We start from the raw sequence: 115,343 nt of genomic DNA, 5'->3' as shown, positions 1-115,343 counted from the left end.
TTATAGTAATCCAAAAACAAAAGCTCGTTTCTATTCGCAAGAAGACATCAAAGAAATTATAGCCTATGCGAAGGATCGATTTATACAGGTTATTCCGGAAATAGATATGCCTGGGCACGCTTCAGCGGCTAATCGATCTTATCCAGAATTTAACGGTGGTGGCAATGAAAAGCACCCCGATTTTACTTTTAACCCAGGAAAAGAGGAAACCTATCAATATTTAACAAACATATTAAGGGAAGTTGCTCTATTATTTCCTTCACCATACATCCATATTGGTGGTGATGAAGTTCATTTTGGAAATGATAAATGGGCAGTAGATTCGAGTGTTAAGGCATTAATGAAACGCGAAAACCTACAAGATATCAAGGCTGTTGAACATTATTTTTTGAATAGGATGCATGACTCTATTTTATCTTTAAATAAAACAATGATTGGCTGGGATGAAATTACCGCAGCTAATTTACCACAAAGTAAAACCACAGTGATGTGGTGGCGTCATGATAAACCTAAGCTCTTACAGCAAAGTTTAGCTGATGGTTATAAAACGATAATGTGCCCGCGTTTGCCGTTATACTTTGATTTTGTTCAACACGACTCACATAAGGATGGCAGGCGCTGGAATGGGTTTTGTTCATTAGATCAAGTTTATAATTTCCCAAATAAAACCTCTATTGGAGGCCCGTTTTTTGAAAATGATTTGGTTTTGGGTATCCAAGCTAATGTGTGGACGGAAAGAATTCACACAACAGAACGGCTTCAGTTTATGATATTCCCCAGGCTTTCTGCACTCGCTGAAGCCGCATGGACTCTTGACCAAAACAAAAATTATAAAAATTTTCAGAATCGTTTAAAAGGAATGTTCTCGATATATCGCAATCGTAATATGACATATTTTGACGTTTTTAATCCAGAGAAACAAGAAGAAATATTAGGTCCAAATAACTAAAAGTAATGAATTTGATAAGCATTATTAGATGTTGCTTGTTGCTTTAAAAACGTTGTTTACTAAATTTTATTTGTTATCAATCGAAAACAAAGGGGTAGAGTCATTCTATACATATTATTAGTATTATCTTGTATTCGTTAAAATTTAATAATGATTTATGCAAAAGCTTAGTGTTTTCCTACTTGTTCTATTATTGTTATCTGTTTCAGGTTGTAAAAAACAGGATTTTTTTAAAACACCTAATATTGTTATTATTTATGCAGACGATATGGGCTATGGCGATTTAAATATTCAAAATCTAAATTCTAAAATTCCGACGCCAAACCTGGATCAATTAGCAAGAGAAGGTATGCGTTTTACTGATGCGCACAGCTCATCAGGAATATGCTCTCCAAGTAGATATGCTTTACTAACCGGCACTTATCATTGGCGCAGACAACATGGTATTGTTGGTTCTTTCGGTAAACCTTTTTTTAATAATTCCGACATTACCTTGCCGCAAGTGCTAAGAAATTCAGGATACACAACCGCATGTATTGGAAAATGGCATTTAGGCTGGAATTGGGAAATAAAAGACAGTATTACCGGAAAACCAAAAGATTGGAATCAATACAGGAATTTTCCACGTCCCACAGAAATTGATTGGTCAAAACCCATATCAGGAGGCCCTTTAGATAGAGGTTTTGATTATTACTTTGGAGATGGCACTATTAATTTTCCGCCTTATGCATGGGTTGAAAATGATAAAATATTAGTTCCACCTACAGAAATTATGAATCCAAAACAAATTGGATACGAGGTTAAAAAAGGTCATTGGGAATTTCGTCCAGGTCCAAAAGTAAAAGACTGGAACCCATACGAGGTTTTACCCACCTTAACTCAAAAAGTAAAACAATGGATACAGGTTCAAGACAGTAATAAACCATTTTTTTTATACTTTGCATTACCTTCTCCGCATGCGCCAATTATTCCAAATGATGAATTCGATGGCAAATCACAGGCAGGTCCCTATGGCGATTACGCGGTACAAACGGACTATGTGGTTGGAGAAGTTTTAAAAACATTGAAAGAACAAGGTTTAGAAGAAAACACAATTATTATTTTTAGTTCGGATAACGGCCCTGAACATTACGCCTGGGATCGCGCTTTAAATTACAATCATTTTAGTATGGGTGACTATAGAGGACTTAAACGCGATGTTTGGGAAGGCGGGCACCATGTGCCATTTATCATGAAATGGCCAAATAAGATTAAAGCAGGCTCGGTTTCTAACGAACTTGTTTCGCAAATCGACCTCATGGCTACATTAGCTAATATTACCGGAGCGACGTTACCAGCAAATGCAGCTCCCGATAGTTACGATTTATCTAAACTGTTAAAAGGCGATTCCTATGATTCACCCTTAAGAGAAGGTTTAGTCCATAATACATATGCTTCTATTTGGGGTATAAGAAAAGGGGAGTGGTTATTTATAAACGATTCCACTGGCGGGCATCGCAAAATGCCTGAATCATTTATGAAAATAAAAGGCTATCAGTTGTTTAACACAGAAGGATTGTTATTTAACATGAAAAACGACCCGGAACAACGTAATAACTTGTATAATTCTTATCCTGAAAAAATTAAAGAATTACAAAGTCTACTTAAAACATATCAGGATCAAGGGTATTCTGTGAGTAGAAAAAACAAATCGACATCTAAATTAAATTAATAAAGAAATAGGTAAAGTATGAGAATTGTATTATTGAAACTTTTTTTAGTATTGCTGTTTGTTGGTTGTGCTAAACATCAAGATAAACGATTAAAGGTAACCGCTCTTCCTGTAGACGGTAAGGTTGATGGACACATAATTACAGGATCATCGGTTTTAAACGACCCTAAAAGATTTGTTTGGGGAGGAAGTGTTGTAAAAGGTAATGATAACAAATATCACATGTTGTATTCGACCTGGGAGTGTGGCGATTCGGTACCTGCCTTTACAAATTCCTGGGTATTACATTCAAAAATAGCCTATGCCGTTTCCGATTATCCCGACAGAGATTTTAAATTTCAAAAAATTGTATTACAGGGAAGAGCACTAGAGGGTGATTCTACAGCCTGGGATGCGCAAATGGTACATAACCCGCATTTAAAAAAGTTTAATGATAAATATTACCTGTACTATGGTGGAGGCAAAGACCCTGGTATTCAACCTGCAGGAAGTAAGGGAGAGCAAGTTAATAAACGTAACAGGGTGCAACAAAGTCAGTGTATTGGGGTTATTGAATTCAATAGTTTTGAAGATTTAATGAACGGTAATTTCAAACGATTTGACGCCCCATTATTAAAACCAAGAACAAGAGTAAAACCAGATCATATAGTAAATCCCTCTCCTGAGGGTACTGAGCCTAAACCTGATAATATTATTGTTGTAAATCCTTCGGTAGTACAACGCCCGTCAGATGGAAAATATCTACTTTATTTTAAAGGAAATTTTTATAATCCAGGATGGAGAGGTGTTCACGGTGTGGCTATTAGTGATTCTCCAACGGGCCCTTTCGAAACAACGGATAATTTTGTTTTCGACGTTAGAAATGACGACGGAACTATAGCTAGTGGCGAAGATCCTTATGTTTGGTATCATAATACAAATAAGAAATTTTACTGCGTGCTTAAAGATTTTACAGGAAAAATAACAACAGGAAAACCTGGATTAGCGATAGTTGAATCGATTGATGGTATTACCTGGACGAAACCTGAACAGTCGTTTTTTATGAAAAAAGAAGTAGTCCTTAAATCGGGAGACACCCTTCATGTAAATCGATTAGAGCGTCCGCAACTACTTATTGATGACGCCGGAAACCCAGAGGTACTATATGCAGCTTGTGCTTTAATAAATATTGGACAAAATAAAAAAGGGGAGTCGTTCAATGTTCAAATTCCGTTGAAGACTCATTAATACAGATTTCATATTAAAAAAAATAAAAGCTATCAATATTATAATTGATAGCTTTTATAACCTAACAAACCAATTAAACTACAAACAAATTATTCTATAGGGAGTATAACCGTATCGATTACATGAATAATTCCATTAGAAGCAGAAACATCAGCCGTTACAATATTGGCCATGTTTCCAATTGCCATAATGCTTAAATCATTATAAACATTAAAAGTGGCATCCATTAATAAGGTTTCAATAGTACGCATACCGTTTTTAGGCACAACACTATTAGACGCTCTTCGTCCTGTGGTAACATGATATTTAAGAACATCTAAAACCAATTGCGCTGGTAGCTCATCAATGCCTTCAACTTCCAAAGCACCATATAAGGTGTTGAAAGCCTCGTCTGTTGGCGCAAATACAGTAAACTGATCAGAGCCATTTAAAAATAGATTAACTAAACCAGCATCCAGTTCCTTATCGACATACATTAAAGCTTTAACTAATTCAGTAAATTCGCCTTCAATGTCAATAGCTGTCTGCGCAATTGACTTATCTCCTTTTTTAGGTGCAGCTTTGGCTGCGGGAGAGAAGCTGGAATTGGCTTCAATAATATCATATAAAGAATACGATACTACATCATCCATTGGCTCAACAGACTCGGAACTACAGGAACATAAAAATAAACATAAGGTTAAGGTGAAAGCGATTTGGGGAAAGATATTAATTAATCGTTTCATCACTTATAATATTTTAGTTTCTTCAAATATATAAAAAAATATTTATTTTGTTTAACTTTTTATAAAAATATTTAAACAAAAATTAAATAATTAATGGGAACATCAGATTTATGTGGTGTTTCATTGATAGGTTTAATAAATAAAAACATTATAATTTTAATTGATTAATGATTATATACAAGTACGACGTTTGCTTTAGATGTAGAATCATGTTAAATGACATATAAATCTAATCTTCTAGAATCACTTAAATTTTTTTTGACGTACATTTTATCAAATACGCGAATTTTAAAACATTGCATGGCATTAGAAAGCTATGGATAATTATTCGCAAGATTTATATTTTAATTAAGGAGCTCATGAATGCTTCGCATTTGTGTATAAAATAAACTGCCAGAACAATTTGATTTTATAAAACAATCAACGTTGGCAGTGGATATTTTACATAACGGCTAAATAGATACAAATTTGTAAACGCGAAGTTTCTTGAGAATCGCGAATTTAAAAAATGTTGAATGATTGTACAGAATATTAAAATTATACGATTTGTAGACACACGAATATTGAATGACCCAAGTACTAAAGTATATTTTGAGTACAAAATCCTCTGGGATATTTTACATAGTATAGAATTATAGCTTACGAATATAAAAAGGAAATTCAGGTCGTAAAATTGCTGTAACATAATTGTTGACGATATAAAACACTAGCGTGTTAGTTATATCTGTTTTTATTTAAAATAGAATAGAAAAAGTTCTATTCGCCATTTAACTTATATATTATTATTGTTCTATAATTTATATTATGTAAAATAGAAAATTTTAAATACCACTATTTCAGAAGTTTATACATTTATTAAAAAAATATTTATCCATTCAACGTCTATAACTCACATCTCATCGTAATTATAAGCAAAACAACAAACTTTAATTATGAGAAAAATATCGTTAGTCGTATTATCGGCAATTTTATTATCGTCTTGTGTTTCTAAAAAGAAATATGTAGCCTTAGAAACTGAGAATGGTCAACTAAAAAGTGAATTGACAAAAACAAAAGTTGAAAACGAAGAACTTGAAGCTAAATTCGCGAGAATTCAACAACGTGTTGATGAATACAACAACAAAATTAATTCATTAACTGAAGAAAGCAACTCTAAAATGGTAAGTGTTGATGGTGTTGTAATGAGTGAAGATGCCAAAGCACAAATGCGTGAAACGCTTAAAAACGTACCATCTGAATATTTAACAGGGGCCACTACGCTTAAAGATTCTATGAATGCTGCTATTTCCTATAATATTAAAAATTCGGCAAACGACATTGACGAATCCGATGATATCGCTATCAATGTTGAAGAAACTGTAGTAATGATTTCTATTTCAGATAAAATGTTATTTAAATCTGGAAGCTACCGGGTAACCGACAAAGCTGATGCGATACTTCAAAAAATTGCTGATGTAATTAATTCTGAGGAAAGCTTAGACGTTATGGTTGAAGGTCATACTGATGACAAAAAGATGATTGAATCTGCTGCTGTGAAAGACAACTGGGATTTAAGTGTATTACGAGCTACATCGGTAGTTAAGCGTTTACAAAACAACTTTAGCGTAGCTCCTGAAAAATTAATCGCTGCGGGAAGAAGTTTCTATCAGCCTTTAGTTGACAATGATACTGAGGAAAACAGAGCAAAAAATAGAAGAACAAGAATTGTTATTTTACCAAACATAGATAAATTCTTCGCTTTAATGGCTGCTGATCAATAATTTTATTGCTTTTAAAGCCTTTTATAAAATAACTCTCAATTAATCCATTGCAAAACTGTCTTCTCTCTCTCGAAGGCAGTTTTTTTTATTTCATAATTTGATTTTAAAAAATCTTAAATCTTTATTAAAAATCGAATATCAAAAGGGCTTTAGCCTTAATTTCTGTTATCTTTGTTAGTCTTAAAAATTGCTAACTATGAAATCCAAACCCAAGTCTAAATCTGAGAAATCCAGATTAAAACTGCTACACCAATATTACTGTTATACGGGGTTTTATGGCTTTGTTTGGACCGCCGTAAAAAAGGCTTTACCTTATATTGCTTTGGCCATTTTGGGTATTTATACGATTAATCATTTTGTGAATATTAATCAACTATTAATTGATTTAACAAAAACCTTACCCGTTTACGGTGTTTTAATTTTCTTTTTTTTATCAGAAACATTACTTGGTTTAGTTCCCCCCGAAATATTTATTGCCTGGGCAGGAAAAATGCACGCGCCCTGGATGTATTTATTTTTATTAGCAATTTTGTCGTACAGTGGCGGTCTAATTTCCTATTATTTAGGTAGACTCATTACGAAAATCCCGAGTATTCACAACTACCTGGAGGTTAAGATGAAAACGCAACTTAAAAACTCGAAAAAATGGGGTGGTTTTTTAATTGTAGTGGGCGCCTTATTACCTCTACCCTTTTCTATTTCCTGCTTAGCTGCTGGAATCATAGCGTTTCCTTTTAGAAATGTAATGTTATTTGGTTCGTTACGTTTAATTCGTTTTTTCATTTACGGATTAGTTATTTTCCACGTTTTTTAAAAAACTCTTAAACTCAGCTAAATATTAATCCTTAGTGCATTATTTTTGCAATCAAATTATAATTTTATGTTTTCATTTTTAAATATATTTAGAGTTGTAGCCTTTTTGGAAGGGGCATCTTATATTTTATTGTTGTTTATTGCAACACCAATTAAATACCTATTAAATGATCCACAATATGTGAAATTACTGGGTATGCCACATGGCATGCTTTTTATTGGTTATATCATTTTAGCATTTATGTTAAAACCAGATTTTAACTGGAATAAAAAGCAGTTTGCCTCTATTCTGTTAGCTGCAATTATTCCCGTTGGAACATTCTATATCGATAGAAAATATTTAAAACAAACCAGTTAATATGTTTCAAAATCAAGATACTGAAAACAAAACATCAGAAATTGCATTAGAGACTTCAATGGAACTAGTTGAAACCAGTACATTTGAGTTTAAACATTGGTTTTACGATCATTTTATGTCTTTGGGGCTAAGTGATACTACGGCTAAGTATTTAAACATGCTTATTTTGTTTATTGCTTTGCTGCTTATTGTTTTTGCTGTAGATTTTGTAATTAGAAAATTTCTAAGAAGTGTATTTACCCGTTTTGCTACTCAATCGAAAACAAACTTCGATGATTTATTAATAGCGAACAAAGTACCCAGAAATGTGGCTCATATAATTCCGTTACTTATTACTTTGGAATTTATCCCTTTAGTATTTTTTGATTTTCAGGATTTTGAAAATTTTGTAGAAACAGCATTAAAAGTTTTTGCAATTATATTAACCTTATGGGTTGTTCGTAGCCTGCTTAATACGTTAAAGGATTACTTTAAAACACTTCCAAACTTTAAAGACAAACCTATTGCCAGTTATATACAGGTTTTCATGATTTTTGCCTGGGTAATTGGGATATTTTCCGCATTTGCAGTAATAACTGGTATCGAATTTTTTAAATTTATAACGGCATTAGGAGCAGGTTCTGCTGTTGCGCTACTTGTTTTTAAAGATACCATTTTAGGCTTTGTAGCTAGTATTCAGGTATCTATTAATGATATGGTTCGTATCGGCGATTGGATTACTTTCGAAAAATATGGCGCCGATGGAGATGTTGTTGAAATTAGCCTGGCTACGGTAAAAGTTCAGAATTTTGATAAAACTATCACAACCATTCCTACCTACGCTTTAATTTCGGATTCATTTAAGAACTGGCGTGGTATGACAAGTTCTGAAGGTAGACGTATAAAACGTGCTTTATATATAAAACAAAGTGGTGTAAAATATCTAGATGATGCAACAGTTGAAATGTTTAAAAACATTCAACTTATTAGTTCTTATTTAGAAACCAGACAAGACGACATTAATTCCTTCAATACTTCTAATAATATCGATAAATCACTTTTGTTGAACGGAAGAAATTTAACTAATCTGGGGGTGTTTAGAAAATATATAGACACCTACCTTAAGCAGCATTCTGCCGTAAACAAAGATATGATGATTATGGCTCGACAATTAGCGCCAACAACACAAGGTATTCCATTAGAAATTTACGCTTTTAGCAGCGATAAACGCTGGGAAAATTACGAATATATTATGTCTGATATTTTCGATCATTTAATAGCAGCACTTCCCTATTTTGAATTAGAAATATTCGAATTACCAAGTGACTCAATATTTAATAAAAAATAGAAAAAGCTGAATTTCATTATTCAGCTTTTTCAAAGTAGTTGTCATTGGAATTTTAAGATTTACAAGTACTTATTTAAAGTAGAAATCTCAAAAACAATTCAAAGGAAACTTAATCGTTAAGCTTTTGTATCTCATAATTATACTAATTATGTAGTTTCCTTAGGCTGTCGCTTTACTCACAATACCATAAAGTACGCGAATTGTTAGCGCAGCATATACTTTATTAATATCTATTTTTAAAGGCTTCCCCTTTTACTGTTTCACTTTAACGTAATGAATCTTTACATTCTTTAAACTTATTTTTAATATGATTCTTGCTACACGAATTTGTTAATGACCTTTTATTATTACAGCAATAAACATCGTTTAAAGAATCTATTTCTCTATCAGGTCTATCTTTTAGTTTATAAAAAGATCGTTTAGCAATTACTCCTTCCTTTTCTGTTCTGTTTTCAAAACAATTAAATAGCAAGTTCATTACAGGAATTACAAACAATACTCTGACAAGAAATGATGTTTTCATATCTTTTTTTTTTTGATAAATTTACTGTTATTGAAAGAAAAAACCTAAAAAAATAAAGAGTATTGCAGTTTTTTACTACATTTTCATTTGTGCACGAAAACACATTGTTAAATAGACAAATATTACTCAAAATCATTTATCTAATTATAACAAAAAGAGGATACTATAAAAAAATACCCGATAGATTATAGTTTTCTATCGGGTATTTTTTATTTTAAAATTATTGTTTTATACTAGATATTCTTAGCTAACCAGTCACCAACTTCTTTAGTTCCGTAGGCTTTACCTCCTTCGGCTAAATCTTCCGTAACAATTCCTTCCGCCAAGGCTTTATTAACGGCCTCTCTAATCACTTTTCCTTCTTCTAAAAGACCAAAATTTTCGAACATCATAGCTGCCGATAACACTGTTGCCATCGGGTTGGCTATATTTTTTCCAGCTGCTTGTGGATACGACCCGTGAATAGGCTCAAACAAAGAAATACTAGTTCCTAATGATGCAGAAGGCATTAATCCCATTGAGCCTGAAATTACCGAAGCTTCATCAGTTAAAACATCTCCAAATAAATTTTCAGTAATTAAAACATCATAATCTTTTGGCCATTGCACTAATCGCATCGCTACGGCATCTACAAATTCGTAAGACACTTCAACTTCTGGATATTCTTTTTCCATACCCTGAACCGTTTCGCGCCATAAACGCGAAGTTTCCATAACGTTAGCTTTATCTACACAACATAATTTTTTAGAACGCTGCATTGCTGCTTCAAATCCTTTACGTGCTAAACGTGTAATTTCTTCTTTGGTATACATATTAGTGTCATAAGCTGTGTTGCCATCATCTTTACGACCTTTTTCACCAAAGTAAACACCTGAAGTTAACTCACGGAAAAACACTAAATCGGTTCCTTCAATACGCTCTTTTTTCAATGGTGATTTATCTAAAAGCGAAGGAAAAACGAACGTTGGGCGTACATTGGCAAATAATCCTAGTTTTTTACGCATTTTTAATAAGCCTTGTTCAGGTCTTACTGGAGCTGTAGGATCATTGTCAAATTTTGGATGACCAATAGCACCAAATAAAACGGCATCTGAAGATGCGCAAATTTCGTGAGTTTCGTCCGGGTATGGTTCTCCAACAGCATCAATTGCTGCCGCTCCAGTTAAAGCTGGTTTCCAGGTTATTTCGTGTCCAAATTTTTCAGCTACAGCATCACTTACTTTTACTGCTTGCTCTATCACTTCAGGTCCAATTCCATCACCTGCTAAAAGTGCTATATTAAATTTCATTCTTTATTTATTTTAATCTTTTTATTTATCTATTTTATCCAACCACTTAACTCGTGATAATGTTCAACATTTTTTCAGTGGCCTTTATAGCCGAAACCGTTTGGTCGGAATCTAAACCTCGTGTTTTAAATTCATTTTTACCATTTTTCCAGGTAATTATGGTTTCACACAAAGCATCCGAATGACTTCCTGGAGGAATACGAACGGCATAATCAATTAAATCTGGTAGACTTTTTGCTCGTTTATTATATATTTTATGCAGTGCTTTCATAAAGGCATCAAACTGACCATCACCTGAAGCTCCTTCTTCGTAAGTTTCTCCATCAATTGTTATAGACACTGTTGTTGAAGGTTTCAACCCTTTTGCGTGCGTTAAAACATACGAGTTCACCTTAGTGTGTTCTTCATAAGAATAACTGTCGAGTACATCCGAAATGATGTAAGGCAGGTCTTCCTTAGTAACAACTTCTTTTTTATCTCCCAATTCAATGATACGTTGGGTAACCTTTTTTAAGTCGTCGTCGTTAAGTTGAAGGCCTAGTTCTTGTAAATTCTTTTGAATATTTGCTTTACCAGAAGCTTTACCAAGTGCATATTTACGGGTTCTACCAAAACGCTCTGGCATTAAATCGCTGAAATACAAATTCTTTTTGTTATCACCATCGGCATGAATTCCTGCTGTTTGGGTAAACACATTTGCACCTATAACTGGTTTGTTAGCCGGAATCATAATACCTGAAAAGTTTTCTACCAGTTTACTTACAGTAAACAATACCTTTTCATTAACCCCAATTTCAATATCTGGCATAAAATCATTAATCACAGCAATTGTACTGGCCATAGGTGCATTTCCAGCACGTTCACCCATGCCATTAACTGTTAAATGCAACCCATCGGCACCAGCCGTTAAAGCGGACATAACATTAGAAACACTCAAATCATAATCGTTGTGCGCATGAAAATCGAAATGTAAATCGGGATATGTGTTTTTAATTTCTTTAATGAATTCGTAAGACTCTGAAGGTGTTAATATACCCAAAGTATCCGGTAGCATAATACGTTCTACATTCTGGGTTTTTAAAAACTCCAAAAACTCAAAAACATAGTCCTTGGAGTTACGCATACCATTACTCCAATCCTCAAGATACACGTTTGTTTTAATACCTTTAGAATAGGCTAAGGCAATAGCTTCTGAAATTTCCTTAAAATGCTGGTCTGCAGTTTTTTTAAGCTGATAAGTTAAATGGTTTAATGAACCCTTCGTAAGCAGGTTTTGAACTGTTGCCCCTGCCTCAATCATCCAGTTAATAGACACGCCTTTATCGACAAAGGTCAACACTTCCACACGATCTAAATACTGGTTTTCTTTAGCCCACTTAGTGATGTTTTTCACCGCCTGAAATTCCCCTTCCGATACTCTTGCCGAAGCAATTTCTATACGGTCTACTTTTAACTCTTCTAAAAGAAGTTTCGCTATGGTGAGTTTTTCTGAAGCAGAAAACGACACTCCTGAGGTCTGCTCACCATCACGGAGTGTCGTGTCCATTATTTCAATTCTTTTAGATGCCATGTATTACAGTGGTAAACTTTCTGCAAAGGTTTCAATTTCACCTTTCATGTTTTGTAAATAATCGATGTCGTCAAAGCCATTAAGCATATTGCCTTTTTTGTAGCTATTGATCTCAAAAGATTCTTGTGCACCTGTAGACTTAATTGTAATCGTTTGTTCAGGTAGATTAACTTCAATTTCTGTTTTAGGGTCATCATAAACCGCTGTAAAGATCTGCTCCAAAAATTCTGGGCTCACCTGTACTGGTAATACGCCAATATTTAAACAGTTGTTTTTAAAGATATCAGCAAAAAAGCTTGATACCACACAACGGAATCCATAATCGTAAACTGCCCAGGCAGCATGTTCTCTAGAAGAACCAGAACCAAAGTTCTTTCCTCCCACTAAAATTTTACCTGAATATATAGGATTGTTTAAAACAAAATCCTCTTTTGGTGTATCATCATTATTATATCTCCAGTCGCGAAATAAGTTGTCACCAAACCCTTCACGCTTAGTTGCTTTTAAGAAACGTGCAGGAATAATTTGATCGGTATCTACATTTTCTAACGGTAAAGGAACCGCAGTTGTTGTTAATATATTGAATTTATCGTAAGCCATTTTAATTTCTGTTTTTTTATGTTTAATTATTGATATAAAATCTATAATTATAATAATTCTCTAGGGTCGGTTACTACACCAGTCACTGCCGCTGCTGCCGCTACTAACGGACTAGCAAGTAAGGTTCTTGACCCTGGCCCTTGACGTCCTTCAAAATTTCTGTTTGAGGTACTTACTGCGTATTTACCTGCAGGAATTTTATCGTCATTCATTGCTAAACATGCCGAACATCCTGGTTGTCTTAAGGTAAATCCAGCTTCAGTAATGATATCTAAAATACCTTCCTCTTTAATTTTATCTTCAACTTCATGTGACCCTGGTACTAACCAAGCTGTTACGTGTTCGGCTTTTTTACGCCCTTTTACAATAGAAGCAAAAGCACGGAAATCCTCAATACGACCATTAGTACAACTACCTAAAAACACATAGTCGATTTTCTTGCCAACCATAGCGTCATCTTCCTGATACCCCATATAGTCCAAAGACTTTTTGAAAGTCGCTACACCACCTTCTACAGATTCTGCAGTTGGAATGTGCTTAGAAATACCAATACCCATACCTGGATTGGTTCCATAGGTAATCATTGGCTCGATATCGGCGGCATCTATATTAATTTCTTTATCAAACGTGGCGTCTGATTCCGTTTTTAAGGTTTTCCAGTGTGCTACAGCTTTATCCCAGTCTTCTCCTTTTGGAGAAAGTGGCTTGTCTTTTAAATAATTAAAAGTAGTTTCATCTGGAGCAATCATACCACCGCGGGCCCCCATCTCAATCGATAAGTTACAAACAGTCATACGTCCTTCCATGGTCATATTTTCGAAAACATCACCTGCATACTCAACAAAATAACCAGTAGCTCCTGATGTTGTCAATTGAGAAATAATGTATAATGCCACATCTTTAGGAGTTACCCCTTTGCTTAGTTCGCCATTTACGTTAATACGCATTTTCTTTGGTTTAGGCTGCATGATACACTGCGTAGATAAAACCATCTCAACTTCCGACGTACCTATACCAAAAGCAATAGCGCCGAAAGCACCATGTGTAGAGGTGTGCGAATCTCCACAAACAATTGTAGCTCCTGGAAAAGTAATACCATTTTCAGGACCAACAACGTGAACAATACCATTCTTTTTGTGTCCTAAACCCCAGTGGCTAATACCATATTCGTTAGAGTTTTCTTCTAAAGCTTTTAATTGGTTAGCAGATAACGGATCTTCAACCGGTAAATGCTGGTTAATAGTTGGTGTGTTATGGTCTGCTGTAGCAAAAGTACGCTCTGGGTATAATACTTTTAATCCTCTGTTTTTTAACCCAAGAAATGCCACAGGACTTGTAACTTCATGAATAAAATGACGATCGATAAAAAACACATCTGGTCCACCTTCAATTTTCCTTACAACATGTGAATCCCATACTTTGTCAAACAATGTCTTGCTCATAATTATATATCTCTAAATTTTAGTTTTAAATCCTAGCGAATCGCTATAGTATATGGTTTTTTAACCAAGGCAGACAAAGTTAACAAATACTCTAATTTTTTTAGCATTTACTAAAACATAAGGTGCATCGCTAAGATATTTTTATAGGATTATTAAAGAAGATGATATAAATCGACGATTTTTTAATAGAATCGCAAAATTGCTTTGGAAATTTTAATAGCTATTTTAACCAATAATAGGGATTTATATAGCTATAAGCTAACGACTAAATTAAAAACCACTTTTTAAGGCCGTTTTGACCTTTCTTTATTCCGGCATATAACCGTATTACTTTAGTCGATCTGCTACATATTCAACTTCAGTTTTACCGTGTGGTTTAGCTTTTCCGTCTTCTCCTAAATTCACCATTACAATATTAGAAATCGTAATAATCGTTTCATGAGTCATTTTGTTTCTTACTTCACAACTTAATACTAGTGATGCTCTTCCAAAATTAACTACTTCAATACCGATTTCAACAATATCGCCTTGCTTTGCAGAAGCTTTAAAATCTATTTCACTCATGTATTTGGTAACCACTTTTTGGTTTTCAAGTTGAATAATGGTATACAAAGCAGCCTCTTCGTCAATCCATTCTAAAAGTCGCCCTCCAAATAAGGTGGCATTTGCGTTTAAATCTTCTGGTTTTACCCATTTCCTGGTGTGAAATTTCATGTATGCTTTTTTTTTAAGTGAGATTAGTTTTTACTTTGAATTTACCCTATGAAATTAAAATAAAAATATGAGTTGTTAATAAACTCGTTAACAATTAATAGTATTCTCAATAAATCGAGCATTTATATTCAATACATTTAATAAAACCTTTACAATTATGGATTCTAGACAACTTAATTTAACGAAAATTCGACCTGAATTTAAAACCACTACCATAAATGATCATATGAGTAGTGACGAACGTTTTCAGAATTTAGTATTGCGACCTCTCGTAAAATTTCAGAGCAATTTATTGAATGAAGTTTTTATTAACTACGTAACAAAACACAAAAATGTATTTTACAGTTTAACTTTAGAAAAACGTATTGATTACATTGAAAATGCCATTATTAAGGATATGAAATTTAGAAATTCCTTAAAAGGTATGATTATCGGATTATTTACTGTGGAAGAATATTTAATTTATATTCAAAATTCATCAGCCTTAAACAAACGGATGATGAACTTAGTAAAACAACGATTAATTGACAATATTCAGGTTTTTGAAAAACCTGAAATCTTAAAAGCTATTTAAATTAAAGATTCACCATTTAAATCGGTGGTAAGCACATCGCTCATATAATCAAAATATGGGCGAATTGCTTTAAACGACATATTAATGTCTTCAATAAAATTAGAAGATAAAACCTGTTCATCTGTATATTTTTTAATAAAAATATGCTGCTTTTTCTTTATTAAATCAATGTTTTCATGCGTTTTACTAAATCCTTTTGGCGCTGTTTTTACCTCTTCGCCTTGTAGTTCTCCCCAGATTTCAGTAAACTGCTTATCCTGTAAAATATCTCTCATTTCCGAAGCATCCATTTCAAATTCTTTACGAATTCGAAGTAAATCTGCTGGTTCTGGTTGCCAAAACCCGGTAGCGATAAAACTTTCGTTGTTTGGTTGAATATGCACATAATAACCACCACGCAATTGGGGTTTTACACGATGAAATGAACCTCCGAAATGGGTTTTATATGGTAGTTTGTTTTTTGAAAAGCGAACGTCACGATAAATTCTGAATATTTTTAATTTATCGATATCATCATGTGTTTTTAAATGCTCTAAAACCTCGTTATAAAAGCTTTTAATATCTTTTTCAATGGATTTGAATTCCTTTTTATGTTCATTAAACCAGTCACGATTATTATTTTTTTCTAATTTTTTAAAAAATTCAAAAACATTTTTGGATACTAGCCTCATAACAGTTTCTATTTAATGAAATAATTATTCAAGTTCTAAAATTACTAAAGCATATCTGTTATTCAAATTCTATTTTATTAAGAATTAAACCAGAAGCAGGAGCAATATATTCCATTTTTACGAAAACATCTTGCTGAAGACTATACTTAATATCCTCTAGGGTCAATTTATTTTTACCTAAATCGATTAAAGTTCCCATCATCAATCTAATTTGATTTCTCATGAAACCTTTTCCTTTGACTCTAAGAACATAGGATTTCTCTGGAAAGTAATTTGCTGTATACATATTATTTTCAACGATTTCGCAAGTCAAAATTTCCCTGTTATAGATCCCATTATCCGTAGGCTTAAAACAATACGATTTAAAATAATGTTCACCTTGAAACAGTTTGGCTCCTTCTTTCATTAATTCAATATCTAAATCGTCAAGTATGGTAGTCATAATAGGGGCACAAAACGGATGACATTTTTCACCAAATGTAAATAAATATAAGTATTCCTTTATTTTAGAATGATTGATAATATTGAATTTAGCATCAACCTCTCTTATATTTAAGGCACGAATATCTTGCGGCAGGTTGTAATTAAATAACTCTAAAAAGACATGCATATCCTCTAGAGGCTCCGATAAAAATAATTCAAACGCAGCACACTCTGCAGACACCATGGCATCCGTACGGCCTGAGCTCAAGCTTTTAAATGGCTTTCCTTGTAATACAAAATTTAAGGTGCGATCAACCATAAGGTGTAAGGTTTTTACATCCGGTTGCTTTTGCCAACCATGAAATCGATACCCTAAATATTGAATATTTATAACGTAAAAATACTTTTTCATCACTTTATGTAATAGGCGGGCAAAGTAAACTTATTTTATTAGTTATGACAAAATTTTTATAAATTGTGTAGTACAAATTGAAACCAACAAACTGTAATTATGAAAAATACTAAACAAAAGCCTCCTTTTTGGTTTTGGGTTGTGTGCGCCATTGCCTTATTATGGAATTTTATGGGGGTTGATCAATATTTAGGTCAAGCTTTTAAAACGGATCGCTGGAAGGCGTCTATGACGACCGAGCAAATAGAATTGGCCGCTACACTTCCACCCTGGCTAACCGCAGCTTTTGCTATAGCAGTGTTTACAGCCACTATTGGCTCAATGGGTTTGTTTCTTAGAAAAAAATGGTCGTATGGTTTATTGGTTATTTCTTTAGTAGCAGTTGTTATTCAAATGGGTTATTTTTTAATACAAGGACACACTGATAATTTAGGAATGACATTAAGTATCATTGGATTTGCAGCTTTTTTAGTATGGTTTTCCAAAAAAGCCATAGCAAAACGATGGATCGTTTAGACATAAAAGATTATATCAAACCATGAATAAAAAGGTATTAGAAAACTCTAATACCTTTTTATTTATTTATTTATTTATGCCTTCCTTTAAGTTCCTTTTCAATATCCTTTAAGGTGAAACCCTTAGCCTGAAGCAACATGAGGTAGTGAAACAATAAATCGGCAGATTCATAAAGAAACAGCTCGTCATTGTTATCCATCGCCTCTATAACCGTTTCAACAGCTTCCTCTCCCACTTTTTGAGCCACTTTGTTAATACCTTTTTCAAATAAACTCGCAACATAAGATGTATTCGTATCTTTGTTCTCAACGCGCTCTTTTATAACATTTTCTAAAGTTGAAAAGAAACCGTAAGTTGATATGTTTTTTTCGCCCCAACAATTGTCTGTGCCTTTATGACAAGTAGGTCCTTGAGGGTTTACTTGAATCAACAGCGTATCGTTATCACAATCATTTTTGATTGAAACCAGATTTAAAAAATTTCCACTTTCTTCACCCTTAGTCCACAAACGCTTTTTACTTCTACTATAAAAAGTGACTTTTTGAGTTTCTAAAGTCTTTTCATAAGCTTCAGCATTCATATACCCCAACATTAAAACTGTTTTCGATATAGCGTCTTGGATTATAGCTGGAACAAGTCCGTCATTATCATATTTTATAGTCATGATTTTTAAATTTATAAGTACTGAAGCAGGTTCAGTATAGCGGCTAAAGCCGTACTTCTATATTATGTTCTTTTAATTCTTTCTTCAATTTAGGAATAGGTATTTCTCCAAAGTGAAAAACACTGGCAGCTAAAGCTGCATCAGCTTTTCCTTCTTTAAAAGTATCTACAAAATGCTGCACATTACCAGCTCCACCAGAAGCTATTATTGGAATATTTAATTCTTCGGAAAGTTTTGCTAAAGCTTCATTTGCAAATCCGTTTTTTGTGCCATCGTGATCCATAGAAGTAAATAAAATTTCACCTGCACCACGTTCTTCTACCTCTTTAGCCCATTCAAATAAATCTATATCAGTCGGAATACTTCCTCCAGCTAAATGCACTTTCCATTTTCCATCAATTTGTTTGGCATCAATGGCAACAACGACACACTGACTTCCAAATTTATCAGCCAATTCGTTCACCAAATCCGGGCGCTTTACAGCCGATGAATTAATAGATACTTTATCGGCACCTGATTGTAGCAAGGCATCAACGTGTTCAACCGAAGAAATCCCTCCACCAACAGTAAACGGAATATTAACCTGTTCCGCCACGCGTAAAACCATATCTAGAGTAGTCCCACGCCCTTCTAAGGTGGCCGATATATCTAAAAAAACTAATTCATCGGCACCAACTTCTGCATATTGCTTAGCTAATTCCACTGGATCTCCTGCATCACGTAAATCCACAAAATTAACACCCTTCACGGTACGACCATTTTTAATATCAAGACAGGGAACAATTCGTTTTGTTAGCATATTATACAAATTTTTCAAGTTGTTTTAAGGTAATTCTATTTTCATAAATAGCTTTTCCTATAATAACCCCTTCACAACCAATTTCTTTTAACACAGGTAATTCTTCGATAGTTGAAATACCTCCTGAGGCAATTAGTTTAATAGATTGTCCATTGCTTGCATTGGAGCATTTTTCAATAATTTGTTTATAGAGTTCAACTGAAGGGCCTTGTAACATGCCGTCCTTTGAAATATCGGTACAAATTACATACTGAATGCTCTTTTTCTGATATCCTTGAATAAACGGAATTAATTCTTCATTACTATCTTCCTGCCACCCACTTATTGCAATTTTACCATTATTACTATCGGCACCTAAAATGATTTTTTCAGACCCGTATTTAGAAATCCAACCCTCGAAGGTTTTGGCGTCTTTTACTGCGATACTTCCGCCCGTAATTTGTCTAGCTCCCGAATTGAATGCGATGTGTAAATCTTCATTGGTTTTTAATCCGCCACCAAAATCTATCTTTAAATTTGTTTTCGATGTGATTTGCTCAAGCACCTTGTAATTAACAATATGCTGGGCTTTTGCACCATCTAAATCTACTAAATGTAAGTATTGAATTCCTGCATCTTCAAACATTTTAGCGACTTCTAATGGATTCTCGTTATATATTTTCTTTGTGTCATAATCACCTTTTGTTAGTCGGACACATTTTCCATCTATAATATCTATGGCTGGTATAATTCTCATATTAAAGTTCTAAAAAGTTTTTTAAAAGTTGTTCTCCTGCTAAGCTACTCTTTTCCGGATGAAACTGCACACCATAAAAGTTTTTATGTTGTAATGCCGAAGCATAGTTTATACCATAATCGGTTGTTGATATGGTTTCTGGGCAGTGTTCAGCGTAATAACTGTGGACGAGGTACATGTATTCTTTTTCTTTAATACCTTTAAAAAGATTAGATTTTAAATCTTTAATAACATTCCAACCCATTTGAGGTACTTTAACGGAATCTTCAAAGCGTTTTACAACCGTTTTAAAAACGCCTAATCCTTTAGTATTCCCTTCTTCAGTAAATTCACAAAGCAACTGCATCCCCAAGCAAATTCCTAAGACAGGCTGTTTTAATTTAGGGATAAGTTTATCAAGACCAGCTTCTTGCAGCATAGCCATAGCGCTACTTGCTTCACCTACACCAGGAAATATAATTTTATCGGCAGCCAGGATTTCCTCTGGGTTATCAGATAATATAGCATCTACTCTCAGTCTCTTAAAAGCAAATTGTATGCTTTTAATATTTCCGGCTCCATAATTTATAATAACTAATTTCATTTACAACATACCTTTTGTTGATGGTAAAAACATTTTATTCGCATCACGTTTTACCGCCATTTTCATGGCTTTTGCAAAAGCTTTAAAAATACCTTCAATTTTATGATGTTCGTTTACACCTTCTGCTTTTATATTTAAATTACATTTTGCGCCATCGGTAAAGGATTTAAACAAATGAAAAAACATTTCGGTTGGCATATCTCCTATTTTTTCACGTTTAAATTCGGCATCCCATTCCAGCCAGTTTCTTCCACCAAAATCAACAGCGACCTGAGCTAAACAGTCGTCCATTGGCAAACAGAAACCATAACGTTCAATACCCAGTTTATTTCCTAATGCTTTATTAAATACTTCGCCTAAAGCAATCATTGTGTCTTCGATAGTATGATGCTCGTCAACCTCCAGATCGCCATCTACTTTTATGGTTAAATCCATAGCACCGTGACGACCAATCTGGTCTAACATGTGATCGAAAAAGGATAAGCCTGTTTCAATCTCGTTTTTACCAGATCCATCTAAATTTAATTTAATATAAATTTTAGTTTCGTTGGTGTTTCTGGTAATTTCAGCAACACGATCTTTCAGTTTTAAAAACTCGTAGATTTCTTTCCAATCGGTTGATGTTAATGCAATAGCATCGTAAATATCCTGTTTAGAGGTTTCGATTTCATCAGCGCCCAAATTAGGATCCTCAGATAAATAAATACCTTTTGCGCCCAAATTTTTGGCCAACTCCATGTCGGTAATGCGATCACCTAAAACAAATGAGTTTTCTAAATCGTAATCTTCAGAAAAATATTTTGTCAAAAGCCCTGTTCTTGGCTTGCGAGTTGGAGCATTTTCGTGGGGGAACGTTTTGTCAATGTGTATATCTGAAAATTCAACACCTTCTTTAGCAAAGGCATTAATAATTTTGTTTTGTGCCGGCCAGAAGGTATCCTCAGGAAAGGAATCGGTTCCTAAACCATCCTGATTGGTTACCATGACTAATTCGTAATCTAATTCGTTGGCAATTTTTGCCATATATTGAAATACTTTAGGGTAGAATTCCAGTTTTTCTAAGCTGTCTAGCTGATAATCTACTGGTGGTTCTAAAACCAAAGTACCGTCGCGGTCTATAAATAATACTTTTTTCATGATTAACTTGTTAATCAAACCTGAATTTATTTCAGGTTCTTTTTAATTTAAATCTAAGGTTTTTAAAGAAGGATTAAATTCTTTTACGAGATTCAATTTCCACTCTTTTTTCCAGTTTTTTAATTGTTTTTCTCTTTGTTTTGCTTTACTTTTTTTTCCGAAAATTCTTCAAAATAAACTAATCCAGTAACGTTATATTTTTTTTTAAAAAGTGCTCCATTACCATTTAGATGTTGATTTATTCTATTCTTTAAATTCTCAGTATAACCAATGTACAACACAGTTCTGTTCTTGTTGCTTAATATGTAACAGTAATATTTAAAATTACCTTTGTTCATTCATTCTATGGGTTCCTGAAACAAGTTCAGGATTTCGATATTAGTAAAAATGCTTTTACCAATATCTCATTCTCATCAGCCGTACCAACTGTTAAACGCAAGGTGTTTTCACAGCCGGGCTGCGTTGTTCTGTTTCTAATAACAATACCTTTTTCGATTAATTGATTGTAACGTTTGTTGGCATCGTCTACCTTTACCAAGACAAAATTGGCATCGGTTGGGTATATTTTTGAAATAAAATCTATAGATTTTAAAGCATCAATTAATTTCTCACGTTCTAACAGAATGTCTGTAATTTGTTTTTCAGCTAAACCTTTAACATTTAATAATTCCAGAGCTTTTTTTTGTGTTAGCTCGTTAATATTATAAGGCGGTTTTATAGCGTTTAAAACTGAAATAATTTCTGCTGAGGCATAACAAATACCTAAACGAATACCCGCCATGGCATAAGCTTTTGAAACGGTTTGCGTTACGATTAAATTTGGAAAATTGTTTAATCTTGACACCCAACTTTCTTCTTTTGAAAAATCGATATAAGCTTCATCAATGACCACAATTCCTTTAAATTCGGAAACTAATCTTGTAATAGCTTCAGAATAAAAACTATTTCCCGAAGGATTGTTTGGCGAACAGATAAAAAGAAGTTTACTGTTTTTATCAACAGTACTTAAAATCTCATCTACTTTAGGCTGAAAATTGTTATCTAAGTTCACTTTTTTAATGACTATGGCGTTTAAATTGGCCAATACTTCGTACATGCCGTAGGTTGGCGGCAAGGTAATTACATTGTCCTGATTTGGCTCGCAAAAAGCGCGGTATATTAAATCGAGTACTTCATCACTCCCATTTCCAAACATAATATTTTCAACAGATACTCCTTTTAATTCCGACCACAGCGATTTTAACTCACGTTGTAATGGATCTGGATAACGATTCACACCATTTTCAAAGGGATTTTCATTTGCATCTAAAAACACCATGTTATCTGTTGCTCCTTGAAATTCATCACGAGCAGAACTGTATGGTTTTAAAGCCTTAATAGTAGGTCTTAATAAATCTTTTATATCCATTATTCAATATCTTTTAATCGAATTGAAACGGCATTTTTATGCGCTTGTAATCCTTCTGCTTCTGCCATTTGCTCTATAGTATTTCCTATATTTAACAAACCTTCTTTTGATATTTTTTGAAAGGTCATACTCTTTTGAAAACTATCTAAATTAACACCCGAATACGCTTTAGAGAAACCATTAGTTGGCAAGGTATGATTCGTGCCTGATGCATAATCGCCAGCACTTTCTGGCGTGTAATCTCCTACAAAAACCGAACCCGCATTGGCTATACCGTTAATGTAAAATTCTTCATTTTTCGTGCAAATGATAAAATGTTCGGGACCGTATTCGTTTATTAACTCTAAAGCTAAATCATCATTTTCAACAAAAATAAGTTTAGAATTAGCGATAGATTTTTCAGCAATCGCTTTACGCGGAAGTACATCTAGTTGCTTTTCAACTTCATTTAACACCTTACTTATCAATTCTTTCGAAGTAGACACCAAAATAACCTGACTATCAGTGCCGTGTTCGGCCTGACTTAATAAATCTGAAGCTATGTAAGCTGGATTTCCGTTGCTATCCGCAACAACAAGTAACTCACTCGGGCCAGCTGGCATATCAATAGCCACACCAAATTTGGTTGCCAACTGTTTCGCTACTGTTACAAACTGATTTCCAGGTCCGAAAATTTTATAAACCTTCGGAATAATATCCGTTCCAAACGTTAGTCCAGCGATAGCTTGAATACCTCCTACTTTTATAATTTTAGTTACACCACATAGTTGCGCTGCAAACAAAATTTCGTTGGCCAATTTGCCTTCTTTATTTGGTGGAGAACACAAAACTATGTCTTTGCAACCCGCTATTTGAGCAGGTACCGCTAGCATTAAAACCGTAGAAAATAAGGGCGCCGTGCCTCCAGGAATATATAAACCTACTTTTTCAATAGGGCGTTTTTCCTGCCAACAAGAAACACCATTAGTGGTTTCAACGTCAACTTTATCAGTTTTTTGTGCTTTATGAAACGTTTCAATATTTTGTTTCGCCTGAATGATGGCATTTTTTAAATTTTCTGATACGGCATTGACTGCTTCTCGAATTTCTTCTTCTGAAACTACGTTGCATGTCAAATCAACACCATCAAACTGTGTGGTAAACTTTTTTATAGCGGCATCACCTTCTATTCGAACCTTATTAAAAATCATGTTTACCGTGGTTTCAATATCATCAACGGTTTGTGTTGGTCGTTTTAATACCGTTAACCAATCTGCTCTATCTAGATTATTTATTACCTGCATTATATCTTTATTTAAAACAAGTTAGGTATTAAAGTACCATTTTTTCGATTGGACAAACCAAAATGCCTTGCGCTCCCTTGGCCTTCAGTTCATCGATAACGTCCCAAAATTCATTTTTACTAATTACCGAGTGCACAGAACTCCATCCTTCTTCAGCCAACGGTAAAACCGTAGGACTCTTCATTCCTGGTAATACATTTATGATATCCTGAACTTTGTCGTTCGGTGCATTTAATAATACATATTTAGATTCTCGACCTTTTAAAACCGACTGTATTCTGAATTGAATTTTATCTAAAATAGCTTGCTTTTCCTTGGTTAATACTGGCGAAACAGCTAATACAGCTTCCGATTTTAGTAAAGTTTCCACTTCCTTCAAATTATTCTTAAACAAGGTACTTCCACTGGAAACGATATCACAAATAGCTTCTGCTAAACCAATATTAGGGGCAATTTCAACGGACCCATTAATAATATGAATATTTGCCGAAATCCCCTTGCTATCTAAATATTTTTGAACCGTATTAGGATAAGAAGTAGCAATACGCTTACCTTCTAAATCGGTTAATCCGTTATATTTCATGGTTTTTGGCACAGCAATACATACTCGGCAAGATGAAAACCCTAGTTTTTCAGCAATGCCAATACCTTCACCTTTTTCAATCAATACATTTTCACCAATAATTGCAACATCTACAACACCGTCTTTTAAGTATTGTGGGATATCGCCATTACGTAGATAAAAAACCTCTACAGGGAAGTTTTTAGCTAAGGCTTTCAATTGATCTTTTCCATTGTCGATAGAAATACCAATACTTTTTAGTAATTCCATAGATTCGTCGTGTAAACGACCAGCTTTTTGTACTGCAATTCGTAATTTACTCATTAGTTTTTTCTTTTTTTATGAGTTTAAGACCATTAGTTGGTTTAAATAAAAAACCCGCTTGATGGTCTCAAACGGGTTCTAAAATATGTTGAATTTATTCAATACATTTTCAGTTCGCTTGAGAGCAAATTTGAAAATGATGATGATGGTTTTGAATAAATTTCATGAAAAATCTTTATTTCGTTTCACAAATATTTCAAATAAATAGTTAGTATTCCAAATAAAGTGACTCTTTTTTTTTAGTATTTAACTTTTAAAAATTTATATAAGTTTCTTTTAACTAATTTTCAAAATATAAATACTAAACTCGAAAATATTATAATCTAACGGTTACTGATTTCCTAAAATAATAGGCATTCCACTATCTCCTGAACCAATAACAATAACTTTACTATTTGGTGATTCTGATAGTTTCACGGTTGCTTCAATACCTTTATCTTGTAATATTTTATCGGTTAACGAAGCGCTTAATATTCTATTAGCATCGGCCTTTCCTTGAGCTTCAATAATTACCTTTTCGGCTTCTTTTTGAGCAGTTACTAATCTAAATTCGTACTCTAAAGATTCTTGTTCTTGTTTTAGTTTGCGCTCAATAGCATCTTTAATCGTTGGAGGTAAAGTTACGTCTCTAACTAAAACCTCATTGAGCTGAATATATTGACCGTCAACAATCTTTTGAGTTTCTTCAAAGATTTCCTGCTGAATTGCATCACGCTTACTCGAGTACAATTGTTCAGGTGTGTAGCGACCCACGACACTACGTGCAGCAGAACGAATAGCCGGTAATAGTACCCGATCGATATATTGCTCACTTTTTTCCTGATGAAGTTTACCTAATTGGTCGTATTTAGGTTGAAACCAAACTGAAGCCTCCAACTTAATATCTAACCCGTTAGATGATAACACATTCATTTTTTCTAATTTTTCTTGCTGACGTACTTCATAAAGAAACACTTTATTCCACGGTGCTACGATATGAAATCCTTCATTTAATGGCGGTTCGTCGGTTACTACACCTCCACCAAAAGTTTTATATAAAACTCCAGCTTCTCCAGAACCAATGGTTACTGTTGATTTCGATAATATTATGATGATAACAATCACTACAAATACAATTGGTAGTGCAATTTTTGGTAATTTTTCCATGTATAAATTTATATTTAAGTTTAAATTAATCCGTTATATTTTCTTAAAAACCATTCCGCGCTTAAACAAATAGCTATAATAGCCAATAAATACGACCAGTCTATTAAGGGGCTACTATTTTTATGACTCTTTTGAATGGTTTGATATCTACTATCGTTTATTATATCTTCAATAATATTATTGGCTCTATCTATAAAATAGGATTTTCCTTTACTATTAGAAGCTAACTGTTGGAGTTTTGTTACATCGGCGTTTAAAAACTGCTCTTCAACATTATAATCTAATATTGTAAAACGTCCTGATTTAGATATATTTGCTCCTTCTGCTTTAACTGTAAAATTATAATCTGACGGAGGTAAACTACTCAAATTCACCTCATAACTATTATTTTTTAAAATAAGCGGAAAAGTTTGAGAACGTTTAGTATCGCTATTTGTTACAATAATATTCAGCATTTCACGCGTATCGAACATGTAATTTTTATCGAAATATTCCGCAGAAATTACTATGCCATTAGACCCATTATAAAAAGCATCATATTCGATGTTTAATCTACTTTTTAATTTATTAGATGCCAAATATTGAACCAGTTTATTTATAAAATTATCAAAGTCATTAAAACTTTTACTATGCACATAACTATGAGCTCGCCATTGCCAAATATTTTCTCCTAATAATAATGCTTCTCGCCTACCTTGTTGCTCAAGAGTTAACAACAAAGGTTCATTTACTTCGACACCATTTAAAGTCTTTGATAAAATGGTCTCATATGGCGCCAAAGGAATCAAAGAACTGTAATTCGAAAATAACGGCGGTAAATTTTTAAAATCGATATCTTCAACTAAAAAGGGTGTGTAATTTTTATTTAAAGCTGCTTGGTAATTTTCGGTGTTTCCTGTAATTTCAAATTCGAAACTTTTAGCGTATTCATTTAAAAAAACAAGATCGGTTTTAGGACCTGTAATAATGAATCGATTTTTATTATTCTTATTTAATGCCTCAAAAATATGTTTAAACTTATTATTTGGCTGATATAAAATAAATAATTGATAATCATTTATTTGTGAAATATCTAGATTTGATTTTAAAATTGAAACCGATCGCTGTTCATTACTTTCAATACTCTTTTTAAAAGCACCTAAATCTGGATGAATAACATCACTTATAATTGCTATTTTTGTCTTTTGATCAATGACTTCGACTGCAAAATTCTTAGAATTATTTACCTTATTTTTTTCAGTACTCAATACTTCTAAATGTGCTTTATAAACTTGCGCCCCAACTTGATTTGCAGGTAATGTAAAATTAATAACAGTGGAGTTTTTCTCTTTTGAGAATGTTATATTTTGACTATACACAACTGTATTTCCCTTTGTAATTGAAAATTTAGAATTTACTGATGTATTTCCATTATATACTAAAATAGCTTCAACTGGAAATTTGTTTCTTAAATAAGCGTATTTATTTACATTAAGTTGCTCTATTTTTAAATCGGTATAGGATACCGTATCTCCTAAAATAACAGGGTAAATGGGGTGTTTGTAATCGTTATATGCATATGCATAGTTATTACCATAGGTTTGGTTTCCATCTGTTATTAAAATTGTTGGCGCATTATTATGCTTGTAAATTTGATCTAATTTAGAAAACGCCTGGTTTATATTTGTTTCTTTTTCATTAAAAGATATAGAATCGGAACGTTTTAAATCGCTACCAAAAAGGTAAGTGTTTACATTAAACTTATTCCGAATTAATTTGTCGCTTGTAATTTTATTAATTAATTCTTTTGCCTTAACATCTTGCTTCAAATAAGATACAGAAGCAGAATTATCTAAAGCTATAACTAATTCTGGTTTTTCTAAAGTAATTACGTTTTGGTGGAATTTAGGATTAATTAAGAGTAATAAAATGGAAAAAACAGTGATAAAGCGCAAAAACAAAAAAAGCATGTTTAAAGTAGACATGCTTTTTTTGTTTTTAAAATACTGAAAACCTGCTATAACGATAGCAGCTATTCCAGCACCAATAATGTACAACAGAGTTTCAGAACTCATTAAATAATTTTAAATTTTCAAAATAGTATTTACTTGCACGCGGTAACTTGATTAGGTTAGCATTCCACCATCAACGTTTAGAGTTTGACCTGTAACATAGGCACTCATATCACTTGCTAGGAACACACAAACATTAGCAACATCTTCAGGCGTGCCTCCACGTTTTAATGGAATTCCAGCTCTCCAGCCTTTAACAACTTCCTCATCTAATTTAGCCGTCATTTCGGTTTCAATAAAACCAGGAGCAACTACGTTACTACGGATGTTTCGCGAACCTAATTCTAGAGCTACAGATTTAGAAAAACCTATAATACCAGCTTTTGAAGCTGCATAATTGGTTTGTCCTGCATTTCCTTTAACACCAACAACAGAACTCATATTAATAATAGAACCTTTTCGTTGTTTTAACATGGTACGCTGAACAGCTTTTGTCATGTTGAAAACAGATTTTAAATTCACTTCAATTACTGTATCGAAATCCTCTTCAGAAATACGCATTAACAAATTATCTTTGGTAATACCTGCATTATTAATTAATACATCAATACTCCCGAACTCGGCAACAACGTCGTCCGCTAGTTTTTGAGCTTCTTCAAAGCTTGCAGCGTTACTTTTATAACCTTTCGCTTTTACACCTAAATCATTTAATTCTTTTTCCAATTCGTTAGCAGCTTCAACAGACGAACTGTATGTGAATGCAATATTTGCACCCTGCGCAGCAAAAACCTGCGCAATACCTCTACCAATACCTCTACTCGCTCCAGTGATAATGGCGGTTTTACCTTCTAATAATTTCATGTGAATATGTTAAATTTATATCTACAAACCCCGTTTACAACAAGGTGTATGTTATGGTTGCTTTCTTATCAAATTCAAATATAATAAATACAAGTTGCAACAAATAAAAAACCTCACAAATAATTGCGAGGTTTTCCTAATATGTTTACAGAGATTACCCTAATACTTCAGCAACTTTTTTACCGATTTCGGCAGGAGAATCCACGACGTGAATCCCACATTCTCTCATAATTTTCTTTTTTGCTTGAGCTGTATCATCGCTACCACCTACAATAGCACCCGCGTGCCCCATTGTACGTCCAGCAGGAGCAGTTTCACCAGCGATAAAACCAACTACTGGCTTTTTACTTCCGCTTTCTTTATACCATTTAGCTGCATCGGCTTCCAATTGACCGCCAATTTCTCCAATCATTACCACAGCTTCAGTTTCAGGGTCATTTATTAATAATTCTACTGCTTCTTTAGTTGTAGTTCCAATAATTGGATCACCGCCAATACCGATAGCAGTTGTTATTCCTAATCCTTGTTTTCCAACTTGATCAGCTGCTTCATATGTTAATGTTCCTGATTTAGAAACAATTCCAACCTTACCTTGCTTAAACACAAAACCTGGCATAATTCCTACTTTTGCTTCACCTGGAGTAATAACTCCTGGACAGTTAGGACCAATTAAGCGACAGTCTTTGTTTTTAATATAGTTTGATGCCGTAATCATATCTGCTACAGGAATACCTTCAGTAATAGTAATGATTACTTTAATGCCTGCATCAGCAGCTTCCATAATAGCATCAGCAGCAAAAGCTGGTGGTACAAAAATAATAGTAGTATCGGCTCCTACCTGCTCAACAGCATCTTTAACTGTATTAAAAACAGGTTTATCTAAGTGTGTTTGACCACCTTTACCTGGAGTTACACCTCCCACTACGTTGGTTCCGTATTCAATCATTTGGCTAGCATGGAAAGTACCTTCACTTCCAGTAAAACCCTGAACTATTATTTTTGAATCTTTGTTTACTAAAACACTCATTTTTTATTTATTATTTTGAATAAAGCTGCACAAAAATATAGTTTTTAAACATACTTTTAGCAGTCTTTTTAATTTATTTTTTAGTTTTTAATTCTTCCAAAATTTTTGGAATTTGCTTTACTAGAGCTAATCCCTTTAGGTGTTCTTTGGCTTCTTGAGCAGGAGTACCCCAATAGGTTTTTCCTCCTGGTAAAGACTTACTAATTCCTGATTGAGCATGAACTACAGCATTGGCTCCAATGGTAATACCGCTTGCGCAGCCCACTTGCCCCCAAATTGTAGCTTCATCTTCAATGACAACACAACCAGCAATACCAGCTTGCGAAGCGATTAAACACTTTTTACCTACAACTGTATCGTGTCCAATTTGAATCAGATTATCAAGCTTAGAGCCTTCGCTGATGCGTGTATCACCGGTAACCCCTCTATCGATTGTACAGCTAGCTCCAATATCAACATTATTTTCGATTACCACTCGTCCACTAGAAAGTAATCTATCGAAGCCTTCAGGACGCTTTTTATAATAAAAAGCATTAGCCCCCAAAACTGTATTGGCATGTATTGTAACGTTATCTCCTATTACAGTATCATCATAAATACTTACATTAGAATGAATTACACAATTTTTTCCAATAATAACATTATGACCAACAAATACATTGGGCTGAATGATAGTGCCTGCCCCAATTTTAGCTGACTCTGAAATTAGACTTTCTGCTACTTTAAACGGCTTGAATTGCTGTGTAAGTTTATTGAAATCTCTAAATGGGTCATCACTAACCAGTAAAGCCTTGCCTTCAGGACAAGAAACTTCTTTATTAATTAAAATAATGGTAGCTGCAGAATTTAAAGCTTTGTCGTAGTATTTCGGGTGATCGACAAAAACAATATCTCCTGTCTCGACAACATGAATTTCATTCATCCCTAAAACAGGAAAATCGTCTTGACCAACATAATCGCAATCGATTAATTGAGCGATTTGTTTTAATGTATGTGGTTTTGGGAATTTCAAATTGAAACTATTCTTTAACGCGTTCTTTGTATGTGCCTTTTTCGGTTTCTACTTTAATCTTGTCACCTTCATTTATAAATAAAGGCACGTTAACTGTTGCTCCAGTTTCCACGGTTGCGGGTTTAGTTGCATTAGTTGCCGTATTTCCTTTTACACCTGGTTCGGTAGCAGTAACCTCTAAAATTACGCTTGCAGGCATTTCAACAGAAAGCGGCATATTATCTTCAGTATTAATCATTACGGTTACTACTTCACCTTCTTTCATTAACCCTGGGCTGTCTAGAGCTGCCTCCGTTAACTGGATTTGTGTATAGTCCTCAGTATTCATGAAATGGTAATATTCACCATCGTTGTATAAAAACTGAAATTTATGTGTTTCAACTCGAACATCTTCCAGTTTGTGTCCCGCCGAAAAAGTGTTATCAATAACTTTTCCTGTAGTAACACTCTTTAATTTTGTTCTTACGAATGCAGGCCCTTTTCCTGGCTTTACGTGCAAAAACTCAACGATTTTATAAATATCGTTGTTATATTTTAAGCATAATCCGTTTCTAATATCACTCGTTGTAACTGCCATAATATATTATCTAAAAATTGATTTTTATTTTAATTAATTCGATTTGAAGTATCCTTTCATTATTCCACGTTGGGAATCTTTAATGAACTGTAGAATTTCATCGCGCTCAGGTGTAGCTTCCATTTCTGCTTCAATAATTTCTGCCGCCTGGGTATTGTTGTAATTATTTTGGTATAGAATCCTGTAAATGTCTTGAATTTCTCTAATTTTTTCTGTACTAAATCCACGACGTCTTAAGCCTACAGAATTGATTCCAACATAAGATAGCGGCTCCCTTGCTGCTTTTACAAAAGGAGGGACATCTTTACGTACTAAAGACCCGCCCGTAACAAACGCATGGTTACCAATCGATACAAATTGGTGTACAGCTGCCATACCAGCTAAAACAACGTAATCGCCTACTGTTATATGACCCGCCAACGTGCTGTTGTTTGAAAATATACAGTTATCACCTACGATACAATCATGAGCGACATGGCAATATGCCATAATCAAACAATTGTTTCCTATAACGGTTTTCATGCGGTCTGTTGTTCCACGGTTAATAGTAACACATTCTCTAATGGTTACGTTATCACCAATTTCTGCCGTGGTATCTTCGTCTTTATATTTTAAGTCTTGTGGTATTGCTGAGATTACGGCACCAGGGAAAATATTACAATTTTTTCCGATACGGGCACCTTCCATAATAGTAACATTACTACCTATCCAAGTTCCTTCGCCAATTACTACATTATTATGTATTGTTGCAAAAGGCTCTATAACAACATTTTTTGCAATTTTTGCGCCTGGATGAACATATGCTAGTGGTTGATTCATGTGTTTGTTTGTCTTAAAAAGTCTTTATTATTTTACTTTAGAAATCTGCGCCATTAGTTCTGCTTCAGCACATAATTTTCCATTAGCATACGCATAGCCTTGCATGTGACAAATACCTCGTCTTATTGGAGTTATAAGCGTACATTTAAATATTAGGGTATCTCCAGGAGACACTTTTTGTTTGAATTTTACATTGTCCATTTTCATGAAGAACGTCAAGTAATTTTCAGGATCTGGCACGGTACTTAACACTAAAATACCTCCTGTTTGCGCCATCGCTTCTACAATTAATACACCCGGCATAACAGGAGCTCCAGGGAAGTGACCTTTAAAGAACTCTTCGTTCATAGTCACATTTTTAGTAGCTGTGACATGCGAATCACTTAATTCAAACACTTTATCTATTAATAAAAATGGTTGTCGATGAGGCAACATACTCATAATTTGAGTCACATCCATTAATGGCGGCTGATTCAAATCGATGTTTGGCACATTATTTCGACGTTCATTTTTAATTATTTTTGATAATTTTTTGGCAAATTGTGTGTTGACAAAATGCCCCGGTTTATTAGCTATAATCTTACCTCTAATTTTTGTACCTACAAGTGCTAAATCTCCAACTACGTCAAGTAATTTGTGTCTTGCAGCCTCATTTGGATAATGCAATGTTAAGTTATCTAAAATACCATTTGGCTTCACGGCAATTGAATCTTTTTTGAACGCTACCTTTAATTTCTCCATAGTTTCAGGAGACAAAGGTTTATCGACATAAACTATGGCATTATTTAAGTCACCACCTTTAATTAAGCCATGTTCTAAAAGCATTTCAATTTCATGCAAAAAACTAAATGTTCTAGAAGTAGAAAACTCTTCTTTAAAATCTGATATTTGATTTAAAGTAGCATTTTGCGTACCTAAAACTTTAGTACCAAAATCCACCATCGTGGTTATTTGGTATTCTTTTGCTGGCATTACCAAAATTTCACTACCTGATTCTTCATCGGTGTAAGACACGATATCGGTAACAACAAACTCTTCTCTAAAGGCATCCTGTTCTACAATTCCTGCCTTTTCTAAAGCTTCAACAAAAAATTTCGAAGAACCATCCATTATTGGTGGTTCTGAAGCATTCAGTTCCAAGCAGGCATTATCGATATCTAAACCAATGAGTGCTGCTAGCACATGTTCTGATGTTTGAATGGTTACACCATTCTTCTCTAAACAGGTGCCTCTTTGAGTATTGGTAACATAATTAGCATCTGCTTCTATAACAGGTGCGCCTTCTAAATCGACACGTTTAAATGCTAATCCGTAATTTGCAGGAGCTGGCTTAAATGTTAGTGTGACATTTTTACCAGTGTGTAATCCAACGCCAGTTAAAGAAATTTCTTTTTCTATTGTTTTTTGCTTGGTTTCAGTAACTACTATTCCCATTTATTTTTTTCTAAATCATTAATGTTTTTAACAATCTTGGGTAGGTTCTTAAAGTGAACGTACGATTTATTATAATCACTAAGTGTAATGGCCGGAGATCCTTGTAACACTTCGTTATCTTTTACTTTTCTTGCTATACCAGACTGCGCCTGAACTTTTACATTATTACCTATTACTATATGACCAGCGATACCAACTTGTCCACCAATCTGACAATTTTCTCCAATTTTAGTGGAGCCAGCAATTCCTGTTTGCGCTGCAATTACTGTGTTTTTGCCAATTTCAACATTATGAGCAATTTGAATCTGGTTATCTAATTTCACCCCAGTTCTAATAATTGTAGAACCTAATGTAGCGCGGTCTATAGTTGTTGTAGCACCAACATCCACGAAATCTTCGATAATAACGTTACCAGTTTGCGGTACCTTATTATAGCCACCATCTTCATTTGGCGCATAACCAAATCCATCAGCCCCTATAATCGCGCCAGAATTAATTACGCAATTTTTACCAATTACCGTTTCAGAATATATTTTAGCTCCTGAAAATATGATTGTATTATCGCCAATAACTGTATTGTCTCCGATATAGCTGTTAGGGAAAATCTTCACGTTATCACCTATTCTTACATTTTCACCTATATATGAAAACGCTCCTACATATACATTATCTCCATAGAAAGAAGATTCTGCTATAAACGAAGGTTGCTCAACCCCTACTTTATTAAGTTTTACAGAATTGTAATATTCCAGAATTTTAGAAAATGCCAGATAAGCATCCTCAACTTTTATTAATGTAGTTTCTATATCGTCTTCAGGTTCAAAAGATTTATTAACTATAGTAATAGATGCTTTTGTAGAATAAATATACTGTTTGTATTTCGGGTTTGCTAAAAACGTTAAAGAACCTTCAGTACCCTCTTCTATTTTAGAAAGTTTAGATACTTCAGCATTAGGATTTCCAACGACATCACCCATTAAAATCCCTGCTATTTGTTCTGCTGTAAATTTCACACTTTAAAGTTTGCTTGTTCAGTTTATTGGGCAAAAGTATGAAAAAATGTGCTAATGTTTTTCATCTTCCCGAGCTTAATGTTAGAATGCTATTAGACTAAGTGGTAACCATAACACGTTAAGAGGTTTGCTTCGGATAACAGATATAATACTTTGTTACTGGTTTAGCAAGTGCTTTTATATTTAGATGATCTGAAGCTTTTATGAAATCTTGTATTTTTCCTGATTTGTTTAAAATTTTAATTTCTTTACGCTCTAATTGGTACGCTTGATTTGAAATATCGCCAGAAAATACAAAATAAGAAGCTTCTGCTCTTGATATATTATATTTGAGCATCATTTCTTGTAATTTACTTTCTAGCAATTCACTCTTTATTCTTTTCTTTTTAATCTTTATAGTTAACAAATGTCTGTTTATAATCATACTACATAAATGACCAAGAACAAAATCCTTCTCATATTGCCATTCTTTCATTGCAGATATTATATCGTAATCATCAAGTAAAGCGAATATTTCTAAGGTATGATCATTAAATTCTTCTAAACTTATTTTATTCTCCAAAAAGTAAGTTAACGCTCTGCTTGCCGGGAGCTTATAACCCTCATTATATAATTCTTTGGCTCGTTTTAGTACACGTATTAGAAGTTGCTCGGCAACCAAGCCTGTTTTATGTAAATACACCTGCCAATACATGAGTCTTCTTGCTACAATAAATTTTTCTACACTATAAATTCCTTTTTCTTCCACAACCAACTCATCATTAACCACATTAAGCATAGTTATTAATCGTTCACTATTTACATTCCCTTCAGCTACTCCTGTATAAAAACTATCGCGTTTTAGGTAATCAGCACGATCAATATCAAACTGCCCGGAAATTAATTGTCCCATGAACGCTCTCGGATATTCTCCTTTAAATATTTGAATTGCCAACGTTAAACTTCCGTTAAATTCTTTATTTAATTGCTGCATAAAAAGCAAGGACAGTTCTTCGTGCGAAACACCATTTACAATACTATGCTCCATGGCATGTGAAAATGGGCCATGACCAATATCATGAAGTAAAATAGCAACATACAACCCGTTCTCTTCTTCTTCAGAAATGGTAACTCCTTTAAAACGAAGTATATTCACTGTTTGCATCATTAAATGTACGCAACCTATCGCGTGATGAAATCGCGTATGGTGCGCCCCCGGGTACACAGTATAAGACATTCCCATTTGAGTTATTCGACGTAAACGTTGAAAATATTTATGTTGAATTAAATCGAAGATTAAGGAATTAGGAATAGTAATAAATCCGTAAATTGGGTCGTTTAATATTTTAAGTTTGTTCAATCTTTATTAAGGCTTTTAAAAATAAGTCTTACAAATATAGAGATATACCTATTGTAAGCAAAAGACATTCTTTAAACAAATTAAAATTAAATTAATTGTTAAAAACATTTAAATGAATACAATACAAATTCTTTGGGTTGATGACGAAATCGACTTACTTAAACCTCATATCATATTTTTAGAACAACGAAATTATAATGTAACCACCTGTAAAAGTGGCAGTGAAGCCATAGATGTTTTAGAGCAGGAGAAATTTGATATTGTTTTTTTAGATGAAAATATGCCAGGTCTTACCGGTTTAGAGACCCTGAATGAACTTAAAGAAAAACAAGAAAACCTTCCTGTTGTAATGATTACAAAAAGTGAAGAAGAATATATTATGGAAGAGGCTATTGGCAGTAAAATAGCAGACTACCTTATAAAACCTGTAAATCCCAACCAAATATTATTAAGTTTAAAAAAGAATTTAGACCATTCTCGATTGGTTTCAGAGAAAACAACTTCTAGTTACCAACAGGAATTTAGAAAGATTGCTATGGACTTGTCGATGGTAAATTCATATGAAGAATGGGTTAATCTGTATCAAAAACTATTGTATTGGGAAATACAACTTGAAAACATAGAAGACGCTAGTATGTTTGAAATTCTTGAATCTCAAAAAAACGAAGCAAATATCCAATTTGGGAAATTTATAGAAAAAAATTACACCGACTGGTTTTTGCCGAATACGCATGCTCCTATAATGTCGCATACGGTGTTCAAAGAAAAAATAGTTCCAGAATTAAGCAAAGAACAACCTACGCTTTTGGTTGTTGTAGACAATTTAAGATATGACCAATGGAAAGTATTCGAACCAATAATAAATAATCACTACAAAAAAGACCATGAGGAAGCTTTTTTCAGTATACTTCCCACTGCTACTCAATATGCTCGAAATGCTATTTTTTCAGGTTTAATGCCAAGCGATATGGAAAAATTATACCCTCAGTACTGGAAAAACGATACCGATGAAGGCGGCAAGAACCTACATGAGCAGGACTTTTTAGACGCTCAAATTAAACGTTTAAATTTAGATTATTTAAAATACGAATTTCATAAAATAACAAATTTAAAAACAGGAAAAAAACTCGCAGAAAACTTTAAATCATTTAAAAACAACGACTTAACAGTTGTGGTATACAATTTTGTTGATATGCTTTCACACTCTAAAACAGAAATGGAAGTAGTTAAGGAATTAGCGTCAAACGATAAGGCATATAGATCCCTAACGCTCAGTTGGTTTAAAAACTCACCCCTATTGGAAATGATACAACAAGCGCAACAATTAGGGTTCAAATTAATAATAACCACCGACCATGGGACTATAAATGTAAAAAACCCCTCCAAAGTTATTGGAGATAGAGAAACAAGTCTAAATTTAAGATATAAAACAGGACGGAGTTTAACTTATGAGGACAAAGATGTAATGGTTATTAAAAACCCAAAAGAAGTGCATTTGCCATCCATTAATATGAGTAGTTCTTATATATTTGCAAAAAGTGATTTGTTTTTTGCTTACCCTAACAACTATAATCATTATGTAAGCTATTATAGAAATACGTATCAGCACGGCGGTGTTTCTCTTGAAGAAATGATTATACCCATCAGTATATTTTCACCAAGATAATCTATGTAATACACGAAATTATCGATAAAATACACAAAGTGTTAGTGTTTTTCGTATAAAATTTGTAATATTGTTTTTTAATCTAGTAGTATTGGAAATAAATTATAACCTGGAAAGTTTAGATGATACCGCTAAACTTTTAATTAATAGCCTTAATAGTAAAACATTATTATTTCATGGCGACATGGGGGCTGGAAAAACAACCCTCACTAAAGCCATTATTAAAGCATTAGGTAGCGAGGATGAAGTAAGTAGCCCTACATTTTCAATAGTGAATGAGTACGAATTACAAAATGATAAAATTTATCATTTTGATTTGTATCGAATTAAAGATATAGAAGAAGTATATAATTTTGGTATTGAAGATTATCTGGAATCTGGACATTGGATTTTAATCGAGTGGCCAGATATTATTGAAGATTTATTACCTGATAATTACCATACCGTTACTATAAAAATAACAAAAGACAAGAATAGAATATTAACATTAAAAGAGCATAAAAGCACATAATTTTATAAGATAATAGCACATTTACTCCGCAATTTTGAAGTTTTACGGTAAACCCACAGCAAAAAAATAAAAATCATTTGATTTTAACATTTTTTTAACATTTCACAAAAAACTTCCATATAGTCTTTAGTTACATTTGGGTATATTAATTAATTAAATCCCTTAAAAAATGAAAACTAAAAAGTATTTAATCGCAATTGCACTATTTGGAGGAATGTTGTTTGCAGCGTACTCAGCAAATACAGTTAACCAAGATGAACAACAAACAGCAAAAATCGAAAGATGGAGAATCAAAGTTCCATCGGCTGGATAAAAAAAGCTTAATTATAGGGAGTATTATTGCTACTTTAATAGCGATGACTCCTTATTTGTTTTACCTATATGAAAGTGCTCCCGACGTACAAGTTTGGGAGACTTTTTTATTTAGGTATGACAGTAAATATTATGGGAGTATATTTGTTTTAGCCTGGACATTGACGGGTAAAATTATTCCTTTATTCTTATTGTTTATTTGGTTTTTTACCTGTCGCCATTGGTGGTATCATGTGCTTTTAGTTCCTATTGCTATGTATGCTTACCAAATCTTTATCACCTTAAATGATGATTTAAATTACGTAGATTCTAATCAATTAATTTATTTAATTCCTATTATGGCAATCATTGTGCCATCTATTTACTTGATTCGTGCACAAATTTTTAATAAAATTAATTCAGCCGATAAATCGTTAGAAGAATTAGAAGAAGAATTTAAAATGACTCCTAAAAACTTTTGGGATAGATTAAGAAATTACTTTTAACGACGCGAATCGTTTTCTAATCGCTCACGTTCATCAATTTCAATTTCTTTTTTATTATTGCTTAATTTATAGTTCCCAAACTTATAATTAAAGCCAACCACAAATAATCGGTTTTCCATATTTGATTCTAATCGTAAATCCTGATCCGCATAACGGTTAGTTTCAGTGAAATTTTGAGTATTAAAAACATCTGTTACACCTATATTAACGGAAGCTCTATTATTCCATAAAGCTTTCTTAAAATTAATATCAAGCCCTTGCCGCGTGCTATAAATTGCAGGTCCGTCAACGATAGGAGAAATATACATATACGACACTTCAGCAGTTAAACTATTATCCTTTAAAAAAGAAAAATAATTTATAACCTGAGCGTATATAGACCATTTCTCATTGCTGTTCAAAACATTCATATCCGAAGGGCTAAAAAATTTGCCTTCATAATAAAAAACCGATGATAGCACATATAAATTCCAACGACTTGAAAGCGCCGTGTAGGTCATAAAATCTAATCCGTATGTTATGTTTCTTGCAATATTTGTACTTGAATATTTAACAACGCCCTCTTCGTTGTCTTGTTGAAATAACTGTAACGATGGGTCGTTTTCATAACGGTAAAACAACTCAAAAGTGTAGGTGTTTTTTAATGTGTACCCTAAATTAAACACATCATCTATCTGCGGTTTTAATTTTGGATTTCCTACCACATAGGTGTTATCATTTAAATAATAACGGAATGGATTTAAATCATTATATTTTGGCCTATTTATACGCTTAACGTATTTAAAATATACCTGATTATTTTCGTTAATATCGTTCGTTAAGTAAAATGAAGGGAAAAACTTAGTGTACTCTGTTGTGTTTTCAGAATTCTGTAGTAATAATTCTCCAGATATGCGACTATGCTCTACTCGAAGACCGGCTTTTACACTCCATTTTTCCCAATCTTGTGCAAGACTCCCATATGCTGCATAATTCATTTCATTATAAACAAAGGTATCACTCTCTTCTATTTGATTATTACCCACATTACCAGAAAGGACAAATTGGTTAATTTCACTATTAGAAGTTATATCTGAATATTTTACACCAGTTTCAACAAAAACACCATTATTTAAAGGTAGTTCATAATCTAATTGCCCCGTATAAAGCTGTGCCTTTTGTTCTGAATCGGTTTGAAAAATGTTTGACCTAAAAGCATTAGTCTCATTTGGAAGAAAATAGTCTGAAGTTACATCCTGAACATTGGAATGATTGTAATTAGTATGATGCGCTTTAACAATTAATTTCTCTCCTTCCTTTTTAAAATCATGAACAAAATCAACATTTAATGCAAGATTTCTTGTATTTAATATAATATCATTTCTGGTTTTAAATAGAGAATCTAAATCATAGTTAGCATTAAACATTTCGGTAACAGAATTGATATGCTTATTAGAGTTTTGTTCTGGCCCTAATAATAAGTTTCCAGAAAAACTAATTACATTATTTTCATTTAAGTCATAATCAATGTTGGTTACAAAGTTATGATTTGCTGTTTCACTTGTTCTTTTAAAATCAGTTTCCCAAATGGAGTTATTTACATTATTATCATCTTTAAAATTCACATACTCCCTATTGTGCCTAAAGTCCTTTCTAGGACTTACATTATAATGAAAATAAGTATTTAACTTGTTCGTTTTAAAAAAGTGACTTGTACCCGCTGAATATTTGGGATATTCGAAGCCTTGTTTATAATTGCCAAACACGCTTCCATTATAACCAGCGACAATATTTTTAGATGTAACAATATTAATCACCGCCCCTCCCTCGGCATCGTATTTTGCAGGTGGACTTGTAATTACTTCAATTGATTTTACATTTTGAGCCGATGTACCCTCTAACAACTGCTGAACTTCATCATTAGACAAATACACTCGTCGGTCGTTCAAATATATTACAGGATTTGAATTTTTTACTGTAATTTTCCCATCACTCACTAGCACCCCCGGAGTATATTTTAAAACTTCTAATACATTATAATTAGATACGGTTGAATTCTCAACATTAAAAACTGTACGATCTATAAGACGCTTAATTGTCGGGCGTTTGGCAACAATAGTTACCCCTTCTAAAACTTCCGACTTTTCCAATAAAATGATATTGCCTAAGTCTATGGTTCCGTTTAGTGCAAATACTTTTGAATAGGTTTCAAATCCCAAATATGAAATATTAAGTATATACTCTCCTCCTTTTAAAAATTCAAATTCAAATTTACCTAAATCATCTGTTGTTGTTCCTATTGATTGAAGTGAAGTTTGCTCTGTTAACACGACATTAGAAAAGGCTACAGGCTTATTAGATTCGTCTAAAACTGTACCTAAAACCACTATGTTTTGCGCAAATAAGTTAAACGTAAAAAAGAAAATAAATAGAGGTAAATATTTTTTAATCATAGTGTTGTTTCTACTTACAAACATATATAATTAATTTAAAAAGATTAAATAGTAAACCATAAATCTTATTACTTTTTAGATTTAACAATTTTAATATGAATGCAATAACTCGGCATTTATAATTTTTTCATAAATATTAAATTCTCTCAATCCATTTTGCAAATTATTTGTAATTTAACTTTTTGATTTGAATTACGCAGCAAGCATGGCTAAACAACTTTCTCCTTTCACAAAACAACAGCTTTTACCACAAGAAGAAACCTTAGAAATTTTTAAACGAAAAGGCGAACTTTTCATTGGAATTCCAAAAGAAACGGCATTTCAGGAAAATCGTATTTGCTTAACTCCTGATGCCGTATTTGCACTAGTAAGCAACGGCCATCGTGTTTTGCTAGAATCTGGTGCTGGAGATGGTGCTAATTTTAGTGATAAAGATTACAGCGAGGCAGGCGCCGAAGTAACCAAAGATACAGCAAAGGTTTTTGCCTGTCCTATGATTTTAAAAGTAGAACCGCCCAATCTGGAGCAAATCAAATTAATGAATCCCCAAACTATATTAATTTCTGCACTTCAGCTAAAAACTCAAACTAAAAAATATTTCGAAGCTCTTGCGGCAAAACGTATAACAGCATTAGCTTTTGAATTTATTCGGGATGCCGACGGTAATTACCCTGCAGTAAAATCTCAAAGTGAAATTGCAGGTACTGCTGCCGTTTTAATAGCATCAGAATTGTTAACCGATGCCAAGAGTGGTAATGGCAGAATGTTTGGAAACATAAGTGGTGTCCCTCCTTTAGAAGTAGTTATTCTTGGTGCAGGAACAGTAGGTGAATTTGCAGCACGAAGTTCCTTAGGATTAGGGGCTAGCGTTAAAATTTTTGATAACTCGATAACCAAATTGCGTCGGGTTCAAACCCATTTGGGTCGTCCACTATATACATCTACCATTCAACCCAAAATATTAACTAAAGCCTTAAAACGATGCGACGTCGTTATTGGAGCCGTAAGAGGCAATAATCGTTCTCCAGTAATTGTTACTGAAAACATGGTGATGGATATGAAAAAAGGATCTGTTATTATTGATGTAAGTATAGATATGGGAGGTTGCTTTGAAACCAGTGAAGTTACTTCGCACAAACAACCCACATTTGTAAAACACGATGTGGTTCATTATTGTGTTCCTAATATTCCGGCACGCTATTCTAGAACATCCTCATTATCAATAAGTAATATTTTCACGCCTTATCTTTTAAAAATTGCAGAAGATGGTGGTGTAGAAAATTCAATAAGATTTGATAAAGGTTTGAAAAATGGGTTGTATTTTTACCACGGAATTTTAACAAACAAATCGGTTGGCGAGTGGTTTAATTTAAATTATAGCGACATTAATTTAATTATATTTTAATCGAAATACAGTTTCCGCTTTAGCCCATTTTAAAAATTATACATGAAATTAATTCAACGTATTGGATATTATCTTGGCGGATTTTCACTCGGATTAATCATTTTAGCCTTCTTTTTAAACGGTAAAAAAGTATCTTGCAGTTATGGCCCCGATGCCAGAGTTTTAAAAAATATTAGGCAAAAGCAACTTGTTTATCCCGCTAACAATTCTGATACTGTAGCAATTCAATACGTTCTCAAAAAAGGCGATGTAAATTTCTCAGATAGTGATGTTCATAAAAAACCATGCGGCATTTATATTGTAGAAGGTACTTATGAAAACAGTGACGTAATTCTGACTATTGAAAACTGCGATAGCATTGCAACTATAAAACAAATTAAGTATAATAAATAAATTGGTTTATGCTATTAAAGCGAGTATTTGATATTGTGTTTTCGATACTTGCCATTGTTTTACTCACCCCTCTCCTTTTGTTTATTTGTATTCTTGTGAAATTAGATTCTCAAGGACCAATTTTATATAAACAATTACGTGTTGGACAATACAATAAAGATTTTGAAATCTGGAAATTTAGAACCATGTATTCCAACAGTGATTCAAACAAAACCTTAACTATAGGCAATAACGATAGCAGAATAACCAAATTAGGTTATTATTTAAGGAAGTATAAACTCGATGAGTTGCCCCAATTGTTTAATATAGTAAAAGGCGACATGAGTTTTGTTGGACCCAGACCTGAACTTAGAAAATATGTTAATTACTATAGCGCATCCGATTTAGTTGTCTTACAAGTAAAACCTGGATTAACTGGACTAGCTTCTTTAAAGTATAAGAATGAACCAGAGTTATTAAAAGCCTCTGAAAACCCTGAACATTATTACATTAAAACCATCTTGTCTGATAAATTAAACTACAACAAACAATACGTGAAAACACGCAGTTTCTTGTTAGATTTAAAAATAATAAGCAGTACAATATTTAGTGTTTTTTTTAAATAATTAAAGAAGTCTATTTGCTCTAAAATTTTATTATCTCTAATTTGTGGTAATATAAAAACCAAATTAATGAATACCTCCGTAGCGCATTGTATTAATGAATTAATCTCCAGAACCAATTTATTCCCTCATAATATTAATGCCTACAATCCTCAAAAAATAATAGATTTTTCAGAAGAAACCATATTAATTACAGGAGCTGCTGGAACCATCGGATCAGAACTCTCAAGACAGCTTTCAAATTGCAAATTCAAAAAACTCCTTCTTGTGGATTTTTCAGAATCTGGGGTTTACAATCTCTATACTGAATTAATTAATTCGAATGCAGAAAAGATAGAGCTCATAGTTTCAAACATAACGAACTCTGATAGCATTCAATATATATTTAACAAGCATAAACCAACGATTGTATATCACTGCGCAGCTTACAAACATGTTCCTTTAATGGAAATGCAACCCTACGAAGCTATTAAAACAAATATTCTGGCAACAAAGCAATTAGTTGATTTTTCAAAATTGCATAGGATTAAAGAATTCATATTTATTTCTTCTGATAAAGCGGTTGATCCAATAAACGTCATGGGTATGACAAAACGTATTTGTGAGTTATATATTAACCATACCTTATATGAAGGAAATACAGCTTATAAAATATTTAGATTCGGCAATATTCTTGGGTCTAGCGGATCTGTTATTCCAGTTTTATTAAGGCAATTAGAATTAAATAAATCCTTAAAAATAACCCATAAAAACATGACCAGGTTTTTTATAGGAGACAAAAAGGCCTGTCAGTTAATTTTATCTAATACCTTTAAAAAATCTATAGATAATACTACATTGTGGCTGGATTGCGGCGAACCAGTGTCTATTCTAAAACTAGCTAATGCTATATTGGAAATATCAAATAACCATGATGTAGACATAGAATTTTCAGGCGTACGGTCTGGAGAAAAAATAAATGAGAGTATGGTTTCTGAAAATGAAATAATGAAATCAACAGATATACCAGAAGTTTTTCAAATTGAAACCCAAAAAAAGCCTGCTAAATTTTTAGCAGACTTTAATGATATTATATCTATTACACCTTATACAACAGTAAAAGATGTAAAAAACATTTTGCGTCGTTTTATTTATTAATCTATGCCGATTTTCGTCGCTTTTTCTCCTTTTTTATAAGCGCTAACTCCCTACCTGTTTGACCTGCTACCGAGGTGTTTTCTTCAGCTCTTCTAATTAAATAAGGCATCACATCTTTTACCGGCCCAAAAGGAATATATTTAGCTACATTATAACCTAGATTAGATAAATTAAAACTAATATGATCACTCATACCATACAACTGACCAAACCAAATTCTTTTATCATTCTTTTCTAATCCTTTTTCCTCCATTAAATCCATTAACAAGTAAGAACTTTGCTCGTTATGAGTTCCGGCAAACAGAGCAATGTCATCAATATGATCTAAAATATAATTTAATCCTTCATCAAAATTAGCATCAGTAGCTGCTTTACTTGGGCAAATAGGTGACAAATAATCATTTTCAATAGCACGATCATTTTCTTTTTCCATGTAAGCCCCACGCACAATTTTGTAACCTAGATAATACCCCTCCGACTTTGCTTTATTGTGCTCTTGTTTTAGAAATTCCATACGGTCATGGCGATACATTTGAAGTGTATTATAGACAACCGGTTTTTCTGTATTGTATTTCTTCATCATTTGAGTAACGAGATTATCAGCTGCGTCTTGCATCCAACTTTCTTCGGCATCAATTAAGACAGCGATATTATAGTCTTTTGCTTTCTTGCAAACCACATCGAATCTGGCAACTACTCTATCCCATTCTTCCTGCTCCTTTGACGTTAAAGCTTCGCCTTTACCTAATTTTTCAAATAAATAAAAACGACCAAAACCCGTTGGTTTGAACACCGCAATTGGAATGGCTTTCAATTCCTTAGAAAATTCCATGATTTTCAAAACCACATCAACGGCATTATCAAATTCTGCTTCGCATGCTTTTCCTTCAACAGAAAAATCTAAAACCGAGCTAACACCTTTCTCGTACATTTTATTTATTACAGGCAAACAGTCGTTTTCGTTTACACCACCACAAAAATGATCGAATACAGTAGCCCTAATTAAGCCTTCTACAGGTAAATGTGCTTTTAGCGCAAAATTTGTTGCAGCAGTTCCAATGCGAACTAAAGGCTCTATAGAGATCATTTTAAACAAAAAGTAAGCGCGCTCTAACTCAGAGTCACTTTTTAGCGCAAAGGCCACTTCTGTATTATCGAATATGCGTTCTACACCCATAAATAAAATTGAAAAATATATAAATATAATGCGGGCTAAGTTATCATTTTATCGAAAATCTCCTTAAATTTCGCAACTTAAAAAAAAGTTAAATATTTTCATGAATTCTATTAGCGCTGGAGATTGTACTATTCATTTTAATAAAGTGTGCTACACATCTATAAATCAACATATTAACAACAATAATTATTCTAAAATATTCATTTTAGTTGATGAAAACACACATCAGTTTTGTCTTCCAAATTTTCTAAAATTGTTAGAAACGGATATTACTATTGAAATTATCGAGATAGAATCTGGTGAAATTAACAAAACGATCGATACATGCGTTGGTGTTTGGAACACCTTATCTGAACTTGGAGCTGACAGAAAAAGTTTACTCATTAATATTGGTGGTGGGGTTATTACAGATTTAGGTGGTTTTGTTGCTTGTACATTTAAGCGAGGAATCTCTTATATAAATGTGCCTACCACTTTACTTTCAATGGTTGACGCCTCTGTTGGAGGAAAAACTGGCGTGGATTTAGGTCATTTAAAAAATCAAATTGGAGTTATTAGTAATCCAGATTTAGTGTTAATCGATACACAATATTTATCGACACTACCACAAAACCAAATGAGGTCGGGATTAGCAGAAATGCTCAAACATGGATTAATAAGTAGTGAGGAATATTGGAACAAATTCCAGGACTTATCCGCATTAAACGCTGAAGATTTAGATTTACTTATTCATGAATCAGTTGAAATTAAAAAACATGTTGTTGAAATTGATCCGTTTGAAAATGGTCTGCGTAAAACTTTAAATTTCGGTCACACACTGGGCCATGCCATTGAAACGCACTTTTTAAGCGATCCTAAAAAAAACACATTACTGCATGGTGAAGCCATAATAATTGGAATGATTTTGGCTGCTTATATATCATCTGAACTGGTTGGTTTTCCAATGGAAACTACATTAAAAATAAAAGATTTCTTTATAGACTATTATGGTAAAGTAGACATTGATAAAAATGACAGAAAACCTATTATGGATTTAATGAAGTACGATAAAAAGAATAATTACGGAAACATTAATTTCGTTCTTCTGGAAGCCATAGGGAAACCTAAAATTGATTGCTTAGTAGATGAAAAAATCATCATAGATGCTTTTGAGTTCTATGCTTCTTAAAAATATATAAAGCCTGTATTTACAGGCTTTATTTTATTTTACCGCTTTAGAAATAGTTAATACAATTCGTTCTAAATCGTCTGAACTTAAATTAGACCCACTTGGTAAACACAACCCTTTTTCGAAGAGATTTTCAGATACACCATTAGTAAAGCTTAAGGCATGTTTAAACACCGGCTGCATATGCATTGGCTTCCATAGCGGTCGCGATTCAATATTTTCATCAGCTAAAGCTTTTCTAATGTGTTCTCGCATTTGAAAAGATTTGGTTATCATACAGGTAAGCCACCTGTTAGATTTACAATAACTAGGCTCTTTTAAAAACGCAAACTCGCCCAATATTTTTAAGTTTTCCTTGTAAAAATCGTAATGCTTACGCCTTGATTCCACCCTTTCCTGTAACACTTTTAACTGCCCCCTCCCTATTCCTGCAAGCACATTACTCATTCTGTAATTGTAACCAATCTCAGTGTGTTCATAATGCACAGCTTCATCTTTAGCTTGATTAGACAAAAAAATAATTCGATCCTTCTGCCTTTCAGTAGAAACAATTAACGCACCTCCCGCTGAAGTGGTTATAATTTTATTACCATTAAATGAGTACACGCCCATTTCGGTAAAGCCACCACAAGGTTTTCCCTTGTAATAACTACCCAAAGCCTCTGCAGCATCCTCAATCACAGGGATGTCATAGAATTTAGCAATTTTATTAATTTCATCAACTTTATAGGGCATACCATACAGATGTACGGCTATAATAGCTTTTGGTTTTCTATAATTTTCTATTCTATGCTTTATAGCTTTTTCAAGTAATTCAGGACATATATTCCAGGTATCTGGTTCACTATCGATAAAAATTGGTTTAGCTCCCAAATACACGACCGGGTTTACCGATGCTGAAAAAGTAAAACTCTGACATAACACCTCGTCGTCTTCTGATACCCCGAGTTCCTTTAAGGCTAAATGAATAGCTGAAGTCCCTGAATTTAAAGCTACTACATAAACATGCTTGTTTAAATAGGCTTGCAAGTCTTCCTCAAAAGTATCTATATTATTTCCTGCTGGCGCTACCCAATTATTTATAAAAGCGTCATTAATAAATTCCTGCTCTAAACCACTTAAATGAGGCGGGGATAAAAATATCTTCTTTTTTGCAACCATTAACTTATTTTATTACGCTAAGTAATATGTAAAATTCTAAATTAGCTTTTAATTATAAACAATAACAGAATTAGTTTCGGAATTAAAATTACATTTATATTTTTAATCCGTTTTTAAAACAACATCAAAAATGACGGCACAGCAATTAACACTTTTAAAAAACAAACATATTCTCGTTACAGGTGGTGCTGGTTTTATAGGTTCAAATTTATGCGAACACTTATTGTTAAATAACATTAAAGTTACCTGTTTAGATAATTTTTCAACTGGAAAAAAGGCGAATTTAAAATCGTTTGAATCTCATAAAAAATTCACTTTAATTGAAGGTGACATCAGAAATTTATCGGACTGCAAAAAAGCCTGCATTAATGTAGACTACATCTTACATCAAGCTGCTCTTGGTTCTGTGCCGCGCTCTATAAAAGATCCGATTACAACAAACGAAGTAAATATTTCTGGTTTTTTAAATATGTTGATAGCAGCAAAAGAAAGTTCAGTACAACGGTTTATTTATGCAGCCAGTTCGTCAACTTACGGTGATAGTAAAGCGCTTCCGAAAGTTGAAAATCAAATAGGCAAACCGTTATCTCCGTACGCAATTACTAAATACGTTAATGAATTATACGCTGATATTTTTCATAAAACCTATAATTTAGACTGTGTTGGGTTACGTTACTTTAATGTATTTGGAAAACGGCAAGACCCAGAAGGAGCTTATGCCGCGGTGATACCTAAATTTGTTCAGCAACTTATTAAGCACGAATCACCTGTTATTAATGGCGACGGGAGTTTTTCAAGAGATTTTACCTATATTGATAACGTTGTTCAAATGAATATTAATGCTTTAGCAACCACGAATTATGCTGCCTTAAATACAGTTTACAATGTGGCCTATGGAGAAAGAACGACTTTATTAGAACTCGTAACACTTTTAAAAAACTATTTAACAGAATACGACGAAACTATTAGTCAGGTTGATGTGAAATTTAAGGAACCCCGAAAAGGAGATATTCCACACTCACTAGCTTCAATCGATAAGGCTAAAAAATTATTAAGTTACGAGCCAAAATTCGATATAAAATCAGGCTTAAAAGAAGCTGTTTCATGGTATTGGAAACATTTAAAATAAAACAAACTTCAATAAATGAGGGATAAAAAAATTGCAGTTATAGGATTGGGTTACGTTGGTTTACCTCTAGCAAGATTATTTGCTACAAAATACCCTGTAATTGGTTTCGATATAAAAGAAAATCGTATTAATGACTTAAATACTGGTCATGATGTAACACTGGAAGTTAGTAAGAATGACTTATTAGAGGTCTTAAAATCAAATAAAGACCCGAAAAGCAATGGTTTATTTTTAACAAGTAACATACAAGATTTAAATAACTGTAGCTATTATATCGTGACTGTGCCTACCCCCATTGATAAAAATAACAAACCTGACCTAACACCTCTTTATAGCGCAACAGAATCTATAGCACAGGTTTTAAAAAAAGGAGATATTGTTATTTATGAATCAACTGTATATCCGGGCGTAACCGAAGATGAGTGTGTTCCTATTTTAGAAAAAATTAGTGGTTTAAAATTTAATATTGATTTTTTTGCGGGCTATTCGCCCGAGCGCATCAACCCCGGTGACAAATTACATACAGTGGATAAGATTTTAAAAGTAACTTCCGGCTCTACCCCTGAAATAGGTAAGAAAGTAGATGAACTTTATAGCAGCGTTATAACAGCAGGAACCCACTTAGCTCCTTCAATAAAAGTTGCAGAAGCAGCGAAAGTAATAGAAAATTCTCAACGTGATATCAATATTGCTTTTGTAAATGAATTAGCCAAAATTTTCAATTTAATGGAGATTGATACACACGATGTATTAGCTGCAGCTGGTACGAAATGGAATTTCCTTCCTTTTAAACCAGGTCTTGTTGGCGGGCATTGCATAGGTGTAGACCCGTATTATTTAGCACAAAAAGCAATTGAAATTGGTTATCATCCTGAAATAATACTCGCTGGAAGACGAGTAAATGACAGCATGGGGCATTATGTCGCTTCAGAAGTTATTAAGCTTATGGCTCAAAATGATATTCGAATTAAGGACGCGAACATTTTAATATTAGGAATCACGTTTAAAGAAAACTGCCCTGATGTAAGAAATACCAAAGTTGTAGATTTAATCTATCAACTTCAAAGTTTTGGCACTGAAGTAACGATTTTTGATCCTTGGGCAAAACCAAATGAAGTGAAAGAAGAATTCAACCTTACAACGATAAATAAATTACCAAGCAAAACTTTTGACGCCGTGGTACTGGCCGTTTCGCATAATGAATTTAAAACTATAGACACCAAAACATTACTTGCGGAAAATAGTATTTTGTATGACGTAAAAGGGGTACTAGCCCAACCTGTTAACGGTAGACTATAAAACAAAAAAAAGGCTGATTCTAAAATCAACCTTTTTTTTAAAAATATTTTAAATACCATTACATTTCATTAAAAATGGTATGCATCAATCGTTTTTTATCATTAATACTTTCTTCTAACGAAATCATTGTCTCGGTTCTGTAAACCCCTTCAATATCATCTAATAAGAAAATAACCTCTTTAGCATGCTCGGTACTTCTTGCTCGAATTTTACAAAATACGTTAAATTTTCCTGTAGTAATGTGTGCTACGGTTACATAAGGTATTTCATTAATTCGCTCCAATACAAACTTAGTTTCTGATGTTTTATTTAAAAACACACCTACATATGCAATAAAAGAGTAACCTAATTTTTTGTAATCTAACATTAACGAAGAACCTCTTATAATACCATGTTCTTCCATTTTTTTAACTCTAACGTGAACAGTTCCTGCCGATATTAATAATTTTTTCGCAATGTCTGTAAACGGAATCCTTGTGTTATCGATTAACATATCAAGGATTTGATGATCTATTTCGTCTAATTTAATTTTCCCCATAATTAATTATTCTTAAGTATTAGCCAAAAATAGTACATTTTCTTTAAAAATAACACATATTTAGTATGCTTTATTTCGAAATTATTGGTATTTTTTCATTATTCACCACAACGAAATCGTTTTCGTCACCTACTTTTAATGCATTGCCATTTTCGCCCAACACCTTTAACCCATTGGCTTGAATTGTTTTATGAGCATAAAAATTACTTAAATTTTCGATTTTTTCAATGCGTGGAATAAAAACTATTTTTTTATCAATTAATCGCTCCTGAAACATAATCCCTATATCTACAACTTCCCCGTCGTCACTATTTTCTACTTTCACATTCCTTAAAATAACATCTAAAAACAGTTTTTCGTTTTCTGGAATTTCTAAATATGACTGATACTTTTCTCCTGTAATATCATTATTAGCAATATAGTCTAGAGACGTTAGATAAGACATATAAATCAGTTCTCTCGTTTTCTCGCGTTCATAATCTCCTGGAAAATGCCCGGCCTCAAATAATATAGTTGGGATGTTTTTACTTTGAAACGTATCTCCTACGCAATTTAAATTAAAAGCATCATCATAAACACCTACCTGATCAGGAATTATTTGCTGCAAAGCAGCGTTCATAACTGAAATTATTTCCATTGCCACTTTTCTATTAGGTGTTAAGGAGCATGCTTCGTCTTGTGCAGGAGATAAGAATGAAACAACAGCTGATTTATTGGCCTTACCAGCGCTGAAAATAGTTCGTTGTCCATGTAAATTGTAACAAAAATGAGGCTTAAAGTTCTCGAAAGCAGATTTTAAAACTAAGCTTTCGGGTTGCGTTAAATTTTGCGCATCTCTATTCAAGTCAACTTCATTAGCGTTTATTCTGGTATATGCTTCAGCCCCATCGGGGTTTAAAATTGGAATAATATATAAGGTACAAGCTTCTAGGATGTGTTTTGTTTTAGATTGATCGGATAATAAAGTATTTGTAAGATCAAAAATTGCTTTTGTCGTTGTAGATTCGTTTCCATGCATTTGAGACCACATTAAAATCCGTTTATCTCCATCTCCAATTTTAAAGGCAAAAATATTTTCGCCCTTAACGGATTGACCAAGCGTTTCAATGTTTATTTTGTTGCTTAAGATCTCTAATAATGGTTTAATATGGTTGTTAGTAATATAACGGTTGAATAACCCACTTTCCTTATAGGTAGAATAGAGTTGTTTAATGGTGTCTAATTGCATGTTTACATTTTGTGTGCAAATGTAAGAATTTAGGATTTTACAATTGTCAACATTAACAAATTTACATCTGTAAACAAGGGGTTAAATTAAATTGTATACATATGTAAACACGGTTTACGTTGGATTCACGGTGTTTAATCAACTGAATTAATAGCACTAGGTTCTATCAACAATAACTGAAAGTAAAATATTTATTATCAACAACATATGTCATTTAAGTTAAAGTATTAATATAAACAAAATTGTACTTTTTTTAATAAAGAAGTATACAAATGTATACGTTTTAAAATAATTTATTACATTTGTAACTCAGTATACAATTGTAAAGTTTAACATGATAAACACAGAAGAATTTACCCAAAGGTTAGAGCGAGTTATCCGTTTTTATGGAGAATCGGCGTCTTCTTTTGCTGAAAAAATAGGTGTACAGCGCTCAAGCATTTCACATATATTATCAGGGCGTAATAAACCGAGTTTAGAATTTGTATTAAAAATTCTGTCGGCATTTCCTGAAGTAGAATTATATTGGCTTCTAAATGGTAAAGGCAGTTTTCCTGCAAAAAAAGAAATTAAAGAGCAAAAAATATTGGAACCTACCCCAGTGTCATCTGAAAAGATAAAAAAAGAGGCGATAGCTAAGGCTCCTGAAAATCTTCCAGAAGAAAAAATATTTTCAGAAAATGAAAATAACAAAACTATAGAGCGTATCGTTGTTTTTTATTCTGATGGGACTTTTAAAAATTATCATAATTAAAATTGGGATAGTTTAGTACCTTTGGTCTAAATTTTAAAGCCTTATAATTCGTCCACATGAAATTTTGTTATGCCTTTTTACTTTTGAGTATGTTTAGCTGTTTTCAAACAACTCGTAATTGTAGTGATTATAGAACTGGTGAATTTTACAGCGAAGTTACAATTGATGGTGAAACATATACTTCAAAATTTAAGCGCACCGATAAATTACAGATAGAAACTTATAATAGCAAAATAGACTCCTCATCGTTAAGATGGATTAATGACTGTGAAGTTGTGTTTAGAACCATAAATCCAAAGAATATGGCTGAACGCAAAGATATTCATCTAAAAATTTTAACTACTACAGATAGTTCATATACCTACGAATACTCCTATGTAGGTGAAACTAAAAAGCAAAAAGGTGTAGCTTACCGAATGAAATAAGGCGGTGTTTTAGTCAAAAGGATATAAAAAAGATTCTACTACTTTAAAATCGATACTCCGATCTTCATTGATATAGTAAGTCATAAACATTTCTCCCCAGTATTTACCATCGGTAAAGTCGGCAATTATCCATTTATGATTTAATAATTTAATGGTGTTAATCATCATGCGTTTTCCTTCTGAGGCCGCATAAGGCACAATAGGATGTTCATCCTTTACTTCATTTAATTTATATAACTCGTCCTTAATAGCAGGAATAAGGTCACTAACATTATATCCTTGGTTTTCAAAATAACTTATAGCATCTTCATTTTTTTCTAAATTAAAATGTGAAACCTCCGTTAAATTATGCTGCATATTTACAATAGAATCCTTATACGATTGTAATTGCTCTTTATAATCGCCAATGGTATTGTTCATATCTTCAAAAACACGTTTCGAGTTTACAAACTGAAATAGAACCAATAACATGGCAAATACAAATAGATACATGAAAATTCTTTGCTTCATTTTTATTTTTTTAAATAGTTATTTGTAATTCATCAAAGGCCAAAAATACATTTTCTGGTAATGTTTTTTCAACTTCTTCATGAAAACCTAATAAATGACTGATGTGTGTTAAATAAGCTTTTTCAGGATTTACCTTTTTTATAAAATTAAGAGCTTCTATTAAATTAAAATGTGAATAATGTTCTTCTATTCGTAGCGCATTAACTACCAACACTTTTATGTTCTTTATTTTTTCGATTTCCTTTTCTTTAACCTGTTTCATATCTGTTAAATAAGCAAAATCACCAAACTTAAAACCAAAAACCTGAAGCTTACCATGTTTTCCGTTAACAGGAATTACTTCTAAATTTTTTAAACGAAACGGCTTATTTTTAATGCGATTCGTTATAACCCCTGGAGCCCCGGGATATTTATTTTTAGTTTCAAAAACATAATCAAACCGTTTAACCAACGATTTAATAACTCGTTTATGTGCATAAATAGGAATATCGCCTTGCTTAAAATAAAACGGTCTAATATCATCTAAACCAGCAACATGATCGGCGTGTTCGTGAGTAAAAATAATGCCGTCTATTTTCGAGCAACCCGAACGCAGCATTTGATAGCGAAAATCAGGTCCACAATCTACCACATAAGTGTAACTATCCCATTCTACTAAAATGGACACCCTTAATCGTTTGTCTCTAAAATCATTACTTAAACAAACGGGGTGATTACTCCCTATTATGGGGATGCCCTGCGATGTACCTGTACCAAGAAAAGTTACCTTCAAAACAATCTTAAGTTTATCACAAAAGTAAGAATGTTTTTTTGTTTCGTACAGTTATTTAATATCTTTACTCTTTTATTGAAAATAACCGTAAAACCTATGGAAATACACATAAAAGGTGATAGAGAATTTGATGATATTCCTTCGTTAAAATCGAAAGCCCTCCGAATTAACTTGAATGAAAACATTTACGGAACATTTGCCGAGATAGGTGCTGGGCAAGAAACTTGTAGACATTTTTTTAGAGCTGGAGGAGCCTCAGGAACAATAGCTAAGGCGATGTCTGCTTATGATAAGGATTTTAGTGACGCCATTTACGGAGCCGAAGATGATGGACGTTATGTTACCGAAGCCAGACTAAGAAAAATGTTAAGCCATGAGATGAATCTTATGGAAAACAGATTAACACGTGAAAAAAATCCAAATAAAATATTTTTTACCTATGCCAATACGGTGGCAACTATCGATTTTGCCAAACAATTTAAAGGCCATGGATGGGTAGGTATAAAGTATCAGGTAGAATCAACTGGCGATTATAATGAAATTATATTACACCTTCGATTTAAAGAAACCGATGCTCGATTACAACAAGAAACACTTGGTATATTAGGAACTAACTTAATATACGGTGCGTTTTATAAATACAACGAACCTAAAAAGTTACTCCGCTATTTGTACGATCATTTAGATAAAGACCGCTTAGAAATTGATACTATAAACTTCTCAGGGCCTGTTTTTAAAAATGTAGACAACCGTTTGATGAGTTTGCAATTAGTGAAAAATGGCATGACCGATGCGGTAATGTTCGGTCCAGACGGAACCAATGTTTTACCAGCTAAAGTATTTTACAAGAAAAATATTTTAGCCCTTCGCGGAAGTTTTAGACCCGTAACTAAAGTAAATATGGAAATGTATGAGAAATCATACAACATGTTTATAAAAGAAAACAAGGTAGATAAAGAGAAAACCGAAGTTGTTTTTGAAATTACACTTTCAAACCTTAGAGCCGAAGGTGAAATTGATGAGCAAGATTTTATAGATAGAGCAGATTTGCTTTGTGCGCTTGGGCATTCTGTAATGATATCAAACTTTCAGGAATACTATAAAGTGGTAGAGTACTTCTCAAACTACACAAAAGCCAGAATGGGATTAGCAATGGGTGTAAGCAATCTAGTAGATATATTTGATGAAAAATATTATCGCCATTTAAGTGGCGGTATACTGGAAGCTTTCGGAAAATTATTCTTTAAAGATTTAAAGGTCTATTTATACCCTATGTATGACCAAGAAACGGGCGAATTAATTACCAGTGAAAATTTAAAAGTGTACCCTCGTATGAAAGAATTGTACAAATTCTTTAAATACAATGGTAAAGTTATAGACATAGAAGAATATGATTCTTCAATTATGAATATATTCTCTCGCGAAATTCTTAGAAAAATTGCAGATGGCGAAAGCGGATGGGAAGACATGGTTCCGGAGGGCACTGCCGAATTAATTAAAGATTACAGACTTTTCGGGTATTCTAGAAAGCCTTTAACTTTAATAAGAAAAAGAAAATAGAATCAAATTGCATAATTAAAAACAAAAAAATCGTCATTATAGACGATTTTTTTTTGCCCAATTCTCAATAATACAAGGTATTAAACTAGAAATACTCCACTCATTGATGAATTTTTAAGAAAATACATCTCAAATAGTACATAAAAGTTTTAAGTATTTTGTTGTATATTTCTTTCAATCTATATCATCGAAATATCTCCGAAAACGTTTCCGTAAAAATCCCAAACGTTTTCGAAAAAAAATCTGCGATTTCACCTCCTCCTATTAAGTAAATTTGACTAACGAAAATTAATTACAACGTAATAATTAATAAATTATTTAAATGTAAATAAGCAGTAAAACAAATTTAACCCTAAAAGTCATGCTAATTTCAATACATAAAATCATTTTAACCACGCTCCTATCAGTATACTTAATTTCAGATGGAGGAGGAAAAACAAAATCAAATATTACTTCTTTAAGCTCTAGCACAACAGTTACTTATTCGTTAAGTGAATTTGATAATAGTAAACTAATTCCAGTTGCTACTTTAGAAAAAGATAACAAAGTAAAAACTCAAAGTTTGCACGAAAAATACAGAACAGTTGTTAAAAGATTTATGAAAGTAATGTAAAATCGCCCTAATCAACCATTTTATATATACCCGAATCTACTAATATATATAGCCCTAATTTACCTTATATATATTGCCCCAAATCTATCTTTAAAATACACATATATTTAGTTTCAGTTAAGTCAGTAGTTAAAGAAGTTGTCTTGAAAAAGTCAGCTTCTTTTTTTTTGCATCATCCTACAAAATCGAGGTACTTATACAATGTCAAGCACGTAAAAAAAAGTTTTCTCAATAAATGAAGTTTACAGCAAAAGATAAGCGAAGAATGATTTAAATACCTAATAATCAATTGTATCGAAAACGTTTTAGTTAAAATCTAAAACGTTTTCGATAAAAAATATCACAACTTAATTGAAAGGTTTCATTAATATTGTATAGTTGTAATTAACTAATTAATAATAGTTAAACCCATGCTTACCATTTTTAATAAATCCAGATTTACCATTACATGATAGTCCCCAAATCTATCAAATCAATATAGTTAGTTTTAGTTTAGTTAGTACCAAAAGAGGCTGTTTTTAAAAGAAGCAGCTTCTTTTATTTTTAGACAACTTCAAATTAAGCTTCTAAAATTTGGGCTGCGTGAGCTTTTGTTTTTACTTTGTCTATAACACGCTCCACAACACCTTGTTCGTTAATAATAAATGTCATACGATGAATACCGTCGTATTCACGGCCCATGAATTTTTTCGGCCCCCAAACTCCAAATGTATTTATCACCGTTTTATCTTCATCAGCCAATAAAGAGAAAGGGAACTCATATTTATTCTTGAAATTACTCTGACGCTTTGCACTATCTGCACTTACACCAAGCAACTCGTATCCTTTTTCTTGTAAAACCTCATAATGATCTCTTAAATCACAAGCTTCGGCTGTACAACCTGGTGTGCTCGCTTTTGGATAAAAAAATACTATTAACTTTTTTCCTTTATAATCATTAAGTGTTACTATATTTCCATTTTCGTCTTGAGATGAAAAATTTGGAACCGTATCTCCTACTTTTAAAGTATTCATATCTTGTAAATATTTATAAATTTAATCTTCTACAAAGCTTATACAATAATATTAACTTTGTCTATGCACAAAAATACAATTTATGACTAAGGAACAAAAAATAGAATTTACAATAAACACTTTAAAAGAATTATACCCAACCATACCAGTTCCTTTAGATCACAAGGATCCTTACACCCTATTAATTGCGGTATTAATGTCTGCTCAAAGCACCGATGTTCGTGTTAACCAAATCACGCCGCTACTTTTTGAAAAAGCCGACAATCCTTACGATATGGTGAAATTGACGGTAGATGAAATTAGAGAAATAATTAAACCTGTTGGTTTATCGCCTATGAAGAGTAAAGGAATTCATGGGTTATCTAAAATATTAATCGAAAAGCATGATGGTGAAGTACCACAAAATTTTGAAGACTTAGAGGCGCTGCCAGCTGTTGGGCATAAAACTGCTGGTGTGGTATTATCGCAAGCATTTGGTATACCAGCATTTCCTGTAGACACTCATATTCATCGGTTAATGTACCGGTGGAACTTTAGTAATGGAAAGAGTGTTGCACAGACCGAAAAAGACGCTAAGCGTTTATTCCCTAAAGCTTTATGGAACGATTTACATCTTCAAATAATTTGGTATGGACGCGAGTATTCCCCTGCAAGAGGATGGGATTTAGACAAAGATATTATCACTAAAACTATTGGACGAAAGTCTGTTATTAACGACTATTATAACAAACAAAAAAAGTCCTAATTCTGCTATTAGGACTTTTCTAACTCAATTAAGAAGCGCTTCAAACTTCTTTTTATTACAATTTATAACACTTAAAGCCTTTGAATAGTTGAGAAGAAATTTAATCGTTTCTTCTCGTGGTTCGATAACGTTGTTTTTTTTTAAAGAATTCTCTGAGTAAAGTTTTGCCATGCTATTAATTTAAAAGTTAATTTAAATCTATAACGAGGCAAAAATCAGTTTATTGCATCAATTGGTTAAAATAATATTATGTTTATCAATAATTTTTCTAAGATTAATTAAAGCATAGCGCATACGCCCTAATGCTGTATTTATACTCACCCCTGTTTTGGTTGAAATTTCTTTAAAACTTAAATCATCATAAATACGCATGGTAAGAACTTGTCTTTGGTCGTCGGGTAACTCTTCTATTAAACGCCGTACATCATTCTCAACCTGATCTTTTATAATGATGGATTCAGCATTTAAACTCTTATCACTTAATACAGAAAAAATATTAAATTCATCGGTATTATCGAATTTTGGCATACGATTGTTTTTTCTAAAATAATCTATCACCAAATTATGAGAAATACGCATAACCCAAGGTAAAAACTTCCCCTCTTCATTATAAGCTCCGCGTTTTAATGTACGAATTACTTTTATAAAAGTGTCCTGAAATATGTCTTCAGCCACATCTCTATCGTAAACTTTTGAAAAAATAAAACTGTAAATTTTTTGTTTATGCCTGTTAACAAGAATTTCAAGCGCCGATTCATCGCCTTTTATATAATTACTAACTAATAGGGAATCTTCAATGTTTTCGTATTTCATAATCATTACTTTTAATCGCAAAGAAGCACACTTCTGAGCTTTTGGGGTTATAAATTTTTAAAGTAATGTTATGCTATAGGCTATAAAGTTAATTTTTAAAACATTGATTAATAGACTCAAATATAACAACAATCGTTCCTAAAACAAAAAAAATGTCATAAATTTTTAATATATCTTTAGAAAAGTAATTCCTTACTTTGTTAATATACGTTCATTTTTTGCTTTTTCAATATTCTTGATTTTGACTGTATGTTATAAGGTTAACATATCTAATTGTTACGCAAATAATATCGAATACCCCTTCATTTAAGTTATATAATATTCATAAGAAAAAATACTTATACTATCTTTGTTGAATTATTTCTTTTACAAGCCTATGAACACCATAATTTCTGAAGTAAACCCAAAAGAAAACATAATTATTAAAGGTGCTAAATTGCACAATTTAAAAAATATTGATGTTGTAATTCCGAGAAATAAATTGGTTGTCATTACAGGGCTTTCAGGTTCAGGCAAATCTAGCCTGGCCTTCGATACGCTATATGCAGAAGGACAACGAAGATATGTAGAAAGCTTATCGAGTTATGCACGGCAGTTTTTAGGCCGGTTAAACAAACCAAAGGTCGATTATATAAAAGGAATAGCTCCCGCAATAGCCATTGAGCAAAAAGTAAACTCTACAAATCCGAGATCTACAGTTGGGACGAGTACAGAAATTTACGATTATTTAAAATTATTATTTGCCAGAATAGGCAAAACCTACTCACCTATTTCTGGGCAGGAAGTTAAAAAGGATACGGTTACAGATGTACTGAAATACTTAAAATCATTTCCAGAACGCGAGAAACTTTTATTACTCGCGCCAATTCATTTAGAAGAAGGCCGTGATATTGAAGAAAAAATTAAAACCTTAGGACAGCAGGGCTATGCGAGGGTGAAAATTAATAATGAAGTCGTTCGCATTGATGAAATAGAATCTATTTCTGAAAACGACAGCATATTATTGGTTGTTGACAGAATAATAATCAAGCATGACGACGATTTTTTTAACAGACTTGCCGATGCTATCCAAACGGCATTTTTTGAAGGTAAAGGAGAATGCCTAATTGAAAACTTGTCTAACAATAATCTTCGTCATTTTAGTAATAGATTTGAGTTAGATGGCATGAACTTTTTAGAGCCTAATGTCCACTTATTTAGCTTTAATAACCCATATGGAGCCTGCCCTAAATGTGAAGGCTATGGCGATATAATAGGCATTGATGAAGATTTAGTAATTCCTAACACAGGTCTCTCTATTTACGAAAATGCAATCTTTCCATGGCGTGGCGAAAGTATGAGCTGGTATAGAGATCAATTGGTTAATAATTCACATAAATTCGATTTTCCAATTCACAAACCTTATTTTCAATTAAACGACAGTCAAAAACAACTAATTTGGGATGGCAATCAATATTTTGAAGGGTTAAACGCTTTTTTTACGGAGTTAGAATCTAAAGCCTATAAAATTCAAAATCGCGTTATGCTATCGCGTTACCGCGGAAAAACAACCTGTAAAGCCTGTAACGGTAAACGCTTAAGAAAAGAAGCTAATTACATAAAAATTGAAGGAGCTACAATTACCGATTTGGTAGAAATGCCTTTAGATAAACTATCGGATTTTTTTAAAAATTTAGAATTATCAGAGCATGATCTCAAAATAGCAAATAGACTCCTAAAAGAAATCAATAACAGATTGTCTTTTTTATCTAATGTGGGACTAGATTATCTTACATTAAATCGTAAATCAAATACGTTGTCTGGAGGAGAAAGTCAGCGTATTAATTTAGCAACCTCATTAGGTAGTAGTTTGGTGGGATCTATGTATATTCTGGATGAGCCAAGTATCGGGCTACACCCAAAGGATACCGAACGACTTATTTTAGTTCTAAAACAATTACGTGATTTAGGAAATACTGTTATTGTTGTCGAACACGATGAAGACATTATGAAAGCCGCTGATACCATTATTGATATTGGACCAGAAGCTGGCACTTTTGGAGGTGAAGTTGTCGCTACAGGAGACTTCAAACAACTACTTGATTCTAAATCATTAACAGCGCAATATTTAAATGAACAGTTAAAGATTGAAACACCTTCAAAACGACGCGCTTCAAAGTATTATATTGATGTATTAGGTGCTAGAGAAAATAATTTAAAAAATATAGATGTACGATTTCCACTAAGCATGCTTACCGTTGTTACAGGGGTTTCAGGAAGTGGTAAAAGTACTTTGGTAAAAAAAATACTTTATCCTGCCCTACAAAAGAAACTCACTGATTTTAGTGATAAAGCAGGTCAATTTACTGGTATAGAAGGTCAATATAGTAATATTAAGCATATCGAATTCGTAGATCAAAACCCAATAGGGCGTTCATCTAGATCGAACCCGGTTACATATATTAAGGCTTACGATGATATTCGATCTTTATTTTCGAAACAAAAATTAAGTAAGTTAAGAAACTACCAGCCGAAGCACTTTTCATTTAATGTAGATGGCGGACGTTGTGAGACTTGCAAGGGTGAAGGTGAAGTAACAATTGAAATGCAATTCATGGCTGACGTCCACCTAGAATGCGAAACATGTAAAGGAAAACGTTTTAAAAAAGAGGTGCTTGAAGTTCAATTTGCAAACAAAAATATCGATGATATTTTAAACTTAACTATTGATGATGCCATTGCTTTTTTTGAAGCAAATAATGAAACAAAAATTAAAAACAAACTCCAACCACTACAAGATGTTGGTCTGGGTTATGTTACTTTAGGACAAAGTTCGTCAACGCTTTCAGGTGGTGAGGCACAGCGCATTAAGTTAGCGTCGTTTTTAGGTAAAGGAAGTAATAAAGAAAAGACACTTTTCATTTTTGATGAACCAACAACGGGATTACATTTTCACGATATACAAAAGTTACTAAAATCCTTTAATGCTTTAATAGAAATAGGACACTCGATAATTGTGGTAGAGCATAATATTGAACTTATTAAATGCGCGGATTACATTATTGATTTAGGGCCTAATGGAGGTGAGAATGGCGGACATTTAGTAGCGTCAGGAACACCAGAAGACATCGTAAAAACGGAATCTGAAATTGGCAAGTATTTAAAAACAAAATTGGATTAATATTTTCTAAAGCTCTAGTATAAGAAAAACGCAGCCATAAACATAAATACTATTGCCAAGGGAACGACCATAAGTACAAAACTGAACAACGCAATAAAACTCTTAAATAAACTATTTAATTTATTTCGCCTATAAAACTGTAGTACAGCAATATAAAAATATATAGTAATTAACAGTATTACCAATAAATTTATCCATGAATGAGGTTCCCAAATTAAATCTATTAGTACCAACAGGCTAAAAACCATAAAAACAAAAGCGAAAAAATAAAGACTAAAGACGAGATGATATGAAAACGGTATAGATTTAAAATACAAAAGTTTTAAAATAAAAGCGAAAATAGGCAACAAAAAAAACATAGCTATTGGCACACTATCATAAAACGCCTCTAGCAAAGAACCGCCATTTCGTTGTTTGTAAAATTTTAAAATCTGTACGTATAATTTCTTTCTAAAAAAACCAACGTCAGCCTCCATCCCCATGGCTTCATATATTTGTTCATCAGGAGCATTAATAGCTATTAAAGAATCTACCTTTCGTTCGTTAAATGAAAATTCATTTTTCAGAATATACTCTGTAGTTTCAACGTGTTTTAGCGAATCTATAACTTGGCGTTTTAAACTATCATGAACAATTACTGGAATTTCATTAGATGACAGGACATTATTTACCTTTTCCACCTGTGTTCTACTAATAAATGAAAATAGAAAGAAAAAAACGACGGAGATGAACAAATACATCTGGGCAGGATGTAGATACAACAAACGTTTACCCTCCACAAAACGACTGGCCAAATAACCAGGCTTAAACATCAAAGGAATAAAACTCTTAAAAAATCGAGCGTCTACAGAAAAATAATTGCTTATCGTGTTATAGAAAAGTACTGAGACCGTTAATTGATCATTTGCTTTCTGTCCGCAGTAAGGACAAAAACTAAAACCTTGTTTAAATGATTTTTCACAATTTTTACAAGTTTCAAAAGCATTTCCCATTTATGTTCTTTTTCGTCTTTAAAATAGTAAAAATAAAAACACGGCTAAATAATTTTTATTAATTTTTAATCAATAGTGTTTTTGGCACATTAATTGATAACTATTAAAAGACTACTGTTTAAAAAAAACAGTAACCTAAAATTGCAGAAAAAGAAAGATTAGTTTTTATTAGTTAGTTAAAGATGCCCAAATTTGGATTAAGTTCTTAATTTGGGTTTTTTATTCTTTAAGCATATCTGGGGTAGCAACCGTTCTAAATCCTATATGATCGGAACTTGAATTAGGTTCCATACCCATTTTAGCAGAAATTCTAAAACTAGCACAATACGAAGCATTGCATAAAAACGACCCCCCTTTTATTACGTTTTCTTCAATGTATGGCTTACCTATACTATACCCCACTTTAGCTCCTTTCGGATTATTTAAAACGTCATTCGGATTTATTTCAGCGTAATAATTTTCATTAAATAAATCGCTTGTTATTTCCCAAACATTACCCATCATATCGTAAATCCCTATAGAATTTGGATCGTAAGATTTAACCGGAGCTATAAACTCGAACCCGTCGGTAGGTTCATTTTTTACCGGAAATACCCCTTGCCAAGTATTAGCATGACTGTCTAACACATTAAAATCATCGCCCCAAGTATATACATTTTCTCTATTTGTACCTTGAGCAGCTGATTCCCATTCTGCCTCTGTAGGCAACCTTCTGTTAGCCCATTTACAATACTCCAAAGCATCTTCTAAGGCAATATGAACAACTGGGTAATTATCTTTTCCTTTAATAGAACTTTCTGGCCCTTCGGGGTGTTTCCAGTCTGCTCCTGTTTGCCAACGCCACCATTGCTCATAATTTACCATATTCGCTACCTGTTTAACATCTTTATTAAAAATCAAGCTTCCTGGTTTTAGCACGGAGTCATGAGGTCTAGGCGTTCCTTCTGGTAACTCCTTTTTCAAATCTTCCCACGATATGGGTCTTTCAGCAACGGTTATGTAATCTGTAGCATCTACAAATGCTTTAAATTGTTTATTGGTAACTTCTGTAGCATCTATAAAAAACCCATCTACAGATACTGTATGTCCTGGTTTTTCTCGTGGCAAAGCATATTTATCGTTTGGTTTTGCGCCTTGCGTAAAGGTTTTTGCTTCTACCCAAACCATGCCTTTTGGTGTTTTAACCGCTTCGTTATTCTTTTTCTTTTCAATCGATTCTTTATTCTCTACTATAGCTTTATCTTTTTTAACTTCGTTTTTACAGTTAAAAAATAATATTGATAAAACAACTATTACTGCTATTGACAAATTAGATTTAAATTTCATAAGTGATAATTAAGCTTACATGGATTTTGAATGGCAAACAGCACATAACAAATATATATAGAATACCAATTATAAATAAGTCTTTTAAGAATTAATTAGACTTTAGTATTACCATAAAATAAAAAAGCACGATGTAATAAAACATCGTGCTTTTGTTATCAAGAAATCTTGTTATTTATTTTTGGGTAAGCGTTAAAGCCACTTCTTCAACGATTTCATCACTTACATAAATAATACGAGGTCTGTTTCCAGTATCCCAAACATTTCCATCTACAGTGATTGTGGCTCCTATATAATAGTTTCCTGAATCTAATCCTGTAAATGCGAAGTTACCTTCACTGTCCGTTTGCGTATCTCTAAGAAATGATGTGTTCTCACCATATAACTTAACTGTTATTCCTGCTGTAACTTCTCCTCCAGCAGCAGAAGCTGTACCTATAATTGATCCGTCGTTCTTTTTACTACAAGAAGCGAACAAAGCAATTGAAAGTATAAACATTAATATTTTTTTCATATTATTAAATTCTATAGTTAAAATTAATTATTCAAGAACGTTGTTCCATTTTGTAGTACGACCCGTGAACCACATTGGCAAATTAAAATCATCATGTTGACTAATTTGAGCCCAAGCTTCTGGATCGGTTGCTTGAATATTTGGATTATAAAGCATACGCTCTTTCCATGCAAAAGTTTCAAATGGAGCACCTGGATTGTCTCCTAAATATTTAATTAAACGACGCGCCGCTGTATACGGTGTTTCGAAGTTAAACATATTGTAATGTAACTGTAATTGATCGAATATAGCTTTTACTTTTTCCTGATCGGTCATTGCGCTAAATTGTTGAGCAGCAAAATCGGCATAAGCTGAAGCACTGTACTCCATTGATGGGCGATCTCTATCAATTCTAGAGGCATCCATATTACTTGGGAATGCAGGTGTTGTTTGCTGAGAGTAAGCATTATTAGCGTTTTTATCATACCAGTAAGCACAAGATAGCTCTATAGCTTTCTTATAGTGATCAGCAGCATTTCCACTACCAAATCCTCTTACCGCAGCCTCCGCTAATGATAACTCAGATTCTACAGCATGTAAGGTAGGATAACGAATATCAAAATTATATTGTGGACGCACATTATACTCAGAAATCATGTTTTTATCTGTTCCGATAGTCCAACCTATATCTCTATACTGTGAACAATATTCTCTGAAGGCTTTTAATAAAAATGCTTCACGCTTTGTTAAATCCGCTGCAGCTTCATCATTTAATTTAATTGTCATTTCATTTCCAGGAGCACCGAAAGTAATCTCAGTTACAGAAAGATCAGTCATAATAGGGTCGTTAATATAATAACCTCTCATAGCTTTACTGAAATGACTGTTTGGATCAGATCCATCATCCCATCCTGTTTCAGCACCAACATAACGACCTAAAACATCTTGAGAGAATAAGTATTTAACTCTAGGATCAACAGTACCATTCATTATTCCTTCTTCGGCATTATCACCAGCTTCGAAATAATATAATAACTCACCATTAACCAATATACTTTTCTCTTCTGGCATACAGTTCATTACGTCTTCTAAGAAACGCTTTGGAGCACGACACTCATCAGCACGCTCTCTGAAAGCTCTGGTAATACCAAGCTCTACTTGTAATCTATATGGCTCAACAATTGCAATATCCGCTAAACCAGCAACATCTTCAGACTGATCAAATAATGGTTTACTTGTTAACTCAGTAAGTACTGTAGATGTTAAGCTAGGCATTTGCTCACTTACATTCATAGCCCATCTTAAACGAAGCGAATTGATGTATTTTCTCCATTGCATAATATCACCAGCAAATATTACATCCTGTTTAGAGAATGAAGTTTGCTCAGCTGAACCAAGCGTAACACTTGCTAAATATTCTTCTATAGCTTTGGCTTCTTCAAGAATAATTGGATAAATTTCTTCTTGTCCAATCCAACTTGCTTTTTCACCATCTAAAGCTCCTGCAGTACCAGTTTCAAAATATGGTACTTCATCATAAAGGTCAATTGCACGTTGATAGGCTACAGCTTTTAATAAGTGAAGTAATCTCATGTAAAGTTCATCACTTGTCGTTCTGTCTGCTTCTGCAATTTTATTGTATTCCTTTTGAGCCCATAAATACTGTTTAATCCAGTCACTGTTTATTTTATTAAAAACAGTTCGATTAAATCCATTTGATCCCCAATCGTTTTCAACATCTCTTAATACAAGTGATAATCCGTAATCAGCTACAGTGTAGTACAATTGTACACCAGTACCCATTACACGAGATCCACTTCTTAATTGGTGATAAGCAGCTCCATATTCTCCTCTAAGGAAAAATCCTCGAGTTAATTGCGATGTAAAGTACCCTGCAATAATACTAACTCCTGCGGCATCTGCTTGAGCCTTTGAAAATCCATCAGGATCTTGATACAAATCATCCAGTTCACTACAATTAGTAACACTGAAAATCAGTAATATTGACAACGTCAATCTTATAAATAAATTCTTCATAGTGTTTTTTTTTAAATTTTACCTTTTAAAGACAATCCAAACGTACGTTGTAAAGGTAATGCTGTTGTTCCGTACGAACCATCAGCCCAACCTGTACCGTTAGAAGATTCAGGCACCGTATTTGGTGCAGCCCTATAAAGATAACCAACATTATTGGCAAAAACAGATAAAACAACATCTTTTAACCCAATTTTTTGAGATAAATCAGGTAATCTGTAATCTAATGCTATGTTACGAATAGCTATATAATCACTTTTGAAGATTCTATCTTTCGGGAAAAATCCATTTGAAAAATAAGAATCGTAGTAATAATCTTGCGCCGCCACAATGGTTTCGTTCGGTGTTCCATCAGCTCTTACACCATCTAATAATACACCATCGTTATATGTTGGTCCATTAGGATTGGTTCCTGCAACTTTGTTGCTTCCATTTAAATAATATGGTAAACCTCCAGTTTCAGCATCTCTGTATTTTAAACTTTCTTTTAATACACCAGAAGCTAACATGTAAGTTTCAGCCTCATGAATAAACGTAGCACCAAAAGTGTAATCCATGTTTATTACTAAACCGAAATTCTTATAGTTAAATCTACTGAAAACTCCACCAAACACATCTGGAAGTAACTTACCTACAACTCTATTACTACTAGTAGCATAGCTATATCTTGTTCCGCTGTTGTCTACGATACGTTCTCCATTATTTGGATCGTTATCGTCAGATGGGTTAATATAGTGTTGATTACCTCTTTGTTGGTAAATTAAACCATACTCACCACCTACTCTAGCAACGGCATTTAAACCATTGGTTGACCAAAGTGCTAAGCTTTGTAATTCACCATCCAATCTTCTAACTTTTGTTTTACTACCTGAGAAGGTCATATCTACATTCCATTGGAAATCCTCATTTAATACAGGCTTGGTTTTTAATGCCAATTCCCAACCAGTATTAGCAACATCTCCAGCATTAATTCTAAGATTGTTAACACCTAACCCTGGAGGAGCAGTCACTCTCATGATTTGGTCGTAAGTATTCGCGTGGTACACTGAGAAATCCACACCTAAACGTCTGTTTTCAAACAAATAAGCTTCAAATCCAGCCTCGAACTCACGCTTGTTTTCTGGTCTTAAATTTGGATTAAAATCATCATCAATCGGAGGTAAATCTCCAGGAGGATTTAAAATAAATCCACCACCTGAAGCAGATACTCCAAGATTCACATTACCAAAATACTCAGAACCAGGACGACCTACATCTGCCCACGACGCTCTTACTTTTAAAAACTTAATTACGTCTGGCATTTGGAAAGTACTAGAAGCAATCCAAGTAGCACTTAAACCTGGATAAAAGAAGCTTCTGTTATTTTTATCTAAAATTGAAGATTCTTGTTGTCTTGCTTGTGCTTCTACATATAATTGACTCTTCCAGTCAAATTGTACAGATGCAACTCCAGAATATTCCAAAGCCTCTGTATTATCGAAATTATAAACAGGCTGAACTCCAGCAGGTAAATTATTAAACGAGAACCAGTTAGGAATCACGAAACCACCAATTTTTTCAGCTCCTTTTGATTCTAAATAAGATTTCTCAACAATACCTCCAATAAATCCTGATAAATTTAATGATTCAGAAAGATCGTAGTTAAAGTTAAATAAGGCTTGGCCGTAATTTTTTCTAATAATTCTGTTTGTATCTCTGTAAATCGATCCACTGTTTGGACCAATTAACGAAGGATCTTGCAATTTACCTTTGTATTGGTTACGTTCTACCGTATGATCTAAACCACCAAGAAGTGTTAATCCTAAATGATCAGTAAAAGTAAAATCTGCAGTAAGCGATTGTACATAATGGTTTCTGTTGAATATTGATTTATTTTGCGTCCAATCCCATAATGTTCCTACAACAGAAGATCTACCTGGAGAAATAAAGTTAGCATTAAGATCTGGGTTAGCAAAATAGTTATATCCATTCTCAGTTACTAATGATGCACGTAATAAATCAACATCAATATCTCTTGCGTACGCTCCTAAACTAGATCTAGATCCTTGAGCATCAAAAGAGCTTGCATATGAAGAATTCAGGTTATCTGTTGTATAAAAATTACCTGAATACTTTAATGAAATATGATCATTTAAATCATAAGAAGACGTAAAACTCAAGGCATTTTTAGTGTATTTAGCCCCATCATTTATTGGTCTGTACTGCGTATTTGTATAAGAAAAACGTGCAGTAGCTTTATCGCTACCACCACTTAATGCAACATTAGATACTTGTTGAGATCCTGTTCTAAACAATTGATCGTAAACGGATTCCTTATTAGCTCTCCAAGGTCTAACTGACCCATCCCACCAGTTAAGGTTAACGCTAGGGTCGAATTTTGGACCGAAAGCAGCACCCGCTGGATCTAAAGCACGCTCTCCATTCTCGTCAAGAAAATACCCCTCATCATCGGTAGCACTTAAACTTGCACTTCTACCTGTACCATATTTGTCCTGTAATTCTGGATAAAATGCAGCATTTTCCATAGTACTAGTAAAAGAAAACGACGCTCCTAAACCACGGCTTTTAGAACCACTTTTGGTTGTTATTAACATAACACCATTTGCACCTCTATAACCATATAGAACCGACGCCTTCGCTCCCTTAAGAATTTGAATCGATTCAATATCGTCAGGATTAATATCGTTTATACCTGTACCATTATCTCTACCAGACCTAGCATTATAGTTAATATTAGAATTCTCATCGAAAATCGGAATTCCATCTACAACTATTAATGGTCTTGTTGTTGAAGAAGCATCTAAAGAAACAGCATTACGAATGTTAATTTTCATACCTCCTGATGGCCCTGTAGCTGTTGCAGCAACTGTTACACCCGAAGCAGACCCATAAAGAGACTGTAAGGCGTTAACTGGTGTACCACTAGCAAGAATTCGCTCGCTATCTACTTTTGCTACAGAATAACCAAGAGCTTTCGCTTCTCTTTTTATTCCTAAAGCGGTTACTACCACTTCTTCTAATTGGCTTGTATCTTCTATTAAAGATACATTAATTGTTGTTTGGCTTCCAACAGTAACTTCTGTAGACGTGTAACCTACATAAGAAATAACTAATACAGTTGATTGATCCGGAACCTCTATAAAATAGTTTCCATCAAAATCTGTTGAAACCCCATTTGCTGTCCCTTTAACGATAACATTGGCACCCGCTAAAGGTATGCCAGAGTTAGCATCGGTAACAACCCCTGAAACTGTAGTTTGCGCTCCGGCATGCAATATCCCGAAGAAACAAAATACAAAGAGTAGTTTAAATACTTTTTGGTTCATAAATTTTTTAGTTTTGAGTTAATAAGAGTTAAATTAACAATTTTTTAACTCAGAGCGCAATTTTTTTTCGACAAACAACTATTCTGAGGTACTGAATGAAATACTATTTAATATAATTGAAATTAAATACAGTTTTTAACAGAAAAAAGCCTACATAATCAATTGTTATGTAGGCTTTTTTGTTAATATTTTCGTAAGGTATTTTTTTAATTTACTCCTGAATTATTTTTAAATGCTTATTATCTGTTAAATCCGCATGATTTATAAAATAACTGTTTAGTTTTCTTCCGTCAAGTTCTATTCGCTTAATTTTTCCATCACTATTTTTATCACGTTCAATAGTAAGTGTTTTATTACTGTAATAGGTTTCATTAAGCTCTATGGTGATTTTTTCAAACATAGGCGTTGTAATCGTGTAAATTGGTTCGCCTGGAACAACAGGATAAATTCCCATCATGGAATACACCAACCAAGCGGACATAGTTCCTGTATCGTCGTTTCCAGGTAAACCTCCTGGTTCATTTTTAAAATATTTTCCAACAAGTTGCTTTACCAATTTCTGACTGCGGTATTCTTCCCCTTTAACATAATTAAACAAAAAAGGATAAGCTATGTCTGGTTCATTAGCCATATCAAATTTATTTAAATCAAAAACCTTTTGTAGTTGATTAGTAAAAACCTTATCGCCTCCCATTAATTTCTTATAGCCTTTAATGTCGTGCGGATTCATAAATGCATATTGGTATGCATTTCCTTCAATATACCCTACATTTTTTTCAAAATTAGCGCCCTTATCCGGATCGAAAGGAGAATACCAACTGCCATCGGCATTCTTTGGTCTTAGCAACTTAAAATCATTGTCGAATAATTTTTTATAAGATAAAGAACGATTATAAAAACGCTTATAATCTTCTTTTTTACCTAAAGCTTTTGCCATCAGTGCTATAGCATAATCTGCTATATTATATTCCTGAGTCGTCGATACCGGACCATTGCTATCGGTTGTTAAATATCCTTTTTCAATATAATCGCTTAATCCTGGTCTTAACGGATTATTTTCAAGCTGATCAGCACTTTTTATCATGGCCTCATAGGCTTTTTCTACATCAAAATTGGTTATCCCTTTTAAATAGGTATCGGTAATAACAATACTAGCTGGATCACCAACCATGGTAAAGGTTTCTGTAGAATTGAGTTCCCACTTTGGTAACCATCCGTTTTCATCATACATACTTAACATACTGTTTACCATATCAATTTGCTGCTCTGGATAAACCAAGGACATTAATTGATGTAAATTTCTATAGGTATCCCATAACGAAAATACTGTATACCGTGAGCCTGATGTTTTCCCTATCTTACCCGTTTTTATTTCAGGATACTCCCCATTAACATCATTAAGCATATTAGGATGAATCAATGTATGATATAAAGCGGTGTAAAAAATAGTTTTATCGTCTTTGGAGCCACCTTCAACTTTAATTCTGGAAAGTAATTTGTTCCATTTATTATAAGTTTCATTATAAATGGTTTCAAATGACTGTCCTTTGGTTTCAGCTTTAAGATTTTCTCTAGCATTTTCAATACTTACATACGACACACCTATTTTTACTTCAACCGTTTCGGGCTTTTCAAAATTATACGAAAAGTACGTACCTATACTATCACCAACTACCGTTCGTGTAGCATTTTCCATAATACGTGTTTTCCCGTTATACCCCATCCATTGTGCTTCTACACCATCATATTTGGCAGGTGTGTTCCAAACGCCGTAACGCTCAGCTGGTTTCGAAAATTTTGCAACAAAATAAACTGGATAAGCATCTTCCGGGCTGTTATAACAAAATGACCCCACGGTACGCACGCCTTCAATTTCGGTAGGAGATACAATTTTTACCATGGCACCCTGTTCGTTAGTAAGACCTAAACCCAAATTAAGTAAAATATTAGATTGCCCTTTTGGAAAAGTAATTTTACTTACACCAACATGCTCTGAAGCCGTTAATTCTACTTTCGTATTATACTTATCAAGATCAATACTATAATATCCCGCTTTAGCTACTTCATTTTTATAAGTCGTACCATATTTTAAATGATTAGTTTCCAACTTACCTGTGGTCGGCATTAGCAACAAAACACCTAAGTCGGGACAACCTACGCCACTTAAATTAACATGAGAAAATCCTGTTAAAAAGGTGTTTTCGTTTACATAAGGATTTGATAACCATTGACTATCCTTTTCTAAAGCATTTTTAGAACCTGATACGTTAAACGGACTTACACTTGCCATACCACGAGGTGCAATTGGTCCCGGATATGTTGCTCCAAAATTGGATGTCCCAATAAACGGATTAACATAATCGGCTGGCTCCTGTGCCTGGCTGGTTGTAATACCCCAAACACTCAAACAAATTGTGGCCAAAGTTTTTATTGGTTTGCACTTTATCATTTTACTAAATATTTTCATTTAAAACTTTTACTAATTATTCTAATTAATTACAATCTCACCTGTTAACCGAATGTCTTCTGAAGAAGTTCCAACAAAAACTTTAAATACACCAGGCTCGACAACACGCTCCATATTTACATTTAATAACGATAAATCCGAAGACTTTAAAGTTATTGTAATTTCCTTTTCCATACCTGGCTCTAAAGTTATACGTTCAAAGCCACGAAGTAATTTTTCATAAGTAACAACAGATGCATACTCATCCTGAATATATAATTGAGGAACTTCATCTCCTTTATAATTTCCTGTATTTTTGACTTTAAATGAAATTGCAATTTGACTAAAATCACGAGAAGTCTTTTCAGATGAAATTTTTAAATCACTATACTCAAACGTGGTATAACTTAAACCATAGCCAAACGGATATAGCGCTGTATTGACGCGGGTTTGACCGACGTCTTCTTTACCCTGTCCCTTTTGAGAACTGCGTTTGAATGGAAAGTTAAACGGAATTTGTCCCACCGTTCTTGGAAACGTAATTGGTAATTTTCCTCCTGGATTATATAATCCGAAAATAGTTTCTGCAATGGCTTGTCCGCCATATTCACCAGGGAACCATGCTTCAATAACCGATGAAATATGATCATTAATCCAGTTAATACTCATCGGGCGACCATTAATTAAAACAACAACAATTGGTTTTCCTGTTTCGTAAAGTGCTTTAACCAAATCTAATTGGTTTCCAGGTAAATTTAAAGATGTTCTCGATTTCGATTCTCCAACAGTATCTTCGTTATCACCTACAGCAACCACAATCAAATCAGATGATTTTGCTTTTTCCACAGCTTCATCGATATATTTTTGTTGAACATTATCTGGAGACATTTGATATAACTCACTTTTTGGCCAGTTTTTATCGTAAAAATCGCAGCCCTGAGCAAAATCTACATTGACTTGATTTCCTGTTATATTTTTTATCCCATCGTAAACCGATTGCACTTTAATATTAGAGGGGCCATAACGGCTTATAGAATGGTTTATGGCTTTGGCATTCGGCCCTGTAACCAATATGTTTTTCAATGACTTTAAATCTACTGGTAAAAGGCTTTCTGAATTTTTTAAAAGCACTAAAGATTCGCGTGATGCCTGTAGTGCTATTTTTTCACTCGCTGTATTATGAACTATAGCATCTGCTTCTTTAACATGATTTACATAAGGCTCATCGAATAACCCTAATTCAAATTTTACACGTAATACATCTTTTACGCGCTCATTGATAATTTCCATAGGAATCCTACCTTCATTGACTAATTCGCGTAAGGGTAAGATAAAATCTTCAGCAGGTGTGAAATTAGTACGTACATTTAAACCAGCCATTACTGATAAGTATACGGTTTCTTTAAAATCTTCAGCAATGTGATGGCGACCTTTTAACCCTCCAACGGCCCAACTATCAGAAACAACATAGCCATTAAAACCCCAGTTATCACGTAAAAGTTCTGTTAAAAAATAATGACTAGCACTCACAGGTATACCATTGTAATCATTGTATGAAGACATTACGCCTTTAAGTCCTCCTTCTTGAACAACAGTACGAAACGGTTCTAAATATATCTCGTGCATTTCGCGTTCGGTAATATGTGGATCGGTTCTTACATCACCATCGCGACCACCTTTAGGCGCACTATAAACGGCAAAATGTTTAGCTGTAGACACAACATCCTGTGCTTGTAGTGATTGAACCATACCCAACCCTAATTGCGAAACTAAATACGGATCTTCTCCGTAACACTCTACGGTTCTACCCCACCTAGGATCTCGAGCTAAATCTAAAATCGGAGAATATATATTCGTATATCCCAGGGCTCTTGCTTCTTTTCCTGTTATTTCTCCAATTTTCGAAACTAAATTTTTATTCCATGTGCTTCCAATTCCAATTTGAGCAGGAAAACTGGTAGCCCCATCGTGACAAAGTCCTCTAATCCCCTCATTTGTAAAATCTACAGGAATACCTAATCTCGTTTCTTCAACAAAAAACCGTTGCACTTCATTAATAGCTTTTGCATGATTTGATGGTGGCCAGGAATATTGTGTTTGCGCACTTTTATGATAAGCAAGCCCATTTAAATGTTCATCGATATTTCCAATCCCATCTTTATAGATTCTATTTTTCCAATCAGGGTTAGGCAATTCGTCTTTAAGCACCCTTCCAAAACCGTAAAGTGTTGCCATTTGGCAGGTTTTTTCATCAAGAGACATCAAATTCAATAAATTAGCAATTCTTTGCTCTAAAGGTGCATTTACGTCTTCGTAAACATCCTTCTTTTTATTTTTATTGAAATCAATATACTCTTTATGATATATTTTAGGTGATTTTTTCTTTAATACAAATTCCTGAGCATCTAGCTTGAAATTAACAAGCAAAACAATAATAATAACAGAAATTATTTTTTTTAGAATCATAGTGTGTAAATGAATATTAAAGATAAAAATAGGCATCCACCGAAACAGGACGTTTAGCAGACACCTATTTAAATTATATAATATATTATTCTATTGGTTAACTGCTTCTACCTTCAATGTCCAAACATGTTTTGACGGTAGATTTGATCTTAAGCTTTCAGGAATAATCACCTTAAATCCTTCAGCTTGTTTTTCCCATTTTAGTCTTTTATTAGATCCTAACATGGTAATTTTAGCTCCTCGCTTGGGCGTTAGTGATTTCACAAAAACCTCGGCAGGAATCGTCTTTTCACCTTCTTCAGCTAAATACATTAAAAATACATTTCCTTTCTCATTTTGCGTCATGCAAATATTGTCTTCTTTGAAAGGGGCTATAGGTTTAGTTCCATAAATTGCCGAACTATTTACGTCCATCCAATTACCGTAAGCCTCTAATAAATCGTAAGCTCCCTGCTGCCACTCACCTTCAGGACTTGGTGCTATATTAAGTAAAAGATTTCCCCCTTTAGCTACCACATCTACTAACATTTGAATACCTTCTCTTGCACTCATATATTTAGCATTTGGTGTATAAGACCATCCTCCTCCAGAAATAATACATGACTCCCATGGGTAAGGCAATGTTTTTTCTGGCACGCGATTCTCTGGCGTTAAATAGTTTTGGTTCTTTCCGTGCACGGCACGATCAACAACAATTAAACCTGGTTGTTGCTTGCGAGCCTTAACGACTAAATCATCCATTTTTATATCCTGGTTAACCATACGATGTTTTAAATAACCATCTTCACTATTTTCCATAGTGTGTTTATACCATTCATTAATTTCAGCTTTTGGCGATTTCGCAACCCAGCCACCGTCTAGCCAAAGAATATCAATTTTACCGTAATCGGTTAATAATTCCATAATTTGATTATGGGTAAACTCAACATATTCGTTCCACTTCTCTGGGTTTTCAGTTGGTGAATAATTTACGTTTCTGTCTTTAGGTGGATATTTTGGATCCCAATAACTATCAACATTCCAGTCTGGTTTAGAAAAATAAGCACCAGCCCAAAGCCCTTCATTTCTAAATGAATTAAAAATTTCCTTTGCAATATTTGCCTTAGGATGCGTTGAAAACGGCGTTTTAGGTGATGTTATTTTATAATCTGTATACTTGGAATCGAACATGCTAAAGCCGTCGTGATGTTTCGTTGTAAAAACTACATATTTCATACCAGCATTTTTAGCTGCTTTTGCCCACTTATCTGGATCGAACTTGGTTGGATTAAACGTTGTTTGCAATGCTTCGTACTCTTTCTTATACTCGAAATAGTTATCTGGATTACTTCCTTTTTTACGCTCGCACCATCCATATTCTTCAGGACATAACGACCAAGACTCTACAATACCCCATTGGCTATATGTTCCCCAGTGCATTAATAATCCAAACTTTAATCCTTGCCATTCATCTAATTTTTCTAATACCAAAGGATCTGTTTCTGGTACATAGCGTTCATCTTCATAAATAGCTTGCGAAAACATTTGCATAGAAACAAATGCTGTAATAACTAAAAGCGTCTTTTTCATAATTTTGATTACTTTGTTTTAATTGAGTTTGTTAGCGAATAAGGTACTTGTTCTGGTTGGCTACCCCACGCTTTATTTGCTTTATTTGATAATTTGAATTTTAAAATTCCTCCTTTTTGAATCTCATCAGCTTTCAAAAAATTCTTGTTGTAGGCTGTTCCATTTAAATTTACAGAATCGATATAAAAATTAGTATCGGAATTATTTTCAGAAATAATTTCAAATGTATTTCCATTTTTTAAATGAAGTGTTGCTTTATTAAACAACGGGCTACCTATAACATACTGGTCTACACCTGGCGTTACAGGATAAAAACCTAAAGCACTAAACACATACCATGCCGATGTTTGTCCATTATCCTCATCGCCACAATATCCATCTGGAGTCGCAGCGTATAATTTGGTTAAAACTTCACGAATACGTTCCTGTGTTTTATAAGGTGCACCAGCGTAATTATATAGATAAATCATATGTTGAATAGGCTGATTTCCATGAGCATAATTACCCATGTTTACGATTTGCATTTCCCTAATTTCATGAATGGTAAAACCATAATACGAATCGTCGAATTTAGGGGGCATGGTAAAAACACTATCAAGCTTTTCTATAAATGCCTTATTACCTCCCATCAAATTAATTAAACCTTGAACATCTTGAAACACCGACCATGTATAATGTAAACTGTTACCCTCGGTAAAAGCATCTCCCCATTTTAGCGGGTTAAAAGGATATTGAAACGAACCATCTTCATTTTTGCCACGCATTAAACCTGTTACTGGATCAAATAAATGATGGTAGTTCATTGATTTTTCGCGATACTTTTTAGCAATATCTGTTTTACCCAATTTTTCAGCCATTTCTGAAATGGTAAAATCGGCGTAAGCATATTCTAATGTTCTTGCGGCATTCTCGTTAATATCAATATCATAAGGCACATAGCCTAATGAATTATAATATGTTAATCCCGCACGTCCTACCGAATTTACTGGTCTGCCCTCAGATACTGTAGCGTTTTTTAAAATGGCTTCAAATAAGATGTCGGTATCTTTTTCATTTACGTTTCCTTTTAAAAATGCGTCAACGATAATTGGAGCTGAATTAGAGCCTATCATACAATCACGATGCCCGGGACTCGCCCATTCTGGCAACCAACCCGATTCCTTGTACGTGTTTGCCAACCCAGACATAATATGGCTATTCAATTCTGGGTACATCATGTTAAAGAAAGGAAAAACAGCTCTGAAAGTATCCCAGAATCCATTGTCGGTAAACATATAACCCGGTAAAACTTTTCCGTTATACGGACTGTAATGTACTATTTCATTATTTTTATCAAACTCATAGAATTTTCTAGGAAATAATAACACACGATATAAACACGAGTAAAATGTTTTAATATGATCCAGGTTATCATCTTCAATTTGTATTCTGTTTAGTTCCTCATTCCAACTCTGTTTTGCTTTTTCCTTTGTTTGTTCAAAAGTATCTGAACCAACTTCTCTATCTAAATTTAATTGTGCTTGTTCTAAACTTATAAAAGACGACGCTACTTTAACGTGAACTACTTCTCCTTTTTTAGTTTTAAAACCAATTATAGCGCCAACATGCTCACCTTCACTTTGAGACACATCTTCTAAGAGTTTCCAGTCATCAGCCCAGGTGCTTGTTAATTCGAAATCTTTATCAAACTCAGCTACAAAATAATTATGAAAATTCTCTGGCACACCACCGCTATTGTTTCTGCAATAACCAATAATTTTACGTTCTTCCGGAATTATTTTCACCATAGAACCTTTATAAAATGCATCTAAAAGCAGGTAAGACCGATCTGCCTCTGGAAAAGTGAATTTAAAATGTGCTGCACGTTCGGTGGGCGCTACTTCTGCAACAACATCATAATCCGCTAAATACACCGAATAATAATACGGTTTTACGGTTTCAGCTTTATGAGAAAAATAAGAAGCCCTTTCATCTTCCTGGTATTTTAGATCACCTGTCACCGCCATTAACGAAAACGCAGCATAATCGTTGATCCATGGACTAGGCTGATGTGTTTGCTTAATTCCTCGAATGGTTTTTGCATCGTAACTATATGTCCAACCATTTCCCATTTTCGCGGTTTGTGGCGTCCAAAAATTCATAGCCCAAGGCGTTGCAATAGCCGGGTATGTATTGCCATTGGATAAACTAAAGTCCGAGTCAGTACCCATCAACGGATTTACATAATCTGCCAGATTTTGCGTTATTAATTGTTGCTCAGGAGCGATTTTCGCCTCCTCTTGACAAGATAAGCTTATGGCAAGGATAAATCCTGTTATATATTTTAATTTTGTTTTATACATCATTTTATTTAGTTTGTCTTCTTCATTTTACCAAAACATAAGTTCACTAACAAATATCCATGGCGGATTTCCGGCACCCTCATGCCAATTTGGTAATTCTTTAGGGCTTTTAATTAATACTTTAAAATAACGTCCCTCAGTTTTTTGAAATTCTAAACTGAAATTTTGAATAAACACGTTATCATCATATGTTAAACTGCGTTTTAATGCTTTTGAAGCGACCTGTTTAAAACCCGTTGTCTTGTTATTTGATACAAATAAGGTTATTTCGGTTGGTAACATAATCCAATCTCTTGGAAGTGCCAAACAGGAAACTGATATTTTATTTAGTGATGCTTCATTACCAAAATCAACTACCGCATCAATATCTTTTCCTAAAAAACCAGCCCATTTTTCATCTTTAAAGTTTGTTGATCCCAATTGAAAATCGAATAATTTTGAGGCTCCTGGGTATTTTTCATCTGGTTGATGCAACAAAGTATAATCTATTACCTTATGATTTACTTTGTAAAATGTTTTACTGCCGACATCACTTGTATTCCAGCCTTTTTTATAAGCCTTATATGTAAGTGTCGTGCTAGAATCTAACACTATAGGTCGAGTATACGGTGTCGAAGTACTATCAGGTTCTGAATTGTTTCGATTATAAAATATAGCAACATCTTTAATGTTAGTTTCTAATTTTAACATTAAAGTATCTAAAAATAAATCTTTTGAAACATGTAATTCTGGTATTCCTAATTGTGCCGTTTCCGCATAATCCCAGGCTCCCGTATTTATTTTAACGTCTAAATTTCGACTCAAGTCTTCTGCAACATACCTGTCTATACCAGTATTCCAAACGTAAACGGTTTCAATTTGTTCCGTCTCCAATAAAGCTTTTAAACCACTACCTGTTATTCCCTGATTACCGACAAGGTTTAACACTTTAAGCCTTGGTAAAGCTTTCAAAACATTTAAGGTTTTATCGGTAATTTGAGTGTGAGTTAATTCGAGCTTTTCTAAGTTTTCTAGTTTTTTTAACTCCTTTGCTAACGCATCGGTTAAGTTAGTCTGACTTAAATCCAATTCTATAATTTGCTCTTTTAAATCCTGTAACGTTTTTATGTTTTTTTTAGTTATGGTGTCCTTTTTAAATTTTACCCATAATTCTGGATTTGCCGGCACCAGTTTTCTAACTAAAAACCCCTCTGATTCAGCATCTTGAACAGCTTCAATACTTGCTTCGGCAATGTGACGTTCTTCTACAACCAAGTAATCTTTAAGTAATCGATTTAAAGTATCATTTTTTTTAAGTTTTACTACTTTATTATCAATAACTTCACTTTGGTCTAACCAATATTTAATGATCCATAATTCATCTTTAGTAAGTTGTGGTTTACCTTCTGGAGGCATATGATTTTCATCTGAAACTGGTAGCATTATATGCTTATAAAGTAAACTTTCTTCTGAAACCCCTAAACGAATGGCTAGACCTGAATCGCCACCATTTAAAATATCTTTTTTAGAAGCTAAAGACAAACCACCTTTTCGCTTTGTTTCGTTATGGCATTGTATACATTTATCATCTAAAATTTTTAGAACCACATGGTCGTACATATTCAAACTATCAATAACTTCGATAGTTTCTTGCTTTTTAGGAGCTTCAATGTATTCTGTTAGAAAATCCTCACCATGGGTTAATACGCTCCCATAGTGACCTGCAATACTCATTACCACTAATGTTATGAGAAACAATGGAAAAACCAACCGTTTAACGTTTCCTGTTTCATTTTTAGATAAGCTATAAAGTGTAGTTATTAACCCTGCAGTAGTTATTCCTGTCCAAAAATGGATATCAAGGGTTGAACCGCCGTAACCATCTTCTAAGGACAAAAAGTACCCAAAAACACATGCAATTATTGAAAACACCGCAGAAAAACCTAAAGCGAGCGTTATGGTTTGCTTTGGATAATTTTTTCGAATTCTACCTGCAACGTCTAGAAAAAAAGTAAGGATCAACGCCCCTATGGGCAAATGTAAAATTAAAGGGTGTAACCGGCCAAAAGCCAAAACAATTCTCGGTACATCATCACTATTTAGTGCACCAGCTACGCTTGAAAGCAACAAAAATGCTACTAACACCAAAGATTGTTTTTTATATTTAATAGCCTTTAGCATATATATTTAGTTAAATAACCATTCATCCATAAACAGCCAAGCACTCGTTCCTCTACCTTCATGCCACTCTGGGATGGACCTTATATTTTGGACATTAATTTTTAAGGTTTTCACTTCTGTTTCGAGTGGAATCTTAATTGTTTTATTAGATATTTCGCTTGAAGATTCGGTTTTATTTAGTTGTATTGTTTTCATGGATTCCGCATCTCCATTAATAATAACAGAGACTTCCTCAGGTGGAAAAATCCAAGAACCCGTATCTATTAAAAAGCTTATATCTACAGATTTTAAATACGTTTTTTCTTTGAAACACACCGTTGCTGAAGCTAAGGTGTCAAAACCAACCCATTGGGCATCAGTGAAATTTAATAATCCTTTATTTTCATTTATAACTGTTTTTTCGCCTAATCCAGGGTATTTATTACTGGCCTGGGTATGCCAAATTATCGACTCGGCTTGCTTACCTTTCTTATATATTTTAAGTTCTGCAATGTCACTAGATTTCCAATCTGGATGATACGCTCGAAACCTATACAACCCTGGATTTGATACTTTAATTGGGTCTTGGTATTTATTAGATGATTCATTAGGCATATCACCATTTGAGGTGTAGAATATGGTTGTTCCATCTACCTTTAAACTAGCCTTGATAATTACAAAGGAATCTACTAAAACACTATTTGCTATAACTCTAGGCTGTACCAATTGCACTTCTTTCGATTGCAAATAAGCTTTATTTTCTTTAGAAGCACAATTCATGAGCAACAAGCAAAATATCCAAATAACTAACCTCATACGCGCGTTAATTTTATAGGATAGGTTTGTCCTGAATTCCACTGTGCTACGTACATGTTTTCATCATCATCAATACACACATCATGAGGATGCTGAAACAATCTAACCGTTTGATATAATTCATCTAAATTACCGTTAGCATAAGAAGGTGCTGTAGCTCCAGGACAAGATACCACTTCATTTTTCTCATTCATAATCAATAAAAATCCTGAATCACTATTGGGTGCATTTTTCGATTTTAATACGGCGAAATAAATATCATTTTTATGAATAACCGGTCTACAAATAAGTGCACCAGGAACAGGAATAGATTCCAGGAAGTTGCCTTTTAAATCGAATCGTTTTAAAATATTCATCGATCGAGCCGAAATTAAAAGCGATGGATTATTTTTATCTCTATTATCGTAACAAATACCATGAGCATTTAAAAATTGCCCATTTTCTGTTCCCTTTCCTCCAAAAATATTTAACAGTTCACCTTTGTGATTGTAATGCGTAATATACTGACTTCCATAACCGTCGGCTACATAAAAATCGCCATTAGGCAATACAGTCGTTTCTGTAGGTTTAAATTGTTCTTTACGCTCATACAAGCCTGTTTCCGAAGGAAAATCAATTTCGAATACTTTTTTACCATCAATGGTGGTTTTGATAACCTGATGGCGTTCATAATCGGTAATTAACAGGAAATCTTCACCATTTTCCTTTACCAATGTTAGTCCGTGCCCTCCAGGAAATTCCGTTCCCCAACTGGAAATAAACTTTCCTGATTTATCATAAATAATTACATTGTTTTTAGTATGATTGGTAAGTAAAACGATACGGCCTTTAGAGTCCTGAACCATCTCATGACAATCTTTAACCGGTGTTACATTAGCATTTAAATTACCCCAAGCCATATCTACTTTATATTGATGCGAATTATGACCAATAATAACGTCTTTATTGGGCTTAAAAGAAAAGGCACTTGAATATAACGGGCTTGTTAAAATGCCTAACGATGCTAATGACGATTGTTTAAGAAATGCTCTTCGACTCATGATTAAAAAAATTAAGCGATTAAATCGTTTACAACATGACCAGACACATCGGTAAGTCTGAAGCGACGTCCTTGATGTTTAAACGTAAATTTAGTATGGTCTACACCCATTAAATGCATAATTGTAGCTTGTAGGTCGTGCACGTGTACTGGGTCTTTAACAATATTATATCCAAAATCATCGGTTTCACCATACGTAAACCCCGGTTTTACCCCGCCACCTGCCATAAACATGGTAAAGCATTTTGGGTGATGGTCGCGACCGTAATTGGATTCTGTTAATACCCCTTGACTGTAGTTTGTTCTACCAAATTCGCCACCCCATACCACTAGAGTATCTTCCAATAAACCACGCTGTTTTAAATCCATTATTAAAGCACCCGTGGCCTGGTCGACATCTTTGGCTTGCTTTTCAATTTGCGTGGGTAAATTATTATGCTGATCCCAACCCATATGATACAACTGAACAAACCTTACATCGCGTTCTACTAAACGTCTTGCCAATAGGCAATTAGCGGCATATGTACCTGGAACCAACGCATCGGTACCATACATTTGAATGATGTGTTCTGGTTCTTTATCTATATTCATCGTATCCGGGACAGAAGTTTGCATACGGTAGGCCATTTCATATTGTGCTATCCTGCTGTTAATTTCTGGATCTCCAAATTCGGTTTCCTGTTTATGATTTAACTCACTAAGGTGATCTAACATTTTTCTGCGGTCACTTCTAGACATACCTTCTGGGTCTTTTAAGTATAATACCGGATCTTTACCAGACCTAAATTGAACCCCTTGATGCAAAGAACTTAAAAAGCCATTCCCCCAAAGTCTGGAATACAATGGTTGACCATTTGGTCGACCTGTTCCACGCGATAACAATACGGTAAAAGTTGGCAGATTTTCATTTAAACTTCCTAGTCCATAACTCATCCAGGACCCCATACTAGGGCGTCCCGCTTGCTGCGAACCTGTTTGAAAAAAAGTAATAGCGGGATCATGATTAATCGCTTCGGTATACATCGATTTTACAAAACAAAGCTCATCGACTACTTTTGCTGTATAAGGCATTAAGCTACTTACCCAAGCGCGCGATTCGCCGTATTGATCGAATTTAAATTGACTTCCTACTAATGGAAAACTATCTTGTCCAGAGGTCATCCCTGTTAAACGCTGTCCTTGTCTAACTGAGTCCGGTAAATCTTGACCACGTAATTTATCCAACAAAGGCTTATAATCGAACAATTCTAATTGAGAAGGACCACCACTTTGAAACAAATATATAACGCGTTTTGCTTTGGGAGCAAAATGAGGCAATTTTAAAGCCAGTTCGTCTGGAATATTATTTGCTGATACAGAATTAAAAGGATCTAACAAAGACGCAGCAGCAAGCCCCCCTATTCCTAGGCCAAGCTTCTTTAAAAAGTGTCTTCTGTTATTATTTAAAAAATGTTTTGATAATTCTTCCATGATATTATCCTTTAATTACAGCTTCGTCTAAATTGAAAATTAAACTTGTTAATACAGTATATGCATAAACATCAACAGAAGGTGCCTCGTTTTGAGATAGATCACTGTTTGCTGGTTCGTAATTATTTTTTGTGTAAACGAGATATTTTAACAATTCCTCAATTTCCTTGTCATCTGGATAACGTGATGTTATTTTTCTAAAGATATTCTGTATACGTTCTTCATCGGATTGCGAATTCGACTTTAATGACTTTTTTGCCAAAAACTCTGAGGCTTCCATTATTTGTGGATCATTAAGCATAACCAATGCTTGCAATGGAGTACTTGTCTTTTGACGTTTAACTTCGCAGAAATCACGTGTAGGAGCATCAAAGGTTAACATTGATGGTGGAGGCAAGGTGCGCTTCCAAAAGGTGTACAGACTTCTTCTATATCGTCCTTCTCCCGTATCAGGGATATATTTTGTTAACCCTTGTCCGGAAGTGGTTTCTGCCCATAATCCAGGCGGTTGATACGGTTTAACACTAGGGCCTCCAATTTTATTTACTAATAATCCACTAACTGCTAATGCATTATCTCTTATCATTTCTGCAGTTAGCTTATTACGAGAACTTCTTGCTAAAAGCACATTATCGGGATCTGCTTCAAGTAACTGAGGTGTAACCTTGGATGTTTGTTTATATGTACTAGACATTACCATACGCTTAAACATACGTTTCATGTCCCAGTCTTCTTCTTTAAAAGTAACTGCCAACCAATCTAACAATTCGGGATGCGATGGTAAAGCGCCTTGATTTCCGAAATCATCGGAAGTAGAAACAATACCCACACCAAATATTTGTTGCCACATTCTATTAACAGCAACTCTTGCCGTCAATGCGTTTTCATCACTAAAAAGCCATTTAGCCAGGCCTAATCTATTTTGGGGTAATGTATCTGAAAAATTTAATACCACTTCAGGTGTTTGCAGTTCCACTTCTTCTCCAGGAGCATCATATTGCCCGCGCTTTAAAAGATAGGTTTTACGTTCAGGCGCGTCATCCTTCATAACCATCAAATTGACGGCTTTAACAGAATCAGGTAATTTTACAAAAGACAATACCTCTTCTACCTCCTTTGGTGTAATTTTTATATTGGGTTTAGGTATTTCGTTATATTCGATTCGACCTTTTTCATCTAACTTATTGAAAAAACTATAGAAACCGTAATATTCTTTTTGCGATATAGGATCATACTTGTGATCATGGCACTGAGCACATTCCAGCGTTAATCCTAAAAGTGCTTTTGCCGTGGTATTGGTTCTATCTTTAACATATTCTACGCGATACTCTTCGTCGATTACGCCGCCTTCCTGAGTAATTTTATGATTTCGATTAAAACCAGTCGCTAATATTTGTTCCAAGGAAGCATCAGGTAACAAGTCCCCTGCCAATTGCCAAACTATGAAATCATTATATGGTAAGTTTTTATTAAAAGCACTAATAACCCAATCGCGCCAAGGCCACATAACACGTTCCAAATCGTCTTGATAACCATGAGTATCAGCATATCTGGCTACATCGAGCCAACTGGCAGCCATACGCTCTCCGTAAGCAGGTGAAGCTAAAACTTTATCTACAACTTTTTCGTAAGCATTGCTATCTGTATCATTTAAAAAGGCGTCTATATCATCAATGGTTGGAGGCAACCCGGTTAAATCGAAATATAATTTCCTAATTAATTTTTCTTTCGAAGCTGGCTCGGAAGGCGACAAACCTTCCTGTTCCAAACGTTTTGCTATAAAAAAATCTATTTCGTTGGTGGCCCATTCGGGATTAGAAATTTTTGGTTTGTCTTTTTTTTGAGGAGGCACAAACGCCCAATGGTCTTTCCAAACAGCGCCTTGTTCTATCCATTTGGTGAGTAGCTGCTTTTCATAATCCGACAAACTTAAATTTGAAGCCACTGGAGGCATAATTTGCTCGGGATTCTCACTGTGAATTCTACTTACCAACAAACTTGATTCTACATCCCCTGGTACGATGGCATATTTGTCTAAATGTTCCCCTATAGCCGCAAAAGCGCCTTCTTTGGTATCTAATCTTAATCCGGCTTCTCTAGTTCCTTCATCTGGCCCGTGACATAAATAACAACGGTCTGAAAGAATGGGTTTTACATGAAAAATAAAATCTACGGTATCAGGTAATTTACTGATTATTGCTTTATTTTTATTACTTATTTCCGAAGCATTATTTTCTCCAATATCTTGATATACCGAATTGGGTGATTGAATAAAATATTTAAACAATAAAACAACAATAAAAGGCACTAAAAAATATGCTATCAATTTCCACCCTTTATTGTTGTTTTCAGTTTTCATGGAATTTTTATTTTAATTACTTTCTATAACTTGTCCTGATTCTCCGTATAAATCAACTTCTCCATCTAATTGAAGCGCAATTACTGTAACATTTTCATCCTGCACCTCTTCTGGTAAATCAATATATAATAATCCAGGAACTTTACTCCAATACAGTTTACCAACCACATCGGTCTTCAATTTGGTTCCGTTACCTACTACCCAAGCACGATTCACCTTATTCTTTAAACCTTTTATTAATAGCGGTCCATTTGGTTTATTATCTACATACAGATATAATATGGTTTTATCTTTTGATAAGGCTGTATAACCATTAAAATGTCCAAAAGGAATTCCTGCACGCGTACCATAAATAGCGGCAGCATGTTTATTTGTCCATTTACCCAGACCTTTTAAAATATCTATTTGTTCCTCTGGTATCGTGCCATCGGCTTTCGGGCCAATATCTAATAATAAGTTTCCACCCATACTTATACAATCTACAAAAATGCGAATGATTTGATTTACGCTTTTGTATTTTGTATCGTTTGGTTGATACCCCCATGAGTTATTCATAGTCATACATAATTCCCAATATTTGTCTTTTGGCTTATTTACAGGCACACCTTGTTCTGGTGTAGCATAATCGCCGTAACCTTGTAATCTGGAATTAATGATAGTTGATGGTGTCGCCTTAAAAAGCATTTCTCTTATCTCTTTTGCTTTCCATTTTTCTGCAGATTGTTCCCAATCGCCATCAAACCAGTATAAATCCGGGTTATAAGCCGTAAGCTCCTTTAATTGTCCGAAATTAAATTTGGTAAATTTATCCCAACGCTTGGGGTCCTCTTTATAACGTTTTTTGTCTCTTAAAAAATTAGGGTAATCTGGATATGACCAATCTAATAAAGAATAATATAACCCTAATTTTAAACCTTCATTTCTTACGGCTTTTACAAATGGGGTTAAGACATCTTTTTTAGCAGGTGTTTTATCAATCACGTTTAAATCACTTTGCTTCGTATCCCATAAGGCAACGCCATCATGGTGTTTTGTGGTAATTACGGTGTACTTTGCGCCACTTTCTTTTATAAGTTTAGCCCAATATTCAGGATCGTATTTTTTGGCTGTAAAACCATTTAATTGCTGCATGTAATCTTCATGCGAAATATATCCATTATGAAATGACCATGATTCGTCAATTCCGTTTACAGCATAAATACCCCAGTGAATAAAAATGCCCAGCTTGGCATCTTTAAACCAGGCCATACGGTCTTCTTTACTTTGCTCTTGTGCCTGAGCCTCATTTTTGAAAGCTAATAAGGATAAAAACAATCCTAAAGCGATATAGCGTTTTATGTATTTCATTTGTATGTTTTTATTTTGAATTTATTTGAATAAAAATGCCTTAAAATTTTCAGGTTTTAGTTAACTATAATTTCATCGACAAATAACCAACCTGAACCATTTTTAGGTGTTTTTTTCAAACTTTCTGCTACCACTTTTACATGAGTTGCTTTTTGTTTTTCGAACGCTATGGTGAAATCTTTTAGCTCCACATTTCCGCTAACTTCAGCGGGTCTTTCAATAACACCAACACGGTTGAAAGTCTTACCTTCATCATTAGATGTAAACACTTCTATTTTAGTTGGGAAATATATTCCAGGTCCCTGACTTTCCATAGTACCTACAGTTACCTCACTTATTTCTTCAGATGCTTCTAAATTGATAATCAATTCCATATCATTACCAATCCACGCTTGCCACTGGCCATCATGAAAGTTTTTTGTACCTCGCAATACATTTACCATATTTGTAGTTCCCGCTCCTTTGTAACTATCGCTGTACTTAGTTAAATACTCAACAGGTTTACTTACAGCTTTATGATAGTTAAATGTTTTTTCAAACACTTTTCCAACCGGCTTTCCATTTTCGAATAATGAAGCTTTAACCGTTGTTGTTTTATTAATTTCAATTGGTCCGGTATATTGAATAGCATCTTTGTCTAACACCCCATCGTTCAATACATAACGAATATCAGGATTAGGAAATTCATTGTTAAGAGAAATTGCCACAACTTTTGTTGTATCATTAACTGTAGCATTAGCCCTAAGAGTGTATGCGCTTTTCGCATAATTTATACCTTGGTATTCATACCGCTCTAACATATTTTCTAAACGTGGTGTAAATTCATCCCAGTTTCTATTGTCTTTAGGACTCCAAAGTGTTTCAGAGAGGGCAACAACTCTAGGAAAAATCATATATTCAGATTGGTCTGTAGTCGGGATATATTCTGACCATAAGTTAGCCTGACCTCCAAGTACATGTTTCGCTTGCTCTTCAGTCATCTCTTCAACCACAGGATCAAATTGATACACTTTAGACAACGGTAAGTAACCACCCCAAGCTAAGGGTTCAGAATCCATTGGCCCTTGATAATGATCGAAATAACAATGAGAACCAGGTGTCATAACCACATCATGTCCTTCAGCCGAAGCCTCTAATCCACCTTTAACACCGCGCCAACTCATAACTGTTGCTCCAGGTGCTAAACCGCCTTCAAGAATTTCATCCCAACCAATTAATATTCGTCCTTTTGAACTTACAAAGCGCTCCATTCTTTTTATGAAATAACTTTGTAATTCTTCTACATTCTCAAGTCCTTCAGTTTTCATTCGGCTTTGACAATGCGGACACGTTTTCCAATTGGTTTTAGTGGCTTCATCTCCACCAACATGAATATATTTAGATGGGAATAACTCCATTACTTCCATTAATACGTTTTGTAAAAATTCGAAAGTAGAATCTTTTCCTGCACAGAAAATATCGGTAATCGGCCATAAACCTCCTGATGGTACCATCACTGGTTTTTCTAAACAAGAAAACTCAGGATAAGACGCGATAGCACTTGTAACATGGGCTGGCATTTCTATTTCAGGCACTACATTAATACCTCGTTTTTGAGCATAGGCTACAATTTCTTTAATATCATCTTGTGTGTAAAACCCACCATATGTTGCTTTCTCTCCCAATTCTGGTGTAGGCCTTGCATTCCAAGCTTTATTTTCCTGATCTACTCGATACGCCCCTACCTCGGTAAGTTTTGGATATTGTTTAATCTCAATACGCCACCCTTGGTCATCTACTAAATGTAAATGTAAAGTGTTCATTTTAAGGTATGCTAAACGATCTATCGTTTTTAAAACATACTCTTTTTGAAAAAAATGACGCGAAACATCTAACATCAATCCACGCCATTCGAATCGAGGTTCGTCTGTTATACTAATATTTGGAATAATCCAGTCTGTTCCTTCAACAACAGAATTACTTTCTATTTTTGATGGTAATAATTGACGTAAGGTTTCCATGGCATAAAGTTCTCCAGAAAAACCGTTTGCTTCTATTTCAATAAAACCATTGGCTACAGTTAAATTGTAAGCTTCTTTACCTAAAGTTTCATTAGTTTTAAAGGTAATGTAATTTGTAGCTGGTTTCTCTTTTACCACCTCCAACTTTAAATTTGCAGCCGATTGTAATGCTTGTAACAATACTTCTGAAGCTTGTAATTGTTCATCGCTACTAACTACTATTTTTGTATCACCATTAAATTCAAAACTACCTGAATTTAATGTTACTTGAGCTGGCTTAGGAATTATTTGAATATCAGCCTCAGTAAACTGAACTTGTTTGGATTGACAAGAAGCCACCAAAAGTCCCATACCGAGAACCATAGTTTTTAAATAATTGATTTTTATCATTTGTTTATGTTTGTTTTTGATGTTTTTTTAGCTATTAATTATCCCAGGTCATTTTAAATTTAGAATCTTCCATTCTGTTTCCATTTTCTTCATCATAAACCGCATAGTTAAATCCTGAACGTAAACTGTAACCTCCATATTCTCCATTTTTATTCACTGCTATAAAACCAACTTGAAGATACTCCATATCCTTGTGATTTTTATGCTTATTGTAAATGCGCTCTACAATTTCTTTACAAGCTTCATTTGGTGACTTTCCTTGACGCATTAACTCGACAACCATTGCACTTCCGGCAGTACGAATTACGGCTTCTCCTAATCCTGTTGCGGCAGCGGCACCGACTTCATTATCTAGAAATAATCCTGCGCCTATAATAGGAGAATCTCCCACACGACCATGCATTTTCCAAGCTGCTCCACTTGTAGTACAACCTCCGGTAATATCGCCATTCTCATCGATAACCAACATACTTATGGTATCGTGATTTTCTATATTAATTACAGGCTGATACTTCGATTTTTCCAACCAGTTTTTCCAATCCTTTTCTGAGGCTTCAGTTAATAGATTTTCTTCCTTAAAACCTTCTTCCAAAGCAAATTGTAATGCACCTTCACCAGTTAACATAACATGAGGTGTATTTTCCAAAACACGCTGAGCTACCGCTATCGGGTGTTTAATATTTTGAAGAAAAGATACCGATCCACAATCGCTATTAGAATCCATAATACAAGCATCTAGCGTAACTTTACCTTCACGGTCAGGAAAACCACCGTAGCCCACACTTCGCACTTTAGGATCTGCTTCAGGAATTCCGACACCAGCAACAATAGCATCTAAGCTGGATTTTCCTGCTTTAAGTTGATTCCATGCTTCTTCATTAGCTGGTAACCCGTGATTCCATGTTGAAATAATTAATGGTTTGCTACCTTTTTTTACCGAAGTTTCGGGTGCAATTGCACTAGCTTTTGATTCTTCTTTACAACTTATTAAGGTTGAGGCTCCAAGTGTTCCTAAAACGGATGTTTTTATAAAATTTCTTCTGTTTGACATGATTCTTTTATTTGTAAATCTTCGACGATAACGCCATGCTATATTTTGTTTGTTTATTAGGTTTCGACCCCATCACAAATCGGAGTTGACCTCCGTTCATAATCTCTTTATGTTCTATATAATTTCGATGAATTTCTTTTCCGTTTAATATAATGGATTGAATGAACTTATTCTCATTTGAGCTATTTTCAGCTTCTACCACAAAATCCTTACCAGATTCTAAATGTATTATCGCTTTATCAAAGATTGGCGAACCAAATGCGTAAATTCCTTGTGCCGGATTTACAGGATAAAACCCTAAACTACTTAATACATACCAAGATGACATTTGCCCACAATCTTCATTACCACAATGTCCTTTAGGTTCATTTTTATACTGTGTATTCAAAATTTGCCTAACTCTCTCCTGGGTTTTCCATGGTTTACCAATATAATCATACAAATACGCTACATGGTGACTTGGCTCATTACCGTGGGCATACTGGCCAATCATCCCAGTACTAAAAATGGGTAGTTTATCGGTTGGTAGTGGCGCCAAAGAAAACATCGAATCTAGTTTTTTATCGAAAGCATCTTCTCCCAACTCTTGAATTAAACCTTCTACATTTTGCGGTACCGACCACATATAATGCCAGGCATTACTTTCACAAAAGTAAGTCGTGTATTCTTTAGGAACAAAGGGTTCTACAAAGATACCATTATTAAATTTAGGACGCATAAAAGTGCTTTCAGGATCATAAACATTTCGCCAATTTTCAGAGCGTTTTAAAAAATAATTATAATCATCGGTTTTGTTTAAAGCCTTTGCGAACTGGGCAACACACCAATCATTATATGCGTATTCCAAAGTTTTAGAAACAGACCAGTTTTCATGTTCATCATCAACTGGAACATATCCTAAAGTTTTATAGGCATCTAATTGACGGCTATCAACCATAGAGCTAATTTTACAAGCCTCGTAAGCCAGATCGGCGTCTATTCCTTTAATACCCTTAAAATATGCATCTACAATAACAGGAATCGCATGATTTCCAATCATCATATTGGTTTCATTTCCCTGCATAGACCATACAGGTAACAAACCTGTTTCACTATAATGTGCTAACAAGGAATAAATCATATCGGATACGCGATCAGGGTGCAATATTGTATACAAAGGATGTGCAGCGCGGAATGTATCCCACAACGAAAACGTATCATAACGATTAAATCCATTAGCGGTCATTGTTATATCATTAGCACCTTTATACTCATTATTATAATCACTTAATAAGGTTGGCGCTAACATAGATTGATATAACATACTGTAGAAAATATGTTTATTAGTGGTATTATTTGTTACTACCTCTATTTTTTCAAGTTGTTTTTCCCAAATAGCCTTGGCATCGGCTTTATATTGTTCAAAATTGAAATGCTTTGCTTCTTTTTCTAAGGATTGGTGAGCGCCATCGATGCTTGCCGTAGAGAGACCCGTTCTTAAAACCACAACCTCATTTGCTTGAGTACTGTAGTTTAAAATAATTTTAGTGTTTTTTCCTTTCGCCTGATGGCTTATTAAAGAATCATTTGAATAGAGTTGATAGGATTTAAATGGTTTAGAAACTTGTATTTCAAAATAAATACGTTGATCCTTTGCCCAACCTGTTGATTTTCTGTAGCCTTGGATCACACTATCATTTACAACTTTTATAAAGGTATCGGTTGGCGCATCCCAGTTAAGAGCATACCCCAAATCCACATGAATTTGAGTTAACGTATCCTTTGGAAAGGTATATTTATGAATACCTGTTCTTGCTGTCGCTGATAATTCTGCTTTTATCCCATAATCCAATAAATCTACCTGATAGTATCCAGGTGATGCCGATTCCTTTTGGTGTGAAAATTTAGAAAATGGTTTGAAATTATTAGCTTCAATGCGTTTATTGAAACGGCTATTAGTTGGCATTACTAAAATATCGTAAAGATCACCAGCACCAGTACCTGTTAAATGCGTATGCGAAAAACCAGTGATTATTGAATCCTGATAAAAATATCCAGCAATTCGATCCCAGCCACCTATACCAATATCTGGACTAAGCTGAACCATCCCAAATGGTACTGTAGCTCCCGGATACGTATTACCAGGACCATCTGTTCCTATAAAAGGATTCACAAATGAAGTTAATGACACTGGATTAACCGTTTCGGTTTTTGTGCAACTCATAAAAATCATTGCACTTGCCAATACTATTAAACCAAATCGCTTCATAATAATATTTCTATTTAAAACTTGCCTTTGTCTCTTTTATGACTTGAAAAAAAACATCGCTAATGGCATTGCCGTCAAAGAAAGATACTCCTTTTGCTCCATTTTCTTTAGCGTAAATAATGGCTTGTTTTAGGTCTTTTTCTGATTTAAAATCTGGTATATATATTCCTGTGTTCAAGGAAATACTTTCACTTTCCACATCGGTTACCCCTTGTTTTGTAGCATAACCAATCCAATCTAGTTCTTCATTATAAAAACCATGATAAATCATGGGGTATACTTCGTCAATATCCCACTTATCCCAACGCTGACGTACCATATGGTCTGCCATTTCGGGATAAGGGAATACCGCTGCTGTTAACCTTTTGTTGTTATTGTGAGCTATTTGATAGGCTTCATCAACTACGGCTTTAATCGCATTAAGTCTGAAGTTTTTCCATTCCATGTCAATAGCTGTATTTTTACTCTCTAATGGGTTTTTGTGATGTATTTTTTCGAAGGCACTAATACATGCTTCGCAATAGCAAAAATCGAATTCCGGTAATTCTTCATCTTGTACTAAATTGTATTTAGGCAGTAAACCAATAGGCAAAAAGATATCTGGAAAACGAATATAATCCAAATGAACACTTTCTATTCCTTCTACCTTTGCTAAGCCCTCCACTAACCCTAACACATGATTTCTAGAGGCTTCTCTGGTTGGGCAAAGCCATTGGTAATACCCTACATAGGGTCTTGTGTCGAAACATGAGTTACCTTCCTTGCTTACCATGTACCAATCGGGGTGTTTTAATGCAATAGTATCTCCAGGACGGTTCATAGCCATGATCCAAGCATGTACTTTTAAACCATTTTGTTTCGCTAGTGGTACAATACGCTCTAACAACTTGGGATCGGTGCCTGTATTGATTAAGACTTCATCAATCCCACCATTTTTATATTTTTCAAACTCTTTTAAATAATCTTCATCTGATTTTTTATGGCTTGCCGTAGTCCAAACCCCGAATTCAAAGACCTCCTTTTCTGTGACTACGGAAACACTTGAAGTGTCAGATTCATCTGTAGTCTTTTTATTTTGGCCACATCCCATTAGTAATAGGGCTAAAGCCAATATTGTTAGTTTTGATTTCATAAAATTGAGTTAGTTATTAGGTTAGGTTGTTGTTTGTTACGTTTTTTCTACTGCTTCATACTACCGTGCAAGGTGTTTAAAAGTTCCTGATTATAATCTAAACTATATTCCCAAAACATAGCACCTCCAAGTCCTTTGTTCTTTATAAAATTGGTTTTTAATTTAATATCTTTAGGTGTTTCCCATGAAATGAAAATACTATCCTTTGCATTCCATAAATAGGAAGCTTTTGCCGACTCGTCGTATAGTTTCTCGTATTCGCCTGTCTTAATCTTTTCAATGATACCCCAATATGGTATAATCATTCCCGTTGACATTGCTGACTGATAAAACCCGTTGCTTTCAGGGTTAACCTTCTCCCACATTCTACCATAAAAAGGTATTCCCATAACTAATTTATGCGCCGGAACTCCCGCTTCTATATGTCTATTAACAGCTTCTAAACCACTATTCCCATCAAAAAGCTCACCATCTGAAGGATAAAGATTGGCATGATGTCCAGTTTGAAAAAACCATCCATGGTAGTAATCGTAACACATAACATTTATAAAATCGAGATACTGGTGTGCCTTTCCTAATTCGGTATGATCAATATAAGCCTGATCAGCACCGCTCGCGATAGTTAACAAGTAATGTTTCCCTTTTGTTTGTCCAAAAATCTCTAAAGCTTCGCGAATCGATTTTAATAGAAGTGTGAAATTGACCTTATCGGAAGGGCGAAATGCATTGTCTTCTCCTCGTTGTCCTGGGTATTCCCAATCTAAATCTACACCATCAAATCCGTATTTTTGAATAAGTGCCACACAACTTTTAGCAAACCTGTTTCGCGCCTGAGAAGTCGCTGCTATATGCGAAAATTTGTCAGACCAAACCCAACCACCTACAGAATACAATACTTTTAAATCGGGGTTTTTCGCCTTTAAACCTATTAACTTTGTAATTTTCAGCGAGTCAATATCTAATTCAAATTTAGCCTTCCCATCAACAATATTAGCAAAAGCATAATTGATGTGTGTTAATTTCGAAGCATCCACATTAGCAGGATCGAAATCCTCATAACCAGCCACATAACCTATTAATTTTAAGTCATCAACATGTCTATCTTGTGTCTCTTGAGTTGGTGCATTTTTATGTTCGCCATTAACACATGAAAAACATACTGCAAATACCAAAAAGTAAGCGCTAGATTTAAATATTTTTTTTAGACTCTTATACTGTAACATGTATTAAACTTTTATTAAACCATTATCATGGTTTTTAAGAACTATTTTTGAATATTATTAGGGCTTCATTTTTAATGTCCCATCTTCTGTAATAATTATTGTTTTTCCTGAAAAAGGACTTTTTATAGAAATATTATAACCTGTAGAATGATTTTCTAAGGAAGGTTTTAAAGTTTCTCCATCTATTACAATTTCCGAATTGTTAAGATCATTGAAGTTTGATGCCCATACTTTATGTTCATTTTTATAGGCTCGTTGTGCCCGGTAAAGGCTAAACAATGCCCATTTAATTTTTTCATCTTTAGGAATTTCAAAACTATCGGTTTCTCCAATCGCTTTTGATGAAAAATAGACATAACCCCATTTTTCGGGTTCGTGCATGTTTATAACTCCAATAGGCGACCAAACCCAATTGTATTCTGGTAAAAAATCACCTTTGGAATCTTTCTTACGCTTGTATTTTCCGTTAACTAAATCATGCTGCCAATTAACTCTGGAAAAATTAACACGCCAAAAGGTATCTACAGGTACGTTTTTATGAAAATATGAAGTCTTATATGCTGCAAACGGAATAGCAATTTCTAGCATCCATCCTTTATCGGTATCATTAGGGTTATTTAGGGTACCATCAACACTAACAGCCGATTTTAGTCCGGTTAAAGTCCAGTCGTTTAAAACCGCCGGATTATCGCGATAGGGTTTCGTTAAAAATAAATCCCAAACTGTATTCAAGGCATTAATTTCTAATTCGTAATAATTATAAGTATCACTATCCGGATCTATAAACACCTCAAAATCGTTGTTGTAAAAAATAATAGTATCACGTTGTTTTAAGTCGCCCCAAACATGCGGTTCTTCCATTTTTGCAAGAATGTAATAGTACTCGTCATCCCAAAGCATTTTTACTTTGGTATCGTATTTTGGTTTTTTATCGCCTTCAATGTCAATAAATAAATTAGTCCATTCTGCTTTATCCCATGAAACCTCCGAGGCATGACCATCGATAGTCATGTTTTCTGAGGTTTTATAGGCGATATACTGTTGTGGTACTATATCCTGTTTAGGTTGCGCACAACCAAGCGCATAAAAACAACATACAGCACCAAATAATACTTTTATTTTACCTTTCACAATCAAATTATAAACTGTTGTTTTTAGTAAATTCTACCACTTCACTTAGTTTTCCAAATGCCATCGCCACCGAGGTGTCTGCCGCACCGTAATAAATAGCAAGTTTATCTTCTTCGTAATCATGCAAAGCTGCGCAAGGGAAAACTACATTAGGAACATCACCTGTAAGTTCGTAAGGCTCAGCAGGACCTAATAAATAAGGTTGCGTACGATATTTTACTTGGTCTGGCTGATTTTCATCTAAAATAGCAGCACCCATAGCGTATCTAAACCCATTACAAGTGTTAATTACGCCGTGATATAACATTAACCATCCTTCATCGGTTAGAATTGGAATTGGCCCTGCACCTATCTTTGTACATTGCCAGGCACTATCTTCAAATGGCGATGCTTTCATTACACAACGGTGTTCTCCCCAATATTTCATATCAGGACTATAACTAATATAAATATCGCCGAAAGGTGTATGCCCGTTGTCACTAGGACGACTTAACATCGCATATTTGCCGTTGATTTTCTTTGGAAATAACACACCATTTCTATTAAAGGGTAAAAAGGCATTTTCACATTGAAAAAATTCCTTAAAATCGTAAGTATAGGCGATACCAATTGTTGGCCCATGATACCCATTACACCAGGTAATCCAATAACGATCTTCAATAAACACCACACGAGGGTCGTATTTATAATCAGATTCAATCATTTCGGTGTTTCCAGCTTGCATTACTATAGGTTCATGATTAATGTCCCAATTAATACCATCTTTACTAAAGCCTGCGAATATATTCATTTGAACGGCTTTATTATCACATCTGAACACGCCAGCAAATCCATCTTCAAAAGGAACAACAGCACTGTTAAAAATACTGTTAGAGGTTGGAATTGCATATCTATCAATAATCGGATTTTGAGAGTATCTCCAGATAACCTCATTACTATGCTCCGGTTTGTCTTGCCAAGGTATATTAGCCACTTTTTTTATTTATTTAATCTGTTATTTTATTTACTTTATCTAACCAGGTATACTTCAGAATTAACGAAGTCCCTAAAAATACAACTAAAGACACGAATGTTTTAGGATAATCTCTAATTAAAAAGAATATTGGTAAAACTATCATACTCGATTGCCAAACAATACCTATTACACAATTTAACATGTCTGGCCAAAAATCATTATTCTTGATATAATTGCTATCTTCTTCTTTCAATTTTAAATATACAGGTTTCCACCACCCCCATGGGCGTACATTAGTGTAAAAGGATTTTAGAACAGCTTCGTCGGTTGGCTTAGTTAAATAAGTTCCTAATAAACACCCTAACAACGAGAAACTGAATATAATTGGGAAAAGATAAATGGCCGACATATTTAATAATTCGTATAACCACGATCCTTCTGTTAAATTTCCTTTATTCTGATCTAAAATAAATTGAAGTGTTGCTACAACAAGACCTGCAAGCATACCCCAAAAGTATCCCCAACCATTAAATCGCCACCAAACCCATTTTAAAAAGTTTGCAGCAACATAACCACCAAATAATGAACTCGTTATCCATAAAGTTAATGAATTAATAGAGTTACCAAAAAAGCCCATTACCACACCTAATAACACGATTAAAAACGATGCAATATGACTTGCTTTGATATAATGTTTACTATCGGCGTTAGGTTTAAAGTATTTTTTGTAAATATCATTAACAATATAAGCAGGGCCAGCGTTTACAAAAGCAGAAAATGTAGACATAAAAGCCGCCAATAACCCTGCCAGTAATAAGCCTTTAATTCCTACAGGAACATGGAAATTTATAACTTTTGGTAAAATAACTTCCAAATCGGCACCAGTTAATGAAGCATTATTCATTTCGGGCGCTAGAACCACTAAAGCAATAACCACAATCCCTCCAATTAATAAATACCTTGGGATGAACAAAATTAAATTGGTAAATCCAGACATGTAAGCCGCTTCTTTTACCGATTTTGTAGAAAGGATACGTTGTAAATCGTAACTTGGAGTTGGCCCGGCAATACTCGCAAAAAAGCCTTTAAAAAGAGACATTCCAACTAAAGCCCCAAACATTTTATAACCTTCAGTATCAATTAAATTATTAAAAGCCTGATATTTCTCGCCCCAATGCGGTTGTAATTCCCAGCCGAACCATATATTTTTCCATTCTTCAGAAATTAACGACGTAATTTGAATATCAGTAAAATAAATAAGTGTATATCCCGCTACCAAAATACCAGCAATTACCATTATAAGGTATTGTAAAACCTCAGTGGCAACAACTGAAAACATCCCTCCTTTTATGGTATATATAGTGGTTAAAAAAATGATAATCAATGCATAAGCCTGATCTGAAGTGAAAATTTCAGTACCAAAAATATATGTTGTTAAATCCCAAGGTAAAATAATGGTTAAAAATTTACCAACCCCTTCGAAAAAATACGCGATAAAACCAATAGCAGAAACAATAGCGAATATGGCTACGATGATATGCGAAGCTCTACCCGCTTTATCATTTCCAAATCGAGTTAAAATCCACTCTGAACCCGTCATTACTTTAGAACGTCGAATCCAAACGGCCAAAAACATCATGACAAAAATTTGATTCCAAATGGGCCAAAGCCACATAAATAAAAAGCTTTTAACTCCATAAAGGAATAAAATGCCCACCATCCAGGCTGTGCCAGAAACATCAAACATTCCAGAACCATTACTTAGCCCCAAATAATACCATTTAATAGATTTTCCTCCAAGGAAATACTCATCTAAACCTTTAGATGCTCTTTTAGAAATCCAAACCCCCACTCCTACGGTTATTAACACGTAAGAGATAATTATACCAATATCAATTATGTCCATTCTATTAATTTTTTATTCCCCAATTTTTATTAGGTTCTGGTCCCATAACAAAATGTAAGGTTCCTCCGTTTAATATTGTTTTATGACTGATTGATGTTTGATTAAAAGATTCGCCGTTAAGGGTCGCTGATTGAATGTAGAAATTTGTTTGAGATACATTTTCTGCTTCAATGGTAAAGGTTTTTCCATTTGGCAAATTCATGGTTGTTTTTTCGAATATCGGACTTCCAATTTCGTAATCTCCTGAAGCCGGATTCATTGGGTAAAGCCCAATTGAACTTAACACATACCACGCCGACATTTGCCCACAGTCTTCATTACCACTTAATCCGTTAGGTGTTGTATTATACTGCGTATCTAAAATATGTCGTACCCAATATTGCGTTCTCCAAGGTTTATTTGCATGATTGAACATGTAAGCTATATGATGACTCGGTTCGTTACCATGCGCATACTGCCCAATTAAACCAGAAATATCAGCTGAAGTGTGTGTTCCTGTAATTTCTGAACTCTCAGTAAACAATTGCTCCAATCTGGAAGTAAATATTTCATTTCCTCCATGCAACTTGGCCAGATCTTCTACGGCATGCGGCACAAACCAGCTGTGCTGCCAGGCATTACCTTCTGTATAATCTGTATCAACTCGATGATTAGAATGTTTTGGATCGAATGGTTCGCGCCATGATTTACCGTCTTCAGATTTACCTCTCATAAAACCAGTTTCTGCATCTAATATTTCAGCGTAAGCTTTGGAGCGTTTTAAGAAATAATTGTAATCATCGGTTTTACCTAACGCTTTTGCCATTTGTGCAACACACCAGTCGTCGTATGCATATTCTAAAGTTATTGTTACGTTTTCATCTAATAAATTGTAAGGAATATAACCATACTCTTTATAGAATTTTAAGCCACGTTCATCCTGCATCATGGTGTTTTTCATGGCTTCAAAAGCAAATTCTGCATCAAAACCTGTGATACCTTTTAAATAAGCTTCCACAATAACAGGAATGGAATGATACCCTGTCATGGTGTTCGTTTCATTGGCATACAATGTCCAAACTGGAAGTATTTTTTCAACCTCGTAATAAGCCAACATCGAATTGATAATATCCGAAACTTCATTTGGTGCTATTAAGGTTAATAAAGGTTGTTCTGCTCTAAAGGTATCCCAAAGAGACAAGGTAGAATATGCCGTAAAATTTTTAGCGGTCGCAATACTATCGTTTTCTAATCTAAATTCACCGTTAACGTCACTGTAAGTTACAGGAGCTACCTGTGTATGATAGAGTGCGGTATAAAATATGGTTTCTAAAGAATCTACTGAAGATTCGACTTCTATAGATTTTAAGGCTTTATTCCAAGTTTTATCGGCTTCTGTTTTTACGTCCTCAAATTCAAAACCTCCTGCTTGTAAATTCAATTTTGCATTGTCTATACTCACGGAAGACAATGCTACTTTCGCAAGTAACTCGTTAGAGTTCACATTGTCAAAAAATAACTGAACAGCCGATTTAGCCCCTTCGGCTTTATTACCTTCTGCAAGACTTCCATCGGCGTATAATTTTTTATTTAAAATTGGTTTTGAAAATTTAGCTACAAAAAATACTTTTTGGTTTGGTGCCCAACCTTTACTGTAGCGATAACCAGTTATGGTATTGTCGTCTTCGATATTAATAATTGTTTCAACAGTTTTATCCCAGTTTAAAGCGAAACCTAAATCGATTACCACAGACTGCGTATCATTTTCCTGAAAAGTATATTTATGATAAGCTGTACGCTTTTTTGTTGTTAGTTCTACATTAACATTGTGGTCTTCTAAAAATAACTGATAATATCCAGGTGAAGCCGTTTCGTTATTGTGTGTATATTTTGATTTATACGTTATACTATCTCTTGATTTAGGGTAATGCGATAAGTCGACCTCTTTATTAATTGGCATAAATAAAATATCCGCCAAATCACCAATACCAGTTCCACTTAAAATTAAATGACTAAAACCAACCACTGTTGAGTCAGAATAATGATACCCCGAACACCAGTCCCAAGAACTAATACCGTTAATAGGACTTACTTGTAACATTCCAAAAGGCACCGTTGCTCCCGGATATGTGTGTCCGTGACCACCCGTTCCAATAAATGGATCTACTTTTTCACTTAATATTTTGTTTACTATGGTTTTATTAGTAACATTGTCGGCACAACTAACAACCAGACCAACTAACAAAACGATTACCGATAAGTTCTTCATACTAGGATATAAATTCAATTGAAATTTAAAGTTTCTAGTTTTTTTTTGACTTTAAAATTATTTTAGACGGATAACGCATTTTAAGACCTAAACACCAAAAATTTATTACGAACCGTAAAATGGAAGCAAATCATAATAAGCTCTTTCGAATTCCTTTAGCATACCACTTTATATTTTGGTCTATCTATTTTATTTTTAACACATTTCGCTGGGGGAGTTACTTTAATGATTACGCGTATTCGGTAAAAACCAATATCATTGGTTTTCCAATACATATGATATTGTGCTATTTAAATATTTTTATTTTAATGCCCTATTTGGTGTATACCAAAAAGTATATTTTATATGTAATTTCAGTTCTATTATCCATTTTCATTATGGTATTGGTTAAGTACAACTTAACCTATTGGTTGGTAAGCCGCAACGTTTGGCCAGAAGGCCCCGAAGCAATTGACCGACTAACTTTTAATTATACCATAGATATGATGATTGGCGAATTATACGTAATTACTTTTGTTACCGCCATAAAAATTACTTTGGATTATTTACAGGAGCACAAAAGAGTCGCTTTATTGGAAAAAACACAATTAGAAACAGAGTTGCGATTTTTAAAAACACAGGTGTCGCCGCACTTCTTTTTTAACACATTAAATAACATATATTCGCTGTCGGTTGAAAAATCAAATAAAACGCCAAGCATGATTTTAAAACTATCGGAATTGATGCGTTATCTATTATATGAGACAAGGGAAAAAAGACAAACTTTAGAAAAGGAAATCTTATACATTCAAAACTACATCGATTTAGAGCGTGTAAGATATGACGACAACTTAGAGGTGAATATGTATATATCTGGCGATATAAGTAACAAAGAAATTGCCCCTATTTTACTTTTAACGTTTATTGAAAATGCCTTTAAACATGGGGCTAACAAGAATATTGGTAAGGTCAAGATAAATATAAACTTTAAGATTAAAGAAAATTTTCTTTATTTTACCGTTAGTAACCCGCTGCCTCAAATCAATGAACACCTAAAAGAAACTAAACAAAAAGGGGGTATTGGATTAAAAAACGCGAAAAAAAGACTGGAACTGGGTTACAACAAAAACGATTATAAACTATCTATAAAAACAACGAAAAGCAAATTTATTGTCAGGCTAAAAATTAAAGTTTGCTAATAAAACCTCCCTTAAACAAAAACAATAGACCACGATTAATAGACTATGAAAATTAGATGCTTGATTATTGATGACGAGCCATTAGCTGTAAACGTTATAAAAAATTATCTTGAAAAAATTGACAATTATGAAATAGTAAACACTTTTAACAACGCTATAGACGGATTAAACTTTTTAAAAAACAATGCTGTCGATGTTATTTTTTTAGATATTAACATGCCTGTTCTTGATGGCATTAACTTTATTAAAAGTTTACAAAACCCGCCATTAACCGTTATTACTAGCGCTTACGACAAATTCGCTCTTGAAACATACGAATTGGATGTTTTAGATTATCTGGTTAAGCCCATAGAGTTGCCAAGATTTATGATAACCTTAAACAAAATTTCAAAACGCTTAGAGGCTGTAAACAAAGCACCAGCTAGCGTAACTAAAGACACGCCTTTCATTTTCATTAAAATTGACAAAAAGAAAATGAAAAAAATATTTTTAAGTGAAATCTTAATCATTGAAAGTTTAAAGGATTACTTGAAAATCAAAACCTTTTCAGGATCTTATATTGTTCATTATACTTTAAAAGATTTTACCAACCTTTTACCACCTGATGATTTTATAAGAATACATCGCTCCTATACCGTAGCCATCGATAAAATTGATGCGCTTGAAGGAAATAGTGTTGAAATAGAAGGCTTAAGATATGTTATAGGGCGTTCTTACCTTGAAGAGGTAAAGCAAAAGATTTTAGATGCTTCAGTATAAAAAAGATGGCTATTTTTCTATCTAAAAAATAGCCATCAAATAAAACTAAACTCAAATAACATAAACTAAACAATAAAAAAACTAATGATGAGTTTGTTTCAATACTTTTCTCCACGAATAGAAAAGTAATTTTTTGTTAAACTTCTAAAAAAACATTACTTGCGCAGAATCAAACTAATAAAAAAACTGCGTTTAAGTTGAAACCTAAAATAATTAGTAATTTCTGTTTCGTTTTTAAATTTTCGACCAATAACAAACAAACAGCGCCGAAGGATATATTTTTGAATTAATTTTATTTAATCTGTTTATCGTAAGTAATAACACCTAACTCAGCTATGGATAAAGGTTTCGTTTTATTTACCGCTTCTTTAGCCACAAATTTTATGTAACGAGCATGTAATGGTTTAAACTGTATGAATTGCTCAATGGGGTTATTTTCAATATTAGCAAATTCTCCTTCCGTTACCTTATTCCAATTAACAAAATCATTACTGACATAAAAGGTATATTTCGAAATTAAATTTAATTGGTGCCCATGCTGCTTAGAAAGATATGTAAACCCTTGAAGATTCATAACGCTTCCTAAATCTATAACAATACTTTTTTCAGCATTTGCAGAGTTTGTATTAAAAGACCATACTGTATTCGAATTGTTATCAATAACTTGATTCGATGTTTTTAAATCGCCACCAGATACAGATTTTACACCCCAATTTGCTTTCAACATTTTAAAATGAGACGTTTTCAAAGCACTATATTTATTGGCTTTTTTATTAAACGATCTTGCCTTTATGGTTACATTTTTAACCTTTTTAATTGGTTGTTTGTAAAGTTCACTTTCAACAGTTGGAATGGATCCATCGGTGGTAAAATATATGGTGTTTCCCGATTCGCATTCCATAGTTATCATTCCGCTTTGATCTCTTTTTATGCTCGGCATCCTAACAAAATCGGGGGCGTTATATGCGCGAACAGAAGCCAATACAATATTTGCTTTCGAATCGGTTATATTTAATCTTAAAGCTGAAGTCTCTATTCTGGGAAATCTTAAAATGCGTTTATACCCTATGGTTGTTTCTTCTGCAATGGTTTTCCATTGGTTATTAGTTAATATCTGAATTGAAAATCGTTTTACACGCTGTCCTAACTTAATAAATTCTTGCAATTCTAACCTGTTAAAGGCTGTAGCTTTATCAAAGTTAAATGTTACCGAAGCATTTTTTATTGAATCGTTAGTTGCCCAATACGTAGTTTTGTTATCATCGATAAGTCCTTGCGGAGCATATTTATTACTATTTCCACGTACATCAGTTGCTGTTGCTGTACTTGTTCGCAACAAGTCTTCTTTAAAATCGGCTTTTATAACAGCTGTTAACTCCTGTAATCGCTGAATATCATGCGCATTAACCTGACCAGTTTTATCTACAGGAAGGTTTAATAACAAATTCGCATTCCTTCCAATTGATTCATAATATATATCAACCATTTCTTCTAGAGGCCTAACTTTGTCATCTTCCGACTCATGGTAAAACCATCCTGGACGAATTGATACATCGGCTTCACCTGGCACCCATTTTTCACCATCTTCATGTCCATTCATGTACTCGGTGTAATGCACTTTGCCTTCCAAATCATCCTTCTGCCTCAGTAAACACCAATTCGTTTTTCCTGCTCTTCCTCGCTCATTTCCAATCCATCTGGCCTCTGACGGGCCAATCCCCCAAACTAAAGTATTTGGAGAAATATCGTAGATCATTTTATAGGTCTCTTCCCAATCGTAATATTCTAAAGTATTTATTTTTCTAATTTCATTAGCACCTCCATAATACCCATCACCACCATTGGCACCATCGAACCACATTTCAAACACATCCCCATAGTTGGTTAATAATTCTTGAAGTTGGTTTCTAAAATAAGTTACATACGCTGGTTTGCCGTACTCAGGATGATTTCTATCCCACGGTGACAAGTAAATACCGAATTTTAAACCGTAAGTTTTGCAAGCTTCTGCTAATTCTTTAACAACATCACCTTTACCATTTTTCCACGGTGAATTCTTTACAGAACGATCGGTAAATTTTGAAGGCCATAAACAAAATCCATCATGATGTTTAGCCGTTATAATTATACCCTTCATTCCGGCATCCTTTACTACTTTGGCCCATTGATTACAATCTAAATGAGTAGGATTGAATAATTCCGGGGATTCATCTCCATACCCCCACTCTTTATTGGTAAACGTATTTAAAGAAAAGTGAACAAAGGCATAAAATTCCATGTCATGCCAATTTAACTGCTTTTTGGTAGGTACTGGACCGTATGCCGTTGGAGGAGCTACTGCTTCCTTACAATTAAACACTAACACACCACTTAAAATAACTATTAAAAATACTTTAAAGCTCATACTAAATTACTTGGTTGTTAAGATTTAAAATTAGTTTTGATTAATCAATATTTAGTATTATTTCGACTAACAACTAATGAAATGCTCTAAACAAAGTCTTATATTTTAATACTTCATCAACTTTTATCAATATGATAAAAACCACTATTAATAATTACTAAAATCTGTTTTACTACCATTAATTTTTATTCATTTACACAATCAATTACCACACTCGTCGAAAAAATACATATTATTGCATTCGAAAACTTACTTTTCAAAGCAAAATATGCTTTTAAAGTACACTTTTAACGTGTGTAAAAACATATTTAGTTTTTAAAATTTAACGTAACCTTAAATAAACTCGAATGTCGAGTTAAAACAACTAAACAATATTAGTATGAACACCAAAAACCAAACGCCTGTCGTTGAGAAAAAGTTATTAATCCCATTTATTCTGGTAACCTCTTTATTTGCCCTTTGGGGATTTGCCAATGCAGTAACAGACCCTATGGTACAAGCCTTTAAAAAAGTTTTAGAGCTTTCAAATTCTCAAGCTGCCTGGGTACAAATGGCATTTTACGGAGGCTACTTTTGCATGGCTTTACCCGCTGCAATATTTATGCGTAAATATTCATATAAAGTGGGTATATTAATTGGTTTAGCTTTATATGCTACAGGGGCATTACTATTTTATCCAGCTGCGATTACTGAAAAGTTCTGGTTTTTCTGCCTTGGGCTATATATTTTAACGTTTGGATTGGCGTTCTTAGAAACAGCAGCAAATCCTTATGCTCTTGCTATGGGACCAAAAGAAACGGCTACACAACGTTTAAATCTAGCACAGGCATTTAATCCAGTAGGTTTGATTTTTGGTTTATTGGTGGCTCAACAATTCGTGTTAAAGAATTTAAAATCAGATGATATTTCAGATTTTAGCGCACTTGATGAAGCGTCAAAGATATTAATAAAAACTTCCGATTTAATGGTAATTAGAAATCCTTATGTAATTTTAGGATTGGTTATTATTGGGGTCTTTGTTCTATTTTTAGTGAGTAAAATGCCGCAATCAAAAGATGAAGGTACAACACCAAACATTGGCGAAACTTTTGTTGTTCTATTTAAAAATAACAAATATGTTTTAGGTGTATTGTCTCAAATACTTTATGTAGGTGGGCAAATTATGTGTTGGACTTATATTTACCAATATGCTGAAGCCATTGGTGTAGATAGTGTAACGGCAGGATATTATCAAATGGCTGCATTTATTCTATTCACAGTAGGACGTGCTGTTGGAACATACATGCTTCGCTTTATTAGTTCAGGTAAACTATTAATGTCCTTTGCTTTATTGGCTATTATGTGTGTTTTAGGAACCATTTTTATTGAAGGCATGATTGGTTTATATTGTTTAGTTATAATTTCTTTTTTCATGTCCTTAATGTTCCCAACCATTTACGGTATTGCCTTGGGTGATTTAACCGAAGAAGAATCTAAAATCGGTTCAGCGGGCTTAGTCATGGCCATTGTAGGTGGTGCTTTAATGCCAAAGTTACAAGGTATGATTATTGACCTAGGCGGCTCTGGGGTAGCTGATACAAAAATTATAGGTGTCTCAGAAGTAAATTTTTCGTTTATCCTTCCATTACTTTGTTTTGCATTCATTTCATGGTATGGTTACCATGTTTATAGCAAGCATGAGTAATCGCTTATTGAAAATACATTTTTATAAACTTGAAAACCCCAAAAATTAAATTAATTTTTGGGGTTTATTTTTCTTTTAAGTATCCTTTTATTGCGACTGTAAGGCGAAACTACCGAATTGCGTATCTTTAATGCGACCTTTTTTATCTAATAAATCGACTTTGTAATTATAAGTGCCTAAAGGACCATTTATATCAACCACGGAAATTGGATTTATTGTAATAGAACTTCTACCAGGAATTGTAATTGACATATTTACACCAGCCACACTTCCGTCTGGTTTGTTAATCTCTATTTCAGCAGTATAATTAACCGTTTTTCTTGATGAATTGCTTATAACTATCTCACCTACTACAACTCTGTTATCTTGAGAAGTACTATCAGAATTGTAGATATAATGAGAAACCAAGGTATTGCAGCCTGCATAGGTGCAAGTCTGCGAATATATGTAGGTATACCCTAAATTTTTAACATTTACGTAAGTATAGGGATATTGTGTAGAAATTTCAGCTCCTGAATATAAATTAGCAACGTCTTCTGGTGCCATGCCATCACTCACGCCTTGTGCCGTTTGCCATTGGTTATCAGCAGCAACTCCACTTTGATTAATTTCGATACCCGACACCACATTATTAGCATTAAATGTTACGGTTATCATTGCTGTTTCTGGAGTTAACCTAAAAGTACATTGATCTCCACTATCGCAATTTCCATTTTCAACTACAGAGCTTACTTCATTACGACTCATTCCTAGCGTAATTATATCGCCTATACCAACACCCTCTACAATTTCAATTTGGTTTATACTTGAAGTTAAAGGAATCTCAAGTAAGTCTAATTCTTCTTGACTATTTTCGCAGGCAACAAAAGCCATAGCAGTACATAGCAAAATACTCAGTTTTTTCATCTTTTTAGTCTTTAGTTAATGATTAATTAATTCGTTAATAAGTAGATAACTCTTCATTCTATTATCCACTCACTACAGTAAAGTAATTTGCGCTGATTAATGTTTTCTGGTTACTTAAATTATTCAGAATTGCGAATTATTATAAAACTATTGATACAGCAAGCCATTACCTTTCCTATATAATTCTGTCGGAGAGTGTTTTAAATCATTACAAAATGAATCAGAAAAAACTTATTTTTTAACAATAATGGTTTGGGCGTTAAACATAAAAGTCTCTTGCCAGCGTTCATATCGCTCGTCATACCTATCGGTAAAAACTAAATATTGGCATTTACCAATGCTCTCAGGGGTCCTATTAATTTCAGAAACCATATTGCTTTTAAAAACAAAATCGGCATCTTCAACAATAAACATTTGAAGCTTATTTAAGTTAATACCATTTAGGTAAAAGATTCTATTTAATCTTTTGGGTGTTGCTATAACGACATCTACTCCAACATAAATCTCTTCACGTTGTATTTCAATATCATGCTCTTCATAGGCACAATAAAACCTTAAATCGGTTCCCTTGGCGAAGATTTTAAAAGTTTGTTCTAATTCTAAAGCAGACGCTTTATCCTTTACAAAAATTAGGGCACGTGGAGCATCTTCGAAGGCGTGTTGTAATTTATTAATCACACTAATAACTAAACTTGTTGTTTTCCCTGAATTGTCAGGACTAACAACAATCATACTGGCTCCTCCTTTTATTTTTGAAATTATTTTAGACTGTAAAGTATTAGGGGTTTCAATACCATTTTCTAATAAATTTGCTTTAAGAGGCTCTAGTAATTTTTTAAAAGATATGTGATTATTTTTGAAGCAAAGATAAAGTTTATAAAAAGAAAAAGCGTTCATTTCTGAACGCTTCTCCTGTACTATTGTTAGTCACTCAAAATAATCTAATTAAAACTCTAAATCTGTAACTAAGTCAAATTCGTCGTAGATAGCTTTATCTTTTAAATCGTCGAAAAAGCTTGTTGACCCGTAACGTACATCATATTTTGAACGGTCTACTTTTAACGAAGCCGTCGCTTTATTTCCGTATATTGAAATTTGAAACTCAACTTTATTGGTTTTTCCTTTAATTGTTAAATCGGCAGTTACATCATATGCGTTTTTTCCTGAAGCTTTAACCTTTGTAAAAACAAGTTTAGATGTCGGGTGCTTTTCAACTCCAAAGAAATCATCTGATTTTAAATGACCATCTAATTTTCCTTTGTATTCACCAGATAAATCTGTTGAACCGATAGTGGTCATATCAATAACAAACTCACCACCAACTAATGTTTCTCCATCAAAACTTAAATATCCTGACTTTAAATCTACTGTTCCCTCGTGAGAGCCGGTTACTTTATATCCTTTCCATACAACTTTACTAGCTTCCACTTTTACTTCTTTTTTCTCAATATCATTATTTGCGTATGCAAACGAAGTAAATGCTACAATAGCTACTAAAGCTAAATTTTTAATTGTTTTTTTCATTGTAATTTGTTTTAATATTAATTTAATTTATGATCCGTAATAAAATTTTTCTTTGATTATTTTACCATCCTTCCATTCTTGAACAGCAATTTGAGTATAATTTTTAACACCCCATTCTTTATGGGTATAATCAAAATGCCATTCAACCATGGTTGTGTTTTCGCCAACCGTAACTTTTAGAGGTTTAGCTGCTCTAAATTCAGTAATGGCGTTAAAAAATTCTTCTTCTCTTTTTCTATTCAATTCTTTCCCAACGCATTCCGGATTATCATTTTCCTGCATGATAACATCGTCGTGATAATATTCATCAAAAGCCTCTAAAGCTTTGCCCTGTAAAATTAAATCGTTAACAGAGCTAATATTTTCAATTAATGTACAAGATTCCATGAGTATTATTTTTGAACAGTACAAAGTTCAGGAACATAACTCTGAATAAAAATGAAGTAGTTTATTAAATGATGTTAATCTAGTTTAATATTGCCTAAAAAGCCTTAAAAATAAAGAGTTTAAACCAGAAACTATTGCTCCAAAATGAGCTGACTTTTTATTTTGCTTAAAAATTCTTTGGTTATACCAAGGTAGGAAGCAATCATATATTGTGGAATTCGTTGCTCGATAAGAGGATATTGTTCTCTAAAATAAAGGTATTGTTCTTTTGCTGTTAAACTAAAATTTCTAACAATTCGTTTTTGCGAAGCGACAAAGGCACGTTCTAAAATTTGTCTAAAAAAACGTTCCAGTTTAGGAATCTCTCGATATAAGTCTTCTATAATATCATAAGAAAACATAACTAGTTCTGAATTCTCTAAACATTGCACATTAAAATCGGCGGGGGTTTGAGTAATAAAACTACCCATATCTGAAGTCCACCAATCTTCTATAGAAAACATAACAATATGCTCCTGCCCTTCCTGATCTATATAAAATGTTTTGGTACATCCTTTTAAAACAAAACACTCGTAACGACATATGTCACCTTGCTGAACAATGTATTGACCTTTTAAGTAATTACGAACAAATATTTTTGATTGTAGAATTTCAATATCTTGATCTGTTAAAGTAACAAATCTTTGAATATAATCTATTAAGGGTTGTATGGTCATTATTATTGTAGGTTTAATTACAAATTTAATAATATAAATGAGGTTTATTAACCTAAATTAATTATTTCCGTATTTAATCAACCTACCTTTGCGCCATGCAAGAAAAACAAGAATTTAAATTAGAGTTTGTCGCCCTTATGGCATCTTTAATGTCTATTGTAGCCTTAACCATTGATGCTTTACTGCCCGCTTTATCCGATATAGGGGAATCACTAGGCGTAAACAACCCTGTAGAGAACCAATTACTAATTACAATGATATTTTTAGGAATTGGATTTGGTCAGTTGTTTTTCGGACCGTTATCAGATAGTTTCGGAAGAAAACCAATAGTTTATGCGGGCTTCTTAATATTTATTATTGGAAGTATTATTTGCGTGACTACTAATAATTTTGACATCATGGTTGTTGGTAGAATATTACAAGGTGTAGGCTTATCGGCACCAAGAAGTATTTCTTTATCTATGATTAGAGATACTTACAGCGGTAATTATATGGCAAAAATAATGTCTATAGTGGTCATGTTTTTTATATTAGTTCCTGTAATCGCTCCTACTTTAGGGACATTTTTAACTTACTTTTTTAGTTGGAAATCCATCTTTTATTTCAACCTGATTTTTGGAGTATGTATTATGTTCTGGCTTTGGAAACGACAACCAGAAACATTACCTATGGAAAAACGTGTACGGTTTAAGCCCAGCATATTTATTGATGGAACCATTGCTTTTTTTAAACACAAAGATGCTGTAGCTTTTACCTTTGTTTCAGGTTTTATTACTGGGTCTTTTATGGTTTATTTAAGTACCTCGCAACAAATATTTGAAAACCAATATAACCTGGCCGAATTATTTCCTTTTATATTTGCCAGTTTAGCTGTTTCAATAGGTTTGGCCACGTTTTTTAACAGTCGTCTGGTTGTTAGATTTGGTATGTTTAAAATCGGATTTATCTCAGCTATAGCATATGCCATAATTTCAATACTTTATGTCTGTTTATTTTGGTCTGGAGAAAATCCTAGTATATATGTATTAGTTGGCTTTTTTGCCATGCAATTTTTTGCAGTTGGTTTTTTGTTTGGAAACCTACGCGCCCTAGCCATGCAACCGCTTGGGCACATTGCAGGTATTGGAGCCGCTATTAATGGTTTTATTTCTACCGTATTGGCCGTACCCATAGCAAATTACATAGGAAACTTTGTAAAAGTATCAGTATTGCCTCTATTTATTGGGTTTTCCGTTTTCGGAATTTTATCTGTTTTGGTTTTTTTATATGTTAGAAGATCTAATTCTTTGTCTAGATCTTAATGTTTTCTTTAAGATAACGATGTTTTATTATGTCTATATGCCATAAAGCGTGACCTAAAACAATAAAAGCCGCTGCACGAGCAGATATAGGATAACCGTTTGCGTTTCCAACTTCTTTTAAGTCGTCTTCACTTAAAGATTTTAACAAGGCTATAAAACTGCGTCTAACCGTAACAAATTCATCCATTAAATCCTCCATTGTTTTCGTATTGGCCAATGCAGGTTTAACATATGTGTCCTGGTCATAACCAGGTAATTGGGTTTTATCACGTCTTGCAATACAAAAACAACGGTATTGAAAAACACGTTCTGTATCTATAATATGCTGAAATATATCTTTAATATTCCATTTATCCTTGGCATATGCATAATTTAATTTTTCCTCAGGAATCTCCTTAAAAAAGGTCAAAGTGTTATGTTCGCCTTCGATAAAACCGTCAATGAGATGATATTTATCAGAAACCAATTCAATGTAGTTTTTATAAAAATCGTTGTATTCAGATGCCTGTATTTCTGAAATTCGCATTTTTGCTCTTAAATTATTTCATTCTATCTAAAGTTAAGAATTATTTAATGGAATTAAAAAAACTCTCCTTTATTTAAATTTACGTTTTAAATGGTTTAATATTACACAATATTGCCTATTTATTTCAGTAGTAAATTGCTTAAATTTACACCACAGCATAATTCTATTTAATAATGCTAAAA

The 115,343-nt window shown here is 33.7% G+C and carries 96 protein-coding genes (1 of these 96 cut by a window edge); 29 read left to right on the top strand and 67 right to left on the bottom strand.

Annotation, left to right across the window (positions count from 1 at the left end):
- The 3 genes from ICJ83_RS07530 to ICJ83_RS07520 all read left to right on the top strand — a co-directional run.
- Window positions 1–949, top strand: the 3' portion of a protein-coding gene (locus ICJ83_RS07530) for a beta-N-acetylhexosaminidase (protein WP_188229761.1). The gene continues 629 nt to the left of window position 1, outside the view; the window shows 949 of its 1,578 coding nt (coding positions 630–1,578); its start codon lies beyond the left edge, outside the window; its stop codon occupies window positions 947–949.
- Window positions 950–1,106: 157 nt separating this feature from the next.
- Window positions 1,107–2,660 carry a sulfatase family protein gene (locus ICJ83_RS07525; RefSeq protein WP_188229760.1) on the top strand — a complete coding sequence of 518 codons (1,554 nt, stop codon included), beginning with the start codon at window positions 1,107–1,109 and terminating at the stop codon, window positions 2,658–2,660.
- Window positions 2,661–2,678: 18 nt separating this feature from the next.
- A complete protein-coding gene (locus tag ICJ83_RS07520) occupies window positions 2,679–3,887 on the top strand; it encodes a glycoside hydrolase family protein (RefSeq protein WP_188229759.1) in 1,209 nt (402 codons plus the stop codon).
- 89 nt (window positions 3,888–3,976) lie between these two features.
- On the opposite strand, the gene ICJ83_RS07515 is transcribed toward ICJ83_RS07520, so the two are convergent.
- Window positions 3,977–4,612 carry a fasciclin domain-containing protein gene (locus ICJ83_RS07515; protein ID WP_188229758.1) on the bottom strand — a complete coding sequence of 212 codons (636 nt, stop codon included), beginning with the start codon at window positions 4,610–4,612 and terminating at the stop codon, window positions 3,977–3,979.
- Window positions 4,613–5,544: 932 nt separating this feature from the next.
- On the opposite strand from ICJ83_RS07515, the gene ICJ83_RS07510 reads away from it, so the two are divergent.
- The 4 genes from ICJ83_RS07510 to ICJ83_RS07495 all read left to right on the top strand — a co-directional run bounded on the left by ICJ83_RS07510 (window position 5,545) and on the right by ICJ83_RS07495 (window position 8,870).
- Window positions 5,545–6,372 carry an OmpA/MotB family protein gene (locus ICJ83_RS07510; protein ID WP_188229757.1) on the top strand — a complete coding sequence of 276 codons (828 nt, stop codon included), beginning with the start codon at window positions 5,545–5,547 and terminating at the stop codon, window positions 6,370–6,372.
- Window positions 6,373–6,568: 196 nt separating this feature from the next.
- A complete protein-coding gene (locus ICJ83_RS07505; RefSeq protein WP_188229756.1) occupies window positions 6,569–7,186 on the top strand; it encodes a YqaA family protein in 618 nt (205 codons plus the stop codon).
- A gap of 66 nt (window positions 7,187–7,252) precedes the next feature.
- Entirely contained in the window at window positions 7,253–7,543 is a 291-nt protein-coding gene (locus ICJ83_RS07500) for a DUF3817 domain-containing protein (RefSeq protein WP_188229755.1), read from the top strand.
- Window positions 7,544–7,658: 115 nt separating this feature from the next.
- Window positions 7,659–8,870, top strand: a complete 1,212-nt coding sequence (locus tag ICJ83_RS07495) for a mechanosensitive ion channel family protein (RefSeq protein WP_394354302.1) — start codon at window positions 7,659–7,661, stop codon at window positions 8,868–8,870.
- Window positions 8,871–9,626: 756 nt separating this feature from the next.
- On the opposite strand, the gene leuB is transcribed toward ICJ83_RS07495, so the two are convergent.
- The 5 genes from leuB to ICJ83_RS07470 all read right to left on the bottom strand — a co-directional run bounded on the left by leuB (window position 9,627) and on the right by ICJ83_RS07470 (window position 15,008).
- Window positions 9,627–10,682 carry a 3-isopropylmalate dehydrogenase gene (gene leuB / locus ICJ83_RS07490; RefSeq protein ID WP_188229754.1) on the bottom strand — a complete coding sequence of 352 codons (1,056 nt, stop codon included), beginning with the start codon at window positions 10,680–10,682 and terminating at the stop codon, window positions 9,627–9,629.
- A gap of 46 nt (window positions 10,683–10,728) precedes the next feature.
- On the bottom strand, window positions 10,729–12,252 hold the full coding sequence (locus ICJ83_RS07485) for an alpha-isopropylmalate synthase regulatory domain-containing protein (protein WP_188229753.1): 1,524 nt from the start codon (window positions 12,250–12,252) through the stop codon (window positions 10,729–10,731).
- A gap of 3 nt (window positions 12,253–12,255) precedes the next feature.
- Window positions 12,256–12,852: a 3-isopropylmalate dehydratase small subunit gene (gene leuD, locus ICJ83_RS07480; protein ID WP_188229752.1), complete on the bottom strand. Its 597-nt coding sequence runs from the start codon at window positions 12,850–12,852 to the stop codon at window positions 12,256–12,258.
- 47 nt (window positions 12,853–12,899) lie between these two features.
- Window positions 12,900–14,294, bottom strand: a complete 1,395-nt coding sequence (leuC, locus tag ICJ83_RS07475; protein WP_188229751.1) for a 3-isopropylmalate dehydratase large subunit — start codon at window positions 14,292–14,294, stop codon at window positions 12,900–12,902.
- 327 nt (window positions 14,295–14,621) lie between these two features.
- Window positions 14,622–15,008 carry an acyl-CoA thioesterase gene (locus ICJ83_RS07470; protein WP_188229750.1) on the bottom strand — a complete coding sequence of 129 codons (387 nt, stop codon included), beginning with the start codon at window positions 15,006–15,008 and terminating at the stop codon, window positions 14,622–14,624.
- A gap of 157 nt (window positions 15,009–15,165) precedes the next feature.
- Between ICJ83_RS07470 and ICJ83_RS07465 the strand changes: the two genes are divergently transcribed.
- Window positions 15,166–15,582: a glyoxalase gene (locus ICJ83_RS07465; RefSeq protein ID WP_188229749.1), complete on the top strand. Its 417-nt coding sequence runs from the start codon at window positions 15,166–15,168 to the stop codon at window positions 15,580–15,582.
- Here the strand turns inward: ICJ83_RS07465 and ICJ83_RS07460 are convergent.
- Both ICJ83_RS07460 and ICJ83_RS07455 read right to left on the bottom strand, forming a co-directional pair.
- Window positions 15,579–16,253 carry a DUF2461 domain-containing protein gene (locus ICJ83_RS07460; protein WP_188229748.1) on the bottom strand — a complete coding sequence of 225 codons (675 nt, stop codon included), beginning with the start codon at window positions 16,251–16,253 and terminating at the stop codon, window positions 15,579–15,581. The two genes, ICJ83_RS07465 and ICJ83_RS07460, sit on opposite strands and share 4 nt — an antisense overlap.
- A 58-nt stretch (window positions 16,254–16,311) precedes the next feature.
- On the bottom strand, window positions 16,312–17,088 hold the full coding sequence (locus tag ICJ83_RS07455; RefSeq protein WP_188229747.1) for a tRNA pseudouridine synthase A: 777 nt from the start codon (window positions 17,086–17,088) through the stop codon (window positions 16,312–16,314).
- Between the two features lie 99 nt (window positions 17,089–17,187).
- Here ICJ83_RS07455 and ICJ83_RS07450 point away from each other — a divergent pair, with 99 nt between their 5' ends.
- A complete protein-coding gene (locus ICJ83_RS07450) occupies window positions 17,188–17,604 on the top strand; it encodes a hypothetical protein (protein ID WP_188229746.1) in 417 nt (138 codons plus the stop codon).
- A 70-nt stretch (window positions 17,605–17,674) separates the two neighbouring features.
- Here the strand turns inward: ICJ83_RS07450 and hisIE are convergent, their stop codons facing one another.
- The 19 genes from hisIE to ICJ83_RS07355 all read right to left on the bottom strand — a co-directional run bounded on the left by hisIE (window position 17,675) and on the right by ICJ83_RS07355 (window position 36,319).
- A complete protein-coding gene (hisIE, locus tag ICJ83_RS07445; RefSeq protein ID WP_188229745.1) occupies window positions 17,675–18,268 on the bottom strand; it encodes a bifunctional phosphoribosyl-AMP cyclohydrolase/phosphoribosyl-ATP diphosphatase HisIE in 594 nt (197 codons plus the stop codon).
- A gap of 43 nt (window positions 18,269–18,311) precedes the next feature.
- Window positions 18,312–19,067, bottom strand: coding sequence for an imidazole glycerol phosphate synthase subunit HisF (gene hisF, locus ICJ83_RS07440; RefSeq protein ID WP_188229744.1), 756 nt, complete (start codon window positions 19,065–19,067; stop codon window positions 18,312–18,314).
- 1 nt (window position 19,068) lies between these two features.
- Entirely contained in the window at window positions 19,069–19,803 is a 735-nt protein-coding gene (hisA, locus tag ICJ83_RS07435) for a 1-(5-phosphoribosyl)-5-[(5-phosphoribosylamino)methylideneamino]imidazole-4-carboxamide isomerase (protein WP_188229743.1), read from the bottom strand.
- 1 nt (window position 19,804) lies between these two features.
- Complete coding sequence (gene hisH, locus ICJ83_RS07430) at window positions 19,805–20,386, bottom strand: imidazole glycerol phosphate synthase subunit HisH (protein WP_188229742.1); 582 nt, start codon at window positions 20,384–20,386, stop codon at window positions 19,805–19,807.
- Window positions 20,387–21,523: a bifunctional histidinol-phosphatase/imidazoleglycerol-phosphate dehydratase HisB gene (gene hisB / locus ICJ83_RS07425; RefSeq protein ID WP_188229741.1), complete on the bottom strand. Its 1,137-nt coding sequence runs from the start codon at window positions 21,521–21,523 to the stop codon at window positions 20,387–20,389.
- A 119-nt stretch (window positions 21,524–21,642) separates the two neighbouring features.
- Window positions 21,643–21,861, bottom strand: coding sequence for a GIY-YIG nuclease family protein (locus tag ICJ83_RS07420; protein ID WP_223154637.1), 219 nt, complete (start codon window positions 21,859–21,861; stop codon window positions 21,643–21,645).
- A 26-nt stretch (window positions 21,862–21,887) separates the two neighbouring features.
- Complete coding sequence (gene hisC / locus ICJ83_RS07415) at window positions 21,888–22,931, bottom strand: histidinol-phosphate transaminase (protein ID WP_188229740.1); 1,044 nt, start codon at window positions 22,929–22,931, stop codon at window positions 21,888–21,890.
- Window positions 22,931–24,214, bottom strand: a complete 1,284-nt coding sequence (gene hisD / locus ICJ83_RS07410; RefSeq protein ID WP_188229739.1) for a histidinol dehydrogenase — start codon at window positions 24,212–24,214, stop codon at window positions 22,931–22,933. Before hisD ends, hisC begins: the two co-directional genes overlap by 1 nt.
- Before the next feature lie 28 nt (window positions 24,215–24,242).
- On the bottom strand, window positions 24,243–25,100 hold the full coding sequence (gene hisG / locus ICJ83_RS07405) for an ATP phosphoribosyltransferase (RefSeq protein WP_188229738.1): 858 nt from the start codon (window positions 25,098–25,100) through the stop codon (window positions 24,243–24,245).
- A gap of 330 nt (window positions 25,101–25,430) precedes the next feature.
- The gene (locus ICJ83_RS07400; protein ID WP_188229737.1) at window positions 25,431–26,246 is read right to left on the bottom strand and encodes a prohibitin family protein; all 816 of its coding nucleotides are present in this window, start codon (window positions 26,244–26,246) and stop codon (window positions 25,431–25,433) included.
- A 20-nt stretch (window positions 26,247–26,266) separates the two neighbouring features.
- The gene (locus tag ICJ83_RS07395) at window positions 26,267–28,300 is read right to left on the bottom strand and encodes a vWA domain-containing protein (RefSeq protein WP_188229736.1); all 2,034 of its coding nucleotides are present in this window, start codon (window positions 28,298–28,300) and stop codon (window positions 26,267–26,269) included.
- Between the two features lie 51 nt (window positions 28,301–28,351).
- A complete protein-coding gene (fabG, locus tag ICJ83_RS07390; RefSeq protein WP_188229735.1) occupies window positions 28,352–29,098 on the bottom strand; it encodes a 3-oxoacyl-[acyl-carrier-protein] reductase in 747 nt (248 codons plus the stop codon).
- Window positions 29,099–29,252: 154 nt separating this feature from the next.
- A complete protein-coding gene (gene sucD / locus ICJ83_RS07385; protein ID WP_188229734.1) occupies window positions 29,253–30,125 on the bottom strand; it encodes a succinate--CoA ligase subunit alpha in 873 nt (290 codons plus the stop codon).
- Window positions 30,126–30,198: 73 nt separating this feature from the next.
- Window positions 30,199–31,137, bottom strand: a complete 939-nt coding sequence (locus tag ICJ83_RS07380; RefSeq protein WP_188229733.1) for a UDP-3-O-(3-hydroxymyristoyl)glucosamine N-acyltransferase — start codon at window positions 31,135–31,137, stop codon at window positions 30,199–30,201.
- 7 nt (window positions 31,138–31,144) lie between these two features.
- A complete protein-coding gene (gene efp, locus ICJ83_RS07375) occupies window positions 31,145–31,714 on the bottom strand; it encodes an elongation factor P (RefSeq protein WP_188229732.1) in 570 nt (189 codons plus the stop codon).
- A 33-nt stretch (window positions 31,715–31,747) separates the two neighbouring features.
- The gene (lpxA, locus tag ICJ83_RS07370) at window positions 31,748–32,533 is read right to left on the bottom strand and encodes an acyl-ACP--UDP-N-acetylglucosamine O-acyltransferase (protein WP_188229731.1); all 786 of its coding nucleotides are present in this window, start codon (window positions 32,531–32,533) and stop codon (window positions 31,748–31,750) included.
- Window positions 32,534–32,560: 27 nt separating this feature from the next.
- A complete protein-coding gene (locus ICJ83_RS07365; RefSeq protein ID WP_188229730.1) occupies window positions 32,561–33,967 on the bottom strand; it encodes a bifunctional UDP-3-O-[3-hydroxymyristoyl] N-acetylglucosamine deacetylase/3-hydroxyacyl-ACP dehydratase in 1,407 nt (468 codons plus the stop codon).
- Complete coding sequence (lpxD, locus tag ICJ83_RS07360; RefSeq protein WP_188229729.1) at window positions 33,958–34,980, bottom strand: UDP-3-O-(3-hydroxymyristoyl)glucosamine N-acyltransferase; 1,023 nt, start codon at window positions 34,978–34,980, stop codon at window positions 33,958–33,960. The genes ICJ83_RS07365 and lpxD overlap by 10 nt, the downstream gene beginning before the upstream one ends.
- A 118-nt stretch (window positions 34,981–35,098) precedes the next feature.
- Window positions 35,099–36,319 carry an HD domain-containing protein gene (locus ICJ83_RS07355; RefSeq protein ID WP_188229728.1) on the bottom strand — a complete coding sequence of 407 codons (1,221 nt, stop codon included), beginning with the start codon at window positions 36,317–36,319 and terminating at the stop codon, window positions 35,099–35,101.
- Between the two features lie 112 nt (window positions 36,320–36,431).
- On the opposite strand from ICJ83_RS07355, the gene porX reads away from it, so the two are divergent.
- The 3 genes from porX (at window position 36,432) to ICJ83_RS07340 (ending at window position 39,293) form a co-directional block, all read left to right on the top strand.
- Complete coding sequence (gene porX, locus ICJ83_RS07350) at window positions 36,432–37,985, top strand: T9SS response regulator signal transducer PorX (protein WP_188229727.1); 1,554 nt, start codon at window positions 36,432–36,434, stop codon at window positions 37,983–37,985.
- 91 nt (window positions 37,986–38,076) lie between these two features.
- Entirely contained in the window at window positions 38,077–38,496 is a 420-nt protein-coding gene (gene tsaE, locus ICJ83_RS07345; RefSeq protein ID WP_188229726.1) for a tRNA (adenosine(37)-N6)-threonylcarbamoyltransferase complex ATPase subunit type 1 TsaE, read from the top strand.
- 254 nt (window positions 38,497–38,750) lie between these two features.
- Entirely contained in the window at window positions 38,751–39,293 is a 543-nt protein-coding gene (locus ICJ83_RS07340) for a hypothetical protein (RefSeq protein ID WP_188229725.1), read from the top strand.
- On the opposite strand, the gene ICJ83_RS07335 is transcribed toward ICJ83_RS07340, so the two are convergent.
- On the bottom strand, window positions 39,290–41,749 hold the full coding sequence (locus ICJ83_RS07335) for an outer membrane beta-barrel family protein (protein WP_188229724.1): 2,460 nt from the start codon (window positions 41,747–41,749) through the stop codon (window positions 39,290–39,292). The genes ICJ83_RS07340 and ICJ83_RS07335 overlap by 4 nt on opposite strands.
- A 181-nt stretch (window positions 41,750–41,930) precedes the next feature.
- Between ICJ83_RS07335 and ICJ83_RS07330 the strand changes: the two genes are divergently transcribed.
- From ICJ83_RS07330 to ICJ83_RS07315, 4 genes are all read left to right on the top strand, one after another.
- Window positions 41,931–43,130, top strand: coding sequence for an alanine dehydrogenase (locus ICJ83_RS07330; RefSeq protein WP_188229810.1), 1,200 nt, complete (start codon window positions 41,931–41,933; stop codon window positions 43,128–43,130).
- 42 nt (window positions 43,131–43,172) lie between these two features.
- Window positions 43,173–43,523 carry a hypothetical protein gene (locus ICJ83_RS07325; RefSeq protein WP_188229723.1) on the top strand — a complete coding sequence of 117 codons (351 nt, stop codon included), beginning with the start codon at window positions 43,173–43,175 and terminating at the stop codon, window positions 43,521–43,523.
- An 8-nt stretch (window positions 43,524–43,531) separates the two neighbouring features.
- Window positions 43,532–44,128 (top strand): sugar transferase, encoded by a 597-nt coding sequence (locus ICJ83_RS07320; protein ID WP_188229722.1) that lies wholly within the window; start codon window positions 43,532–43,534, stop codon window positions 44,126–44,128.
- Between the two features lie 66 nt (window positions 44,129–44,194).
- Window positions 44,195–45,262: a polysaccharide biosynthesis protein gene (locus ICJ83_RS07315; RefSeq protein ID WP_188229721.1), complete on the top strand. Its 1,068-nt coding sequence runs from the start codon at window positions 44,195–44,197 to the stop codon at window positions 45,260–45,262.
- Between the two features lies 1 nt (window position 45,263).
- Here the strand turns inward: ICJ83_RS07315 and ICJ83_RS07310 are convergent, their stop codons facing one another.
- The gene (locus tag ICJ83_RS07310; RefSeq protein WP_188229720.1) at window positions 45,264–46,439 is read right to left on the bottom strand and encodes a proline dehydrogenase family protein; all 1,176 of its coding nucleotides are present in this window, start codon (window positions 46,437–46,439) and stop codon (window positions 45,264–45,266) included.
- A 100-nt stretch (window positions 46,440–46,539) separates the two neighbouring features.
- Here ICJ83_RS07310 and aroB point away from each other — a divergent pair, with 100 nt between their 5' ends.
- Window positions 46,540–47,607: a 3-dehydroquinate synthase gene (gene aroB, locus ICJ83_RS07305; protein ID WP_188229719.1), complete on the top strand. Its 1,068-nt coding sequence runs from the start codon at window positions 46,540–46,542 to the stop codon at window positions 47,605–47,607.
- A gap of 33 nt (window positions 47,608–47,640) precedes the next feature.
- Here the strand turns inward: aroB and ICJ83_RS07300 are convergent, their stop codons facing one another.
- A complete protein-coding gene (locus ICJ83_RS07300) occupies window positions 47,641–48,768 on the bottom strand; it encodes a DegT/DnrJ/EryC1/StrS family aminotransferase (protein WP_188229718.1) in 1,128 nt (375 codons plus the stop codon).
- Between the two features lie 130 nt (window positions 48,769–48,898).
- Between ICJ83_RS07300 and ICJ83_RS07295 the strand changes: the two genes are divergently transcribed.
- Both ICJ83_RS07295 and ICJ83_RS07290 read left to right on the top strand, forming a co-directional pair.
- Window positions 48,899–49,897: an SDR family oxidoreductase gene (locus ICJ83_RS07295; RefSeq protein WP_188229717.1), complete on the top strand. Its 999-nt coding sequence runs from the start codon at window positions 48,899–48,901 to the stop codon at window positions 49,895–49,897.
- Window positions 49,898–49,912: 15 nt separating this feature from the next.
- Window positions 49,913–51,196, top strand: coding sequence for a nucleotide sugar dehydrogenase (locus ICJ83_RS07290; protein WP_188229716.1), 1,284 nt, complete (start codon window positions 49,913–49,915; stop codon window positions 51,194–51,196).
- Between the two features lie 58 nt (window positions 51,197–51,254).
- Here the strand turns inward: ICJ83_RS07290 and ICJ83_RS07285 are convergent, their stop codons facing one another.
- Both ICJ83_RS07285 and ICJ83_RS07280 read right to left on the bottom strand, forming a co-directional pair.
- Window positions 51,255–51,734, bottom strand: a complete 480-nt coding sequence (locus tag ICJ83_RS07285) for an Lrp/AsnC family transcriptional regulator (protein WP_188229715.1) — start codon at window positions 51,732–51,734, stop codon at window positions 51,255–51,257.
- 70 nt (window positions 51,735–51,804) lie between these two features.
- The gene (locus tag ICJ83_RS07280) at window positions 51,805–52,962 is read right to left on the bottom strand and encodes a M14 family zinc carboxypeptidase (RefSeq protein ID WP_188229714.1); all 1,158 of its coding nucleotides are present in this window, start codon (window positions 52,960–52,962) and stop codon (window positions 51,805–51,807) included.
- 334 nt (window positions 52,963–53,296) lie between these two features.
- Between ICJ83_RS07280 and ICJ83_RS07275 the strand changes: the two genes are divergently transcribed.
- The gene (locus ICJ83_RS07275; protein ID WP_188229713.1) at window positions 53,297–53,716 is read left to right on the top strand and encodes a helix-turn-helix domain-containing protein; all 420 of its coding nucleotides are present in this window, start codon (window positions 53,297–53,299) and stop codon (window positions 53,714–53,716) included.
- 56 nt (window positions 53,717–53,772) lie between these two features.
- Window positions 53,773–54,141, top strand: coding sequence for a DNA topoisomerase IV (locus ICJ83_RS07270; protein WP_188229712.1), 369 nt, complete (start codon window positions 53,773–53,775; stop codon window positions 54,139–54,141).
- 9 nt (window positions 54,142–54,150) lie between these two features.
- Here the strand turns inward: ICJ83_RS07270 and ICJ83_RS07265 are convergent, their stop codons facing one another.
- Together ICJ83_RS07265 and ICJ83_RS07260 are read right to left on the bottom strand one after the other, a co-directional pair.
- Window positions 54,151–54,651 (bottom strand): hydrolase, encoded by a 501-nt coding sequence (locus ICJ83_RS07265; RefSeq protein WP_188229711.1) that lies wholly within the window; start codon window positions 54,649–54,651, stop codon window positions 54,151–54,153.
- A 10-nt stretch (window positions 54,652–54,661) separates the two neighbouring features.
- Window positions 54,662–55,423 (bottom strand): MBL fold metallo-hydrolase, encoded by a 762-nt coding sequence (locus ICJ83_RS07260; protein ID WP_188229710.1) that lies wholly within the window; start codon window positions 55,421–55,423, stop codon window positions 54,662–54,664.
- Window positions 55,424–55,519: 96 nt separating this feature from the next.
- Here ICJ83_RS07260 and ICJ83_RS07255 point away from each other — a divergent pair, with 96 nt between their 5' ends.
- Together ICJ83_RS07255 and ICJ83_RS07250 are read left to right on the top strand one after the other, a co-directional pair.
- Entirely contained in the window at window positions 55,520–56,983 is a 1,464-nt protein-coding gene (locus ICJ83_RS07255; protein ID WP_188229709.1) for a nucleotidyl transferase family protein, read from the top strand.
- Between the two features lie 361 nt (window positions 56,984–57,344).
- On the top strand, window positions 57,345–57,596 hold the full coding sequence (locus ICJ83_RS07250; RefSeq protein WP_188229708.1) for a hypothetical protein: 252 nt from the start codon (window positions 57,345–57,347) through the stop codon (window positions 57,594–57,596).
- A 558-nt stretch (window positions 57,597–58,154) separates the two neighbouring features.
- On the opposite strand, the gene bcp is transcribed toward ICJ83_RS07250, so the two are convergent.
- Window positions 58,155–58,610, bottom strand: coding sequence for a thioredoxin-dependent thiol peroxidase (bcp, locus tag ICJ83_RS07245; RefSeq protein ID WP_188229707.1), 456 nt, complete (start codon window positions 58,608–58,610; stop codon window positions 58,155–58,157).
- Between the two features lie 82 nt (window positions 58,611–58,692).
- Between bcp and ICJ83_RS07240 the strand changes: the two genes are divergently transcribed.
- Complete coding sequence (locus ICJ83_RS07240) at window positions 58,693–59,355, top strand: endonuclease III domain-containing protein (RefSeq protein ID WP_188229706.1); 663 nt, start codon at window positions 58,693–58,695, stop codon at window positions 59,353–59,355.
- A gap of 228 nt (window positions 59,356–59,583) precedes the next feature.
- Here the strand turns inward: ICJ83_RS07240 and ICJ83_RS07235 are convergent, their stop codons facing one another.
- A complete protein-coding gene (locus tag ICJ83_RS07235) occupies window positions 59,584–60,168 on the bottom strand; it encodes an RNA polymerase sigma factor (RefSeq protein WP_188229705.1) in 585 nt (194 codons plus the stop codon).
- Window positions 60,169–60,544: 376 nt separating this feature from the next.
- On the opposite strand from ICJ83_RS07235, the gene uvrA reads away from it, so the two are divergent.
- Complete coding sequence (gene uvrA / locus ICJ83_RS07230; RefSeq protein ID WP_188229704.1) at window positions 60,545–63,328, top strand: excinuclease ABC subunit UvrA; 2,784 nt, start codon at window positions 60,545–60,547, stop codon at window positions 63,326–63,328.
- A 14-nt stretch (window positions 63,329–63,342) separates the two neighbouring features.
- Here the strand turns inward: uvrA and ICJ83_RS07225 are convergent, their stop codons facing one another.
- The 24 genes from ICJ83_RS07225 to ICJ83_RS07110 all read right to left on the bottom strand — a co-directional run bounded on the left by ICJ83_RS07225 (window position 63,343) and on the right by ICJ83_RS07110 (window position 103,776).
- Window positions 63,343–64,320 carry a DUF3667 domain-containing protein gene (locus tag ICJ83_RS07225; RefSeq protein ID WP_188229703.1) on the bottom strand — a complete coding sequence of 326 codons (978 nt, stop codon included), beginning with the start codon at window positions 64,318–64,320 and terminating at the stop codon, window positions 63,343–63,345.
- Window positions 64,321–64,539: 219 nt separating this feature from the next.
- Window positions 64,540–65,646, bottom strand: a complete 1,107-nt coding sequence (locus tag ICJ83_RS07220) for a formylglycine-generating enzyme family protein (RefSeq protein WP_188229702.1) — start codon at window positions 65,644–65,646, stop codon at window positions 64,540–64,542.
- A gap of 175 nt (window positions 65,647–65,821) precedes the next feature.
- Window positions 65,822–66,160, bottom strand: coding sequence for an SdrD B-like domain-containing protein (locus ICJ83_RS07215; RefSeq protein WP_188229701.1), 339 nt, complete (start codon window positions 66,158–66,160; stop codon window positions 65,822–65,824).
- A 27-nt stretch (window positions 66,161–66,187) separates the two neighbouring features.
- Window positions 66,188–68,176 carry a SusD/RagB family nutrient-binding outer membrane lipoprotein gene (locus tag ICJ83_RS07210; RefSeq protein WP_188229700.1) on the bottom strand — a complete coding sequence of 663 codons (1,989 nt, stop codon included), beginning with the start codon at window positions 68,174–68,176 and terminating at the stop codon, window positions 66,188–66,190.
- 11 nt (window positions 68,177–68,187) lie between these two features.
- Window positions 68,188–71,499 carry a SusC/RagA family TonB-linked outer membrane protein gene (locus ICJ83_RS07205; protein ID WP_188229699.1) on the bottom strand — a complete coding sequence of 1,104 codons (3,312 nt, stop codon included), beginning with the start codon at window positions 71,497–71,499 and terminating at the stop codon, window positions 68,188–68,190.
- 211 nt (window positions 71,500–71,710) lie between these two features.
- Entirely contained in the window at window positions 71,711–73,948 is a 2,238-nt protein-coding gene (locus ICJ83_RS07200) for a GH92 family glycosyl hydrolase (RefSeq protein WP_188229698.1), read from the bottom strand.
- 39 nt (window positions 73,949–73,987) lie between these two features.
- Window positions 73,988–76,411: a glycoside hydrolase family 3 N-terminal domain-containing protein gene (locus ICJ83_RS07195; protein ID WP_188229697.1), complete on the bottom strand. Its 2,424-nt coding sequence runs from the start codon at window positions 76,409–76,411 to the stop codon at window positions 73,988–73,990.
- A 90-nt stretch (window positions 76,412–76,501) separates the two neighbouring features.
- Window positions 76,502–77,980, bottom strand: a complete 1,479-nt coding sequence (locus ICJ83_RS07190) for an alpha-L-fucosidase (protein ID WP_188229696.1) — start codon at window positions 77,978–77,980, stop codon at window positions 76,502–76,504.
- An 8-nt stretch (window positions 77,981–77,988) separates the two neighbouring features.
- Window positions 77,989–80,322 (bottom strand): GH92 family glycosyl hydrolase, encoded by a 2,334-nt coding sequence (locus tag ICJ83_RS07185; RefSeq protein WP_394354301.1) that lies wholly within the window; start codon window positions 80,320–80,322, stop codon window positions 77,989–77,991.
- A 27-nt stretch (window positions 80,323–80,349) separates the two neighbouring features.
- Window positions 80,350–82,482, bottom strand: coding sequence for a c-type cytochrome domain-containing protein (locus ICJ83_RS07180; RefSeq protein ID WP_188229694.1), 2,133 nt, complete (start codon window positions 82,480–82,482; stop codon window positions 80,350–80,352).
- 6 nt (window positions 82,483–82,488) lie between these two features.
- On the bottom strand, window positions 82,489–83,277 hold the full coding sequence (locus tag ICJ83_RS07175) for a chitobiase/beta-hexosaminidase C-terminal domain-containing protein (RefSeq protein ID WP_188229693.1): 789 nt from the start codon (window positions 83,275–83,277) through the stop codon (window positions 82,489–82,491).
- Window positions 83,274–84,317 (bottom strand): NHL repeat-containing protein, encoded by a 1,044-nt coding sequence (locus ICJ83_RS07170; protein ID WP_188229692.1) that lies wholly within the window; start codon window positions 84,315–84,317, stop codon window positions 83,274–83,276. The genes ICJ83_RS07175 and ICJ83_RS07170 overlap by 4 nt, the downstream gene beginning before the upstream one ends.
- An 11-nt stretch (window positions 84,318–84,328) precedes the next feature.
- Entirely contained in the window at window positions 84,329–85,786 is a 1,458-nt protein-coding gene (locus ICJ83_RS07165; RefSeq protein WP_188229691.1) for a DUF1501 domain-containing protein, read from the bottom strand.
- 4 nt (window positions 85,787–85,790) lie between these two features.
- Window positions 85,791–88,145: a PSD1 and planctomycete cytochrome C domain-containing protein gene (locus ICJ83_RS07160; protein WP_188229690.1), complete on the bottom strand. Its 2,355-nt coding sequence runs from the start codon at window positions 88,143–88,145 to the stop codon at window positions 85,791–85,793.
- Window positions 88,146–88,157: 12 nt separating this feature from the next.
- Window positions 88,158–89,492, bottom strand: a complete 1,335-nt coding sequence (locus ICJ83_RS07155) for an alpha-L-fucosidase (protein ID WP_188229689.1) — start codon at window positions 89,490–89,492, stop codon at window positions 88,158–88,160.
- 56 nt (window positions 89,493–89,548) lie between these two features.
- A complete protein-coding gene (locus ICJ83_RS07150) occupies window positions 89,549–91,882 on the bottom strand; it encodes a beta-N-acetylhexosaminidase (RefSeq protein WP_188229688.1) in 2,334 nt (777 codons plus the stop codon).
- Window positions 91,883–91,916: 34 nt separating this feature from the next.
- Window positions 91,917–92,933: an isoaspartyl peptidase/L-asparaginase family protein gene (locus tag ICJ83_RS07145; protein WP_188229687.1), complete on the bottom strand. Its 1,017-nt coding sequence runs from the start codon at window positions 92,931–92,933 to the stop codon at window positions 91,917–91,919.
- 7 nt (window positions 92,934–92,940) lie between these two features.
- Window positions 92,941–95,181, bottom strand: coding sequence for a GH92 family glycosyl hydrolase (locus ICJ83_RS07140; RefSeq protein ID WP_188229686.1), 2,241 nt, complete (start codon window positions 95,179–95,181; stop codon window positions 92,941–92,943).
- Window positions 95,182–95,191: 10 nt separating this feature from the next.
- Window positions 95,192–96,313: a putative glycoside hydrolase gene (locus tag ICJ83_RS07135; RefSeq protein WP_188229685.1), complete on the bottom strand. Its 1,122-nt coding sequence runs from the start codon at window positions 96,311–96,313 to the stop codon at window positions 95,192–95,194.
- 47 nt (window positions 96,314–96,360) lie between these two features.
- Complete coding sequence (locus ICJ83_RS07130) at window positions 96,361–97,536, bottom strand: glycoside hydrolase family 18 protein (RefSeq protein ID WP_188229684.1); 1,176 nt, start codon at window positions 97,534–97,536, stop codon at window positions 96,361–96,363.
- 57 nt (window positions 97,537–97,593) lie between these two features.
- Window positions 97,594–98,667 carry a carbohydrate-binding family 9-like protein gene (locus ICJ83_RS07125; protein WP_317173266.1) on the bottom strand — a complete coding sequence of 358 codons (1,074 nt, stop codon included), beginning with the start codon at window positions 98,665–98,667 and terminating at the stop codon, window positions 97,594–97,596.
- 7 nt (window positions 98,668–98,674) lie between these two features.
- Window positions 98,675–99,640 carry a glycoside hydrolase family 130 protein gene (locus ICJ83_RS07120; protein ID WP_317173265.1) on the bottom strand — a complete coding sequence of 322 codons (966 nt, stop codon included), beginning with the start codon at window positions 99,638–99,640 and terminating at the stop codon, window positions 98,675–98,677.
- Between the two features lie 13 nt (window positions 99,641–99,653).
- Window positions 99,654–101,528 (bottom strand): sodium:solute symporter family protein, encoded by a 1,875-nt coding sequence (locus ICJ83_RS07115; protein ID WP_188229683.1) that lies wholly within the window; start codon window positions 101,526–101,528, stop codon window positions 99,654–99,656.
- A gap of 4 nt (window positions 101,529–101,532) precedes the next feature.
- A complete protein-coding gene (locus ICJ83_RS07110; RefSeq protein ID WP_188229682.1) occupies window positions 101,533–103,776 on the bottom strand; it encodes a GH92 family glycosyl hydrolase in 2,244 nt (747 codons plus the stop codon).
- 119 nt (window positions 103,777–103,895) lie between these two features.
- Here ICJ83_RS07110 and ICJ83_RS07105 point away from each other — a divergent pair, with 119 nt between their 5' ends.
- Both ICJ83_RS07105 and ICJ83_RS07100 read left to right on the top strand, forming a co-directional pair.
- The gene (locus ICJ83_RS07105; RefSeq protein ID WP_188229681.1) at window positions 103,896–104,954 is read left to right on the top strand and encodes a sensor histidine kinase; all 1,059 of its coding nucleotides are present in this window, start codon (window positions 103,896–103,898) and stop codon (window positions 104,952–104,954) included.
- Window positions 104,955–104,999: 45 nt separating this feature from the next.
- Complete coding sequence (locus tag ICJ83_RS07100) at window positions 105,000–105,713, top strand: LytR/AlgR family response regulator transcription factor (protein ID WP_188229680.1); 714 nt, start codon at window positions 105,000–105,002, stop codon at window positions 105,711–105,713.
- Window positions 105,714–106,005: 292 nt separating this feature from the next.
- Here the strand turns inward: ICJ83_RS07100 and ICJ83_RS07095 are convergent, their stop codons facing one another.
- Entirely contained in the window at window positions 106,006–108,117 is a 2,112-nt protein-coding gene (locus tag ICJ83_RS07095; RefSeq protein WP_188229679.1) for an alpha-L-fucosidase, read from the bottom strand.
- A 379-nt stretch (window positions 108,118–108,496) separates the two neighbouring features.
- On the opposite strand from ICJ83_RS07095, the gene fucP reads away from it, so the two are divergent.
- Window positions 108,497–109,801, top strand: coding sequence for an L-fucose:H+ symporter permease (fucP, locus tag ICJ83_RS07090; RefSeq protein ID WP_188229678.1), 1,305 nt, complete (start codon window positions 108,497–108,499; stop codon window positions 109,799–109,801).
- Between the two features lie 87 nt (window positions 109,802–109,888).
- On the opposite strand, the gene ICJ83_RS07085 is transcribed toward fucP, so the two are convergent.
- The 5 genes from ICJ83_RS07085 to ICJ83_RS07065 all read right to left on the bottom strand — a co-directional run bounded on the left by ICJ83_RS07085 (window position 109,889) and on the right by ICJ83_RS07065 (window position 113,334).
- The gene (locus ICJ83_RS07085) at window positions 109,889–110,707 is read right to left on the bottom strand and encodes a hypothetical protein (protein ID WP_188229677.1); all 819 of its coding nucleotides are present in this window, start codon (window positions 110,705–110,707) and stop codon (window positions 109,889–109,891) included.
- Window positions 110,708–110,938: 231 nt separating this feature from the next.
- On the bottom strand, window positions 110,939–111,604 hold the full coding sequence (locus tag ICJ83_RS07080; protein ID WP_188229676.1) for a DEAD/DEAH box helicase: 666 nt from the start codon (window positions 111,602–111,604) through the stop codon (window positions 110,939–110,941).
- A gap of 48 nt (window positions 111,605–111,652) precedes the next feature.
- Entirely contained in the window at window positions 111,653–112,231 is a 579-nt protein-coding gene (locus tag ICJ83_RS07075) for a YceI family protein (protein ID WP_188229675.1), read from the bottom strand.
- A 27-nt stretch (window positions 112,232–112,258) separates the two neighbouring features.
- Window positions 112,259–112,618 carry a nuclear transport factor 2 family protein gene (locus ICJ83_RS07070; RefSeq protein WP_188229674.1) on the bottom strand — a complete coding sequence of 120 codons (360 nt, stop codon included), beginning with the start codon at window positions 112,616–112,618 and terminating at the stop codon, window positions 112,259–112,261.
- 131 nt (window positions 112,619–112,749) lie between these two features.
- Window positions 112,750–113,334 carry a Crp/Fnr family transcriptional regulator gene (locus ICJ83_RS07065; RefSeq protein ID WP_188229673.1) on the bottom strand — a complete coding sequence of 195 codons (585 nt, stop codon included), beginning with the start codon at window positions 113,332–113,334 and terminating at the stop codon, window positions 112,750–112,752.
- A 95-nt stretch (window positions 113,335–113,429) separates the two neighbouring features.
- Here ICJ83_RS07065 and ICJ83_RS07060 point away from each other — a divergent pair, with 95 nt between their 5' ends.
- Window positions 113,430–114,635, top strand: a complete 1,206-nt coding sequence (locus ICJ83_RS07060) for a multidrug effflux MFS transporter (protein WP_188229672.1) — start codon at window positions 113,430–113,432, stop codon at window positions 114,633–114,635.
- On the opposite strand, the gene ICJ83_RS07055 is transcribed toward ICJ83_RS07060, so the two are convergent.
- On the bottom strand, window positions 114,625–115,161 hold the full coding sequence (locus tag ICJ83_RS07055) for a DinB family protein (RefSeq protein ID WP_188229671.1): 537 nt from the start codon (window positions 115,159–115,161) through the stop codon (window positions 114,625–114,627). The genes ICJ83_RS07060 and ICJ83_RS07055 overlap by 11 nt on opposite strands.
- Between the last annotated feature and the right edge of the window lie 182 nt (window positions 115,162–115,343).

The sequence above is a fragment of the Aestuariibaculum sediminum genome, from assembly GCF_014596945.1.
GTDB lineage: Bacteria > Bacteroidota > Bacteroidia > Flavobacteriales > Flavobacteriaceae > Aestuariibaculum > Aestuariibaculum sediminum.
The sequence above is the reverse complement of the archived record's forward strand: the minus strand, read 5'-3'. Positions and strand labels throughout refer to the sequence as shown.

Excerpts from the sequence above, each read along its gene's own strand:
- leuC (WP_188229751.1), bottom strand. The coding sequence starts at position 14,294 with ATGAGCAAGACATTGTTTGACAAAGTATGGGATTCACATGTTGTAAGG.
- ICJ83_RS07450 (WP_188229746.1), top strand. The coding sequence starts at position 17,188 with ATGAAAAATACTAAACAAAAGCCTCCTTTTTGGTTTTGGGTTGTGTGC.
- ICJ83_RS07250 (WP_188229708.1), top strand. The coding sequence starts at position 57,345 with ATGCTAATTTCAATACATAAAATCATTTTAACCACGCTCCTATCAGTA.
- ICJ83_RS07225 (WP_188229703.1), bottom strand. The coding sequence starts at position 64,320 with ATGGGAAATGCTTTTGAAACTTGTAAAAATTGTGAAAAATCATTTAAA.
- ICJ83_RS07460 (WP_188229748.1), bottom strand. The coding sequence starts at position 16,253 with ATGAGGCTAGTATCCAAAAATGTTTTTGAATTTTTTAAAAAATTAGAA.
- ICJ83_RS07500 (WP_188229755.1), top strand. The coding sequence starts at position 7,253 with ATGTTTTCATTTTTAAATATATTTAGAGTTGTAGCCTTTTTGGAAGGG.
- ICJ83_RS07275 (WP_188229713.1), top strand. The coding sequence starts at position 53,297 with ATGATAAACACAGAAGAATTTACCCAAAGGTTAGAGCGAGTTATCCGT.
- ICJ83_RS07395 (WP_188229736.1), bottom strand. The coding sequence starts at position 28,300 with ATGAGTTCTGAAACTCTGTTGTACATTATTGGTGCTGGAATAGCTGCT.
- ICJ83_RS07400 (WP_188229737.1), bottom strand. The coding sequence starts at position 26,246 with ATGGAAAAATTACCAAAAATTGCACTACCAATTGTATTTGTAGTGATT.
- leuB (WP_188229754.1), bottom strand. The coding sequence starts at position 10,682 with ATGAAATTTAATATAGCACTTTTAGCAGGTGATGGAATTGGACCTGAA.
- ICJ83_RS07330 (WP_188229810.1), top strand. The coding sequence starts at position 41,931 with ATGGCTAAACAACTTTCTCCTTTCACAAAACAACAGCTTTTACCACAA.
- ICJ83_RS07520 (WP_188229759.1), top strand. The coding sequence starts at position 2,679 with ATGAGAATTGTATTATTGAAACTTTTTTTAGTATTGCTGTTTGTTGGT.
- ICJ83_RS07165 (WP_188229691.1), bottom strand. The coding sequence starts at position 85,786 with ATGGAAGAATTATCAAAACATTTTTTAAATAATAACAGAAGACACTTT.
- ICJ83_RS07320 (WP_188229722.1), top strand. The coding sequence starts at position 43,532 with ATGCTATTAAAGCGAGTATTTGATATTGTGTTTTCGATACTTGCCATT.
- ICJ83_RS07150 (WP_188229688.1), bottom strand. The coding sequence starts at position 91,882 with ATGATAAAAATCAATTATTTAAAAACTATGGTTCTCGGTATGGGACTT.
- fucP (WP_188229678.1), top strand. The coding sequence starts at position 108,497 with ATGAACACCAAAAACCAAACGCCTGTCGTTGAGAAAAAGTTATTAATC.
- ICJ83_RS07085 (WP_188229677.1), bottom strand. The coding sequence starts at position 110,707 with ATGAAAAAACTGAGTATTTTGCTATGTACTGCTATGGCTTTTGTTGCC.
- ICJ83_RS07325 (WP_188229723.1), top strand. The coding sequence starts at position 43,173 with ATGAAATTAATTCAACGTATTGGATATTATCTTGGCGGATTTTCACTC.
- ICJ83_RS07155 (WP_188229689.1), bottom strand. The coding sequence starts at position 89,492 with ATGAAATACATAAAACGCTATATCGCTTTAGGATTGTTTTTATCCTTA.
- ICJ83_RS07105 (WP_188229681.1), top strand. The coding sequence starts at position 103,896 with ATGGAAGCAAATCATAATAAGCTCTTTCGAATTCCTTTAGCATACCAC.
- aroB (WP_188229719.1), top strand. The coding sequence starts at position 46,540 with ATGAATTCTATTAGCGCTGGAGATTGTACTATTCATTTTAATAAAGTG.
- ICJ83_RS07100 (WP_188229680.1), top strand. The coding sequence starts at position 105,000 with ATGAAAATTAGATGCTTGATTATTGATGACGAGCCATTAGCTGTAAAC.
- hisH (WP_188229742.1), bottom strand. The coding sequence starts at position 20,386 with ATGAAATTAGTTATTATAAATTATGGAGCCGGAAATATTAAAAGCATA.
- ICJ83_RS07190 (WP_188229696.1), bottom strand. The coding sequence starts at position 77,980 with ATGAAAAAGACGCTTTTAGTTATTACAGCATTTGTTTCTATGCAAATG.
- ICJ83_RS07280 (WP_188229714.1), bottom strand. The coding sequence starts at position 52,962 with ATGCAATTAGACACCATTAAACAACTCTATTCTACCTATAAGGAAAGT.
- ICJ83_RS07470 (WP_188229750.1), bottom strand. The coding sequence starts at position 15,008 with ATGAAATTTCACACCAGGAAATGGGTAAAACCAGAAGATTTAAACGCA.
- ICJ83_RS07205 (WP_188229699.1), bottom strand. The coding sequence starts at position 71,499 with ATGAACCAAAAAGTATTTAAACTACTCTTTGTATTTTGTTTCTTCGGG.
- ICJ83_RS07055 (WP_188229671.1), bottom strand. The coding sequence starts at position 115,161 with ATGCGAATTTCAGAAATACAGGCATCTGAATACAACGATTTTTATAAA.
- ICJ83_RS07300 (WP_188229718.1), bottom strand. The coding sequence starts at position 48,768 with ATGGTTGCAAAAAAGAAGATATTTTTATCCCCGCCTCATTTAAGTGGT.
- ICJ83_RS07215 (WP_188229701.1), bottom strand. The coding sequence starts at position 66,160 with ATGAAAAAAATATTAATGTTTATACTTTCAATTGCTTTGTTCGCTTCT.
- ICJ83_RS07170 (WP_188229692.1), bottom strand. The coding sequence starts at position 84,317 with ATGAGTCGAAGAGCATTTCTTAAACAATCGTCATTAGCATCGTTAGGC.
- ICJ83_RS07335 (WP_188229724.1), bottom strand. The coding sequence starts at position 41,749 with ATGTTTGTAAGTAGAAACAACACTATGATTAAAAAATATTTACCTCTA.
- leuD (WP_188229752.1), bottom strand. The coding sequence starts at position 12,852 with ATGGCTTACGATAAATTCAATATATTAACAACAACTGCGGTTCCTTTA.
- hisD (WP_188229739.1), bottom strand. The coding sequence starts at position 24,214 with ATGCAGGTAATAAATAATCTAGATAGAGCAGATTGGTTAACGGTATTA.
- ICJ83_RS07095 (WP_188229679.1), bottom strand. The coding sequence starts at position 108,117 with ATGAGCTTTAAAGTATTTTTAATAGTTATTTTAAGTGGTGTGTTAGTG.
- ICJ83_RS07365 (WP_188229730.1), bottom strand. The coding sequence starts at position 33,967 with ATGGGAATAGTAGTTACTGAAACCAAGCAAAAAACAATAGAAAAAGAA.
- ICJ83_RS07485 (WP_188229753.1), bottom strand. The coding sequence starts at position 12,252 with ATGGCATCTAAAAGAATTGAAATAATGGACACGACACTCCGTGATGGT.
- ICJ83_RS07505 (WP_188229756.1), top strand. The coding sequence starts at position 6,569 with ATGAAATCCAAACCCAAGTCTAAATCTGAGAAATCCAGATTAAAACTG.
- ICJ83_RS07080 (WP_188229676.1), bottom strand. The coding sequence starts at position 111,604 with ATGAACGCTTTTTCTTTTTATAAACTTTATCTTTGCTTCAAAAATAAT.
- fabG (WP_188229735.1), bottom strand. The coding sequence starts at position 29,098 with ATGAAATTATTAGAAGGTAAAACCGCCATTATCACTGGAGCGAGTAGA.
- sucD (WP_188229734.1), bottom strand. The coding sequence starts at position 30,125 with ATGAGTGTTTTAGTAAACAAAGATTCAAAAATAATAGTTCAGGGTTTT.
- lpxA (WP_188229731.1), bottom strand. The coding sequence starts at position 32,533 with ATGAATCAACCACTAGCATATGTTCATCCAGGCGCAAAAATTGCAAAA.
- hisF (WP_188229744.1), bottom strand. The coding sequence starts at position 19,067 with ATGCTAACAAAACGAATTGTTCCCTGTCTTGATATTAAAAATGGTCGT.
- hisIE (WP_188229745.1), bottom strand. The coding sequence starts at position 18,268 with ATGACTATAAAATATGATAATGACGGACTTGTTCCAGCTATAATCCAA.
- hisG (WP_188229738.1), bottom strand. The coding sequence starts at position 25,100 with ATGAGTAAATTACGAATTGCAGTACAAAAAGCTGGTCGTTTACACGAC.
- ICJ83_RS07145 (WP_188229687.1), bottom strand. The coding sequence starts at position 92,933 with ATGTCAAACAGAAGAAATTTTATAAAAACATCCGTTTTAGGAACACTT.
- ICJ83_RS07420 (WP_223154637.1), bottom strand. The coding sequence starts at position 21,861 with ATGAACAAAGGTAATTTTAAATATTACTGTTACATATTAAGCAACAAG.
- ICJ83_RS07315 (WP_188229721.1), top strand. The coding sequence starts at position 44,195 with ATGAATACCTCCGTAGCGCATTGTATTAATGAATTAATCTCCAGAACC.
- ICJ83_RS07515 (WP_188229758.1), bottom strand. The coding sequence starts at position 4,612 with ATGAAACGATTAATTAATATCTTTCCCCAAATCGCTTTCACCTTAACC.
- bcp (WP_188229707.1), bottom strand. The coding sequence starts at position 58,610 with ATGAATACTTTAAAAGTAGGAGATACGGTTCCAAATTTTTCATCTCAA.
- ICJ83_RS07295 (WP_188229717.1), top strand. The coding sequence starts at position 48,899 with ATGACGGCACAGCAATTAACACTTTTAAAAAACAAACATATTCTCGTT.
- ICJ83_RS07135 (WP_188229685.1), bottom strand. The coding sequence starts at position 96,313 with ATGAAATCAAAACTAACAATATTGGCTTTAGCCCTATTACTAATGGGA.
- ICJ83_RS07195 (WP_188229697.1), bottom strand. The coding sequence starts at position 76,411 with ATGATTCTAAAAAAAATAATTTCTGTTATTATTATTGTTTTGCTTGTT.
- ICJ83_RS07185 (WP_394354301.1), bottom strand. The coding sequence starts at position 80,322 with ATGTATAAAACAAAATTAAAATATATAACAGGATTTATCCTTGCCATA.
- ICJ83_RS07180 (WP_188229694.1), bottom strand. The coding sequence starts at position 82,482 with ATGCTAAAGGCTATTAAATATAAAAAACAATCTTTGGTGTTAGTAGCA.
- ICJ83_RS07065 (WP_188229673.1), bottom strand. The coding sequence starts at position 113,334 with ATGACCATACAACCCTTAATAGATTATATTCAAAGATTTGTTACTTTA.
- ICJ83_RS07200 (WP_188229698.1), bottom strand. The coding sequence starts at position 73,948 with ATGATAAAGTGCAAACCAATAAAAACTTTGGCCACAATTTGTTTGAGT.
- uvrA (WP_188229704.1), top strand. The coding sequence starts at position 60,545 with ATGAACACCATAATTTCTGAAGTAAACCCAAAAGAAAACATAATTATT.
- ICJ83_RS07235 (WP_188229705.1), bottom strand. The coding sequence starts at position 60,168 with ATGAAATACGAAAACATTGAAGATTCCCTATTAGTTAGTAATTATATA.
- ICJ83_RS07075 (WP_188229675.1), bottom strand. The coding sequence starts at position 112,231 with ATGAAAAAAACAATTAAAAATTTAGCTTTAGTAGCTATTGTAGCATTT.
- porX (WP_188229727.1), top strand. The coding sequence starts at position 36,432 with ATGAATACAATACAAATTCTTTGGGTTGATGACGAAATCGACTTACTT.
- ICJ83_RS07110 (WP_188229682.1), bottom strand. The coding sequence starts at position 103,776 with ATGAAGAACTTATCGGTAATCGTTTTGTTAGTTGGTCTGGTTGTTAGT.
- ICJ83_RS07340 (WP_188229725.1), top strand. The coding sequence starts at position 38,751 with ATGAACAACAAACAGCAAAAATCGAAAGATGGAGAATCAAAGTTCCAT.
- ICJ83_RS07525 (WP_188229760.1), top strand. The coding sequence starts at position 1,107 with ATGCAAAAGCTTAGTGTTTTCCTACTTGTTCTATTATTGTTATCTGTT.
- ICJ83_RS07060 (WP_188229672.1), top strand. The coding sequence starts at position 113,430 with ATGCAAGAAAAACAAGAATTTAAATTAGAGTTTGTCGCCCTTATGGCA.
- ICJ83_RS07290 (WP_188229716.1), top strand. The coding sequence starts at position 49,913 with ATGAGGGATAAAAAAATTGCAGTTATAGGATTGGGTTACGTTGGTTTA.
- ICJ83_RS07175 (WP_188229693.1), bottom strand. The coding sequence starts at position 83,277 with ATGAGGTTAGTTATTTGGATATTTTGCTTGTTGCTCATGAATTGTGCT.
- ICJ83_RS07310 (WP_188229720.1), bottom strand. The coding sequence starts at position 46,439 with ATGGGTGTAGAACGCATATTCGATAATACAGAAGTGGCCTTTGCGCTA.
- ICJ83_RS07220 (WP_188229702.1), bottom strand. The coding sequence starts at position 65,646 with ATGAAATTTAAATCTAATTTGTCAATAGCAGTAATAGTTGTTTTATCA.
- ICJ83_RS07240 (WP_188229706.1), top strand. The coding sequence starts at position 58,693 with ATGACTAAGGAACAAAAAATAGAATTTACAATAAACACTTTAAAAGAA.
- efp (WP_188229732.1), bottom strand. The coding sequence starts at position 31,714 with ATGGCAGTTACAACGAGTGATATTAGAAACGGATTATGCTTAAAATAT.
- ICJ83_RS07265 (WP_188229711.1), bottom strand. The coding sequence starts at position 54,651 with ATGAAGCAAAGAATTTTCATGTATCTATTTGTATTTGCCATGTTATTG.
- ICJ83_RS07510 (WP_188229757.1), top strand. The coding sequence starts at position 5,545 with ATGAGAAAAATATCGTTAGTCGTATTATCGGCAATTTTATTATCGTCT.
- hisC (WP_188229740.1), bottom strand. The coding sequence starts at position 22,931 with ATGGATATAAAAGATTTATTAAGACCTACTATTAAGGCTTTAAAACCA.
- ICJ83_RS07160 (WP_188229690.1), bottom strand. The coding sequence starts at position 88,145 with ATGAAAACTGAAAACAACAATAAAGGGTGGAAATTGATAGCATATTTT.
- ICJ83_RS07270 (WP_188229712.1), top strand. The coding sequence starts at position 53,773 with ATGAAATTTTGTTATGCCTTTTTACTTTTGAGTATGTTTAGCTGTTTT.
- ICJ83_RS07115 (WP_188229683.1), bottom strand. The coding sequence starts at position 101,528 with ATGGACATAATTGATATTGGTATAATTATCTCTTACGTGTTAATAACC.
- ICJ83_RS07070 (WP_188229674.1), bottom strand. The coding sequence starts at position 112,618 with ATGGAATCTTGTACATTAATTGAAAATATTAGCTCTGTTAACGATTTA.
- ICJ83_RS07455 (WP_188229747.1), bottom strand. The coding sequence starts at position 17,088 with ATGAAAAAGTATTTTTACGTTATAAATATTCAATATTTAGGGTATCGA.
- ICJ83_RS07495 (WP_394354302.1), top strand. The coding sequence starts at position 7,659 with ATGTCTTTGGGGCTAAGTGATACTACGGCTAAGTATTTAAACATGCTT.
- ICJ83_RS07255 (WP_188229709.1), top strand. The coding sequence starts at position 55,520 with ATGGAAATACACATAAAAGGTGATAGAGAATTTGATGATATTCCTTCG.
- ICJ83_RS07130 (WP_188229684.1), bottom strand. The coding sequence starts at position 97,536 with ATGTTACAGTATAAGAGTCTAAAAAAAATATTTAAATCTAGCGCTTAC.
- ICJ83_RS07465 (WP_188229749.1), top strand. The coding sequence starts at position 15,166 with ATGGATTCTAGACAACTTAATTTAACGAAAATTCGACCTGAATTTAAA.
- hisA (WP_188229743.1), bottom strand. The coding sequence starts at position 19,803 with ATGAGAATTATACCAGCCATAGATATTATAGATGGAAAATGTGTCCGA.
- ICJ83_RS07210 (WP_188229700.1), bottom strand. The coding sequence starts at position 68,176 with ATGAAGAATTTATTTATAAGATTGACGTTGTCAATATTACTGATTTTC.
- ICJ83_RS07140 (WP_188229686.1), bottom strand. The coding sequence starts at position 95,181 with ATGAAGCGATTTGGTTTAATAGTATTGGCAAGTGCAATGATTTTTATG.
- ICJ83_RS07285 (WP_188229715.1), bottom strand. The coding sequence starts at position 51,734 with ATGGGGAAAATTAAATTAGACGAAATAGATCATCAAATCCTTGATATG.
- hisB (WP_188229741.1), bottom strand. The coding sequence starts at position 21,523 with ATGAAAAAAGTATTATTTATAGACCGCGACGGTACTTTGGTTTTAGAA.